Raw genomic sequence first — 115,343 nt, 5'->3', positions numbered from 1 at the left:
AAAAGAGGGAATAGAAAAGCTGAGACCCGTTTCCTTTCGTAAAGCCTTCAAAGCCGCTTTAAACTCACCATAAATAGCCATTTGTGTCTTCTCACGCCCATTTAAAGCCTCAGCAGCAGCAGCAATAATTTGATCACAAGCTTGCGGCAATAAATCAATCGCCGTTAAACGTCCACGCCCGACCTTGCGCATCCTTCACCTCGTCTTTTATTGATGAACGTTTAGGCCGCTTCATCCCCTCAATGGAAAAGCTCCGGTCTAAATGACGCGCTCCCCGTTCTGTTAACGCCGCAAGAAAAACTGAACCCACACATTTTAAAGTAACAGCACCTTGATCTTCCATCCATGCCAGTTCATTATGCACAAAATCGCGATCGCGTCTGATGCCATAACTGTATAAAAGCCGCTCAATCATCGCACTCGATAAAGTTTCGCTGCGCTCACAAGCAAGCCCTTTTAAAATAATCAACCGCGCTTCTTCACGGATGATTTTATCCATATCTGCTTTCATTTCTTGGCATTCTCCAACAAAAACTCTTGCAAGCGCTCACCAATGGCTGCCACCGGTTGTAATTGTGCAGAAAGCGTGTTGAGACGACCATTCAATTTCTCCATATTCACTTCCAATCTTTGCAGCGCATCACGATCAGGCAAAAAGTCCATCTCTGTTTCTAACTTTTGCACACGCTCTTTAAGCGCCGTGATATCTTTCAGCATTTCCCGCGCACCTGAAGAAAAATAGGCTCTCAAAACCCCACAAATCGCAATAACCGATAACAATAAAGACAACCAGCCATTGGCAACACTGATATCCAAATTCACTTAAAAGTCCCCTCTCTTGTGCCTAAAATCGCCTGCTCCGCAGCTTTTCTACGCTGTTCACAAATCAATAAAGCAGCACGATCACGCCCCCAATAGTGCACCACTTCGCGCGCATTCAAAGCACGCTCTGGCAATAAAGCTGGGCGGGCACACGCCATGCGAACAACAGGCGGCAATTCAACCGATAAAAACTGATACGCAAAACTATCCCTTGGCTTGGGTGTTGAGCAAGCGCACACGCTCAAGCCCAATAACACAGCCAGTAGTTGGCAATACTGCATTGACCTCCTCCATTTTCACAAGCTTTTGTTCCAAAGCCGAAATCACCCCTTGCGCTTGATGCTCGGCTTCAAACGCTGCTTGCCTCTGCCGCTCCTGCACAAGCAGCGCACGTGCTGAAGCCTTGGCAATCTCCAACTGCCAATACAAATCACGCGCCTTTTCCGCTTTTAAAATTTGCGCTTTCATAAAGCCAAAAGCCGCCAACATCACACTGACCAAAAAAAGCAAACCAAAAGACAGTTTTGAAAGTGGGCTAAACATTGCTCTTATCCCCCCACCTCGTTATCTCCACCCCATCATAGGAGCTGCTATGCCGCTTATGGGAATGTTTCCTATTAGAAAAATCCAACGAACCAAAACCACGATGCACCCCCAGATTGCCAACAATAATCGCCACCATCGAAGGAATAGAAATGCCTGCCATATCAACAATATGCGGAGCCCCCCACAAACCACCAGAAACGAGCAAAAAAATACCCCCCCAAGCAAACCAAAAGGACCACCACAAATAGAGCCTAGAACCACGATAAGAAGGTTTCATGCCTTTACCTCGCATGACAGCCCCAAAAGCTTTTTAGCGCGGTTTAAATAGGTCAAACGTTGCACAAGTCCATTCTTGCCCCCATTGATCGCCTTGGTAATCCTCACGACATCATCTTGATCTGCTAGCTTATTCAAACCTCTCATCTGCCAAAACCAAACAGCAGACCAAAGAGCAGCTGGAAACTTTTCCAGCACTTGCGGAAATGCTTCACAATCAACCGCTTGTTCATCGACTAAGCCCCAAAACTTCGTAAAACGGCGATAATTATTCCGTCCCGTTAATTGGATCAAACCACGCCCCTTAAAGCGCACACCATCCCCAGGGTTGACATTGCCTAAATCTTTGCGTCCCTCATAAGCACGCCCTGAGGCATATTCACAAACGGTAAAAAAACCATCACTCTCATGGGCACATTGGCTTAAAAAATGCGCAACACGCAAACGTGTCGTGATCGCCCCATAGGATAAAGCTTCAGGCAACACGCGTGCCATTTCAACGATAATAAAATCTTGGCGCGCATGACGCGCCAATTTAGGCGCAAGGCAATGAAGAAAAGAGGCATCTATTGAAACCATAACAAACCACTCAATGAATAAAAATCCATTCGCAGTTTATCGGATTTCACCCCCCCAATATAAGCCTGACACTGTCAGTCAAAACTCTCAATACTCATAAAACTCTGGAAATAATAAACCTTGTGGCTCTTGCAAAGAAATTTTCTTCTTCAAGCGATAGGCTGTACGCACATGCATACCAGAAACAGCAGCTGCAGTATCCACCGACCAGCCTTTTTGCAACGCTTGCACCATTTTTTGCCGCCGTTCAGCATCTCTGCCAAGGGGGATAAGAAGGCGCATACCCGAACCATTAAAACAAAAATGGTTGATCAGTTGTTGCGCCTCTTCAAACCCAACAATTTCAATCAACCAATCCGCATTTTCAAGACGCCCGGGTATATAAACTTCTCGTCCACCAAAAGCCCGCATCATATTCCATGCTGCTTCACTGCCCGCAACATCAGCTATTTCACGCAATAAGGCAGGAAAATCGCTATAGATTTCCTCTTGCATACATGCTTACCCCTCGCTTTTAACACTTTTACGGATTTTCCGCCCCCAAACATTCATAACTTCTCTAAAGTCGCCCCCACTCATCTCACCCAAAGCTTTACCACTTAACGCCATAACACTTTGATGAAAAGATTCCACATCAAACACAGCATCGGGATTTAAACGCTTCCATTGGGCACACAAAATGGAAATGCTTGGTTTCTTCCTCCATGAATCTTCGCGGTTTTTCCCTTTCCAGTCAACCCCATCCTCACGCTGCAACCAACCTTTCAACGCCTCAATAGCTCTGCATGCATCATCGCTATCGCGTAAAAAGCGAATATGATCAATCCCTGTCTGTCTTTTCACAAAGGCAAGCAACGCCTTATCTGAACGATCACGAATAATGCCAAGATTCCACCCAGCAATCCAGAGCGCCTGTAACTTCTTGGCATATTTTCCCTCTAAACGCTTCCCATTCGGCTTAAAACCAAACGCTTTCATTTCAGCGACGACTAAACGTTTCTCTAAAAAGTCCAAATCTTTCGCCGATTGCTTGCCTGTTAAGCGATAGAGCAGTGCGCGATAGGTCTCATCATCAAGACCTAACGCGCGTTTTCCCATATGAAGGACAGCTAAAGACATGTTACCTCCCTCATGTCTTCGCCAGATCAATGGTCACAGCACGCCAAGCGCTTTCTAATGTATCGCGCTCATAAAAACGCACATATTCCTTAGATGTCGTCACACGGATCGCTTCACGAATGGCACGCATCGCCTCTTTCCAGCGTGGATCATCAATATCCAAACGCAACAGCATAAAGATCTCCCCTTGATTCACCTTGCCTTCTTTATCCGTATTAAAAGCACGCGTAATAATCGCACGGATTTCAGGGCGCGCATCCGCAGACCATTCATTCAAACATTCATCAAGAAGGCTTTTGGCAATTTGCAATTGCGGTCCAAAATCAACACTTTCTTGAACTTGCACCTTAATGCGTTGCAAACCATCAAAGCTTGTGTAAGTACAATTGCCCTTTTTGCCACGCCGCTCCACACCATATTCTTGCGCAAGCAAGCTATCAAAATCACTCAAATCCGCAATCGTATGGTTGTTAAAACGTGCAATCCTTGCCGATAACTCTTTCGCAAAACCCATAATTTTGCGCACCGTTTCATCTTCTAACAAATCCGCAGGACGGATCAGGCTTACCGGCACCAAAGCCCCTTTCGCATCCTTCATATAACGCGTACCTTCAAGTTCAATTTGTGGATTCATCACCAACTTCCTCCTTATGTTTTTTGAAACCGACGAAATGGCACAACATCCCCTGAAGAAGGCGCACATCCCGCTTTCAATTGCCAACGACACCGCATAAGATCATGACCTAAAATGTGGTTATAGCCTGCCAAACGACGCAAATACTCATTCAATTCTCGAACATCTTGTCCATGCAAAAAAATCCCATCCATTTCATGTTTTAACAAGGCAGAGCGCAAAGCAATCAAGCTATCTCTTACCATATAGGGGTTGCGTTCCATCATTTGCTTCCTCCAAAATCCATATAAATCACACGATTGCTCTCATCCGCATCAGAGCCTTCACACTCAGCCAAAACTTCTGAAACTTGGCCTTCCAAAACCGCATCCGCTTCCCCCAAACGGTGAACACTCAACTCCAATTCAAGCAATAACGCCAAATCAACACACAATTTAAGCTGTTCTCCAATATCAAAACCGCATTGATAATCGTCATAAAGACCAACAAGCGTATCGGATAATTCTTTGTCGCATAAAGAGATCATGCCAATTCCTCCACGTCACGGTTTTTCCATGCCGCTTTGACATGTTTCAAAGTCACCTCACACCCATCTCCAAGCGCTGCCATGCGTGCCAACATCATGGTTTTGTCAATTTGCCGCAAAGCTCCAGCTTTCAAACCAATTCCCGTCAAAAACTTTATCGCACCAACATCTTCAATCCCCCAATCATGAATGCGCGCTGTAATATCCTCACTATAGGGCTTGCGCCGTTTCAAATGCATCGCCAATCGGCTTTTAATTTGCGCATAAGAGGGACCATTTTGACGATGAACCAACCGCCCCGAGATCTCATCATTGCCTACCAAAGCCAACCCCGTACCATTGATATCAACAAAGTGGCGCAACTGATTAATCGCCTCATCCGTTAAATTTTGCGCCTCATCAACAATCAGCAACGTGCCACTGCCCACGCGCTCTAACTTTTTGCCAATCGCACGCGTTAAGCGGGTGGGATTATATTCCACCACTTCCAATTCTGCTGCCATATCATTCAAAATACCGTGAACACTGCGCGTATGCGGGCTGGCTGTCACCAGATAAACATGCGGGCGGGTAGAGCGGTAATGGCGGCAGGTTTCGGTCTTGCCACTGCCCGCATCAAGCGTAATCATCACCATATCCCCCGTACTTTGTGCCAGTGTTAAAGTATCAATGATCTCACTGGCAATTCGTTTCCTCTGAAAGGCTGGTTTTTCAGGGATCTTCTCCAAAAACCCCGCCGTTTCCTTTAAAACCTCAACCCATTGTTGAACCTTCGCATTTTGCTTACCCAATTGCCCCGCATAACTGCCTGCATACCATTGCGAAAACGTCCCATCCGGCATCCCTATGCGTCGCGCCACCTCTGCTTTCGACCAATCATTCATTTGCCCCAAAGCTCTGACTGAATCCACAAGCTCATTCCATAAAGCAATGTCATCACTGTTGCGGTTTTGTGCTGTGCCATTAGGCTGGATTTTAGGTCGCGCCCAAGGATTTTTATCGACCGTTGCATTTATCGCGTTTTTCATGTATATTCCCCTCTGTATTGATTTTAGACTATTGATAAGGGGAAGGGCTCCCACCCGCCCCTTTCTTTTGTCTTTAGAATGAACATTTAAAGCCGTACGCGATACTAAAACGGCTAACCTTGCAAATCCCCTCTCTTTCTCACACATCAGGGAACTTGCTAACTCCAAGCATCTCACCCGATCAGGTAAAGATACCTAGAAACTTCATGTATTGATTAGACTTTGAAATGGATTAAGATTCCTCCCCCCTTTCTTTGTTAACGCTTCAAGCCCGCACATGGACCTCAACCGGTCCCCTTAAATCCCCCCCTCTCTCTTTTCCTAGTTCCTTATTCTATTGCTTGGGAAACTTGATCACTTCACGCCCCTCATCAGACGCTGAAAGCTTTCTCAAAGCTTTATGCAAGTGCGTACTAAATTCTTCCTCCCCCAAAGCCTCATCATCGTCTGCTGTCAAAGCTAAATTCCCCACATTGTTTGGCATCAAGCGGCTCACCTTTGGCTTTATCGCAAGCTTAGATTTGAACGCTTCATCCTTTTTCTCAAGGCGACCATAAACATCGGCCAAGTGATCAGGCGCAAGCTTTGCTGCCAACTGTTTTTCTGCTTTAACAGCCTTCACATATTCTTTACGCAAACGCCCATTCAAGCGCGCCGCATGCTGGTCATAAAAACCTACATCACAAAGGCATGGTGCCAAACAAAGCAACCGATTGTTCAAATCATAAACCCGTAAATCTTGATGCAAATTATCCGGATCAAAGCGTACAATCACCTTTTTCCCCGCATGCTCATTCAACGCCCGCGCCCAATAACGATTGCCATAAAAATGGATCTCGCCCGTACCCTTTTGCGCACGCAATGCCTCAGAAGTTAAAAGCCATAAAGCCCGTTGTGCTGCACTCGCTTGCCGAACTATCGTCCCCTCGGCTTGCAAGCTCTCAGTAAAGGTCTCATCAAAACTGCGCCCCGCACAATTAACCGCCTTACGCCCTGCTTGCGCATTGTGTGCACAAATTTGCGCACCAACATGGGCTTTAAACGCTTCAAATCCTATCGCGCGCTTGCCATAATCTTCAGGCTTGGCATCCGGTTTATTGCCCGTATAAGCCCCCGCACAAAAGGGATGTTTCGAAATCGCTTCTGCCAGATCACGCCATGCCCGCTCAATCGGTTTAGACTGTCCGCTATAAGGGGTGGTCCATTGCAATTGCACACCCAAACTCGTCAAAAGCCCTTGCGGATCATCCGGCTTAATCTTAAAACGAAAACGGTTTTGCACACCTCCAGAAATCCACTTGCTGGTAAAAGCGCGCCCATTATCCAAGGTCATGCGCTCTGGTATCCCATAAGCTTCCACCATGTCCCCAATCACCAAACGCACGATTTCCCAAGTCTCAGCATCCGACAGGCGCCACGATAAAATCTTGCCCGAATAAAGATCTTGTATCGCTATCAGATAAAGCCGCACAGGCTTTTCTGTCCAAGGAACATTCACAAAAACATCCAGCTTATGCCCGTCCATATTCACCGCTTGCAGAGCATGCAAGCTCGAGCGATCACGCCGTTGGACTGGATAAAGCTTTTTTGCCTTTTCTTCTCCCTCACGCGCTAAAACCACAACCGCTTTGGAAATTTGCGCCTTAAAACGACGCCGCAAAGCCCGCTCAGAAGGAATGGGCGCCCAACCTTTCTCCTGCGCAACCGAAACCATGCGCCGATAACACGCCGAAAAAGCAGGACGAGACGAGCGCAAATAATCCGAACAAAAAACCTCCCACGCCCCCTCATGACACGGCGCAAATTGCGAAACATTCTCCTCACCATAACAAGGTGCAAGCGCTGCCAACCAATCAGGGCGCTCATACCCTTCAACCATCTGCCGCCAATTAAAAAGCGACATCCGGCTCACACCAAATTGCACCGCACTCAAACTTGCCGCATCATGCACACCCATACCGGCATGGAGCAAATCTTCCCAATAACAAAGTGCCTTCAAACGCTCTTCACAGCGCCTTTTATGCGCCTTTGAAAGCCCCCCTCATAACGCACCCAAAGGCTTGTCTTTTGCTCCCCTTGCGTTTGTTTCACATCAACACCCACTCCAAACCGCACCAACAATGCCGCCCGCGCCCCCTCCGGCAATAAGGAAATGTGATACTCCCAAACCGGCTTGGTTTTGCCTCCCACTTTCCTCGAAAGTTCAGAGTTTTTTCTCCAATATGCCCGTCCGTGGTTTTCAAGACTTTTATATGTTTTCGGCAACCCTGGCAAAGCTGCCTCAGCCAATTCGGCAATAGTAAACCACTCCTTCATGGCTGCCCCCTTTTAATGCGAACCGGCGTTGCGCGCATGGCTTTCAATCGCGCTGCAATCTCCCGCTGTTCCTGCTGCAACCGTGCAATTTCTGCTAACCGCGCCTCATCCCCTTGCAACAGCAACAATCCATCTTCACTCACCACCTCATCCCAGAGCCAAAATGCCTCTGTCGCCCGCACAAATGCCTTAAACCGTGGCAGGGAAATATCCACCTGCTTACTTTCCGCAACATAAGCATCCAAACTGGCCTTACTTAAACACCCAATCCCTAAATAATGCGCCATACGCTCCGCAATCACACTGCGCTCATGCCGGCATTCTCTCAAAGCCCGCGCCATCGCACGCTTAATGCGTGAGCGAAACCGCCCTAAATCAATCTGCGCAACGGGTTCACGACAGGGAAAAACCGGCTTTTGGAAAAAATCAAGCTGCCCGCAACCATGCCTCTTCATGACAGCACCTCCCCACATTCTCTTGCAAGATAATCACAAAACCGCGCCTTTGTCTGCGCATCTGCTCTCTGCCACACCCCTAATAACTGCGCAAAAATCCGTTCCTGTTCATTAATTTGCGGTGGCGTATTAATCCCATTGACCAAATCAACAGCCCGCCTCAAATCCCCCTCAACCTGTTGCAAAGCAATCGCCACCCGCCGTTGCGCAACCGGCTCCATCTTGGCCAACTTCAACAATTGCGCTTGATTATCCGCCAATACTGTCCCCCGCAAAACAGAGCGCAACTCCGGCTGTAAATGCTGGGAAATACGATTGAGGAGTTTCACCGACTCCTTCGATAAACCAATACGGTCCGCCACATGTTTGGCAAAGTGCAAACTTTGCACTTTGCCACTTTGTCTCCTTCACACTCAGTTTCATGATGCTCTGAAGAACCATCTTTTGGCAAAGGGTAAACTTTACCCTTTGCCACTTTGTCCTTTGTATATTGATTACCATGGTCACCGCCACGTTGAATCTCCCCATACTTCTTTTCCCACAATTCGCGATAAGTTTGCACAAAAAGCGCACGGTCAATAACAGACAATTCATTGCGAAAAAGGTTTTCAGCTACTTCTAAAAGCGCAGCATTCTCTTTATCCGCCTGCACCACAACAGCATCAATGTCACTATAGCCCAAAAGCTCAGCAGCACGAAGCCGATGCGCACCAGCTATAAGCGTGTAATTACCCTCTTTAGCATTGGGGGTATGGCGCACCGTAATCGGATTCATCAATCCCTCCCGCACTATTGATTGTGCAAGCGCCTTGGCATGCTCATCATCCACAGGGCGTATACGCTCCGGCACCACAATCACATCAAGAGCAAGCTTTTGAAACTGTGCCATCACGCCGCCGCCTTTCTGATCTCTTTAAAGAATAAATCCATCGCACGCCCCGCCCATCTTTGATAAGCTTTCGCAAAAACGGGTTCTTCCAAACGCCGGTTAATGGTACGCAAAGAACGAGCAACAGCAGTGCGTTCACGCTCTTGCATGGCAACAAGACGCCGCCGCGGCACCTCAAACTGATAATGCAAAATATGAATAACAATCTGTCGTGCTAACGCTGCATCAAATAAGCCATGCGGGGGGTCAATAATATACCGGATCGGCAGATGCTTAAATCCACTACTCACCGCCTTAAAAGAACAGGCAAGCATAGCTTCCAAACGTTCAACTTCTGAATAAGGATTAACGATATCGCTTCTGGCTTCTGGGGTCCATAAATTACAAGCAGCAACCATAACCACCCCCTATAAAAACAATATGACCACCATCTAATCGCCAAAACCAACCCATCCAAACGGCTGTTCTATGATGCAACTCTATGCAATTTATCTTGCCTATTTCGTACTGATCTTTAGACATTGATAAACCTTTTTATCTTATGGTATTTAAATTCATGGCAAATGCGCAAAAGCGCAAAGCCGTGTAACGAAGTTTAAGCAGCATTACCGCGCAAAGCAGAATGCGCACGCGAATCTGTGTTGGCATGTTTTGCTGCTTTAAAAATGCGACGGCGACTTTTGGGGTAGCGGTCGCTAAAAACCTGCTCGACGGGCAAACCGATAAAATCGGCAATAGCGCGTTCGGCTTTCTCGTTAGACCGTGTCCAAATGTGTTGAACACTGGATGACGAGAGTTGATAAGCTTTCGCGAGCTCCGCCAAGGTCATATTACGGCGGCGTAGCTCAGCTAAAATACTATGGCGATCCCATACTTGGATGCATGTTTGTGTGGTTGTCATAAGTTTCGCTCCTGCTTCAAACGGATGCTCAAACCATCCGTTTTTTGTGGGGTTAATTGTAAAATATCTGCCCTCTATATCGGGCGGTAATAACAGTTAAAACCATTTTACGGGTTTGTCAACCCGTAAAATGGTCTTAATGGGTATTTTTTTGGCACGTTTAGAAACAGAACCTAAAACACCATTGGCAAAACGCCTACGTGAAATAAGACGAATCCTCGGAAACGAAGAACGCGGTGCTTTTGCCAAATCTCTTAATTTGGCAAAAAATACGCTTGCAAATTATGAGCTCGGTATAAATGAGCCACCAGCATCTATCGTAATTGCCTATCACAAAATTTATGGCGTAGACTTTCATTGGCTTCTCACTGGAGAAGGCGAAATGTTTACAGACATGGAAAAGGCGAAAGCAGCTGGTTTTAAACCACAAACCATCCCTGCTGGTCTCATGAAAAAGCTCGGTCGCATAGCTTATACAACCTATCGCGATGCAAATATAAAACTCCCCCCTGAAGATATAGCGGAATTAGCGGCAGAGCTTTGTATAAAGTTGCAAGAGCTTGTTCAAGACATCAACGACACGGAAGAAGTCGAAGCGACTTTCCCTCTTCTTAAAATTCATTTAAAGCGTCAAATAGAGGCTGAAAAAGAACACTCCAAAGCTGCACAAAATTCGGCTTAATGCTACTCTAAAATGAAAAATACAGGCGCGTTTCTATTTACATTAAGAAACTTAAATAACACATTGTTTTTAAAGAATTATATTTGCAAAAAATAGAAACGCGCCATATGGCGCATATCTTTTTTGCTTTTTTGGTTATTTTTGGCTGATTTTGGAGTCAATTGAACTTTTGGATTGATTTTTTTCACAGGGTCTTCAAAGGCGGTTTTCTGGGCTTTCACAGACTTTTCAAAATTTTTCACAGGGTTTTCAAAGACCTTTCAAAGCCCTCTCTCATTTTTACCTTTGAAACGCTCTTTTTTCTAATTTTCACTATTTTTCGCTCTTTTTTACAATTTTAGGTGTCAAAATCTATTTTGACAAAACGCGCATTTAATGCTAAATTTTATACATAAAAACAACAAATTATCACGTATTCCTACCTAATCCCACCTTTTCCCACTTAGTATAAAACCTAGTGTCAAACTACAACTCGGTTTTGTATCAATTTACTTTTTTCAAAGTTTTTCTAAGATTCGTAATTTCTTGTGAAGCATCTATTGGATTGGGGCTTAGATCTAAGATAATAATTTTTAACTTAGACGGATTTTTTTACAGCCCCCGTATAAAAGATTAATTAGAAATGATGAACAATAACAAGAAAAACAAATGTTAAACAAATCAAAAATTGACTTATCATTAGAGAATAATTTTTGTTCAAAAGTACATTTTTTACCAAAATTGTGCCCTAAAATGAAGGTTGTTGATTTTTCAAATGGCGTGTCTTCTATTAATTCAACATTTGCTTCAGATACATTCAATATTATCTCTGCTAAAAATTTACAAGAAACTATACCTGTAGAGCAGGCAAAATCTATAATCGCTTCCTTTAATGCGCAGAAACTACCTTTAGCTTGGTGGGTTGGACCTCATTCGTCTCATTATAAAGTTGATGAAGTTCTCTTATCTATTAGCTTAGAGCATGTTGAAACAGAGGTAGGCATGGTAGCTTTAGCGCAAAATATAGACTCACATGTTACTTCTATGCCGGATAACTTCAAAATCAAGGAAGTTGAATCACTTCAAGATTTTAGAGATTATGGAAATGTTATGGCATCAGTCTTCGAGCCTTTTGATGAAGAAGCAGTTATATTTTATGAAACAATAGGCCGTTGTTATAAATAAAGACTCTGATGTAGAGATGTTCGTTGGTTATATAAATAACAATCCTGTAGCAATATGTTTTTGTATTAAAGCAGATGGAGTTGGTGGAGTGTATGATATTGTCACCAATCCAGATTTTCAGAAAAGAGGTGTTGGGTCATTCATGACAAAAATTGCTATTGAGCATTTAAAAAGAAAGAAATGTCATGTTATTGGTATGCAAGCCTCTCACGAGGGAATTGGCATTTATAAAAAATTGGGCTTTACAAACTTTGGTGAATTTAAAATTTATTCCAATAAACACATGATCATTGAGTGATGAATTCTTTTTTGCTCATCAACTAAAAGAATTTATTATTTTCAGCAGAGCTCAAATATGATCAAGCAATCGATACAACCAAGGAAGCTTGGCCAATCCCCTTTACTACTGATAGTGAAAAGCTAAAATCATTACAAATATAATTGTTTTAAATGACTCACTCAAATTTTCTTATTTTCTTACTTTGTCTTAAATAAAGATATCTATCACAAATCTAAGTTGAATAAGTGTAAATTTTTTATATGATCAATAATCTACTGTTTGTTACTGATAATTATGAAGAACTCGAAAGCAAATATTTAGAACGACAGTTGCATCATAGTTTGTTAGATGGTTAGTCTGTTAGTTAATTAATAGAAAAAATTTTCGCTTTATAAAATAACCAAAGGAGCTTAAAAAAACTTTCAAAGATCATTTAAAGGTCCTTTATGTGTATTGTTTCTTTTTTATATCACAGTTGATGATGAGAAATCTCTCACGCTAATTGTATTATTTTTACACGAAATAAACTATTTTCACCTATTATGTAGAGTGAATTAAGTTTTTGGGATTTCTAGCACATCATTTGAAAGACAAAAGAAATTTTCCCTTGTACTTGTGCAAACAGCGTGGACATCATTTGGTAATCCTCTTGCTTGAACAAATTCTTATCCAGAATAATCTTCAACACAAAAATAAATTAATAACTTGATTTATAAAGATAATTTATCATTATTCATATTGAGCAAGCGTCTCAAATATCATAGGATTATCTCATTTCAAATCTCTATACATTAAAATCACTCACAATCATCTGCGCACGCATAACAGGCAAAATTGACGTATCGATAAAATTCACTTGAAGAAAGGAATAAAAACTCTTCTTCTGAACGCTCTGAAATACCAAAGATTATCGCAAAATTGGGAGCTAAAATAGTATAGGGGAGTACCCCTTTCACCTTGAAAACGTAAAAATGGGAAGCATAATAGTTTTATACACTTCATAGAGGCTTTAGACCATTCACGAACATTATTATAAAATGGATGTGACACACCTTGAGAGAAATCTCTTTAAAATAAACATGTGAATTAACAATATAAGTGCATTCTATTTTACATGAGGAACATAACTTTAATCAAGATAAGGTAACATAAGGTGTTGAAACCGTCATAGCGCACAATAAAATCAGGCCATTTTAAATGTTTAATGGTAACATCTGCTAAACAACAGAATAAAAATTCAATTTTGAAAAGATTAAACCATACGCTACAGGTCTATTGAAACTCCGATTGTACGATCGACTATCTTCTCGCTAAAATTTAATCACTATAAATATAAAAACCTTAAAACCCGCTCTAAATGCGTGAAAGTTTCTAGATCTTACTGTATTAAATATTGAAACTCCTCATGGCTACTCATCTGAAACGCCAATAATTCCATAAAGCAGTTCCATAAAAAGGATAATGACGTTGTAATATCCGAAAAAAATTTACCACATCACCTGAAAGATCATTGATAATTCCATCAGAAAGTATCAATTTCTATTTAGAAAACCCTATCCATGCCGACAAAAAACTCTGTAAATGTTAGATATCTTCAATAATTTTGATAACGATTTTGGCTCATCCTGTTTTGCCACCAATATAAGAAACAGCAAATATAGTGGGATCAGCCAGCTTTAATATTGGTCTTTCCCTCTATCCTTTTTTCTATCAAATCCTGATTTTACAATTCCTTTCTCTCTCTTTTTTTATACTCAAAATTGCCTCTGAAACAGGATAGATTAATCGTAAAAAATATATAAAAGAAACAAATTATAACATTTTTTTCTCATCCTTCTTAATACAAAATAACTGTTAAGCTACAATACGCTAACACTTATCAGTCATAAGTCCAAAACAGCATATAATGACGAAACAAATTCATAGAGTGAAGATTTTTCACTATCAATCGTTGTATTAATCTTTCCATAATGCATAAAAATGATGAAGCGGCCCTCGCCCTTTCCCTACTTTTAAAGCATTTGAAGCAGTTAAAGCGCCATGCAAATAATCTTTTGCTTGTTTAACAGCGCAATCCAAAGGTTGGGTAGGTAACAGAGCTGCAATGGCAGCAGAAATGGTACACCCTGTCCCATGATCATGAGTGGTTGAAAGACGAGAGGCTTCAAGTATAACAAGGTTTTCACAATCACAATAAAGATCTGGACTAGAACAATCGTAATTTTCTGTACTATTTCTGGTAAGCGTATTCAAATGTCCCCCTTTTAACAAAACTGCATGACACCCTAGCGCCAAAAGTCGTGGAGCATATTGATACATAGTCTCTAAAGACCATTGCACTTCACCTCCCAATAACAGTGCAGCTTCAGGCAAATTTGGCGTGATCAAAGTTGACATCGGCACAAGAACATCACGCATAATTTCAATTGCATCAGACTTTAAAAGAACATCACCACTTTTTGCAACCATAACCGGATCAAAAACAATAAAACGCGCTTTATGATAAGCAAGACGTTCTGCAATAACCTGTGCAATCTGAGCATTTGCAACCATACCAATTTTAACGGCATCAACATGGATATCCTCAAAAACAGAATCAATTTGATCTGCAACAAAAGAAGCATCTAATGCCTGAAAAGAACGCACACCCTGAGTATTTTGTGCAACAACAGCTGTAACCACACTCATACCATAAGTTTTCATAGCTGAAAAAACCTTCAAATCCGCCTGCATTCCAGCGCCACCAGAAGGATCTGTTCCCGCAATAGATAAAATCCGTGGAATAAAAAGTTTATCTTTTTGTAATTCCATCAACCTCTTTCCTTCTGTTTTTAAATATCGGAAAATGAGTTACCGAAAAATAGATGCTTGAAAAAATATAAAGAAGATGTTTTCTCACGTGAATTATATTATATACGAAGTCTTCTTATAGATATAAAATGGAAAATGTAGTGCTTATCCTTCGTTCTATTCTTTTTACGTTCGCTTTTTATACAACAACTTTCATACAAATGATTCTTTACGCTCCCGTTTATTTTTTAATGCCCCGCAAAAAGGCATGGATTGTCCCTAAAACATGGGCGCGCGTTACTCTCTTTTTGCAAAAATACATCGCAGGCACAAGTTATGAGATTGAAGGTTTAGAAAATCTTCCCAAAGGACCCTACATCATTGCTCCAAAGCATCAATCGGCTTGGGAAACTTTCAGTCTTGTTCCCTATTTTGATGATCCCACTCTCATTTTAAAACGTGAATTGATGTGGATTCCATTGTTTGGCTGGTATATGGCAAAAACGCAAATTATCCCCATTAACCGCACAACACCCATCAAAGCCTTAAAAATGATTATACAAAAAGCAAAAGAGAAAGTAAAACAAGGGCGCCAAATCTTGATTTTTCCCGAAGGAACACGCCGACAACCCGGTCAAGAACCAGATTATAAGTCAGGAATTGTCGCGCTCTATAATGAATTAGGACTTCAAGTTGTTCCTATTGCACATAATGCGGGTTTATATTGGCCACGCAATAATTTTCGCCGCTATCCTGGAACAATTCGTGTCCGTATTCTTCCCCCGATAGAGGCTGGTTTAAGCAAACGTGATTTTCTAGATCAACTTGTCCAAAAAACTGAAAAAGCGTGTGATGAACTGCTTCTCTTAGCAGCTCAAGATCCTACCCCTCCTCCTATGCCACCATACGCTGTTCAGAAACTTCAAAAACTAAATCATCATGAAACAATGCACTGATTGATAAGAATAATGCATCACTTTGTATATTGAGCGGAGTATAGGGAACAAAAATATAAGAAAGATACTTCAAACTTTCTAATTCAAAATTATAAAACACATGTACATGATAAGAAATAATCAATGTGTAAATTTTTTTGAAAAAGAATTCTTCCTCTCTTTAAAATCATTTAAATAACATACATATCATTGATTTATAAGGATATTTTAGTGTTATTCAACTTGAATGAGAACCCTGAATACCGTAAGATTTTCTCATTTCAAATCTACTCTAGGTTGAATCAATTAGAATTATTTTCTTGCACATTACAAACGGGGATATCTGTGTGAATAAAACGATACAAGAAAAGATTAAAATACTTTTTACGAACCGTCTCAAATACCAAGGGCTGTCCTAATAGGAAAGCAAGAAAAATGTATGATTATGCAGATTCGTTCCTTCCTGAGAAACATCAATCCCCCAAGAATCTGAAATCTTGTACAATCTTCATTATTTAAAAAGTATTTCTTGAGATACTTAAGTCATCAAACCAAATTCAAGGGGAAAATAAAAATGAGTGTTGTTTTTTATCCCACATACACAACGGATACAGCAATTAATCATCTTTCCTCCCTATCCTAGACTTAAAAGCTTTGTGTGCTATATTAAAACAATTCTAAATAACGAATAAGAGGGAACTAGATTTAAATTAATGCAACGTCTCTTCTATAATTTATTTTTTTCTGTGATTTTGAGTTTATCCAGCGCTGTTGCTCTAGCGCAGCCTTTTATTTCTGTTGATGTTACAACAAGGCGTATCTTAAAACATAATCAAGCTTTTGAGCGTTGGTATCCTGCTTCCTTGACAAAATTAATGACTGCTTATGTTATTTTTCGTGCCATGAGCCGAGGGGAAGTTTCACCAAACAAACATATCACCATCAGCGAATACGCCGCAAAAGCTCCCTCATATCGTTCAGGCTATAAAGCTGGTTCTGTACTCACACTTGATACAGCCTTAAGTATTACCATGGTTAAATCTACCAATGATTTAGCCATTGCCATGAGTGAAGCTATTGCGGGTTCACAGAAAGATTTTGTACGTAAAATGAATAGCGAAGCTAAACGTTTAGGCATGTTTGGCACCCATTTTGCGAACGCAAGTGGTTTACCAGATCCTCAAAACTACTCCACGGCACGCGATATTGCTCTTTTAGCCGTTCAAATACGTCGAGAATTTCCACAATATGCTCATTATTTTTCTATTCCAGCCATTGATTTTGGTAATAATCGAAAAATCCAACATAACTCAAACAACCTCATTGGCCGTTTTTATGGGATAGACGGTATGAAAACAGGCTTTATTTGTGCCTCTGGTTTTAATCTTGTTGCCTCAGCCACCCGCAATAAACGTACAATTATTGCTGTCATTCTAGGTGCTAACAACATAAGTGAAAGAGAAGAAAAAGCTGCACAACTTCTTGAAACAGGATTTTTGCACCAAGGAAACCCCCAATTAACACTAGCAACATTAAAACCTTATGGGAGCAACATAACACAAGCCAACAATATGAGACAACAAACATGCACACCTGAAGCCATAAAAATGCATGCAAATTCATATGATGATCAAGGAAATATTATTCTCACCTCACCTTTTATCACTGCTCCACCTTCTTTTTCTCATCCTTTATCAGTACATCTCATTCGTACGCCACAAACACCTAAAATGACAGTAAAACTACTAAGAAAACCCTATATTCCGTATAAAAGGCACGCAAACCATTCTATAAAAAGTCATAAATCATAATCTAAAATTAATTATAATACTTTGATTTATAATGATAATTAATTATTTTGTACCTTATGTCAGAACCACAAGTATTGTAAGATTCCCTCATTTCAAATCTGTATTTGTTGAAGCAATAAAAACCAGTTTCTTGCCACCACAAGGTGGATGAACATGTAGATAAAATAATTAAAACAAAGAATAAAAATTCTTCCTATAAGTCCTTTCAAGAACCAAGAATTATCGTAACATTGACGCTAAAAAGTGTATGATATACCCACGTGCACCTACCTTTATAAGCGTAAAGATAGTGGTACAATGGATTTCATGGGGGATTAACCATTATATCCCTCACGGACACCATTATAAATTGGTTAGACATACTGAGATATATTTTTTAAAAACAAAACTATGATTGATGATTAACATGAAAATAAAGCGCATCCCCCTCACGCTTATTACAGGTTTTTTAGGCTCTGGCAAAACAACTTTGCTCAACCGTATGCTACAAGACCCTCTTTTAACAGAATGTGCTGTTATCATCAATGAATTCGGCGAAATCAGTATTGACCACCTTCTGGTTGAAAAAACGACAGAAGGAATTATTGAGCTTGCCAATGGCTGCTTATGCTGCAATTTACGCAGTGATCTCATCGACACATTAATTGATTTAATAAATCGCGTTCAGACAGGACAGATCAAACAACTCCATCATATTATCATTGAAACCACAGGAATGGCTGATCCCGCCCCTATTTTACAAATACTTTTAAGCCACCCGTTGTTTATTCAAACATTGTCCATAAATGCTGTTCTTGCAACATTTGATACATTAAGCTCGCTTTCCATATGTGAGCGCTATCCTGAAATATATAAACAATTAATATTTGCTGATAAAATCATTCTCACCAAAACAGATCTTAGAGACCCACAAACGCTTTCAGATACACTCCTTAGCACACTTAAAACAATGAATCCTACAGCACAAATCATTGACGCCCATTCTGAAGATTTCTGTTCAAATCTATTAATAAATAACACATTATGGGCTGAAAAAGTAGAAAATACAAAACTTAAACAAAATCTTACGACTACCCCGCATGATCATACCCCCCATAAAACCATTCGTACCTTTTCACTAAACTGTGAGGGTCCTGTTGATTACGCCACAATTGAAGCCTTTTTAGATCTCCTACAAGAGCGTTATGGTACAAAATTATTACGTATTAAAGCAATTATCGCATTGCGTGATGACCCTTATCGCCCACTCGTATTACATGGCGTACAAACATTTTTTCACCCTCCCATAAGATTGCCAGCATGGCCAAAAGGAATAAAACAAACACGTTTCGTCATCATTGCCGATGGTGTTGAAAAAGAAGCTATACAAAAACTCCTCAATGCTTTTTTTAATAAACCAGCAATAGATACTGCAGACAAAACAGCTCTCTTAGAAAATCCTCTGGTCATTCCAGGAATAAAATTTTAATTTTTTCTCCTCTTCAATGATATAGCATTAAATTCATTGACACCACCATCTTTATGTTTTTAAAGGAGCAAACTGGCACATCATTACACACTTTGCTAATTCCCAATGTTGAAATAGCTTTTGGCACTTGAAACAGTTTGTAAAAAGCATTTTAGTCTTTCTTGTACAATTTCACCCACGCAGCAATCCTCGCTTGTAATGTGCAAGCAAATGGTTTTAATTTATTCAACATGCAACAGCTTTGAAATGTGGAATCTTACGGTATTCAGGGTTCTAATTCAAGTTGAATAACACTAAATTATCTTTATAATCAATATGTTATAAATTTATAAAAAACTTTCATAAATATTTCTATTCAAGTTTATTAACATAATGGAATAAAAAATAAGAAAATACACATTTTTAACAATGCTTTCTGCACAATAATGCCTCTCATAAAATTATTCGTACCTTTTCACTGAGCGGCAAAATCCCCATAGACTACCACAATTGAAACTTTTTAGCTCTCTTACAAAATCACATGCCGGAAAATGACTATCTATTAAAACACTCCAGCGCTAACATATTACCCTTATCTGTAAAATCGTCGCCCTCACACAAAATAGAATACCATTGTATCACGAATTCACGCACTCGTTTAAAAACACCGTCTCTCAATACGCATTATTCCTATTTCAAGACGCTACCCATAAATAATATAATACAAAATTCTCCATGAAATGTATAAGGCCCATTCTCCATCTTTACTCTATAAATATGTAAACTGATCGCCTCATACTTTTGCCAGTTAAAAATGTTTTGAAAAAACTTGGCACTTTAGAGTACTCATGAGAACTATCTGTACTCCTTTCTTTAAAAATTTTATTCACATGCCAATCCAATTTTATGGCGTGCAAAAAATGGTTTCGATTGATTCACCATAAACAAATTTTAAGATAAAAGGATCTTATGATATTTAGTCTCTAATTCAAACTGAAAAATTATAAACTATCATTATAAATCAAATTGTTATGATAAAAATTTTCAATATCCATCAATCTGTAAACAGATTGTTTTCTCTCTAAATGCGCTTCATCTGCAAACCACTTCATGTGATTCATTTCACAGACAGATTGGCCAAATTCTTGGTTCTAAAATATTCTGCTCAACTCTATATTTATTCAAGCTAATTGAAATCAAAATCCCTGTTAAGAAAAAAACCAAAATCAGACAGAGGCAATATCGCATTTTAAAATATGTGAATGTATCTTATATAACAGCACGACAAGACAATATTTTACAGCATAAAAGAATAAAACTCTTTGAAAGAAATAAAAAGAGAGGTGCATTTTATGTTAACTTACTCTTCACTAAAAACGAAGATTGACACCAGTGCCGATGTGCAAACAATCCAACTTCTTTGAGAAAATTCCTCTTGGCTTCCCACTTCATCTGATTTACTTACATAAGGCTCTATGAAAAAACTCTGCGCTTTAAAATATTGACTACTCACTTAAACACCTTATGTGCAAAGTTTTTGCATATCCTGTATCGCCATTATTAAGTGATAGTGTTACAGTGCAATAGAATACAATAACACTCACGGCATTCGAGAAACTGAAGTTTTATCAATATCGCGATTAAAAACGTAACGTTTTCCATAAACCTCAACAGTTGGAGGTTGACGATTTTTTTCAAAAAAATCATAACCTTTCTTAAGCATAACCCAGAATTGATAATGAGGATCCTTGCTATGACGTGACATATTATCCTCGGTCATGCGGAAAGGAAAAGCCTGTAACTGAAACTCTCTTTGTCCTCCTTTAAAAGCATCCCGTGCAAACGCATAAATCTGAGCCATGTTCTTATCACTCATAGAATAACAACCTGCGGAAAAGCAAGAACCATGCACCATAAGATTGCTTCCTGTGCGACCATTTTCTTGATCATAAAGGTTAGGAAATCCTATATTAAAAGAAAGATAATATTTTGAATAAGGATTCATTTGGTTTGCGCTAATAGTATAAAAACCCTCTGGTGTCTGAAGATCCCCTTCTTTATATTTAGGTCCAAGCTTACCAGACCATTTGCAAATGCCATAGCGAGCAACCAAGATAAAAGGTCCTGAACGAGATTGCTTCCAAACTTCAGCAAGATTTTCTTCCTTGAAAAATCGCATTACAATTGGTGCATAAGGATCAATATCGTACAAAGCCATTCTATTCTGGATTTCTTGCGGCAACGGCTGCTCAACCTTAGCACGAATAGAAGCTGGTAATCTTCCTTCACATGCCGTCAATATTCCCATTACAAACAACATGCACACAGCGAGGAATCTGCTAAATGTCATCGAATAAAACTCCAATCCAACACCCCTCACAAAAATAACCTATGTTAGAGATCGACCAATTTGAAGATATTTTTCCCTTCGCTCTTGTTTAAGGGCTTCCCCATCTTTTCCAGCCATAGCTTTTAAAGCCTCTGAAATAACATCACCCGTTGCATCAATGGCAATCTCTTTGCCACGATGTGCTCCCCCTAAAGGTTCCGAAATAATGCCATCAATAATCTTTAAGCGATACAAATCTTGAGCGGTAATACGCATATTCATTGCAGCATCTTTCGCACGAGCTGGATCACGCCATAAAATAGAAGCTGCTCCTTCTGGTGAAATAACAGAGTAAATTGCGTGCTCCAACATATAAACTTTATTGGCAGCCGCGATTGCTATCGCCCCTCCAGAACCGCCTTCTCCAATAACAACGGAAACTACAGGAATTTTCAAACGCAAAGTTGTAGCTGTTGATTGGGCAATTGCTTCTGCCTGCCCCCGTTCTTCAGCACTCACACCAGGATAAGCGCCTGCCGTATCAACAAAAGTGAGAAGTGGCAAACCAAAACGATCAGCCATTTCCATAATACGTACAGCTTTACGATAGCCTTCTGGACGTGCAGAACCAAAATTATAGCGCAAACGTGTTTGCGTGTCATAACCTTTCTCTTGACCGATATAAGCAACGGCCTCACCTTTAAAGCGTGCAAACCCCGCTTGAATAGCCTCATCTTCAGCAAACTTGCGATCTCCGGCCAAAGGCGTAACATCACTCAATAGGCGTTTAGAATAGTCCATAAAATGGGGACGATTAGGATGACGAGCGACTTGTGTTTTTTGCCACGGCGATAATTTTTTATAAATATCGCGCAAGGCTGTTTGGGAACGCGTTTCAAGGCGAGCAATCTCATCGCTCATATCAAGACTGCCTTTTTCCTGAGAAATTTTTTTTAATTCAAGAATTTTCCCATCAAGATCAGCAACTGGTTTTTCAAAATCAAGATAATTATACATTTGTGTCAACTCATTCAGTGTCACTTATACACTTATAATTTGCTTTATAAAGTCTTTTTCAAAAACATCACCTTTTCTTTAACGAGCCTTTTGCTCATCGGCAAGTGGATGATGCTCATTGACTAAACGATAAAGTCCCTCTTCCAACACATGGGTATAAATCTGAGTAGTAGCAATATCAGAGTGACCTAACAAATGTTGAACGGCACGCAAATCAGCACCATTTTGCAAAAGATGACTAGCAAAAGCATGACGCAACACATGGGGAGAAAAGCTATCACTTTCTATTCCTGCTCTTCTAGCGAGATTTTTCAACTCCCGCGCAACGACTTGACGAGCAATATATCCTGTCTCGGAATGCGCGGGAAAAAGATAAGAACTCGTAGCACCCTTTCCCTGATCACGCAAGTTTAACCACTGTGAAAGAACTTGGCATGCTTTTTTTGATAACAGCACCATTCGTTCTTTTTTTCCCTTACCACGAACCAAAACGCTGTACTCCTTCCTTCGAACAGACTGAACCGGCAGACTCACCAACTCACTGATGCGTAATCCCGTTGCATACAGCATTTCAATCAATAGCTGAAGACGCAGTGCACGGAAATACTCTTTGGACCCATAATCTGCTTGATTAACTTCTAACTGTGCCAAATCAAGCAATTTTATCACTGCATCTTCACTCATGATTTTGGGCAAAGGACGCCCCTGACGAGGTGCATCAATATCATGAGAGGGATCATCTGCTCTCAACCCTTCAGCATAAAGAAATTGATAAAACTGACGCAAAGTCGATAAACGGCGCGCTTGCGATGATGCCGCAAAACCAAAAGTATGCATAAGCGACAAAAGGGTAATTAAATCTTCTTTTTGTGCTGAAAAAAGCGAAACAGAGTGTGAAGACAATTCGTCTTGTGCCCACTGCAAATCATGCTGATAAGCCGCAAGTGTATGAGGTGAAGCCCCTCTCTCCGCGCTCATCATCTCAAGAAAATGATCTATCACAGCACCAGTTTTCATTTCATTGATTCACTTCCGTAGAAAGATTCCATGAATCCAAGGGAACATCAATGTACATATCCACAGTTACTGGTTCAACCCAAACCACAAGAGCACCCATTATAATGAAAAAAACAGAAAACAAAATGAAAAGAATCATCAAAAATCTAGTCAATGTTGGCATAAGACAATAACCTACCCAAAAATATTCTATCTCGTATAATGCCTCACAAAGATTAACAGGAATTGACTTTAAGATGGATAAATGCCGAAATAAAGTTATGAAAAGCAATCGACCAAAACGAATCCCCATAACACAAATAAAGAATCAGCTCTTATCGTCCCTTGATAAAAGAGCACTTGTCCTTGTTGGCCTTATGGGGGCAGGCAAATCAGTGATCGGAAAACGCGTCGCCACCATGCTTCGTTTACCCTTTTATGATTCTGACCAAGAAATTGAAAAAGCTGCACAAATGACAATCACGGAACTCTTTGAAATTTATGGTGAATCCGAATTTCGTGCTCTTGAACAGCGTGTTATTCTAAACCTCATGAAAAAAAGTCCCCTTATTTTAGCAACAGGTGGTGGTGCCTACATACATGAAAATATCCGAAAAGCCATTCACAAAAATGGTATATCTATATGGCTAAAAGTCGATCTTGATATCCTCATGCAACGTGTCTCAAAGCACCCGACACGTCCCCTGCTTCAAACAGCCAATCCTAAAGAAACCATGCAAAAACTCATGGAACAGCGTTATCCTATCTATGAAAAGGCAAACTTAACAATTAACAGTCATAAAGAAAGCCGTCATACCGTAGCACAAAATGTTATACGATCCGTACAGCACTACCTATACACAGAAATTAACAATAGGGATAACCAGCATGCAAACCAAAACCGTCACTGTTAAACTGGACAAACACTGTTACGATATCACCATTGGTCCGGGTCTGATTACACAAGCTGCTTCACAGATTAAACATGCTCTTAACAAAAAAGATCCTTATCCAACGCGCTTTGCACTTGTTACAGATACAAATGTTGCTTCCCTTCATTTGGAGATATTGCAAGCAGAATTAACAAAAAATAAAATTCATACTGTCCCTATTATTGTAGAAGCGGGAGAACAATCAAAATCATTTTCAACCCTGCAAGTTGTCATCGATCAAATTCTTGCTGCGCGTTTAGAAAGAGGCGACTGTGTTATTGCTTTTGGCGGTGGTGTCATTGGCGATCTAGCAGGATTTGCGGCAAGTATAATCCGCCGTGGTATGAACTTCATTCAAATGCCCACAACGCTTCTTGCACAAATTGATTCCTCTGTTGGTGGAAAAACGGGCATCAACAGCCGATATGGCAAAAATCTTATTGGTGCTTTTTTTCAACCGCAATGCGTTATTGCTGACACCTGTGTCCTTGATACCCTATCACTGCGTGAATTTCGTGCTGGTTACGCGGAAATGGTCAAATATGGACTCATTAACCAGCCTGATTTTTTTGAATGGCTTGAAAAAAATGGACAAGAAGTCTTTTCTAATGGCCCTATGCGAACAGAAGCCATTGTCCGCTCATGCCAATTTAAAGCTGCCATTGTAGCACGTGACGAACACGAAACAGGAGAGCGCGCACTCTTAAATCTCGGCCATACATTTGGACACATGCTTGAAACAGCAACCGCTTATGACTCAAAGCGTTTAATTCACGGTGAAGCTGTAGCAATTGGAATGATTCTAGCGCATCAATTTTCTGCTCAATTAAATTTAATAAGCCCCACGCTTACACAACGCATTGAAGCACACCTTAAAGCAATAGGATTACCTACACAATTAAAGGATATCCCAGGGTGTCTACCAGATGCTGAAACTTTAATGACTCTCATTGCCCAAGATAAAAAAGTTTTGCAAAATAATTTGACCTTCATCCTAACACGCGGCCTTGGTCAATCATTTATTGCAAAAAATGTTTCACCAGATGCAGTTTTGACTTTTCTGGAACAAAAATTAGCAGAAATTCGTTAATTCATATTGAATATAATTGATTCGTTTTTATACTTCTATTAAAGGAATAAGTATGATGATGTCTGCGTAGCTCAGTAGGATAGAGCACAGGATTCCTAAAGAAATTGGGCACCTTGAGGAGAAATCCTCAAAGTGAATCTGCTCAAATTCGGGGAAAGCTTCATGGGCGACTATATGCCAATCCCGAGCCAAGTCTCTCTTCAAATGAGAGAAAGGTGTAGAGACTGAACGGGCAGCACCTAAAGAGCAAAAGCTTCAAGGTGAAGAGACAGTCCAGACCACAAACAGCCGATAAGGCTGGCGGTGAAAATCGAAGTGGTATGAATCCTGGGGTCGCAGGTTCGAATCCTGCCGTAGACACCATCGTATCAGTCAAATTATTCTTTGTGCACAATATTAGGAATATAGGGAAGCATCATGAAAAAAACTTTGCACATTTTAGGATTTTTCACCGCTTTAAGTTTATCACTCTTCAGCTCAAACAATAGCTTAGCTGGTTCTTTAATCATTGAAGTACCAGACAATCCAGAGCCCAAAACAGAGATCATTACCTATCAGTGTGATACTGAAACAGGTAAAGAGCGCGTTGAGGCAGTCTATCTTAATGCTGACAATATTTCGTTGGTTGATTTCAAATGGAACGGTGATCGTGTCATTGCTGCTAATGTCATCGCTGCGACAGGAGCAAAATTTGCAGGAGCTCAGTATATCTGGTGGGAGAAGAACAAAGAAGTCACGCTTTATGACCTTGCTCAGGATCCAGAAGAAAAAAAACCTATCCTCTGTAAAGATGAGTCAACATTATTATTTTAAATAACACGGGAAATATTATGAAAAAAATTTCTTTTACTAAACAATTTTTCATTACTTTAAGTGTGTTCCTCCTCGGTTCAATTAATGCATTAGCAAGTTCTTTAGTCATTAAAGTACCAGATGACCCAGAACCAACAACAGAGACCGTCTCCTATCAATGCGATATGGGAACAAGCAAAGAGCATGTTGAAGCAACTTATCATAATGCTGGCAATATTGCGCTTGTTGATTTAAAATGGAACGGTAAGCGCATCGTTGGTTCTAATGTAATTGCCGCTTCTGGAGGAAAATATGTGGGTGGTCAATACATTTGGTGGATAACTAAAAATGAAGCCATATTTTACGATCTTATTAATGATCCAAAAGAAGAAAAGCCCATCCACTGTGTAGAAGAAAAAAGCACAGAATAAGGAAGGTTCTTACATTTCAAGAACCGCGCTGGCTCTCATCTCTTGATGTTCCTTCTGATGTGGGTAACTTTTCCTCCGTCTGGTGTAATAAAAGAGCCAGCGGTTTTTCTGACTGTTCTTCTGAATGATGTCGATAAGCTGCTGTATGTGAAAGCAACATAGAAGCTATCGGCGCTGTTAAAAACAAAAAAAACATCAGCAACGCTTCATGAAAAACAAAATAATGGTCCACAAATATTGAATAAAGAAATGAAGAAATAAGAATACTACCAACGCCCCAACTCGTACATACTGAAAGCATATGCAAACGCTTATAAAAATTGGAAAAACGCACCAAACCTATTGTTGCGATCAATGTCAGTCCCGACCCTAATATTAAGAAAATCGTGATAGCAATAGCAACCACAAGCGATACATCATCTTTCATTCAATAATCTCCCCTCGCATGAGAAATTTCGCCAAAGCAATACTCGAGACTGGACCCAACAACCCAATAATGAGAGCTGCGACAAAATAAATGGTTGTTCCAGAACGAATATCGAATGTAAGAAACAAAAGAATAGTGGTTATATAAAGGGCATCCAAACCAACAATTCTATCCTGTGCCCGTGGACCACGAATCAACCGAAACAGCGCGAAAATCACCGCTAAACTTAAAAAAAACTGTGAAAAGAAAAGCCCCCAATAAAGAATCACCATACTCATAAAAAAATCTCCAAAAGCAATTGCTCATACCGTTGTTTGATCAACTGTTTGTAATCATATCCATTTTTTAAATTTAAGACATGAAGCAAAAGTTCACCCTTTTTACTATTATAGGCAACCCAAGCAGTTCCAGGGGTTGCCGAAAGGATGCACGCTAAAATAGCCAAAGCAGTGCGATTATGAAGCAGAAGAGGTACTACAATAAAACCAGACTTCTGCTCTCGAGACCTTTTTGTTAAAACAAACCAAGCCACCGAAACATTTGAGAATATAGAATCTATAAATACTCGAAAAACGAGACGAAAAACCGCACTCCAGCTTTTAATAACAGCCTTCTCTGGCTCCAGAAGCCGTATCATCCAACCACAAAACAAAGCGGTTAAAATCCCTAAAAGCAATTGCCCTAAACTAAAACCATTTAAAATAAGCCACATAAGGACAATGCCACCACTGAAAAAAGGGGAAGTATAAAAACGATTCATTTACTCATCTCCCTATTTTCGAGAGAAAAATCCGTTAAAACGCTCCCAATATAGTTTTGAGGTTCATACAAAGTCTTAGCGGTTTCAGACATATAATGACTAACAGGACTGGCTACAATTGTTATAAGAAAACACAAGGCAAGAAGAACGGCAATAGGCGCAAATTCTATCACCTGCACACGTGGAACGCGACCATCAAGAGAAATCCAAAAAGTTCGGATACCCGTTCGTGTCAGTGCAATCAAAGCTGCAAAACCAGAGAGGGTGACAAAAACTACAAAAAGCCAATCTTGGTAAACCGGAAGAGAGGTAAAAAAATCCTCTCTACTATGGTTTAAAATTGCCATGAACATCATAAGTTTAGCAACAAAACCAGAAAACGGTGGCAATCCAATAATCAAAATGGCACAGATACCAAAACAAGCCCCAAGAATTGCCAAGGTTACAGGGAAATATGTGCCAACTTCATCTTCTTCCTCCTCTTCATCGTCACCATAAACCTCCATTGTGACAGCAAGAACATTAGCAGCCACATCTTGACAGCGTTCAACCAACTCTACCAAAAGAAAAAAAGCTCCCAGTGCTAAAGTTGAAGAAACAATATAAAAAAGTGCACCTGCTGTCAGTGCTGCATTGCCAATCCCGATCGCGGCCAACAATGTACCAGAAGAGACAAGGACACTATAAGCTGCCAAACGCACCAAAACTTGACTCGCCAATATCCCAATAAAACCAACAATCATAGTGGCAAGCCCACCATAAAACAAAACCGTATGACCAAAATGGTTAAAATATTCACTTTCAGGACTAAACCATAGCAACGTTAAACGTAAAATAATATAAATACCCACCTTGCTCAAAAGTGCAAAAGAAGCTCCAACGGGTGCTGCTGCTGCACTGTAAGTTGGCACCAACCAAAAATTAAGCGGCCACATACCCGCTTTAAGCAAAAAAGCAATACCTAAAAGTGCAACACCTATTTCGAACAAAACAATATCTGTAGAAGATATATATTTTATTTTAACAGCCAAATCGGCCATATTAAGAGTACCAACGACTCCATAAATGAGCGCTATACCAACTAAAAAAAATAATGAAGCAACAAGATTAACCACGACATAATGCAACCCTGCGCGCACGCGTGTCTGACCAGAACCATGCAAAGCAAGCCCATAGGAAGCCGTTAACATAACTTCAAAAAACACAAATAAATTAAATAAATCGCCGGTCAAAAAAGCACCATTTATTCCCACCATAAAAAATTGCATTAGTGACTGAAAATGAGAACCAGCTTTGTACCAATGAGCCCGCGCAAAAACCAACACGCTAGTCACCAACAAGCTGGAAAGTAAAAGCATCATAGCGCTTAAGCGATCAAGGACTAAAACAATTCCAAAAGAAGACGGCCAATTACCAAGTCGATAAACATCACAAGCCGGTGCTATTTCAAGAGTACGTATAATCAATAAAATGGCAGTAACGACCAACAGTCCCGCAGAAGAAAGACTGATGAATGATTTAAGTTTTGCACGACGTTCATCATAAAAAAGAAGAAGTGCTCCAGTGATTAACGGCAAAAGAATAGGCAAAATAAGGAGATGATGCACCCCTACTTCCATTATTGCACCTCACGTCCATCAACGTGATCAGAACCCGTTAAACCACGTGAAACCAACAAGATAACTAAAAATAAAGCTGTTGTTGCAAAACCAATCACAATCGCAGTTAACACCAAGGCTTGTGGGAGAGGATCGACATAATTAGCTGGATTAATAACAGTGGTAGGATCAACAATTGGAGCAGCATTACTACGCGGTCTACTCATTGAAAATATAAAAAGATTAACACCATAAGAGATCAAGGACAAACCAAGAATGACTTGAAAAGTACGTGGACGTAAAACAAGCCAAATACCTGATCCGACAAAAACACCGATACCCAAAGAAAGAACAATTTCCATTAATTTTCCTTCTCTTTTAAAATAGGCTTCTTACCGATTCGGTAACTCCGAATTGACTGGTGTGCAAGTGCAATTAAAATGAGAACAGTTGCTCCCAACACAAGAGAAAGCACACCAAAATCAAACAAAAAAGCAGATGCCATGGGAACTTTCCCAATTAACGGAAGATGAATATATCGAAAAAAGGATGTTAAAAAAGGATATCCAAAAAACCAAGAGCCCATCCCCGTTACAACTGACAACAATAAGCCAAAGCCTATCCAACGCAAAGGTAAAACTCTCAAATGCGTTTCCACCCACCGAATATCGCGTGCAAGATATTGTAAAATAAACCCTATCGCCAAAGTAATACCACCGACAAATCCACCTCCTGGCAGATCATGCCCTCGCATGAATAAATAAATAGCAAAAGCAATAATAATCGGAAAGAGCCAACCCATAATAACAGCAGGAACAGCTAAATAATTTAATACTGTATCTCCCACATTTCGATTAGGCTGTGCTATATCAAAGGCTTTCTGGATACGTTGTTGAAAAGGCGCATCAATACTCTCAGGCGCAGGACGAAAACGTCGTAAGAGGGCAAAAACAGTAAGGGAAACAACACCCAAAACCACAATTTCTCCCATGGTATCAAAACCACGGAAATCAACCAACAACACATTCACAACATTGCGACCACCAGCATCTGAGTAAGCATGCGTTAGAAAAAAATCAGAAATCGTTGTACCTTGAGGACGTGTCATCACTGCAAAAGAAAGCCATGCTACACCAGCACCTCCTACAAGGGATATGATGAAATCACGGAAACGACGCAAACGAATCCAAAAATGAACAGCAGCTGGCCCAGGATCATGCAAACGTTTAGGCAACCACCGTAAACCAAGCAATAATAAAACGACTGTAACAACCTCAACAACCAATTGTGTTATTGCTAAATCAGGAGCAGAAAGCCATAAAAAGGTTGCACAAGTCATCAAGCCAGCTCCCCCTAAAAGCATAAGTGAAGCAAGACGATGAAACTTTGCTCGCCAAGCAACTAAAAGCGCACATAATCCGCCAACCAGCCAAAGAGCGAGAAAAGGAATATCAAGTGGAAAAAGCGGTAATGTCCCCACTGGAATGAAACCATCGCACCAAAGTAAAAGACCAACAAATGCAAAACAGACCCAAAAAATCCAATGCAACTGGATCTGCAAACGGCGTGTTGACAAAGCAGATTCCACCGCACGGGCCCATTTCCAAGAAATAATTACGAGAATGCGTTCAAAAATACGCGGTCCTTTTAAGTGACGGAAAAAAGGAGCCCCATCATCACAGGATAAAAAATAACGATGCCCGACAGCATAGAGCAATCCGCCCCCTAATAATGCAACAAAACTCATCACTAATGGAGTGTTAAACCCATGCCAAACAGCCAAACTATAAGGAATTGTCATTGGTCCTAAAACAGACACGACCGCATTATCTAAAATAGGTCCTATTGTTAAATTAGGAAAAATACCAACCGCTAAACAAATAAACACCAAAAGCTCCATTGGTAAACGCATAAAATGCGGTGGTTCATGGGGAGTCTTGGGTAAATTGTCAGGCTTTGGTCCTAAAAAAACACCGTGAATAAAGCGTATAGAATAAGTCACACTAAACAGACTAGCTAGCGTTGCCACATAAGGCGCAATCCAATCGAGCCATGATTCCATATGCGTTTCAACAGCTTCAGCAAAAAACATCTCTTTCGATAAAAAACCATTCAACAAAGGAACCCCAGCCATCGCTGCACTCGCAACTAAAGCAAGAGTTGCTGTAATAGGCATAGAACGATAAAGCCCTGACAGTTTACGCATATCACGTGTTCCTGTCTCATGATCAATAATGCCAGCAGCCATAAATAAAGAAGCCTTAAAAGTAGCATGATTGGCCATATGAAAGATCGCCGCAACACATGCAAGTGGACTACCAAGACTTAAAAGCGTTGTAATTAATCCAAGATGACTAATAGTCGAGTAAGCAAGCAGTCCTTTTAAGTCTTGCTGAAACATGGAAAAATAGGCACCTAGCAGCAATGTCGAGAGTCCTGAAAAGCCAACCAGCCAAAACCAAGATTCTGTTCCAGAGAGCACAGGCCATAAACGAACAAGCAAAAACAATCCCGCTTTTACCATTGTTGCCGAATGCAAATAAGCCGATACGGGGGTTGGAGCAGCCATCGCGTTGGGTAGCCAAAAATGAAAGGGAAATTGCGCGCTTTTTGTTAACCCTCCCAATAAAATACAAATAAGGATAGGACTATAAAGAGAACTTGACCGGATCATATCTCCAGACTGTAGCACCTTATCTAAATCAAAACTGCCAACAGTATACCCAATCAATAAAACTCCAATAAAAAGGGCAAAGCCGCCAAAACCTGTGATCGTTAGAGCCATACGCGCACCCTCACGCGCACTTGCATTATGGTACCAATAGCCGATCAACAAAAAAGAAAAAATACTAGTGAGTTCCCAGAAAACAACCAAAAAGACGAGATTACCTGATAAAACTATTCCTATCATTGATCCCATAAAAGCCAAAAAAAAGGAAAAAAAACGAGGTACAGAATCCGCTGGATCCATGTAATAACGTGAATAAATGACAACAAGCAGCCCAATCCCTGTAATGAGCAAGCAAAAAAGCCACGATAAACCATCTATACGAAGAATCAAATCGCTTCCCCATTCTGGAAGCCAAGAAATATCTAAACGCACTATGTGGTTTCCGCGAACTTCCGGATAAAGCATTATTGTAAAAATAAGACAGAAAAGCGCGACAATCCCAGCAAACCAGGCTTCATTATTTTTTGCTGTCGAACGAAAAAAGCCAATGACAGCACTTCCACCAAAGGGAAGCAAAACGAGCAATACCAACATTGCTTCCCGTGTTGTCATTCTTTAAACTCCATTTTGCCTTAATATTTTGTCATCGACAAAAACTTATATTCTCACCCCCCATTCCACACTTAATGATAATAAGATTTAATAAAACTTAAAAGCATTTAAAATTTTAAAAAAAACAATGCTGGCATGAAAATACTGCGCACCACACAAGTCTTCTCTTTATTTTAAGAACAATAACGCCCACGACAAGAAGCAATTAAAATTTTATTTAATAATTTCTATCCTTTAAAAAAGCGTGATAAACACTGCTTACGCCCCCCATGAAAAGGCTGAAAACTATTATCATTTTTATTATAAGAGCGATAACGCGCAAGGCAAGATTCAATATGTTGTTTAAGCATCCATGGCTCTTTTTTTTCTAATTTTTCCGAAGAAGAAGTTAAAAACACTTTTTTAGCATCTGGTACAACTTTTAATGATGCGCCTTTTGTGCTTAAGTGCGGTGATGTAATAAATGCCACTTCAGGATACCACCAATTATCACTGTATTTACGATAACCACGCCGATAATGACGATAACCTTTAAAACCATTAAGTTCTCTACGCCCCGTAAAAATCAAAGGCACCGAACTATCTTGGAGAGAGGTCTGAGTAACCAGTTTGGCTTTAGCATCACTCCTATTTTGTCCCCAATTAACAAGAGTGGTTATTATAATGAAAAAACTGCTAACAAATACAAAAGCTAAAGCATAATATAATTTTTTTTTCATACTCATAACAAAAAACTCAACATAATAAACAACAGTAATTACAGAAAGCCTTTCTCTTGCTGGACAGAAACAGATTCTTTTCTTAAGATTCTTTTTTCTTGAGACATTCTGTTACTCTTTGTACTAAACGTTGATCTTGGCAATAAGATCCTACAAAAAAGAATGAATAAATGATGATAAAAACCCCCTACTATCTTATAGACAAATCGAAACTCATCAAAAACATGCAAACAATTTCTCGTTTACGGGAAATGTCCGGAGCTAAAATTTTACTTGCTTTGAAATGTTTTGCCACATGGAGTGTTTTTGATTTAATGTCTGAGTTCATGGATGGAACCACATCATCATCCCTTTATGAACTGCGTTTAGGAAGAGAAAAATTTGGCAAAGAAACCCATGCTTATTCAGTGGCTTGGGCAGATGATGAAATTGATGAAGCCTGTGGTTATGCAGATAAAATCATCTTTAATTCCATCCAACAGCTTCAACGCTTTTCTGATGCAACAAAAACCATTCAAAGAGGTTTAAGGTTAAACCCAGGAATGAGCGCATCAAATTTTGATCTTGCCAACCCCTCTCGCCCTTTTAGCCGCTTAGGAGAAACAAACCAAAGCGCTATCAAAGAAGTTCTGCCTCTTATCAACGGATTGATGATCCATAACAATTGTGAAAATGCTGACTTTAATCTTTTTAACCAAATGCTTGGGTATATGGAAGAAAAATTTGCAGAACTTTTTTCTGCTGTTGACTGGATAAGCCTTGGCGGCGGAATCCATTTTACGGCTGAAAATTATCCTCTAGAAGCTTTCGCAAAACGCTTAAAACAATTTTCTAAAACTCATGGTGTCACTCTTTTTCTAGAACCAGGAGAAGCTGCTATTACCAAAAGCACCACACTAGAAGTAAGCGTTCTTGACACATTGTATAACGAAAAAAACCTTGCCATCGTTGATAGCTCCATTGAAGCTCATATGCTTGATCTTTTAATTTATAGTGAGAATGCCAAATTAGAACCCAATCAAGGTCCACACGAAATTATGATTTGTGGAAAGTCTTGTCTTGCCGGCGATATTTTTGGAACATTTCAATTTCAAAAACCTCTTAAAATAGGCGATAGACTGTCTTTTCAGGATGCAGCAGGTTATACAATGGTCAAGAAAAACTGGTTTAATGGCGTTACAATGCCTGCTATTGTTCTCAAAGAGTGCGATGGTACATTAACACTTCAACGCCAATTCAGCTATAACGACTATCAGGAAAGCCTTTCATAAAGATAAACCATAAAAAACGTCATACAACAGTATTAAAAAGGAGATGGACCTACAATGAAAAAAAATGTTCTCGTTATTGGTGCCGGAGGTGTTGCACAAGTTGTTGCGCATAAATGCGCTCAAAACAACGATATTCTTGGTGAAATTCATATTGCTTCACGAACACTCAAAAAATGTGAGGCCATCATTGCTTCTATTAAAGAAAAAAACACAATGAAAGAACAGGGTGTTTTCAAAAGCCATTCGCTCAATGCCATGAATGTAGAAGAAACTATAAAGCTCATCCAAAAGACCAAATGCGAAATTGTCATTAATGTTGGTTCTGCCTTTCTTAATATGTCTGTTCTTTCAGCTTGTATTGAAACCAAATGCGCTTATATCGATACCGCAATTCATGAAGACCCATTGAAAATTTGTGAAACACCTCCTTGGTATGGCAATTATGAATGGCCTCGACGTCAAGAATGTGAAAAAGCTGGTATAACCGCTATTTTAGGAGCAGGTTTTGACCCAGGTGTAGTGAATGCTTATGCAGCATTAGCGCGCGATGATTATTTTGATAAAATCACAGATATTGATATTATTGATATTAATGCCGGAAATCATGGGCGTTGGTTTGCTACAAATTTTGATCCAGAAATTAACTTCCGTGAATTTACAGGACAAGTATGGTCATGGCAAAATAAAAAATGGACTTCCAATAAAATGTTTGAAATCAGCCATGAATGGGATCTTCCCGTTGTGGGAAAACAAAAAGCCTATATGACAGGACATGATGAAATTCATTCACTTTCCAAAAATCTTGATGTAGAGAATGTCCGTTTCTGGATGGGATTTAGTGATCGTTATATCACTGTTTTTACGGTTCTAAAAAACCTCGGACTCTTATCCGAACAACCAATTAAAACGGCAGAAGGTCAAGAAGTCGTGCCCTTGAAAGTCGTGAAGTCCGTCTTACCCGACCCTTCCTCTCTCGCCCCAGACTACACAGGAAAAACCTGTATCGGAGATCTTATTAAAGGCGAAAAAGATGGAAACTCGAGAGAAATTTTTATCTATAATATAGCCGATCACAAACAAGCTTTTCATGAAACTGGGGCACAAGGCATTTCCTATACAGCTGGCGTACCAGCAGCCGCAACAGCTCTTCTTATTGCCACAGGCGAATGGGATGTTAAAACTATGGTCAATGTAGAAGAATTACCACCCCACCCTTTCCTTAAATATCTTGATCATATGGGGCTTCCCACTTTTATAAGAGAACAACAAGAAGATAAAAAATTACAATTTTAATACCTATAGAAAGCATATGCTTGATTTTTTAAGTTATCACAAAACTGCCCAATGAAAACAAACTTAATATTCTCGTGTAATTATGGTTTTCAAAAAAATTTTAGCTATTCGTTATATTTTGGCAACATTACGATTTCTTAACAACCTTAAAGAAGAGACATATCATCTTTTTAAGACATAGCAAGCAATGATCAAGAAAAGCAGAGAAGAAAAAACTAACTTAATCACACTGTATGACTTGTCATTATCATCAAAAAGATAGTGTCATAAACAAAAGATATAAAAATACCGCTTTTTTAAAGAAGAGCGGTATTTTGTAGAATATCCAATCCCTCCCCTCTTCATCTTAAATGACAAAGATCCTTAACCCACACCAATCATTAAACAATTCAATTTCTTTGGGTGAATTCCTCTTGGCTTCTCTCTTCATATGATTCATCATCATATATAACACATTGATTTATAACAATAAAATATCATTTTCAACTTGATTTATAACGCTGAATACTGTAAGATTTTCTTATCACAAGCTCTCTCACATTGAAGCAATTAAAATCTTTTGTCTGCACATCACAAACAAAGCGAGCGTGTGAGGTAAAATGATAAAAGAACAGAATAAAAATTCTCTTATGAAAACTCTCAAATAATAAAGAGCTTTAGAAATATTGAGAACTGAAAAAGTGTATTATCAATGTCAGCGTGTACTTTTACTAAACATAAAGATGATGGTGCACAATAGGTCTTATAACAGTTTGAATGAATTTCATATATTTCAAGAGAAACTTTACAGCTATACCATTCACGAGCACCATTGCGAAGTAGATTTGGGCATTTTGAGAGATGTTTTCTTAACACAAAGCACGCAGATAGGCTCAGAATCCTATCTTAAATATTTATAACAGTATAAAAACTACCCCATATATAAAACTTTACATAGACTAAACACCACCGCTCTAAACGATAGTGCACAACAGAATAATCAATCAAAACTGCACAACAGATATCTAAAACAGTAATTATCGAAAAGCATACAACAAATGGAACATTTTAATACAATTGGTTATATTCCTTTTTAAAGTTTTAAAATGTTGTTGCATGCTTCACTAATATTTTCCGCCTCATGTGCCTTTTTAAATGTACTTTTTAAAAGCTTTTTAAATATGAAGTGGTTTAGCAAATGTTGCCAAAGCTGCCTCACGCACGGCTTCTGATAAGGTAGGATGTGCATGGCAACAACGTCCCAGATCTTCTGATGAACCACCAAATTCCATTAAAACTGCAATTTCATGGATCATTTCACCAGCACCAAATCCAAGAATATGCCCCCCTAATACCCGATCTGTTTTTTTATCAGAAAGGATTTTAACGAACCCATCACTCTTTTGCATTGCACGTGCACGACCATTAGCCATAAAAGGAAATTTGCCAACATTATATTCAATACCAGCAGTTTTTAGCTCTTCTTCTGTCCTTCCTACACTCGCAATTTCCGGCTGTGTATAAACAACACTAGGAATAACATCAAAATTAACATGTCCTTTTTGACCTGCCAAAATTTCTGCCACAGCAACGCCTTCTTCCTCTGCTTTATGTGCTAACATTGGTCCTTTTACGACATCACCAATTGCATAAATTCCTGGAACATTCGTCTGCCAATGAGCATCAATTGCAATAAATCCGCGTTCATCTAACTGAACACCAGCCTCTTGTAAGCCAAGCCCCTCTGTATAGGGAGAACGTCCAGTAGCAATAAGCACAACATCAGCCTCTAAAGTTTCAGATTCACCACCTTTGACAGATTCAAAGCTCACCTGAGCAGTTGAGCCAGATTGTGTAACAGCTGTCACCTTTGCACCCGTTTTATATTCAATCCCCTGTTTTTCCATTAATTTCTGAAATTGCCGTGAAACTTCACCATCCATTGAGCCCAAAACTTTATTAAGATACTCAATAATGGTCACCTTAGCACCTAAACGGCTCCAAACTGATCCAAGTTCTGAACCAATGACACCAGCACCCACTACAATCATATGCGCTGGTACTTTTTCAAGTGAAAGAGCTCCCGTAGAAGAAACAATAGTCTTTTCATCAATTTCAACATTCACCCCTGGAATGCCTGAACTCTCTGAACCGGTAGCAATAATAATACTTTTTGTTTCAATTGTTTGTTTATTACCATCTCTGGCAACAACTTCCACATGACCCGCACTCAAAATTTTGGCTGTCCCAAAAAAAGTATCAACTTTATTTTTTTTCATCAAAAAAGAAACACCACTCGTATTGGCTGTTACCACAGCTTTCTTATGAACCATCATTTGTTCAAGGTTAAGCTTAGATTTACCAATAGAAATACCAAGCGTTTCAAAACCATGCTGGGTTTCAGAAAACACTTCTGAAGCATGCAACAACGCTTTAGAAGGAATACAACCAACGTTGAGACATGTTCCTCCTAATGTTGTACGCTTTTCAATAATCGCTACTTTAAGTCCCAGTTGTGCCGCCTTTATTGCTGCTACATAACCACCTGGACCCGCTCCGATCACAGCCACATCATAAGACATCCGTTTCTCCTTTCATCCTGAAAACTGTATTTTACAAATCAAGAACAAGGCGTTCCGGATCTTCTAAGCTTTCCTTAACACGCACAAGGAAAGTCACAGCTTCTTGCCCATCCACAATACGGTGATCATAAGAAAGCGCTAAATACATCATGGGACGAATCACAACTTGGCCCTCAACAACCATTGCTCGCTCTTTAATCGCATGCATTCCCAAAATACCAGATTGTGGTGCATTCAAAATCGGTGTTGACATCAACGATCCATACACACCACCATTGGTAATGGTAAAAGTTCCGCCCTGCATATCAGAAACGGCTAATTTTCCATCACGCGCAAAACGTCCCAAACGACCAATCTCTTTTTCAATCTCTGCCAATGACATTTGATCTGCATCTCGCACTACTGGAACAACAAGCCCTTTATCCGTTCCAACAGCAATTCCAACATTGACATAGTTTTTGTAAACAATATCTGTCCCATCAATCTCGGCATTAACAGCAGGAAGTTCTTTTAATGCATGACAAACAGCCTTGGTAAAAAACCCCATAAAACCAAGTTTAACACCATGTTTCTTTTCAAAAAGATCCTTATAACGCTTGCGCAAATCCATCACAGCTGACATATCAACCTCATTAAATGTGGTTAACATCGCTGCTACATTTTGTGCATCTTTAAGACGGCGAGCAATTGTTTGACGCAATTTCGTCATACGAACCCGCTCTTCACGTGTTTCTTGGACAGGAGTTGCCGAAGAACTCGTCGCAGAAGAAGAGGGTGTAGGGGCATTTGTACTTTGTTTTAATCCACCAAGCACATCTTCTTTAAGAATTTGTCCACGTTTTCCAGAACCTGAAATATCGCTTTTTGCAACATTATTTTCAGCCATCAATTTTGCTGCTGAAGGAGAAGGAGGCATTGCACTGCTCAAAGCAGGCTTCTCCGATTCAGATGAAGCCGCTGGAACAAGCGTAGCAGAAGGTGAAAATGATTGGGAGACACGAGCTTCTCCAGCTTTCACCACTCCTAAAAGAGCATTTACTTCAACCGTATCGCCTTCTTTTGCAATGATTTCAGATAATTTCCCAGCAACAGGAGAAGGAACTTCAACGGTTACCTTATCAGTTTCTAATTCAACCAAAGGCTCATCCATAGCGACAGCTTCGCCAAGTTTTTTAAACCATTTGCCAACCGTTGCTTCGGTAACCGATTCGCCCAAAGTAGGAACACGAATTTCAGTAGTCATAATATTTTTCCATACATCAGAGTAGTAATAAATTAAGAACCTAACGCGTCTTTAAGAAACGCAGCCAGTTGTTCAAGGTGTTTCACCATTAACCCAGAGGCCGGTGACGCACTCGCAGGACGTCCTGCATAACGAGCACGTGAATATTGCGCATTAATATGCGTCAAAACCCATTCCAAATAAGGCTCAATAAATGACCAAGCCCCCATGTTTTTTGGTTCCTCTTGGCACCAAAAAACTTCCGCCTGCAAAAAGCGCGATAACACATTCACCAAAACTTTTGCAGGGAAAGGATAAAGCTGTTCAATACGAAGGAGATAAACATCATCAATACCCTTTTTTTCACGTTCTTCATAAAGGTCGTAATAAACCTTACCAGTACAAAGAACGACACGGCGAATTTTATTATCTTTTTGCAACTTAATGACAGAATCTTTGAGACATTCTGCATCATCAAGCAACACACGACAGAAACTTGTTTCTGGCCCCATTTCATTGAGAAGAGAAACCGCTCGCTTATGACGTAAGAGTGATTTCGGTGTCATCAAAATCAATGGCTTACGGAAATCACGCTTAATTTGTCGACGCAAAATATGAAAATAATTTGCAGGGGTTGTACAATTAGCAACCTGCATATTATCTTCCGCACAAAGTTGAAGAAATCGTTCTAAACGTGCAGAAGAATGCTCCGGCCCTTGCCCTTCAAAACCATGAGGCAATAAACACACAAGACCAGACATACGAAGCCACTTACGCTCTGCGGATGAAATAAATTGATCAAAAATGACCTGTGCACCATTAGAGAAATCACCAAATTGTGCTTCCCAAAGTGTTAATCCTCGTGGTTCAGCAAGAGAATATCCATATTCAAAACCAAGAACAGCTTCTTCAGAAAGCATAGAATTAACAACGTCATAAAGCGCTTGCCCCTTTTGTAAATGATTCAAAGGAATATAACGCGCCTCATTTTCTTGGTCATAAAGAACGGAATGACGTTGTGAAAAAGTTCCCCGCTCAACATCTTCACCGGAAAGACGAACCGGTGCACCTTCCAAACAAAGTGAACCAAAAGCTAAAGCTTCAGCGGTTGCCCAGTCAACACCCTCACCGGTTTCAAAAATTTTAGCACGATTATTTAAAAAACGTTGAATGGTTTTGTGAACGTGAAAATTCGCCGGAATTTCAACAATTTTCTGACCAATTTCCTTTAAAGTTTTTAATTCAACACCGGTTGCTCTAGAATGCTGCTCATCAGAACTACTAAAAGCTTTGAGTCCCGTCCAGCTTCCATCAAGCCAATCAGCCTTATTAGGCTTATAAGAAGCACTCGCTTCAAGTTCACCTTCAAGCTTATCGCGCCATAATTTTTTTTGTTGCTCAATCTCTTCTGAAGAAATCATTCCTTCTGCTACCAATTGGTCACTATAAAGTTGAAGTGTTGTTTTATGATTACGAATTGCTTTATACATAAGCGGCTGCGTAAAGGAAGGTTCATCACCTTCATTATGCCCATAACGGCGATAACAAAACATATCAATAACCACTGGTTTATGGAAAATTTGGCGAAACTCTGTTGCTATTTTGGCAACAAAAACAACCGCCTCAGGATCATCACCATTCACATGGAAAATTGGTGCATCAATCATTTTTGCGACATCTGATGGATAAGGCGAAGAACGTGAAAAACGTGGAGATGTTGTAAAACCAATCTGGTTATTGATAATAACATGAAGTGAGCCTGCAACACGATAACCTTTAAGACCTGAAAGACCAAAAGTTTCTTGGATAACGCCTTGTCCTGCAAAAGCAGCATCACCATGAATAAGCAATGGCATCACTTTTGAACGCTCACTTAATGGGAGTAAATCAGTATGCGCAGGTCCCATAAGTTGATCTTGTTTAGCACGTGCTTTCCCCATAACAACCGGATCAACAATCTCAAGATGAGATGGATTAGCCAACAGCGATAAGTGAACTTTTTTACCATCAAAGTCCAGATCAGCGGTAGTTCCCAAATGATATTTGACATCACCGGATCCCTCCACATCATCAGGCTTATAAGATCCCCCTTTGAATTCATGAAAGATAGCCCTATGCGGTTTGGCAAGAACTTGTGAAAGAACATTTAAACGACCACGATGTGCCATTCCTAAAATAACTTCCTGCACCCCCAAAGCACTACCACATTTGATAATTTGTTCAAGAGCGGGAATCAGCGCCTCACCACCATCGAGTCCAAAACGCTTTGTACCTTTATATTTAGTGTCTAAAAACTGTTCGAATCCCTCTGCCTGAATAAGCTTATTCAGAATAGCTTTCTTGTCTTGTTGTGTGAAAGAATTTTTTTTATCTCGCCCTTCAATGCGTTCTTGAAGCCATGCTTTCTGAACTGGATCAGAAACATGCATATATTCCACACCGATTGTTGAACAATAGGTCCGATTGAGAATCTCAAGCATTTGCGGAATAGTTGCATATTCCAATCCTAAAACATTATCAATAAAAATGGGACGCTCGTAATCAGCTGGAGTAAAACCATAAGCTTCTGGAGAAAGTTCCTTATAATCTTCTTGTTTTTCGGCCAATTGAAGAGGGTCAAGCTGCGCATGAAGATGTCCCCGTTCTCGAAACGCACGAATCATCATAATTGCATGAACGGAATCACGTGTTGCACGAATAATATCTTGTTTACTGGAAGTTTTCCCCTTTTGTGCAGCACCTGTTATTGCTTTTTCCTTTAATTTATCGCCAAGATATTTTTCAAGAGAAGACCAATCACCATCAAGAGCAGAAACCAATTCACCCTCTGCTTTTAATGGCCAATGATCACGCTGCCATGTTGCTCCTTCAGCATTTTTAAGAACATCTTCTTTATTATCATGAAGTCCTTCAAAAAAAGCACGCCACTGTGAATCAACACTGGTAGGATCTTTTTCATATTGAGCATAAAGTTGATCTATATAATCCGCATTCCCACCATAAAGAAATGATGTCTGTGCAAAAAGGCTATTTATTTCGTCCTGCCTTGCCATATACCTCTCCGGAACATCTATTCCGTCTCCTTATATCTCTTTTGACCTTTAAATGCTTACAAACAAGCAGTGATTTGAACATTCAAAAAAGTTTTACCTTTTTATACTCAAGTTTTTTCACCTGAATCTAAGAACCTTTGCTTATTCAGGTGAAACTTTCTTTTAGCCTTTCAAAACTGACATCAAAGTCTTACCTATCTGTGATGGTGAAGAAGACACACGAATCCCTGCTGATTCCATTGCTGCAATTTTATCTTCTGCTCCACCCTTACCACCAGAAATAACAGCACCGGCATGTCCCATTGTACGTCCTGGAGGAGCCGTACGGCCAGCAATAAAGCCAACAACTGGCTTTTTTCGACCTTTTCTTGCTTCATCTTGCAGAAACTGTGCTGCTTCTTCTTCAGCAGAACCACCAATCTCACCAATCATAACAATAGACTGAGTTTCATCATCTGCTAAAAACATTTCCAACACATCAATAAATTCAGTACCCTTAACAGGATCACCACCAATCCCTATAGCAGTTGTTTGTCCGAGACCTTCCTGACTCGTCTGAAAAACGGCTTCATAAGTTAAAGTTCCCGACCTCGAGACAACCCCAACAGAACCTTTTCTAAAAATAGAACCAGGCATAATACCAATTTTACATTCATTTGGTGTAAGAATACCGGGACAATTAGGACCAATAAGACGAGACTTTGAGTTTTCTAATCGCGCCTTCACTTTAACCATATCCATAACGGGAATACCTTCCGTAATACAGATAATTAAACGAATTTCAGCTTCAATAGCCTCTATAATAGCTGCCGCAGCCCCTGCAGGAGGAACATAAATAACGGAAGCATCCGCGCCTGTTTTTTCTTTTGCTTCTGCAACATTAGCAAAGATAGGAAGAGTTTCACCTTTTGAACCTTCCCATGTTTCTCCACCCTTTTTAGGATTAACGCCACCAACCATTTGCGTACCATGATAAGCAAGCGCCTGTTCTGTATGAAATGTTCCTGTTTTTCCTGTAAGCCCTTGAACTAGAACTTTTGTCTCTTTATTCACAAGAATCGACATAGCTTAAGCTCCCTTCACGGCTGCAACAATTTTTTGGGCAGCATCATCTAAATCATCAGCAGGAATAACATTCAAACCACTCTCATTAATAATTGCTTTACCCTGCTCAACATTAGTGCCTTCAAGACGAACAACCAAGGGAACTTTTAAACCAACCTCACGAACAGCAGCAACCACACCTTCAGCAATGACATCACAACGCATAATACCACCAAAAATGTTAACCAAAATGCCCTTAACATTTGGATCGGCCGTAATAATCTTAAAAGCAGCTGTCACCTTTTCTTTTGATGCTCCACCACCAACATCCAAAAAATTCGCTGGCTCTGCTCCATAAAGCTTAATGATATCCATTGTTGCCATAGCAAGCCCAGCACCATTAACCATGCAACCAATCGTACCCTCAAGAGCAACATAAGCAAGATCATGCTTTGATGCTTCTATTTCCTTTGGATCTTCCTCTGAAAGATCGCGTAATTCTAAAATATCTGGATGACGAAACAGAGCATTATTATCAAAAGAAACTTTCGCATCAAGAACACGCAAACGACCATCTTTCATCACAATAAGTGGATTGATTTCTAAAAGGCTCATATCTTTTTCACAAAATGCCTTATAGAGAATCGGAAAAAGCTTTTCACCATCTTCTCGCGCACTACTTTGTAGTTTCAACGCATCACAAAGTCTTGCACAATCAGCAGAAGTAACACCCTCTCCAGCATCAATGGGAAGCGTGAATATTTTTTCTGGTGTCTCTTCAGCAACCGTTTCAATATCCATTCCACCTTCTGTTGAAACAACAAAAGCAATTCGACCAATGCTACGATCAACCAAAAGTGAAAGATAAAGCTCCCGTTCAATATCGGCACCGTCTTCAATATAAAGGCGGTTGACCTGCTTACCCTCTGGACCAGTTTGTTTGGTTACCAAAGTTTTTCCAAGCATTTCTTGAACATTTGCAACAACTTCTTCAACAGATTGTGCAAGCCGAACACCACCCTTTGCATCAGGATCAAGTTCTTTAAACTTACCCTTACCACGACCACCAGCGTGTATCTGACTTTTAACCACATAGAGAGGTCCGGGCAATTTTTCCGCCCATTTTTCCGCTTGCTCTACAGAATAAACAGCGACACCATTTGCAATTGGTGCTCCATATTCATGAAGCAGACGTTTGGCCTGATACTCATGGATATTCATGCATTTGTCCTTTTCTTTTATGGATCATGGATCTTATTAATCCTAAAGTTTTAATATTCTAAATACTTATTTTAATGAATTAAACCTTGTTCAATTTACTTGAGACTAGGTACAAGAGCAATACAAGCTTCACAAAGCTTTTTAACCGCATTTACTGAATGATCAAAAGCACCTCTTTCTTCTTTATCAAGATCAATTTCAATGACTCGTTCAACACCACCTGCACCAAGTACAACAGGAACACCAACGTAAGTATCATTAACCCCATATTCTCCTGAAAGATAAGCTGCAACAGGCACAACACGCTTAGTGTCCTTTAGATAAGCCTCAGCCATAGAAACAGCAGAAGCTGCTGGTGCATAATAAGCAGAACCTGTTTTTAACAAACCAATAATTTCTGCACCACCATCGCGGGTACGCTGGATAATTTGATCAATTCTTTCCTGTGTTGTCCAGCCCATCTTTACAAGATCAGGCAAAGAAATACCACCAACCGTTGAATAACGCACGAGAGGAACCATTGTATCACCGTGGCCCCCTAAAACAAACGCTGTCACATCTTTAATAGAGACCTTAAATTCCTCAGATAAGAAATGACGAAAACGCGCTGAATCAAGAACACCTGCCATACCAACCACTTTATGTGTAGGGAGACCTGAAAATTTCTGCAAAGCCCACACCATCGCATCAAGGGGATTAGTAATACAAATAACAAACGCCGAAGAAGCGTATTTTTTAATTCCAGCTCCAACTTGTTCCATAACCTTTAAATTAATGCCCAAAAGTTCATCACGGCTCATACCAGGTTTTCGCGCAACGCCTGCTGTTACAATAACAACATCAGCACCTTCAATTGTTTCATAAGCATTAGCACCTTTTAGACTGATATCAAAACCATCAACAGGAGAAGATTCGGCGATATCTAGAGCCTTACCTTGTGGCACACCTTCTGCAATATCAAATAAGACCACATCAGCAAGCTCTTTAAGCCCAATAATATGTGCTAAAGTACCACCAATCATACCTGAACCAATGAGAGCTATTTTTTTCCGTGCCATTTTATTTTTTCCTAACTTTTAGATAATTCAGCGCACACCCATCAGCGTCCGTATACTGAATATTTTTGACTTCAACCATATTCAAACAATATCATAAAAAGGAGTAAAGAAATGAAATTTACAAATTTCTCTCTTTACAGAAACAACAACCCTCCGCTGAAACAACTATTAGAAAATTATCACGATGTATCGATAAAGTGAATTTAAAAAAAATACAACAGAATTATTATATTTCTTTAATTTCAAAAAGTTATTGTTTTTACAGTTTACGTAAAGGTAAAAGTATAATCAATGCTTCTTCTTCAAAAGAAAATGTTCTTCCCAAAGTTTTAAATAATCGTAGCTTTGCATTTCGAAAAGACGTGATTGTGTTCTTTTAAATTCAAATGTTTCCGTAATCTGCGCATGCCCTTTATACAAATCCCCTACCCCTGCCGCAGCCGACATAAACAACCGTATGTGGCGCTCATAAAGAATATCAATAAGCAAAATAAACCGTTTTGTTTCATTGCGACATGTATCATCCATGACCGGTACATTATCAATAAAAATCGTATGATAACGCTCTCCTAATAACAAATATTCAGCCGCGGCCAAAGGCTTTGCACATAAATCCCCATAATCAAAACGAGCACATCCTGCACCAAAGCGCGGAATAGGAATAAGGCGCCCTTTTATAGAAAGCTCATCAGATGTCTCCTTATGTCCTTGCAATACAAGTGCCCATGCTTGATCCATATATTCATTTGCCGGGACCCCCAACGGCGACACATACACCTGTTGTAGATTTGATTTTTCAAGGCGATAATCTGTTTTTGCATCAAGATTAACAACGCGAACATATGCTTTCAAAACTTGAATAAAAGGCAAAAAGAGTTCACGATTTAAACCGTTACAATAAAGGTTATCCGGCGCCACATTTGAGGTTGCAATAAAGAAAATTCCTTTATCAAACAAAGCAGAAATAAGCCGCCCCAATACCATAGCATCAGCAATATCTGTTACACTAAACTCATCAAAACAAAGTATTTTTGCTTCTCGTGCAAGATCCTCAGCAACAGCTAAAATAGGATTATCTTGTTTAAATTTTGCACACCCAGATGCTTGACGATAAAAATTAATACGCTCATGCACATCAGCCATAAAATCATTAAAATGGGCACGCTTTTTATGACCTTTAGGCAAACAAGAAAAGAACAAATCCATCAGCATGGTTTTGCCCCGTCCTACTTCACCATAAATATACAGTCCCTGAAAAAAACCTGTTTCATCTCCTTGTTTTACAACACAAGAAATATTTTGTTTTTTCCTTTTAAATATTCTATTAAAGAGAGAGCAAAATATCCAAGTCCAAGGACGAGAGATATTTTGTTCCGTAATTTTTTTTAATAAATGATCAAAATATTCTGTTATAGCTAATTGAGCGGGATCAAAACAAACCTCTCCTTTAGCGACAAGCTCCTTATAACGTGTTGAAACGAGAAGCATCCAAAAAACCTTTTTCAAACCGATCTCAATGAAAAATACTAATACTTTTCACGAATCTGTCCGTCTAGCTTAGCTTGTCATAAACGGTCAAAAATGATTTAACGACTTAAAACAACGGGATGATCATCAAGTGTACGTCCCTCAAAACGATCAACATTTGAAGAATAAAGAACGAGGATAACACGTCCAGAGTTATTATAAAAATATAATCTTTTTCCTTTAACGTCCCACGACCTCACTTGGGAAGCAATTCCTGGACAGTGTAAAGGACCAGCACGGTACCCTTTTCCAAACTTTGTTTGTGGAGTTGCAATCCGGCAAACTTTTCCTCCCATAGAAAGATTCCATACCCCAGCAATACTTGCAGGAAATAAATCAGTGGCACTGCTTGGCAATTCGAGACTAGCCATTCGTCCATCGCTCTGAGAATCTCCTTTTTCATACACCGAAGCGTTTGCGTCTTCAGATATCGACGAAGAAGGAGACGACAGATCAGACGCTTCCAATATTGTCATTTGTTGAGATGGATAAAAAACTTCTAATGCGTTATTATCGTCATTACCATCAAACCGTGTTGTTGAACATCCCCCTAAAAACATTACAGTTGATAGTGCAACGAAAAACGAAACTCTTGAAAACGCCATGTCTGTACTCTCTCCCACGACAATAAATAAGTTCACAAAAAAATTAAGCGAATATTTGTTATAGTTACAAAGATAAATTAACAAATTAAAAAAAACAGGTTAAAATCACTTATTTTAAACGAAATAACTTATGTACCAAATTTTATATTTATTAAACACTGGAAATTTATAATATTTTCAGCCATATATCTCTTTTATAAGTAATCATTAGAAATAGAGAAGTTTCATGAAAACGCCATTTAGCAAAATGGACGGTCTTGGAAATCAAATTATTGTTGTTGATATGCGTGAAAGCACTCATGCTCTTACACCAAAAGCAATCCTTGCTTTGTCAGCAGATCCTGAAATGCATTTTGATCAAATCATGGCTATCCACACACCAACCCAGAAAAAAGCCAACTTCCGCATCGAAATATGGAATGCCGACGGATCAATGGCTAAAGCTTGTGGCAATGGTACCCGCTGTGTCATCGCATGGCTTAAAGATCACAATTTTGGTGAAAAATTTCATTTAGAAACTCCCGCTGGAATTATTGAAGGGAAATACCAAACCGACAATCTCATTTCTGTTGATATGGGATGCCCAAATTTCAATGCAAAAGAGATGCCTGTTTCACGTGAAATAGTTGATACCAATCACGTAGAAATTACGGCTGGTCCCCTAAAAGACGCTTGTCTCATATCCATTGGCAATCTCCATGCTATCTTTTTTGTTGGAAATGATATTCAACATATTCCATTAGAGGAATATGGGCCAAACCTTGAACATGATCCCCTGTTTCCCGAACGGTGCAATATTTCCATTGCTTGCATAACGTCAAAGAAAAGTCTAAATTTACGTACATGGGAGCGAGGAGCAGGATTAACACAAGCATGTGGGAGTGCTGCTTGTGCAAGTGCAGTGGCTGCTTATCGTCGTGGACTTACAGAGCGCCATATTGATGTGAACTTACCAAAGGGAACACTTAATATTTTTTACCGAGAAGACGATCACATTATTATGACAGGACCAATAAAATATCAATTTAGTGGTTTTTTAAGCCCTTTAACAGGGTCCTACAAAAAGGATCACTCCTGATGGCAATAGAAATTGTAACTTTTGGTTGTCGACTTAACAGCTACGAATCGGAAATCATTCGCAAAGAAAGTACTTCTTCAGGGCTAGATCAACTTAAAGATGGTGCTATTATCTTTAATACTTGTGCTGTCACTGCCGAAGCCGTACGACAAGCAAAACAAGCTATCCGCAAAGCACGACGTGAAAATCCTCATGCGCGTATCATTGTAACAGGGTGTGCAGCCCAAACAGAAGCACAAAATTTTGCCTCAATGACAGAAGTGGATCTCGTTTTAGGAAACGAAGATAAACTTCACGCCCATTCTTATCGTCAACTTCCTGATTTTGGTATTAATCATTCTGAAAAGGTGCGTATCAATGACATTATGGAAGTACAAAAAATTGCCCCACATATGGTCAGTGCAATGCAAGAGCGCACCCGCGCTTTTGTACAGGTACAAAACGGATGTGATCATCGCTGTACATTTTGCATTATTCCTTATGGACGAGGACCATCTCGTTCAGTTCCCATGGGTGCTGTCATAGAACAAATTAAAAAGCTGATAGGTGGGGGTATCCAAGAGGTGGTCCTTACAGGTGTTGACCTTACAAGTTATGGCCACGACCTTCCTGGAAAAGCTACTCTAGGAAAATTAACTTCAGCAATTTTGCATCATGTTCCTGACTTAACGCGATTACGCCTCTCATCTATTGACTCTATTGAAGCAGACGAAGAACTCATCAATCTTTTAGCTTATGAAACAAGAATCATGCCCCATTTGCATTTATCTTTGCAAGCAGGTGATAATATGATTTTAAAACGGATGAAACGGCGTCATCTGCGCGAACATGCCATTCAATTTTGCCAAGAGTTGCGTGCCAAACGTCCTACAATGGTGTATGGTGCTGACTTAATTGCTGGTTTTCCTACAGAAACAGAAGAGATGTTTCAAAACAGTCTTGTTTTAATCAAAGATTGTAATTTAACCCATCTCCATGTCTTCCCCTTTAGTCCAAGAGAAGGAACACCTGCCGCACGTATGCCACAAATCAACCGTAAAATAGTTAAGATGCGTGCTGAAAAATTGCGTAAAGCAGGTGAGATGGCTTACCAAAAGCATCTTGCTCATTTACAAAACAGTCTACAAACAATTCTCGTTGAAAAAGATGAAATCGGACGAACAGAAGATTATACCCTTGTACAGGTTAAAGGTGCAAAAGCAGGAACAATTGTTCAAGCCCTTATCGTTGATCATGATGGCGATAAATTGATTGCTGTCCTTCCAAAATTAAACGCTGCTTGAGCAGGAAAATTCTTATGACGAAATCTTTTATTAAAAAAATATTCTCTTTTAACAAATCTCAAGAGCAAGAAATTGAACAACAGATTTCTATTCCTGATAAAAGCGATATAATAGAAGAAAATAAAGACAAAAATGAAAAGACAAAAAATAACCAAGTTTCTATAGACACAGAAAAAGAAGAACAAACAAAAAATCCAGAGTCAATACTTACAAAATATGATGAAAAATCTCCATTTCTAGAATCCCGTTCTGATAAAATTCCTTTTTCCGGTAAAATTATTGTCACAGACAACATCCGTGAAAAAAAGAATGAAGAAATTTTATCTGAACCTTCTGTTGAACAAAAAAAGACAGCGTGGTTTGGGCGCCTTAAAAAAGGTCTATCCCTTTCTTCACAACGCTTAAGCGGATCAATTAGCGATCTCTTTGTTAAAAGAAAACTTGATGAAGACACATTGCAAGAGCTCGAAGATATTCTTATCCAAGCTGACATAGGTGTAGAGACGGCAACACGCATCACAAATACTTTAGCTTCCAGTCGTTACGGAAAAGACCTCTCCCCAGATGATATTCATACTATTGTAGCGGATGAGGTCAAAAAAGTTCTGGAACCTGTTGCAATACCATTGGAACTTGATCTCAGCCATAAACCGCATGTTATTTTGCTGGTAGGTGTAAATGGCACTGGAAAAACGACAACTATTGGAAAACTTTCAGCAAAATTAACAGAAGGGGGATTAAAAGTTATGCTGGCAGCTGGTGATACTTTCCGAGCCGCAGCTATTGAGCAACTACACATCTGGGGTGAACGTACCAATTCTCCTGTTATTTCAACAAAATTGGGTGCAGATGCCGCCAGCTTAGCATTTGATGCTTATGAAAAAGCAAAAAAAACAAACAGTGATGTATTAATTATTGATACAGCAGGGCGTTTACAAAATAAATCTGAATTGATGGATGAATTAGCAAAAATTATTCGTGTTTTAAAAAAACATACCCCCCAAGCACCCCATACAATCCTTCAAACGCTTGATGCAACAACCGGACAAAATGCACTCAACCAAGTAGATATTTTCCGCGATATTGCTGGTGTTAATGGTTTAGTCATGACAAAGCTAGATGGGACTGCACGAGGAGGAATTCTTGTCGCTATCGCAGCAAAATATAAATTACCCGTTTATTTTATCGGTATAGGAGAAGATATTGAAGACCTTCAACCCTTTTCTGCTTCTGACTTTGCCGAAACTATCGCAGGAAAACATGCATGAAACAGCCTTTATCTAATCCTAATTTACACAATAATTCTGAAAAAAAAATGAATAACAATAAAAAAAAATCTCTCTCACCAACACTTAAGTTTCTTTTGGAAATGGGTCCATTGGTTGCCTTCTTTTTTGCCAATTATAAGGGAGAATGGCTGATAAAAAACATTGGATTTTTTCAAAATTTTAACAAATCTATTTTCCCTGCAACAGCTATTTTCATGGTAGCGATAATTATTTCCCTAAGCTTATCATGGATCCTTGCAAGACAAATTCCTATTATGCCTCTTATTTCGGGAATATTTGTTTTAGTTTTTGGCTTTCTAACTCTCTGGCTTCATAATGAAACTTTCATAAAAATGAAACCGACAATCATTAATAGCTTATTTGCTTTTATACTTTTTGGTGGGATGTTTTTTAAAAAACCACTTTTACGTTATGCTCTTGATTCTACCTTAAAACTTGATGATTTAGGTTGGCAAAAACTTACCTATCGTTGGGCGTTTTTTTTCATTTTTCTTGCCCTTTTGAATGAAATAATTTGGCGTAATTTTAGCGATAATTTCTGGACAAGTTTCAAAGTATTTGGCGTCATGCCTATAACAGTCCTTTTCATGCTTACCCAAATGCCTATAATTATAAAACATTCAAAAGGACTTTTTACAGAAGAGGACAAATCTGATTCTTAAAAAAATCACCACTACCGATTATTTTATAGATTCATCGCCAAACACTGTTCGGGAGAAAAAATATGTTGATTGAACAGTTTATTTGTCGAGAAGACAATTTTGGTATACTCATTCATGATGAAAAAAGTGGTATGACAGCTGCAATAGATGCTCCTGAAGGTGGAGCTATTCATAACGCCTTAAAGCGCCACAATTGGACACTTAACACTATTTTTGTAACTCATCATCATCACGACCATGTAGAAGCCCTATCAGAATTAAAACAAGTTTACAACGCTATGGTTATCGGGCCAGAAGCAGAAAAAGAAAAGATCAATTATCTTGATCAAACACTTCAACCTGATGAAAGTTTTTCTTTTGGCACACACCTGCTTTTAGCTCTTTCAACACCTGGTCATACTTTAGGCGCATTATCTTACTATTTTCCTGAGAAGAGTTTACTCTTTGCTGGAGATACACTTTTTTCATTGGGCTGTGGACGTCTTTTCGAAGGAACACCTGCACAAATGTTAAATTCTTTAAAAAAACTTCGTAAACTTCCTGATGAAACACTTCTCTATTGTGGACATGAATATACAAAAAATAACGCTCTTTTCGCACTAACAATTGACCCACATAATAAAAAACTCCACCAAAGAATAGAGGAAGTTTTTTTGCTACGTGCAAAAAACGCTATGACTTTACCTGTCACTTTAGGGCAAGAAAAAGCCACCAATCCCTTTCTCCGCTGGGATGATAGTGTGTTGCGAAGGAACCTTGTAATGGAAGAAGAAACAGATGAAGAAGTTTTTGCTGAAATTCGAAGAAGAAAGGATAATTTTTAACCATGCTTAAGTTCGTATTACGTTTGTTTCTCCTTTTTCTTTTCGTGATACATATTCAACTAACAAGAGCAGAGGAAAAGGAAACAGATAATTCTTCTCTTATATCCCCTCTCATTGCAAATTATCCCTTAACAGAAGATCTTTTTTTAAAACTGGAAAAAATTGAAAAAGAATGTGAAAATTTACTTCCAGAAACAAAAAATGATCTTATCACTTATGATTCTAGTATCCACTCTAATATTGAAAACTACACTACCTATATTTCTAGTAAACCAAAACTTATGAATATTTTTAAAAAAAATAATATCAAACCAGAAGATTTTGCTGCTGGAAACTTAGTACTTAAAGAAATATCCGCGCTTCTCATATTTGCACCTGAAAAGGAATATTCTACTGAGAAAAATACTATATTTCTAAACAATCTTGAATTTGTTAAAAAACATTTTTACAAAGCAACAATTCTTTTAGATAGCTGTGAAAAACTCATTTTGAGCAACTAATCAGTTATGAAATGTTAGAAAATATCACCCCTTTAATCTAATAAAGAAGTCAGTGCATTAAAAAATCACCGTATTTTTATCATTCCTAATAATTGTTTTTATTTCGATTATATTTACAAATGTTTTTCTAAAAATAAAGAATAACAGACGGAAAAGTATTTATTGAAATTCAAAAAAGAAAGGATAATTTTTAGTCATGTTTAAACTTCTATTGTGTTTTTTCTTCATTTTTCCTTTTGTATCATACGCTCAAGAAAAAAAACAAGAAATAGATGATCCTTCTTTTATACCACCTTTCATTGCAAATTATCCCTTAACAGAAAATATTCTTTTAAAGCTGGAAAAAATCAAAGAAGAATGTAGAAATTTAGCTTCAGAACCAGAACAAACAAATACAAAAAGTGATATCAATACTTATGATGATCATATTGAAAAATATGCTGCCTATATTTCTAATAATCCAAAACTTGTGAATATTTTAAAAGAAAATAATATCACACCAAAAGATTTTGTTGTTGCTCACCTAGCACTTAAAGCAACATTATATGTACTTACTGATGAGGAAAATTATACTTATGAAAAAAACTCTTTACCTTCAAGAAATCTAGAATTTGTTAAAGAACATATGTATAGAATAATCCAAATTTTAAGAGATAACTGTTAAAAATCTTTTTATAACAATTGATTAACTTTGTAAACGCCGACAAATTTCATCTAATTGTTCTAATGAAGAGTAATGTATTTTTAAATCGCCACCTTTTTTACCATGCCGAATAATAACTTTCATTCCTATCACATCTGCAAGTAATTTTTCTAAAGATTTTGTTTCAGCATCTTTTTCCGTATTGGTACGCTTTTTAGTTTTAGGATTGGCTTTCTCATATGCAAGTATTTCTGTTTGACGTACTGAAAGCCCTTCACGAATAATTTTCTCAGCTAAATTTTGTGGATCATCAACGGTTATAAGACAACGTGCATGACCAGCAGAAAGTTGTCCATCCGTTAAGAATTGTTGTACTCTTTCTGGAAGTTTTAATAAACGAAGCGTATTTGCAACATGACTACGACTTTTTCCAATAATTTGTGCTAAATCTACTTGTGTATAATCATGCTCATTCAAAAGCATCTCATATCCTTTTGCTTCTTCGATAGGATTAAGATCTGCCCGCTGAACATTTTCAATAATAGCCAATTCCAAAGCGGTTTTATCGTCCACATCACGAATAATAACGGGTAATTGACTTAAATTCGCACGTTGTGCTGCACGCCAGCGCCGTTCACCCGCAATCAATTCAAACCGATGAGGATGATCTCTTAAAGGCCTTACAATAACCGGTTGAACCACACCGTGTTGACGAATTGATTGTGCCAAATTATCAAGCTCTGTTTCAGTAAAATGACGCCGAGGATTGTGAGGATTACATGAAATAGATTCAATAGAAATAAATCGCTCAGAAATACTACCGGATTCATTTAATTTATCAAAGCTTGATGAACGTGCAATATTGTTGTTTAAATTGATATCTCCAATCAATGCAGCTAATCCACGTCCTAGTCTTTTTTTTGAGAGATCATCATTCATAATTTTTCTCTTTGAATTTTTAGATTATTTTTTTATATTTTTAAGCAGCAGCGCGTGCTTGTTTTTCACGTTGTATCATTTCTGATGCTAGACGCAAATAAGCTTGGCTTCCAGCACATTTGAGATCATAAAGCAATACAGGTTTTCCAAAAGAAGGTGCTTCTGATACTCTTACATTTCGTGGAATAACAGTACGATAAACTTTATCTCCCATAAAAGAACGTACATCTTCAACAACTTGATTTGAAAGGTTATTACGTCCATCATACATTGTTAGAACAATACCTTGGATTTCTAAAGATGGATTAAGTACGGATCGCACTTGTTTTACTGTTTCAAGTAATTGACTTAAACCTTCAAGTGCTAAAAATTCACACTGCATAGGTACCAAAACAGAATCCGCGGCCCCCATAGCATTAAGTGTTAAAAGATTAAGGGAGGGAGGACAATCAATTAAAATATAATTGAATTTTTTTTCCATTTCCGGATCATCATAGAGAGCTTTACGTAAGCGTTGTATGCGATCTTTTGATGAAGAAATTTCCATTTCCACACCTAAGAGATCAAGTGTAGAGGGAACTATATAAAGATTGGGTACAGCTGTTTTTAAAGCCGCCTGTGTAATTGAAACGCCCGAAACCAAAACATCATAAGACGATAAAGGACGGCTATTACGATCAATCCCCAAACCAGTACTTGCATTACCTTGTGGATCAACATCCATAATAAGAACATTTTCACCAATGGCTGCTAAAGCTGTTGCAAGATTAATTGCTGTGGTTGTTTTTCCGACTCCACCCTTTTGGTTTGCAATAGCGATAATTCGTGTTTCGCTCATTTTGCTCTACCCTCTATATGATCGAATATGAGAAATTTCCAAAATAACAGAATTTTCATCAACTTTACTTTTATGTTTTAACAGATCAAAGTGCCAATTGGCAGAGGCATTTTTTATTTCTGTAGCGTAATCCCGACCTTTTTGCAAAAGAGCTATAGTTTTTTCTGTTAATAAAGGAAAAATAAGTTGTAAAAGAGTATTAAGCGGCGCTAATCCCCGTGCCGTTATAATATCAGACATGGGAATTTTTTGATATATATCTTCAATCCTAGCGTGATAAACCGTTGCTGGAAGATTAAGTTGAGCAATAATTGTTCGCAAAAAAGCAACTTTTTTGCCATTACTTTCAACAAGATTAATATGTCCTTCTTTTTTTTCTTTCAAAAAGATAGCAATCACAATTGCAGGAAAACCTCCTCCTGATCCTAAATCACACCAATGTAAAGAATGAGCATACAAAGGAAAAATTTGTGCTGAATCTAAAATATGTCGTGTCCATAGATCTGGTATTGTTGTAGCAGATATCAAATTAATATGCGCATTCCATTGAAGTATTAAAGACTCAAACTGAATTAAATTTTCCATTGTTTCACGTGAAACAGAAGGAACAATATTTAATAATTGTTGATATTTTTTTTCTATAGAAAAATCCATTAAGCTGTTTTAGCCTTTTCACGTCGTTGACGTTGAATATATGTAATAATAAGAGATAACGCAGCGGGTGTCATGCCATCAATTTTTTGTGCATCAGCAATTGAACGCGGCGATACTTCTTTAATTTTTGATTTAAGTTCATTTGAAAGACCTGAAATTGCCTGAATATCAAGAGAAGAAGGAATTTCTAAACGCTCATCTCTCTGAAGAGAAGCAATATCTTGTGCTTGTTTATCTAAATAAACCGCATATCGTGCTTCAATTTCTAAAGATTCTGCTGTTTTAGAATCAATTTTTTGTAATTGTGGCCAAAAATCTGAAAGACGCTCTAAGGTCATATGAGGATAAGCAAGAAAATCATAAGCCGAACGCCGAATTCCATCATGATTAACATGTAATCCATGAGCAGAAGCTTCATTAGGTGTAAAAAAAATATTTTGACATATTGATCGTGCTTGATCAAGCCGTTGTTGTTTTTTCTGATAACATTCCCAACGTATTTTACTCACAATACCCCATTTTTGTGCCAAAGGTGTTAAACGCGTATCAGCATTATCAGATCGTAAAGATAAACGAAATTCGGCACGTGATGTAAACATCCTATAAGGTTCACAAACACCACGTGAAACCAAATCATCAACCATAACACCAATATAAGCCGTAGATCGACTTATAAGTATTTCATCTAATTTACCTACTTTACGTGCAGCATTTAATCCAGCTAAAAGTCCTTGTGCTGCTGCTTCCTCATATCCTGTTGTACCATTAATTTGTCCTGCTAAGAACAAACCTGGTAAAGAGCGTAATTCTAAGCTTCTCTTTAATTGTTGTGGATTAACAAAATCATATTCAATAGCATAACCAGGTTGCAAAACTATAGCATTTTCCAAGCCTTCAATGGTTTTCAATAGAGAAATTTGCACATCTTCAGGAAGAGAAGTAGAAAGACCATTTGGATAAACAGTATCATCATTTAATCCTTCTGGTTCTAGAAAGATCTGATGTCCATCACGTTCTCCAAATTTCACAATTTTATCTTCAACAGAAGGACAATAACGTGGTCCTAACCCTTCAATATTTCCAGAATATAAAGCAGAACGATAAATATTATCGCGAATAATTTGATGTGTTTTCTCATTTGTACGTGTTATTGCACATTCAATTTGTGGTTGTTCAATTTTCTCTGTTAAAAGAGAAAAGGGTATGGGATTTTCATCTGCTTGTTGTTTTTGGAGAGCTTCCCAAGCAATTGTTTTTTTACTCAAACGAGCAGGGGTTCCTGTTTTTAATCGTCCAAATTTTATATGATATTTTTTCAAATGTTCAGCAAGTTTTACACTTGACTGATCTCCCATACGACCAGCAGCCCATGTTTTATTACCAATATGAATAAAGCCATTTAAAAATGTCCCTGTTGTTAAAACAACAGCACCAGAAAAAATTGTTCCTTGTTTTTTTAAAATAACACCTGATACACAATTATCTTTAACAACCAGATCAATAACTTCATCCTCAATAAGAGTAAGATTTTCTTGTTCTTTTAATAATTTTTGAATTTCTTTTTTATAAAGTTGTCTATCTGCCTGTGTTCGTGGTCCTCTTACTGCCGGTCCTTTATGTCTATTAAGTAGTCTAAACTGAATTCCAGCAGCATCTGCTGCTCTTCCCATGAGACCATCTAATGCATCTATTTCACGAACTAGATGCCCTTTTCCAAGTCCACCAATAGCAGGATTACACGACATTGTTCCCAATGCTGATATTTTATGTGTAACAAGCGCTGTTTTGGCTCCTACACGCGCTGAAGCTGAAGCTGCCTCACAGCCAGCATGACCACCACCAACAATAACAACATCATATGATTGCATTTAATTCATTCCGTAGAAAATATTCTAAGGTTTCACGTGAAACAATATATAAATTACATAATCTTTATAATCTGTCTATGAAATAATCAATGTTTCACGTGAATCATTATTTACCAACACAAAATTCTGAAAAAATAATATCAAGCAAATCTTCAACATCAATATCTCCTGTAATTTTACCAAGAAAATCACTTGCACAACGGAGATGTTCTGCACGTAAACTGAGATCAAGAGAATGATAATTAAGAGAAAATTCAATCTCTTTAACAGCCTCCTTTAACAATTGAAGTTGTCTTTTACGTGCTGGAACAATATTTCCAATTTCAGAAGCACGATGATGACAAAATGATTCAAGTTCTTTTATAAAATAATCAAAATTTAAACCAGTTAATGCGGAAAATTGTATAGACCAACGCTGATCATTTTTTTCATAAAGATCAAGCTTATTGCCAACACACCATATTTCAGCCGATGTTTCTGGTAAATCAACCTGCTTAGGATTTTCTATATCATAAACCAAAATAACCAAATCAGCTTCCATAACATGCTGTTTAGCAACTTCTATTCCCATCTGTTCTATTTTATTTTCTGTTTTTCTAAAACCAGCAGTATCCGTTAAAAAAATAGGTAAACCACCAAGAATAATTCTCATTTCTAAAGCATCACGGGTTGTTCCTGCTTCTTCCGTTACAATAGCAACAGATCTTCCTGAAAGACGATTCATAATGCTTGATTTTCCAGAATTAGGAGCACCAGCAATAACAATTTTTAATCCATCACGTAAAATACTCGCACGCTCTCCTTCAGTAATATATTCTCGAAGAGAGGTACAAAGATCTTCAATATCTTTCCAAACTTTATCAGATATTGCGTTGGGAATATCTGCTTCATCAACAAAATCAAGTTCTGCCTCAATAAAAGCACGTGCCTTCATAAGCTTATGACGCCAATCACGATAAAGCGTCGTTAAATGTCCACTTGTACCCATAACAGCTAAACGCCGTTGGCTTTCCGTTTCTGCTTCTATTAAATCAGCAAGACCTTCTGCTTGAACAAGATCTAATTTTCCTTCCATAAAAGCGCGACGTGAAAATTCACCTGCCTCTGCAATACGGCATCCAGAAAATGTCGATAATTCATCGAGAAAACGATTAACGACGGCTTTTCCTCCATGTAAATGGAATTCTGCACAATCTTCCCCCGTAAAACTATGAGGAGCAGGAAAAAAAACAGTTAAACCAGAATCTAAAAAACTACCATCACGAGCAGTAAGATTTCCATAATGCATAAAACGTGCTTTAGGTAAACGACCACAAAGCGTTTTAACTATATCTACAACATGAGGACCAGAAAGCCGAATGACTGCAACCCCTGAAGGTAACAATCCACTCGAAACAGCAAAGATTGTATCCACAGGTTTTATCCTAATAAAAACTTTAATGACTCTACGTATTCATTGAATCAAAAAATTCACTATTGTTTTTTGTTTGCTTTAATTTATCAATCAAAAATTCAATTGCATCTGTTACATTCATAGATGCTAAAATACGACGAAGAACAAAAATTTTATGTAAATCTTGTCGTTCTACCAGAAGTTCTTCCTTACGCGTTCCTGACTTTAAAATATCCATAGCAGGGAAAATACGCTTATCAGCAACTTTTCGATCAAGAACAATTTCCGAATTACCTGTTCCTTTAAATTCTTCAAAAATAACCTCATCCATACGACTTCCTGTATCAATCAAAGCCGTTGCAATAATGGTTAAAGATCCGCCTTCTTCAATATTACGTGCTGCACCAAAAAAACGTTTTGGACGCTGGAGAGCATTTGCATCCACACCACCTGTTAAAACTTTACCCGAAGAAGGAACAACTGTATTATATGCACGCCCAAGACGTGTAATAGAATCGAGAAGAATAACAACATCACGCCCATATTCAACGAGACGTTTGGCTTTTTCAATGACCATTTCTGCCACTTGTACGTGACGTATTGCTGGTTCATCAAAAGTAGAAGAAACCACTTCTCCTTTCACTGAACGCTGCATATCAGTAACTTCTTCTGGTCGTTCATCTATTAAAAGAACAATGAGATAACATTCAGGATGATTAGTGGTAATAGAATGAGCAATATTTTGAAGTAAAACTGTTTTTCCCGTCCGAGGAGGAGCTACAATTAACCCTCTTTGTCCTTTTCCCAATGGAGATATCAAATCAATCACGCGTGATGACATATCTTTCTCTGTAGGATCTTGTATTTCCATTTGGAAACGTTCATTTGAATAAAGAGGAGTAAGATTATCAAAGTGAATTTTATAACGAATCTTTTCAGGTTTTTCAAAATTAATTGTATTAATTTTAAGGAGAGCAAAATAACGTTCTCCCTCTTTTGGACTGCGTATAGGACCCTCAATTGTATCACCTGTCTTTAAAGAAAACGACTGTATTTGTGCAGGTGAAAGATAAATATCATCAGGACCAGGAAGATAATTAGCATCAGCAGATCTCAAGAATCCAAATCCGTCTTGTAAAACTTCAACAACACCCTCTCCTATAATTTCTACGTCTTGTAGAGCAAGTTTTTTCAAGATAGCAAACATTAATTCTTGTTTGCGCATAAGGGAGGCATTTTCAACTTCTAATGTTTCAGCAAAAGAAACAAGCTCAACGGGATTTTTGCTTTTAAGTTCTTGTAGTTTCATTTTTTGCATGAAATATGCTCTTTGTAATGGAGAAGATTGTTCTAAATAATTTATGGAAATTTATGAGTGAAATATTATTAAGAAAAAAATATTCTACACTCAATTTTTTTAATCTGCAAGTACCATTTATATGAAATTTATTCCTGTAATATTAAGTAATTATATGAAAAACTTGAAAAAATATAAAATCCAAATAGTATTTAATTATTTTAATAACAAAAATGTGAGTTAAATTTATAGCATTAATGAAACGCTATTCAAAAGTATTTTTACAGAAATTAATATTAATAAATTTATATTAAAGAAAGGATTATTCTTATTTATAACTGTGTTTAGTGTGGATTATTATTTATCCTCAATTTTATCCACAAAAGGAAGTGAAAAAAGAATAAAAATAACACTATCTTAAAGATATTATCCCCTCTTTTTTTATAAGAGGGATTAAATTATCACAAGCATTTAATTTGTGCATAAAAAAGGAGAATTTTTCCTAAATTTTAGTTTTATAAAAAATGGTGAAGATATATACACATGTCTTAACAAGGAGTTAAAATTTTTGTGACAAAAGAAAAAAAATTCTTTCATTTACACATGCTTTCTGATGCAACGGGAGAAACATTAATCTCTGTTGGAAGAGCTGTAGCATCGCAATATGCAATGAGTCAGGCAACAGAGCATATCTATCCTATGATTCGTAATAGAATACAGTTACAAAAAGCTCTTGATGAAATACAACAAGAACCAGGTATTGTTCTTTACACAATGATTGATGAAGAATTTAAACTTCTCCTTCAAAAAATGTGTAAAAAAATAAAAGTTCCCTGTATTGATATATTACATCCTGTTTTAAATGCTTTTCAGTCTTACCTTGGAATGCCAACACATTTACGTGCGAGCGCACAACATGATCTTAATGCGGATTATTTTCGCCGTATTGAGGCACTGGATTTTACAATAGAGCATGATGATGGACAGTCTTCCAGTAGCTTATCCGAAGCAGATGTGATTCTTGTGGGAATTTCAAGAACCTCTAAAACGCCAACAAGTATCTATTTAGCAAATCGCGGAATAAAAACGGCTAATATTCCTCTTATTCCTAATATTGATTTGCCAGAATCCCTTTTAGAGGCAAAAAATTCTTTAATTATTGGTTTAATTGCTTCAGCTGAAAGAATCTCACATATCCGCCAAAATCGAGATTTGGGAGAAAGTTTTGCTCTTGATAATTATACAAATCGTATCAACATAGCTGAAGAATTAATCTATGCAAAACGCATTTGCGAACGTTTTGGTTGGCCTATTATTGATGTCACAAGACGTTCTATTGAAGAAACTGCTGCTGCAATATTTGAACTGTTATCACGATTTCGTGAAGGAAATGAGAGAAAATTCTCATGAACGCAGATACGTTAATATTAGCATCTCTTAGTTTTTATCGTGCAAAATTATTAAAAAAAGCAGGTTTAAATTTTTCCATTGAAGGAGCTTCTTTTGATGAAAGAGAAGTAGAAAAAAAAGCAAAAGAAAAAACACCTAAAGAACTCAGCTGTTTTCTTGCGAGCGCAAAAGCAAAAAATGTTTCAGATCGTTTTCCTGATGCTTTCGTTATTGGTTGTGATCAAGTTCTTGATTTGAAAGGTCAAGTTTTTCATAAAACAACAAATATTAAAGAAGCACATCAACGTTTATGTGAGTTATCAGGAAAAACCCATTCTCTTCATAGTGCGGTAGCTTTATTTAAAAATGGTCAAAAAATTTGGGTTGAAGCTTTTAGTGCACATATGTCCGTCCGTTTGCTCTCGTCAGAATTTATTGAACGTTATTTAGCACGCGTAGGAAAAGATGTTATAAACAGCGTGGGAGTATATCAAATTGAAGGAGAAGGGATTCATCTCTTTGAAAAAATTGATGGAGATTTTTTTACCATTGTTGGTTTACCTTTGCTTCCTCTACTCATAAAACTGCGCCACTTAGGAATTATTGATGGTTGACTTAACAATAAAAAAGACAAATTATCCGCGTGCTTTTGTTGTTGGTTCTCCAATTCATCATTCAAAATCGCCAAAAATTCACAATTTTTGGCTTAAACAATATGGTTTACAAGGAGAATATATTGCACAAGAAGTAACATCTGAAGAATTCAGTCATTTTATTGCGTCTTTACAAAAAATAGGCTTTTGTGGAGGAAATGTTACTTTACCTTATAAACAGGAAGCTTTTCGTTTAGCAGATTATAAAGATGAGAGAGCAACAATGATTGGTGCTGTTAATACACTTTGGTATGAAGGAGATAAGCTTTGTGCCACGAATAGCGATGCCTATGGTTTTAGCGCTAATCTTGATGATTTTATATCTGATTGGGGAGGGGAAACAGCTCTTGTTTTTGGAGCAGGTGGTGCCGCACGCGCTATCATATATGCCTTAAAAAAACGCGGATTTGAACAGATTTATCTGATTAACCGTACAAAACAACGTGCTGATAATTTAGCTCAGCATTTTGGAAAAATCATTAAAGTTTACGATTGGCATAAAATCCATGAAATACTTCATCAAGCTGATTTGATTGTTAATACAACCTCTATTGGTATAAAAAATCCAGAAGAAAAAAGTGATTCTTTTTTTTGCGATTTTCATAAAGCAAAAAAAACGGCGTTAGTAACAGATATTATTTATACACCATTGATAACTCCTTTTTTACAACAAGCAAAGGCTTGTGATCTCAAGACGGTTGATGGGCTTGGGATGCTTCTACATCAGGCTGTTATAGGGTTTGAACAGTGGTTTGGAATAAGACCACAGGTAACAAAAGCTTTACGGACAGCTATTTTAGAGGATATGAGTGAAAAAAGAGAATGAAGATCATAGGATTAACGGGATCAATTGCTATGGGAAAATCAACAGTTGCTGATTTTTTCAAGCAAGCGGGTATTTCTGTTTTTAGTGCTGATGAAGCAGTAAAACAGCTTTATAAAAGTGAGCCAGCTTTGTCATTCATAGAGCGTATTTTTCCTGGTGTTGTTGAAAACGGTGAAGTTAACCGTTTGAAACTTTCTGAAATTTTGATTGATGATAAAGAAAAATTACAAACATTAGAAAAAATAATTCATCCTTTGGTGCAAGAAAAAGAAAGGGAATTTATTGATATAGCGCGTGAACAAGGGAAAAAATTCGTTATTCTTGATATTCCACTTTTGTTTGAAAAAAATGGTGAAAGTCGTATGGATAGCGTTATTGTTGTTTCTGCTCCACCAGAAATACAAAAAGAACGTGTCATGATTCGCCAAGGTATGAATGAGAAAAAATTTGCCTTTATCAATGCTCAACAAATGCCAGATGAAAAAAAACGAGAACGTGCTGATTTTATTATTGATACAGGGAAAGATTTAGAGAATACACGTCAACAGGTTTTTGATGTAATAAAAAAACTAAAGAATTGAAGTTATGCGGGAAATTATTTTTGATACAGAAACAACAGGTTTAGATAAAGAAAAAGATCGCATAATCGAAATTGGTTGTGTAGAAATGGTTGATCGTTATCTCACAGGACGCCAATTTCATGTTTATTTAAACCCTGAAGGCGTTATTATTCCTGATGAAGTTGTAGCAATTCACGGATTAACCAATGAACGCCTAAAAAACGAGAAAAGTTTTAGTGATATTGTTGATGAATTTTTGGAATTTATCAAAGACGCGACAATGATTGCGCATAATGCGAGTTTTGATATTGGTTTTATTAATGCAGAATTAAAACGTGTCAACAAACCGCTTATCAGTGTTGATAATATTCTTGATACACTGGCTATGGCGCGGCGTAAATTTCCTATGGGTCCTAATTCTCTTGATATTTTATGCAAACGTTTTGGAATTGATAACAGCCATCGTGTTCTTCATGGTGCTTTGCTTGATGCAGAGATTCTAGCCGATGTTTATATTGAGCTTATCGGTGGAAAACAAGGTGTATTGGGTTTTGATAACAGAAGGGGTGTTGATGAACATATCCAGAATGATAAAGATACATCTTATGCCGTTAAAATTCGCCCACAGGCTTTACCTTCAAGATTGAGTACGCAAGAAAAAAAGTTACACGCTGATTTTATCTACAAAATGGGTGAAAAAGCTCTGTGGAATAATTTCAAAATTCATGAATAACATCATCTTTTCTCTAAAAAAGTCACGATTGAAATTAAAGAATATCGATGTCAAAAAAAACGGTCGTTGTGGGGAGGGGAACACCACAACGACCCTGTCGCTACATCGTACCTCAGCTATCATAGGAGGAGCAAAATGAAAGCTATTAATCCTGTAACAGCAAAGAAAAGCTCTAGGTACTTAATATAAAGTGCAACGACTTCATGTCTTATGAAAAGAAAAAATGGCTTTTTAGAGGCAAAGTGAAAAAATATATAAGGACAAATTGTTTTTTTAGCTGAAATGGAGAAAAAATTGTAATGAAAGCAACAGATCATCTTTTTTTGGTTGACGGATCAGGCTATGTTTTTCGTGCTTATTATGCTTTGCCGCCTTTAAAACGTAAAAAGGATGGACTTCCTGTAGGAGCAGTAGCTGGTTTTTGCAATATGTTATGGAAATTACTATGTGATGCTCGTAATACAGCTACGGGTGTTGTTCCAACACATTTTGCTGTTATTTTTGATTATTCATCTGATACTTTTCGGAAACAAATTTATCCTGAATATAAAGCGAATCGCGCTGAACCTCCTGAAGATCTAATTCCTCAATTCGCGCTAATACGCCAAGCAACGAAGGCTTTTAATTTGCCTTGTATTGAAAAGGAAGGCTTTGAAGCGGATGATTTAATTGCTACCTATGCAAAATTTGCAACAAAGGTTGGGGCAAAAACAACCATTATTTCTTCTGATAAGGATCTTATGCAACTCGTAAATACGCATGTATCTTTGTATGATGGAATGAAAGATAAGCATATAGGTATCTCAGAAGTTATAGAAAAATGGGGTGTTGCGCCTGAAAAAATGATTGATTTACAAGCATTAATTGGAGATTCAACAGATAATGTACCGGGTATTCCAGGCATTGGTCCAAAAACTGCAGCTCAGTTGTTAAATGAATTTGGTTCTCTTGATCTTTTATTGCAACGCGTAACAGAAATTAAACAAACAAAACGGCGTGAAAACATTCAAGCTTATAGAGAACAAGTTAAAATGTCTCGTGAACTTGTCAGGCTTAAAACAGATGTTCCTATAGATAATGATTTAGATGATTTTGTTTTGGAGCCACAAGATGGTCCACGTTTAATTGCTTTTTTGAAAGCGATGGAGTTTTCAACATTAACGCGTCGCGTGGCAGAGGCAACGTCATGCGATGCAGCTGTTATTGACGCACTTGATATAGATGTTGAATGGGAAAAACTAAGCCCCAGGCATGATTCTGAGATCAAGAATACTGAGCACGCATCTCTTCATAGTTTTTCTGAAAATTCTCCACAAGTTTTTGCACAAAAACGTAAAGATCAAGCGCTGACTCAAAAAATTACAAGAGCTGCTTATACAACAATTCTTGATGAGAAAATTTTAAAAGAGTGGTTATCACAAGCACAGGAGCAGGGTTTTTTCGCTTTTGATACTAAAACAACATCTCTTGATCCGATGCAAGCAAAGCTTGTTGGTTTTTCACTTGCATTACAGCCGGAAAAAGCAGCTTATATACCTCTTGAACATTTTGATGAAGGAGAAGAGGACCTTTTGAGGGGCGGGCGCATTGCCTCACAGATTGAGGCCCGAAAAGCTTTAGCACTTTTAAAACCGATATTAGAAGATTCAGCGGTGTTAAAAATTGGTCATAATATAAAATATGATTGGTTGGTGATGAAGCAATACGACATTATGATAAGCTCTTTTGACGACACCATGCTTTTATCATATGCTTTTGATGCTGGAACTTTAACCCATAATATGGATGATTTGTCTGAACGTTGGCTTGAGCATAAACCAATTGCCTATAAAGATTTAACGCATAACGGAAAAAAAATTACTTCTTTTGCACAAGTAGATTTAAAACAAGCAACCCTTTATGCGGCAGAAGATGCTGATATAAAGCTACGCCTTTGGCAAGTATTGAAACCGCAACTTGTTGCTCGTGGGATGACAAAAATTTATGAGCGTCTTGATCGACCCCTTGTAGAAGTTCTTGCAAGAATGGAAGAACGGGGGATTCTTATTGATAGGCAGATTTTATTGCGTCTTTCCGGAGAGTTGGCACAAGCTGCTTTGATTCTAGAAGAGGAAATTTATAAACAAGCTGATGAAAAGTTTAATATTGCTTCGCCAAAGCAATTAGGGGATATCCTTTTTGGCAAAATGGGATTGCCTGGAGGCGCCAAAACTAAGGGTGGACAATGGTCAACTTCTGCACAGACCTTAGAAGAGTTGGCTGCTGAAGGTCATATTTTACCGCGTAAAATTATTGAGTGGCGTCAACTTGCAAAGCTAAAATCTACCTATACAGATGCCTTGCCTTCTTATATTTTTTCAAAAACAGGGCGAGTTCACACGAATTATTCTTTGGCAATAACATCAACAGGTCGGTTATCATCATCAGAGCCAAATTTGCAAAATATTCCAGTGCGAACTGCTGAAGGGCGTAAAATCCGAACAGCTTTTATTGCTCCCAAAGGACGTGTGTTACTTTCTGCTGATTATAGTCAGATTGAGTTGCGCATTCTTGCACATATTGCGGATATAAAAGCATTAAAAGAAGCTTTTGCTAAAGGGCATGATATTCACGCTATAACGGCATCACAAATGTTTGGTGTTGCGATAGAAGGAATGCATTCAGATATACGACGGCGTGCAAAAGCGATTAATTTTGGTATTATTTATGGTATTTCAGCTTTTGGATTAGCCAATCAATTGGGAATTTCACGCCAAGAAGCGGGTCGTTATATTCAACTGTATTTTGAAAGATTTCCAGGAATTAAAGATTATATGGAGAAAACTAAAATCTTTGCACGTGAAAATGGTTATGTAGAAACAATTTTTGGACGTCGTATCCATTATCCAGAAATAAAAGCAAAGAATGTAAAAATTCGTTCTCTTAATGAGCGAGCAGCTATCAATGCTCCAATTCAAGGTTCTGCGGCCGATATTATTCGCCGCGCTATGATACATATGGAAGATGCTTTAAAAGAAGAAAAACTATCAGCAAAAATGTTGCTGCAAGTGCATGATGAACTGATTTTTGAAGTACCAGAAGAAGAAAGTAAAAAAACCATGACTGTTGTTAAAAATGTTATGGAAAATGCTACAATACCGGTTCTATCTTTATCTGTACCGCTTGAAGTAAAAGTCATGACAGCTCAAAATTGGGATGAGGCACATTAATTTTTTTATTTATTTTTAAGAATGTTGATTGCGTTAGAAAGATTAAGATAGGCTTTGATAGGCAAATGATCTGAAGCAATGCGTGCAAGCGGTGAATGATGATTTTCAATACTTGTTACCAATTGGTGGGGAAAAGAAAAAACTCTATCAAGGGCTAAAAAAGGAAAGCGAGAGGGAAAGCTTGGTACAACTTCAAAAGTGCTATCAAAATAGGGAGAAAAATGATTTAACGATGAGCCTTTTCCCATCCGCCATTCATTAAAATCTCCTATAAGAAGTGTAGGCATAAGGGGGCGTTTTTGGAAAATTTCAAGGAGCATTTTTGTTTGTTGTTTACGAGAGTAACGTAATAAGCCAAAATGAGCCGCAATAATACGAATAGGGCCTGCTGCCATTTCCAACTCTACAACTACAGCCCCACGTGGTTCAATACTAGGAAGAGTGACTTGTAAAGTATCACGTACATATCCCTTTCGCAAAAAAAGAGCATTCCCATGCCAACCATGTCCATGAGGTGACATAGTATTAAGAGGTACAGGAATCAAACCGGTTTCAGCTTTTAATAGCTGAAGATTAATCAAACCAATGCGTTCCCCAAAACGTTTATCTGCTTCTTGAAGAGCAAGAATATCAACTTGTAATTCAGTAATAACACGGACAATTCTTGTAGGATTAAAAATTTTATCAACACCTACACATTTATGCACATTATAGGAAGCAACGGTCAGATCATAATTACTATTTTGATTGATGATGTTTGATTGATGATGAGAGCGGCTGTGAATTGCATTAAAAAGGGAGCTGTGGAGTTTTTGTTGGATAAAACCGGTAAACCAAGGGAATTTTTGCTTATAAGGTATTTTTGTCATTTTACGAAAAGAATAGTCCCTAAGAGGACAAGGGTAAAGACTTACACTAAAAACAAAAGAACCTTGTCTCTTTTAGAAACAAGGTTCTTTAATTAAGTTATGATTTTTGCAATCAATCACGGTTTGAGCCAAGAAACTGTAGAAAGAAGACAAACATATTGATGAAATCAAGATAAAGATTCAACGCGCCCATAATAACTTTACGTCCTCTGGTATCGCTTTCATCTCCTTCATAATACATCAACTTAATGCTCTGGGTATCGTAGGCTGTTAAACCAGCAAAGATAAAAACACCAATCACAGAGATAGCAAACTGCAAAGCGCTTGATCCAAGAAAAATGTTCACAATCATGGAAAGAAACAAGCCGATCAATCCGATGAATAAGAAGGAACCGATTGCTGTGAGATCACGCTTTGTTGTGTATCCATAAAGTGAAAGAGCTCCAAAAGTTGCGGCGGAAATGACAAAGGTTTGCACAACACTTTCTGTCGTATAGCGCAAAACGATTGAAGACAGTGAAAGACCAACCAGAGCAGCATAACCAAAAAAGAGACTACGAGCAGCATTTGTGCTCAATGTATTAATTTTAAAACTGAGGAATAAGACTGCTATGAGTGGTGCAAACATAACAATATAAGAGAATGGTGATGTATAAAATGTTACTCCAAGTGGTGTTAGATAAACACTGCTATTGATTTGAGCTGCTGCTTGGCTCATATCTGTTGTCGTTGCTAATGATACAATTGCATAAGCGGCAGCAGCTGTAATAAGCAAACCAATGGCCATTGCATTGTAGACGCCCAACATATAGTCGCGTAATCCCTGATCAATTGATGCATCGGCATGAGAAGCAGGTGCCGAACGTAAATCTTTAAAATTAGCCATAATATAAAATCCTTTAGCATATGTTCTGTCAGGTATAGGGCTTTAAAAGTGTCTCTGTCATTACACAGATAAGCTTGGTATAAGCCTTAATTGGGCAAATACAAAAACCCTTAAGAATCACTGACAGAATTCCAGCATATATGCTCTTATTATGGAGATTTATTTAAAAATTACAAGAGATTTATATGAAGAAGGAACCTTACAAATTGGTAAGGAAATAGTTCATTTTAATAAAAAATATTTCCATTTTTTGCCATATTTTTGCAAGATAAAAAGACTACATTCAAAAAATTTTCTATTATTCACAGAAACTGTGTAATACAATCCCTTATAAAATATTCACTATTTTTGTGTTTATGAGAAGAGTGGCAAGTATCATCACACTATTTTTCAACTTCCAATATTGCATCTGTTTTGCACGGTTATAAGAGCTATTGAATTGGATTTTTATATAATATATTGATGTATAATGATAAATTGTCTTTTTGAATGCTAAATGATACTCTGAATATCGCAAGCTTCTCTGGTTTCAAATCTGTTCATATTAAATCAATCAAGATTATTAACTTGCTTGTGTCTTGCAAGAGACATGGTTTTTATGGATTCAACATGAACAGATTCCAAATAAAAGAGATTTAGGCTATTAAGGGCTTTTATTCAATATGAAAAAAGGTAATTTATATTTATAATCAATATGTTGCTTTAACAAGGCACCATTGAAAATAGTTGAAAAAATGTTTTTTATTAAACAATATATAAAATAAAAAAGGAGAGTTTTTAAACGAAGCACTTAAGAAAGGCTCTGTAAAAACGATATCTGTAAAAACTAAAAAACATACGAAAAGCAATTGTTCTAATTAAATAAATGGAACTTTAAATGCTGTGAAATATCTCCTCAAAAATTATGATGTAGGACACATGGATAAAAAATATTGATTTCTATTTGAGTTCATTTCTTTTGCACTAACTAAGTGTAGAAATGTGAAGTTGAAAAGAAAGTAAGATCTTATCGTCCCATGAAGAGAAACACGTGAAATGACGAGCAACAAGAATTGATTAAGAGAAATCAATGCGTAATCAGACTTGTGATGATCAAAGATCTCTGTTTTCTAAGGCAATGAACATATCAATGAGAAGATGTACTATTGGAATGACGGCTTCCTCTCATCCAAGTACGCAATTCTTCAATAAGGATGGCAATAACACCGAGAGTGATAAAACTATCTGCAAGGTTGAAAATAGCAAAATAAAAAATATCATCAATATGAAAAAGTATATAATCAGTGACGTGATGAAAGCGAATACGATCAATGAGATTGCCGATGGCTCCTCCAATAATAAAAATAAGGCCAAAGCGCATTAAATACTTATTATATTCAGTATTTTTCCATAACCATAGAAGGAAGATAATCACAATGATCGTGATGGCGATGATTCCCCACTGAGAAAAGGAAGAAAAAAACGAAAATGCGATGCCAGAATTGCGCACATGATAAAGGGAAAGAAAAGGAATAAGCGAAATTTCTGTTCCTAAAGGCATATTGTGCATAACCCAGTATTTGACAGCTTGATCAAGTACTACTGTAAAAGCCAAGCCCAAGAGAAGAAAAGGGAGTGATTTACGAATCATGTTTTTCCTCACATGGTTCCAGTATTAAATAGGGGCGACGGATTTCATAAAGCATAACAGCTGTTGCTACAGCTAGATTAAGCGAGTCTGCTCGTCCGCTTTGTGGAATACGCATAAGTTTATCACACCGATTCGTAAGAAGATCTGATAATCCCTGTTTTTCATTCCCCATTAAAAGGATAATAGGGCCATTTTTGAAGTCAAGTGTGCGATAATCCAGAGATCCTTTGAGGTGTGTTCCAACGATCATACCTTTAAAGTGAGAAGACCAGTTTAAAAAGGCGCTTTCATCAAAACGATAAAGTGGTACAGAGAAAATAGATCCCATGGTTGCACGGACCGTTTCAGGCGAGAAAGGGTCTGTTGTTTCACCAATTAAAATAACACCTTTAGCACCTACAGCATCAGCGGTTCGAATAATGGTACCAAGGTTTCCAGGATCACGCACACGATCAAGCGCGATGTAAACATCTTTAATCTGTCCTTTTATCATTTCAAAAGAGTGCCATTTTTGCTTGAAAATACCAATAACTGTTTGTGGGTTATCGCGTCGGGTAAGTGATTCCATAACCTTTTGTGAGGCTTTAATAACAAAACCACCGTTGGCTACAGCACGTGCGGCAGTATTTTCGATAGTAGCATTACCGATTTTACTTTTAGAAAAAATAAGCGTCTGTATTGTCCATCCAAGATTGAGAGCATCAATGACCAATTTCAATCCTTCTGCCATGAAAAGACCTTCTCTATTACGGTTTTTCTTTTGGCTAAGTGCTTTAAGATCTTTTATGATGGGGTTGCTAAGAGAGGTAATTTCTTTCACTCTGCCAGTTTTGGGTCTACACATATTCAAGCAATCCAACGGCTAAAAAGAGAAGTAGAAAGAGCACGTCCTGCAACTTCTTCACGCAAAATGAGTTCTCCTGATTCGACCGTACCACCAAGATTTACAAATGCATCACGCATTAAAGCATGAAGTGCAAAGAAGGAAGCACGAATAGAATAAGCTGTAAGGACAACAGAAAGCGGTTTATCAGAGAGAAGTTTACGACAATTTGTAATCATGGCGGGTAAATGATCAAACAGTTGCCAAATTTCACCATGGGGTCCACGCCCATAAGCAGGGGGATCAAGAAGAATCATATCATAGCTTTTTTTACGACGCAGTTCACGCTCGACAAATTTCATAGCATCATCGCAAATCCAGCGAATAGAATGATCTGGTAATCTTGCTCTTTCTTGATTAGCTTTTGCCCACGCAATGGCTTTTTTAGAAGCATCAACATGGGTAACATTCGCACCCGCTCGTGCTCCAATCAAAGAGGCAATACCTGTATAGCCAAAAAGATTCAACAATTTTATAGGGCGTTTGGCTTGAACAATTTGTTCTTCCATAGAGCGCCAATGGGCATCTTGTTCAGGAAAAAAACCCACATGACGAAAGGAAGTAAAACGGCCTAGAAAAGACAATCCATTCCAAGCAAGAGCCCATGTTTCATCAAGTGGCTTTTTAGGAAAATGCCAACGCCCAACCCCTTCTTCATCAAGGTTTCCTGTGAAAATAGCATCAACATCAGCCCATTGTTGTTGAGGTAAAGCGGGTTTCCATAGTGCTTGACCTTCTGGTCGAATAATGCGGTAAGCTCCATAACGTTCTAATTTTTGTCCATGACCAGAATCAATGAGAGCATAGTTTTCGCTTATACCCGTTTCTAAAATAAGGGGCAACTTTTCCTGCGGATATCTATTGTTATGGGAGGATTGAAAGTATTGTGCGGGCATGTTTTGTATCACGGTATATGAGGTATAAAAAGATATTATAAAGCTCTTAAATGTTTCGTAAAAGTGCAAAAAAGCTAAAGTCAATTAAAACATGTATAAAAAAAGAAAAAGAGCACTTTTAACTCTGTACTGAATATAAAATACTAAAGAAAAAAGATTTCATTTAAATACCATTACACCAGATTTGTGATAGATGTTTTCAATTTTTCAATCTCGGCTTTACTTTTTTTGAGAGCTTTTTTGTATTTGTGATAGGAAAACCAACTTATCAGATTTCCTAATAAAATACCAAAACCAAAGAAAATAAAGAGCCATATAAAGAGGGGAGCATGATAAGTAAAACTTTCAGGATTTGCTCGAAAAGGATCAAGGGTTAACGGAACCATTTGACGATTAGCCACGATAAAAACAATCAAAACCGCTGCGAGAATCACACCGATACTTGTTAGAAGAATACGTTTAATTATCATAAGTTTCTCACTGATTAAGACGGTCGCGTAAATCCTTGCCAGTTTTAAAAAAAGGAATCCACTTTTCTTCCACAGAAACAGCTTCACCTGTTCGTGGATTACGTCCATTACGGGCTGAACGGCTTTTTACAGAAAAAGCTCCAAATCCACGAAGTTCAACGCGATTGCCATTTGCAAGTGCTGTTGCAATTTCCTCAAAAATAGCGTTTACAATATTCTCCACATCCCGTTGAAAAAGATGCGGGTTATGACGAGCGATAATTTGCACAAGCTCTGATTTTACCACAATAGCCTCACTTTCACACAAAAAAATTTTGTAATTGTGCACTCCATGCATATTACAATATATAAACGGATAAAAGCAAAATAAAATCAAGAAAAAACAAATTGCAAGAAACAAAATTTGAAAATACCTTCTATAAAGGTTATACAGATTAAAAATGCGGAGTATTTAAGAGATCAGGAGAGTATGTCCGTACACAATCATTATGAAGCCTTTTCAACGCAATCATCTTGTGGAGATGTTTTAAAAAAAGCATCCCGTCATTCGCGTCGCATTAGCATATTAAAAATCTTTTTACCTCTCTTAGCGTTGATTTCAGCGCTGGTTTTTTGCTGGTTTACGTTTTTCTTGGTTCCCATTACTTCTGATTCTATGCCTTTGAACAATGGAGAAAGTGGCGTGATGAATTTGACGATGCTCAATCCAAAATTAGAAGGGTATACGCGTGCTCATGAACCTTATTGGCTTAAAGCAGAAAAGGCATTTCAAGACCATACACACGCTGGAATGATTGGGTTGCAAAACATTACAGCTAGAGCATTTATGGGCCAACAAAGACAGATTTTTCTCGCAGCACAAGGGGGGGTTTACGATAACATTAATGGTTTTTTACAGTTGGACAAGCCATTCACCATTACGACGAATGATGGGATGATGGTACAATTTATGTCAGCTAGTATTAACTTATCCGAGGGACAGTTAAAAACAGATCAACGTGTTAATATTCAGCAAGCCGGTTTTCATCTTGCCGCAAACGCCTTACAAATTCGAGAAAAAGGAAAAAACATGTATTTCCATGGTGGAGTGCATTTAGTGCTTCAAAAGCAATAACGCAATATCAATACAAATCTTTAAAGGATATTTATAAAGAGAAGTATGTGTATATACAAACAAAAGAATTGAAATAATGAAATCGTACAAAAGATGGATAGGTGTGATGTTGGCTTTTAGCATGGGAATGTTAGGAGGAGGAGCGGTTTTGGGATATGCTGAAGTGGCCCATTTTGGAATAAGTCTATCAAGCGATAAAGAACCGGTAGAACTTCATGCAGATTCTTTAGAAATACGTGATAAAGAAGGGATAGCGCTTTTTAAGGGTGATGTTTCAGTGGTGCAAGGTGAACGTCTTTTAAGAACGTCAGAATTAGTTGTTTACTACGATAAAGCATATAAAGAAATTGATAAAAATCAGGAAAATACAAAGGCATCATCTGTTTCTTTATTTGGTTCGTCGAGTATACAAAAAATGGAAGCTTTAGGAAAAGTTTATATAAAAATTGCTACGCAAGTTGCTACGGGTGATAAAGGCGTTTTTGATGGAAAGTCAAAAATGATGAGTTTGACAGGGAATCATGTTGTGTTAACTGATGGTGACAATGTGGCAACGGGGTGCAAACTAACGGCAAATATGGAAAGCGGAAAGGCTTTTTTAGAAGGTTGTGAGACACCTAAGAAAAAAGGTCGTGTTTCTATTATTTTAAAACAAAATCAAAAGAATGGTCATTAAGATTTCATGTTTGGAATCAAAATAAAAAAACAGACCGATAGGTATAATCTTGAAAGTGAAGCTTCAAAAAAAACCTTAAAAGGGACCTTGATTGCCAGTAATTTGATTAAAGTTTATCGAGGAAGGCGAACTGTTAATGGTGTTTCTTTTGGCATTCGTACGGGAGAAGCCGTTGGCATTTTAGGGCCCAATGGGGCAGGTAAAACAACTTGTTTTTATATGGTTACGGGGCTTATAAAATCTGATGGAGGATCCATTAAAATTGATGGATTTGATATTACGCATCTTCCGATGTATCGACGTGCGCGTTTAGGTATTGGATATCTTCCACAGGAAGCGTCTATTTTTCGTGGTCTTTCAGTAGAAAATAACATTAAAGCTGTTTTAGAGGTCGTTGAAAAAGATCGCCTTAAACAGCGTGAAGAGTTAGATAGCCTTTTACATGAATTTAAAATTGATCATTTACGTAAAATGTCTGCACTTTCGTTATCTGGAGGTGAACGTCGGCGACTTGAAATTGCGCGCGCTTTAGCTTCTCGTCCCCATTTTATGTTACTTGATGAACCATTTGCAGGAATTGATCCTATCGCTATTTTCGATATTCAACAACTTATTCGTCATTTAACGAAGCGTGGCATTGGTGTTTTAATAACGGATCATAATGTGCGTGAGACATTAGGGCTTGTCGACCGCGCTTATATTATTCATACAGGGCGGGTGTTAGTTCACGGTTGTCCTAACGATATTATCAACAACGTTGATGTACGCAGAATTTATTTAGGAAATCAGTTTTCTCTTTGATTTTACAGCTTTCACGAGTTTCCATTTAAGTTTAACCAAACATTATTACTGAAAATCTCCTTATTTATGCCAAAACTTCTTTTATGACTATAACCTTAGAATGTTTTTATTGAGTGGTGAAAAAAGCTTCATCATTAAAGAGTTAGTTTGTTTTTTTATAAGTTTAGCTTACTCATGATTGTATCATAGAAAAGATATCACTAGATTAACGTGATAATGAGTGATAAATGAAACTCTCAATAAATGCGTGTGTTATTGAAAGGTAAGAGATGTTTATCATATTTTTCTCTGTAATATATCGATGATGCTGGTTTAGGTATTTTAATAGGAGCGCCGGTTATTCAATAGGAGTTGTCGTATTTTATTGGTTTATATGGCCCTATTAAAAAATAGGAGCTTGACTACAGATATCAGGCTAAATCTATAAATCTTTTAAAATAACCATTAAATCTCTAAAAACCTTTATATTCTTGTTATAAGGCGGTATTCAAGCTATACAGTAATTTTCAAAGTAAAGGTCCATTTTGCTCAGTATGCTTTTCATCTTAATTTAAGGGATCATTTTTAAGGAAAGAAAAACTCTGATAGCGAATTATACATCAATTCTTATGACAAGTTTAATAAATTTATGAATAATGACCTTTTCTAGAGTCGTAAGGAAATTAACTTTATGAACAACTTCATTTCTTTGTTTTCTCATGCCGTTAATGAGGAGCTAAATACTATTTATTGTTGTGTTAAAAGTGATATGACATGTATTGAGTTATCATCCGTTATAAATTGAAAAATAAAAACACATGCGATGTTGCGAAAAGTGAAAGAACATTAAGTATCTATACCGTTTATAGGTTTATTGATGAGCATTTGAGCGTGTAAGAGGAAAATTAAAGTATGAATTTGAGTGAGTTAATAGCACCGGAAGCGATCATTCCGGCTCTTAAGGCTAATTCGAAAAAACAAGTTCTACAAATTTTAGCCGAAAAGGCTTCTAAGCTGACAGGTCTTAGTGAGCATGTAATTTTTGATGTTGTTTTACAACGCGAGAAGCTTGGTTCAACGGGTTTGGGTGGTGGTATTGCGATTCCTCATGGGAAATTACCTGATATTGATCGGATTGTTGGTATATTTGCACGTCTTGAAAGTCCTGTTGATTTTGAAGCTCTCGATGACGAACCTATAGATCTCGTTTTTCTCCTTTTGGCACCTGAAAATGCTGGTGCAGATCACTTAAAAGCTTTATCTCAGATTGCACGTGTTTTGCGCCATGCTGATGTTGTGCAAAAGTTGCGCAATACGCATAATGCCAATGCGCTTTATGCTTTATTGATTCAAACTTCAGAATCAAATGCAGCTTAAAAGGTATTATGAGCGTATAAATTGCGAGGTATGCACCACAGAGCGTAGGAAATAATATAATTTGCATCTTAAGACTAATAACAAAAGGTTATGTCATGAGATTTAAAAAAATCATTTCTAAGTGAACCTTCTTTTTAAAGAGCAAGCAACAAAAACGAAGGAGTTGTCCTTTCTTGTTCTCGTATATTAAAGCACCTAATTATTATGTTCATGGATTCTTTTATCCTGTTATACTGTAAAAACACTATCATTTGAGGTGTGGTGAGATAAATTCTGGAAATCTTCTTGGTATATTAAGTGCTTTTAGAGTGCGTGGTAAATATTTTTAAGCAGGATTTGTCTGTAGAGCCTTTAGTTAAGTGAATCACATGAGTGGAAAGGCAAGGGGAACTCGACTCAACAAGAATCCAAACTTCTTATACACCAAATTGGGTTAAAAATCTTCACCCTCTGAGGGTGGGGCAGAAATCAATAGAAAAGTTTATTCGTGCATTGAATTTTTTAGTAAATTAAATTTTGGTACTTAGGGATAATATTATTAAGATTCAAGTAGAAAATAGGGGATATTGTATCCTGTGTGTGTCAATATATTGATTTATAAAGATAATTTACTGTTTTACATGTTGAATGAGAGATCCGAAGTTCATAAGATTCCCTCATGCCGAACCTATTTATGTTGAATCAATCAAAACCATTCACTTACACGATTACAATCAAGGAAAGCCGTGTGGATAAGACTGTATAAGACAAGGAGTAAAAATGCTTCTTATGAACCGTCTCAAGTGCCAAGGGCTGTAGCAATATTGGAAGCTGGCAAAGTGTGATTAAGTATGATTTAGATGTCAGCTGTTGTATAGAGCTCATACTAAAAAATAATTTTGTACGGTAAAAATGAAAACTATACCTTTAGGTTGGGTGAAGGAGTTTTTATGCATAAGAAGATTTATTCAAGTGTCTTTAATTGATTAAAATGTTGTTTAAAAAACGGTAATGTTAGAACTTCTATAGAAAAAAGTTTTATATTTCTTGTTATAAATTACTGAGAAATAAGATAAGAGAACTTGTCAAAAAATTCTTAAAACATTTTTGGTAACAGGAAGAAAGGAATTGTCTAATACATTTAAAATAATATGTTTAAACTATTATAAGCTACTAGAATCACTTTAGAACTTAAAAATTGGAGATGAAATATATAGGAAGAGTTAATAGGAGCAAAAGAAACAAAGCTACATGTAGTTGTTGAGACAGAATCTAAGTACTTTATGTTTCATGACCAATGTAGTGATAATAGTCTATTATTTTTTTAAGATATTTTTAAGATTATGAAAAGGCGATATGGGAACGATGTTGAATACGAAGTATGAATGCACTATAATGGATAAAAGGTGAGGTATTTACGAACATAAATGTATTGACTGTGTGAAGTCGAGAAGTGATATTCGCAAGGCTGTGAAATTTTTGGGGAGGTCAGGGTGTGTTTGCAAAATTTTGCAGCAGATTTCTTGTGATATTAAAGAGTATAGTTTATTTCTTAACAGAGTGGTGGTGTATTTTCATTTCGTTTTGAAGTTCTATTGCTTAAAGAAAGCGTTTTTTATACAAAAACGAAATGAGTAGCATAAAATAAAAATGTTATTTTTTAATGTGGTTATTGAATAAGAAGTTTATATTTTGGTAACACCTAAAAGGTCACAATGAAATGTAGAGATCTATTTTGATTGGTGTGAAAATATTTTGCTTATTGGAAGAATTAGGACAGTGATACATGAGTATCGAGGTTTTTTTGAATTTTTCCAATGAAGAGAATCTTGTTAGAGACTAAAGAAGTGAGCTAAATAAAGATGTTTGAAAAGACTGTTATTGCTGCATCTGTAATGGTTCTGGTTACAGCTGGGGCAGCGTGTGCACAAACGCCAAATCGTTTAAATCAATTTGAAGCATGGGGGGTCTATTCTTATAAATCGCCCCAAAATACGATTTGCTATGTGTTATCGGTACCTTTGAAGGCTCTTCCAACGACGGTTAATCATGGTGATAATTTTTTCTTAATTACCAAGCGTTCTCATTCACCTGTTTCGTTCGAACCGCAGTTTATGGCTGGTTATACGCTTCAAGAAGGATCGAGAGTGACAGTGACCATTGGAAATAAGGACTTTAATTTTTTCACGAAGGATTCCTCAGCTTGGTTGGCGTCATCAGAGCTAGAAAAGCAGCTTGTTTCTGCTATACGTGCTGGAAACAATATGACAGTGCAAGCGATATCAAAAAGAGGAACGCATACCACCTACACTTATTCCTTAAAAGGGGTCACTGCTGCATTAAACGCAGCTCAAAAGTGCCATTAAGGTTTCGATAACTTCTAAAATAGTGATGTGAATTGGAAAGCAATGGCCATTTCCTATGACCTTAGACCAGTTGGTTCATGTTTTGCACGAAAAACAGATAATGTGGTCGTGAAGGAGAGTTCTAAGCTCTCTTTAATTGGTTTGTCGCAAGATGAAATGATACAAGCTTTAAAGACAGTTGGTGTACCAGAGCATCAAACGCGTATGCGTATGCGTCAGCTTTGGCATTGGCTTTATGTGCGTGGTGTTTCAAATTTTGATGAGATGCTGAATATTTCTAAAGCAATGCAAGAAACACTTAAGTGTCATTTTTCCATTATGCGTCCAGAAATTGTTGGAGAACAAATATCAAAAGACGGTACACGTAAATGGCTTTTACGTTTTCCTGCACATGGAGCTGGAAGACCTGTTGAAATTGAAACGGTTTATATCCCTGAAGAAGGACGCGGTACTTTATGTCTTTCATCGCAAGTAGGGTGTACGTTAACCTGTTCTTTTTGCCATACGGGAACGCAGATGCTTGTTCGTAATCTGACCGCAGAAGAGATTTTGGCACAACTATTGGTTGCACGTGATTGTTTGGGTGATTTTCCTGATAAGAATACCCCTGATGGAGCAATTGTTCCCATTGAAGGACGAAAAATTACCAATATTGTTATGATGGGAATGGGAGAACCTCTTTATAATTTTGAAGCTGTTAAAAAAGCTTTATTGATTGCCTCTGATGGCGATGGCCTTTCTTTATCAAAACGTCGAATTACGCTTTCAACTAGTGGGGTTGTTCCTGGAATTATCCGAACCGGAGAAGAAATTGGTGTTATGTTAGCAATTTCACTCCACGCAGTACACGATACACTAAGGGATATGCTTGTTCCCATTAATAAAAAATATCCGCTTGCTTTACTAATGGAGGCTTGCCGTAATTATCCTGGTCTTTCCAATGCAAAACGAATCACATTTGAATATGTTATGCTGAAAGATATCAATGATAGTTTAGATGATGCTAAGCGATTGATTCAGTTATTGAAAGGGATTCCTGCTAAGATTAATTTAATCCCTTTTAATCCGTGGCCAGGGAGTAATTATCAGTGTTCTGATTGGGAGCAAATCGAGCGTTTTGCTGATGTCGTTAATCAAGCGGGCTATGCTTCTCCTATTCGGATACCGCGTGGACGCGATATTTTAGCTGCATGTGGACAGCTTAAATCAGCTTCAGAGCGCTTACGTAAATCTGAACGGTTACGACTTGAAAATGCCATTGGCCATTAGTTAACGCAATTTTCAGCGATATCGATGCCTATGCTTTTTTTCAGTAAATCATCATATAATAGCATGTGTGAGACAGAGATTAAGATGGATAAGTGCTAGACGAACAGTCTCAGCTTTTATATGCTAAATGGGGTAAGATATTGTCTATAGTCTGTTTGCATAATCTCTGAAATAAGAAGGAAGCCTAATTTAGAGGGAATATGAGGTCTTAAGGATTGTAACTAATTTCTACCTTATTATCATACTCTTTAATTCGGTTTTATGTCTTTTAAAAAGTGGAGATGGTGCACTGCCTCATGCTTTTGTTTATTACGTTCTTTAATAAGATCACGCTTCACAAGCACAACAGAGGATCTAAAATATAAATACCATTGTGTTGTCCATTGATATGTTTTTTAGGTATCTCTGAGTGCACTCTTTATATCACGACAATGCCTGTGAAGAGTATAACAAAAAGGCTCTGTGAAATGTACTATACTCCTACACCTTTATGTTTAATAAAGGTGTAAGTTGATACCACCATTCTATTTTTTAGCTCCCAATGTTGTAAACAGCTTTTGGCACTTAAGATGGTTCATAAGAGGTATTTTTATTCTTTTCTTAGACAGTTTTTATCCATACGAAAACTCCAGCTTCGCTTGTGATGTACAAAGGAAAGGTATTATTTTATTCAACATAAACGGGTTTGAAATGAAAAAATCTTATAATATTTGTTTTTTTATTTAAATTAAAAGCGATACATTACACATATAAATCAATGTTTTGTAACGATAAGGAGATGGAGGGCAAAGCTGGTAAAAGTACCAGCAATAAGCCAGTCGAGAAAGCGAATATAAAGAGGGTTCTTTTTGAGAGTTTTGGTAAGTTTATGCGCTGTAAAAACGATTGCAATTGTAATGGGGAAAGAAATAGGAATATAAGAGAGTCCTAAAAAGAGCAATTTTTGTGTTGCCATAGGATCATTCGCATTGATAAATTGTGGTAAGAATGTCGCGTTAAAGAGTATAACTTTAGGATTGAGAAGATTAATTCCAATACCAGCAAGATAGTTACGTTTAGCGCTTTGAGATTTAGAAGATGTCTGTTCAAAGGAAAAAGTGGGGTTTCTCCGTAACGCTTGAAAGGAAAACCATAAAAGATAAAAGGCGCCAATAATTTTCAGAAGAACAAAAGTATGTGGTGCAGCAAAAATAAGCGCTGATAAGCCAAGTGCTACAGCGGTAACCTGAATGGCAAACCCTGTTGCACTACCCAAGGCGCACATAATTCCAGCTTTTTTGCTTTGTGTAATGGTTCGTCCTACAGAAAGCATCATATCTGGTCCTGGAATAAGTGCTAAAATCAACGATGCTAAAGCAAATTGTACAACAATAGACCACTCCGGTAGAAATGACACGTAAATCTCCTTTTATTTTTAAGCAGTGTTCACTATTTATACTTTGAGGCACCTTTATTTACGCTTTTTACGTCTTTTTAATGTTGCTTAAAAAGAATTTATTTTTATATTTCTTGTATCGTTTTGATTTTTGGGTAGAAATAAAAAAGTAGCTCATATAGAACGTTAAAATGAAAAAGTGGCAAAATATTAGAAAAGTTGTTTTGGCTTATTCAGGTGGATTGGATACGTCAATTATTCTTAAATGGTTGCAAAGTACGCTAGGCGTTGAAGTTGTAACTTTTACAGCAGATTTGGGGCAGGGGGAAGAGCTGGAACTTGCTCGTCGTAAAGCTGAAATGCTAGGTGTTAAAGAAATTTATATTGAAGATTTGCGTGAAGAATTTGTGCGTGATTTTGTTTTTCCGATGTTTCGAGCCAATACCATTTATGAGGGGACTTATCTTTTAGGAACATCAATTGCACGTCCACTTATTTCAAAACGCCTTATTGAAATTGCTAAGGAAACAGGGGCTGATGCCATTGCTCATGGGGCAACAGGAAAAGGCAATGATCAGGTACGCTTTGAGCTTTCCGCTTATGCGCTTAATCCTGATATAAAGATTATTGCTCCATGGCGTGATTGGGATTTTAAGAGTCGGACAGATCTCTTTGAATTTGCTCGTATTCATCAAATTCCTGTAGAAAAGGATAAGCAAGGTGAAGCGCCTTTTTCAGTGGATGCAAATTTATTGCATTCTTCATCAGAAGGAAAGATTTTAGAAGATCCAGCACTTCCTGCTCCTGAATATGTCCATATGCGTACTCTTTCGCCGGAAGATGCTCCAGATCAAGCAACCAGAATTACTCTTGGCTTTAAAAAAGGCGATGCTGTTTCAATCAATGGAAAAAATTTATCTCCTGCAACTTTACTTGCAGAATTAAATCATTATGGGCGCGATAATGGTATTGGTCGGTTAGATTTGGTAGAAAATCGCTTTGTGGGTATGAAATCGCGGGGTATTTATGAAACACCAGGTGGAACCATTCTTTTGACGGCTCACAGAGCGATAGAATCTTTAACACTAGATCGTGGTGCAGCTCATTTGAAAGATGAATTGATGCCACGTTATGCAGAACTCATTTATTATGGATTTTGGTTTTCGCCGGAACGTAAGATGTTGCAGGCAGCTATTGATTTATCTCAAGAACATGTTGAAGGTGAAGTCACGTTAAAGCTTTATAAGGGGAATGTAATTATTGAAGGGCGCCAAAGTAAAAAATCACTTTATTCTAGTGAGTTGGTAACTTTCGAGGATGATCAAGGTGTTTATGATCAAAGAGATGCAACTGGTTTTATTAAATTAAATGCTCTACGTTTGCGTACATTAGCAATGCGTCATCAAGGTGATAAAGAAAAGAAATAGAAAATTACGGTGACAAGTGTAATATGGATTAGTGCTTTTGTATGAAATGCCTAGTTTAAGCATTTTTCTGTTGGTTTTTACCGTTCTTTCGTTCAATACTAGAAGCTTATCTTCTGCGCTAATAAATATAATAAGCAAAACCCATGATAATAATAGCAATGAAGGCTTCGATAATCAAAACAAGTCAATTTTGCTTTATAATATTGAATGTTTTTGATTTTTATCAGAACAAAACATGTTTATAACGAGGGCGGTTTTTGTATTGTGACTTAAGAGTATAAAGAAATTTTCATCTTTTTGCTTGCTATTATTGACGAATAAATTCAAGAACCATACACCCTATTTTGAAAGAGTGTAATTTTTAGGATAAATAATGATGCGTGATCAGTGTGATACCCTCAACCTTACGCCTGAATTAAAAGATGCAGCTTCTCAATCGAGAACTTGGCCATTTGAAGAAGCACGTAAGATTATCAAACGGTATGAAAAAACGGGTTATCCAGACAATGTGATATTTGAAACAGGTTATGGCCCTTCTGGTTTACCGCATATTGGAACTTTTGGGGAAGTTGCACGTACAACCATGGTGCGTCATGCATTTCATATTCTCACGGAGAATAAAGTAAAAACAAAATTACTTTGTTTTTCTGATGATATGGATGGTTTGCGCAAGGTTCCTGAGAATGTGCCTGATCGCGAAAGGATGGAACATTATCTTGGTCAACCGTTGAGTCGTGTACCCGACCCTTTTGGAGATGATTATCCTTCTTTTGGGGCAGCGAATAATGCGCGGTTACGGGCTTTCCTTGATCGTTTTGGTTTTGATTATGAATTTGCAAGTGCTACGGATTATTACAATTCTGGTCGTTTTGATGAAACACTTTTGAAAATCCTTGCCTGTTATGACAAGGTTATGGCAATTATTTTACCAACATTAGGTGAAGAACGGCAAGCGACCTATTCACTCTTTCTACCGATTTCTCCCTTTTCTGGAAAAGTATTACAGGTACCGATGATTGCGCGTAATGTTGAAAAAGGTACAGTCACTTATATTGAGCCAGAAACAGGAGAAACCATAGAAACAGAGGTTACGGGGGGCAAAGTTAAGTGTCAGTGGAAGGTAGATTGGGCAATGCGTTGGACAGCACTTAGCATTGATTATGAAATGGCCGGAAAAGACCTTATCGATTCCACAAATCTTTCTTCTAAAATTTGTAAAGTATTAGGTGGAAAACCCCCAGAAGGATTCAACTATGAGCTCTTTTTAGATGAGAAAGGGCAGAAAATTTCCAAATCCAAGGGAAATGGCTTAACCATTGATGAATGGCTTACTTATGCTCCAACAGAGAGTTTAGGGCTTTATATGTTTTCAAAGCCTAAAACAGCAAAAAGGCTTTATTTTGATGTCATTCCTAAAGCGGTTGATGAATACTATGCGCATCTTTCAGCCTATGGTCGCCAAGAATGGAAAGAGCGTCTGAATAATCCTGTATGGCATATTCATAATGGTTGTCCGCCGCAGGTTGATTTGCCTGTATCCTTTGCGATGCTCCTAAATTTGGTAAGTGCTTCAAATGCGGAGAATGCAGAAGTTCTTTGGGGTTTTATTTCTCGTTACGCTAAAGGAGCAAATGCACAAACTTATCCAGAACTTGATCAATTGGTGAAGTTTGCTATTAAATATTTTGATGTTTTTGTTAAACCAAACAAGAAATTTCGTATACCAGATGATAGCGAACGAGAAACATTAGCACAAATTGATGAAAAATTAGCTCATTTACCTGAAACTGTTGATGGCAACATATTACAAAATATGCTTCTTGATGTTGCACGATTAACGGAACGTTATCAAGATCATAGCAAAAAAAGCCCTGAAGGTGGGCCTGGTGTTTCCAATGTTTTTTTTCAAATGTTGTATGAAGTCCTTCTGGGACAAGAGCGAGGTCCACGATGGGGATCATTTATAGCGCTTTATGGGATTAATGAAATGCGTGCACTGATTGCTGAAACACTTGCACGGCCGACGGAGGAATAATGGAAAAGAGAGTGCAGGAAGTAAAGCGACGCCGTACATTTGCAATTATTGCTCACCCAGATGCGGGGAAAACAACATTAACAGAAAAGCTTTTATTGTTTGGTGGTGCTATTCAACTTGCAGGAGAAGTAAAAGCCAAAAAAGATCGTATTCAAACCCGTTCTGATTGGATGAATATTGAGCGTGATCGTGGTATTTCCGTTGTGACTTCGGTGATGACGTTTGAATATGAAAATCATATTTTTAATCTCCTAGATACTCCAGGACATGAGGACTTTGCGGATGATACGTATCGCACTCTCACAGCTGTTGATAGTGCTATCATGGTATTGGATGGGGCACGCGGAATTGAGCCAAGAACACTGAAATTGTTTGAAGTATGTCGGATGCGGGATATTCCTATTGTTACGTTTATCAATAAAATGGATCGTGAGGCACGTGATCCTATAGAGCTTTTAGATGAAATTGAAGAAAAGCTTGCTCTTGATACCGCGCCTATAACATGGCCAATTGGGTCGGGTAAAGATTTTGTTGGTACCTATGACCTTCATCATAATCGTTTTCGTCAAAAAGATGATGAGATAATACAGCAGATAGTTTCAAATCCCAGAGAGGTTGTCCATTTACTCCCTGAATATCAACATTCAACTTTTATTGAAGGGGTAGAACTTGCTCAAAGTGTTTGCAAGAATTTTGATCTGCAAGCTTTCCGTGAAGGTCATATGACACCGGTTTATTTTGGTTCAGCTTTGCGAAATTTTGGTGTTCGTGATTTGATCAATGCGCTTATTGATTTTGGTCAAAGTCCTCGTGATCAAAGTGCAGATCAGCGCAATGTCATAGCCATGGAACCTAAAATGACGGGATTTGTTTTTAAAATTCAAGCGAATATGGACCCTAATCATCGTGATCGTATTGCATTTTTTCGGGTATGTTCGGGAACACTTGAACGTGGTATGAAAACAAAGTTGGTTCGAACAGGAAAACCGATGACACTTTCGGCTCCACAATTTTTCTTTGCGCGTTCACGCCAAATTGCTGATCAAGCCTATGCTGGTGATATCGTAGGGATCCCTAATCATGGAACATTGCGTATCGGCGATACTTTGACTGAAGGAGAAGATATCCTCTTTAAGGGAGTACCAAATTTTGCACCAGAGATTTTGCGTCGTGTTAGTTTGGGTGATCCGATGAAAGCAAAAAAGCTCAAAGAAGCTTTGCAACAAATGGCTGAAGAAGGGGTTGTACAATTGTTTATTCCTGATGATGGGTCGCCTTCTCTCATTGGTGTTATTGGTGCTTTGCAAATTGATGTCTTAAAAGAACGATTAAAAATAGAATATTCTTTGCCAGTGAATTTTGAGTCTGCGCGCTTTAATTTATGCCGTTGGATTTCAGCGCAGAGCAAAGATGAGTTGCAAAAGTTTCTCAGCAATCACCGCTCTGCTATTGCGTATGATTTAGAAGGTGATCCAGTTTTTTTAGCGGAGAACCATTTTTCATTGAATTATGAGGCAGAAAGAGCTCCTAAAATAAAATTTTCTGCTTTTAAAGATTATCAAGTACGCTCTTAAAATAAATAAAAATATTTTGTACAATAATTTGATTTATAATTATAATTTATCGTTTTTTATATGGAAACAATCAAAATCATTTGTTTAAAAATCATAAGTAGAATTGGTGTGTGCGTAAAACACTTGAAGCAAGAAATACAATAGCTCTTATAGATCTTCTCTATAGCCAAGAGCTTTCAAAATATTGGGTGAGGGTAAAAATGATGATGGTGGTTATAGCGTTATGATGTAATGATGGTGGTGTGTGATGTATCTCATCCCATTCACGGAAGTTTACGTTATACTATTCATTTATATTATTTACGGGATGACATGACGAGGTAAGATCAAGTACAATGAAAAATGTCCCTTTAAAAACAAACATATAAAATTGCAACATAATGATATTTTTGGGCATTCTATTTTGCATAAGGGATGTAATTCTAGCAAGATAGAGGCTTGCACGATAAACTTTCGCAAAACTCTCTCCCTCAAAGTAATCTGTTTTCGCTGTGAAATATGGAAATATTATTATTTTTTTCCAAGCTTTTTATGGGATTCTAAAATATTATTTATGAAACTGATTTTTTAAGTTTTGCAATATCATGATATCTATTTTTTTCTGAAAGTGATGGAGTATGTAAAGGATATTTTTAGATTGAACTGTATAAAAAATACGGTAAATTTATTTATTATTCAAAGAGTTACAGCGCACTGGTACCTCTAGAACCTTTTAAAACTTTAATATTTATTTTTATATTACCTATTTGAGTTAGAGAATAAACTGTAGCCAATTCTACGTTGAAAAATATCAGAAAAATTTTATATATTTTTTCGCGATGACTTAAGACATATAATTTATTTCGATATTTTTTAAATCTAAACTAAAAAATCTGCTTTATAAACATAGCTTTTCAGTTTTTCCTTGTATAAATATTGTATACAGTCAAAATAATACAAATAATCAATAAGCTGAAATTTGTTATCCCAAATATGAGATCATATGACCTATAAACCGCATGTCTTTTCTATTTCTCCGGGAACTGCTTTTTTGCCTCACTTTGTTGATGCACTACTTTCTGGTAGCCTTATTGATAATTTCGCTTCAAGTGGAGACATTCAAACAGCCCTTGCCGATAGCCTTATTTATGTTCCGACACGTCGTGCTGCTCGCGCTTTGCGTTTAGCCTTTGTTGAAAGAAGTGATACACAATCAACATTTTTGCCAACCATTCGTGCTCTAGGAGATGTCGATGAAGACAGTTTTCTTTTTGTTGAAAATCATACCAGCGCTCTCGATCCACCTATTGGAGAAAGCGAACGTCTTTTACTTTTAGCGCGCCTTATCCGTCCATGGCGTGAAAATTTGCCTGCGCATCTGCGTGCCATGTTTGGTACAGAAGATGTACTTATTCCGGCTCATAGTGCTGATGCGATTTGGCTTGCGCAAGATTTAGCACATTTGATGGACGAAATTGAAGCAGAAGGAGCAGATTGGTCAGAACTTAAAAATATTGCACCTGATATGGTCGCTGAATGGTGGCAAATAACGCTCGATTTCTTGACTATTGTTACGCAAAATTGGCCAAAAATCTTGAAAGAAAAACAACGAAGTAATCCCGCTGAATGGCGTAATCAAGTACTCACAATGCATGCAGAGACTTTACGATGCATGCTGCCTGATAAACCGATCATTGCAGCTGGTGTGTCAGGTTCTATGCCCGCAGTTTCTCATCTTTTAAAGGTTATAGCTTCTCTGCCCAAAGGGGCTGTTGTTCTTCCTGGTCTTGATCTTCATATGGATGAAGAACAATGGAATGCACTAAGCACAAGCAATAAAGAAAAAACAGCTTGTGATTTTTTTGATCCTGCAGAAAATGTTTTTAGCCATCCTCAATATCATTTAAAAAAACTTCTAACTCTCATGGAGTGTCAACGTCATCATGTTTGCGAAATTGGCCAACAGAGTAGCATAAAGAAAAAACGAATGGCTCTTTTATCAGAAGCACTCCGACCAGCTTCTACAACAGATAAATGGGTACAAATTGTCCGTGATGATTATGAAAATCTTTGTGCAGATTGGTCATTTATTGAAGCTATAAATGAACGTGAAGAAGCTCTTGCGATAGCTGTTACCTTACGCAAAGCTATTGAAGAACCTCAAAAAACTGCAGCCCTTATTACAAATGACCGTAATTTAGCACGCCGTGTTGCTGTGGAATTACAGCGATTTGGAATTGAAGCAAATGATTCAGGCGGAATACCACTTGCACAAACATTGCCTGTAACTCTCTTACGACTTATTTTAGAAAATGTATTGCAAGCTGATGATCCCATTGCTTTTCTTTCTCTTCTTAAACATCCCCTTACAACACTCCAACAAAACCGTCATCGTTTACGGGAAATGGCAGAAAATTTTGAACTTTTTGTTCTTCGAGGGAATACAGGGCGCATCAATCTTTGCGAGTGTGATCAATTTCTCGAAAAATGGATTGATACATCCTTTCATAATAGTTCTGAAGTGAACACCCTTGATCAGCAGAAATGTGAAGAAGCACGTCTCCTTTGTCATCTTTTGAAAAAAGCTGTTGAACCTTTAACATCTCTTATGAAACAAGAGAAAGAATGCACCATCAATGAGGCTGCAATAGCAACTGTTGAGGTTTTTGAAAATTTTGGTCGCAATGAGGATAATTCTCTTGCACATCTTTATCAACATGAAGCAGGACAAGCCTTATCAAATTTTTTGCGTGAATTGGTCAGTGATCAATCAGGATTAACATTTCATCTTTGTGAATGGCCTGCTATGTTTTCTGCCATAATAGCAACCCGTTCCGTCGCACCTTCGCCTGGAGGACATCCACGTTTATTCATCTGGGGTACTTTGGAATCGCGTTTGCAAACGGTTGATACAGTGGTCATCGGCGGTCTTAATGAAGGGTCATGGCCGATATCAACCCGAAATGATGCTTTTTTATCGCGACCGATGAAAATGATGTTAACTCTGGAACCACCAGAGCAGCGTATTGGTCTTTCTGCGCATGATTTTCAATGGGCGATGGGAATGGATAAAGTGGTGATGAGTCGCGCATTGCGCGTTAATCATACGCCTTCCATTCCTTCACGTTGGCTACAACGCATGGAAACAGTTGTAGTAAAACAGGTTTGGGAACAAATCCGTGAACGAGGTGAAATACTACGCCATTGGGCAAAGATGCTTGATCATACAAGCATAACTTCTGAGGTGGAACGTCCTTGCCCTGCTCCGCCTCTTTATATACGCCCGCGTCATTTTTCAGTTACTGAAATAGAAACATTGCGATATGATCCCTATGCTATTTATGCTAAAAAAATCTTAAGGCTCAAACCACTTAAAGAACTTATTCATGATCCTAGCGCTTCAGAACGAGGAACACTTTATCACGCTATTCTTGCAGCTTTTTGCACACAAATGAAAAATCCAAATGCTGCAAATGCACTCAATGTACTACTTGCTATTGGGCGTAAAGAGTTTGATAAATTCAATTTTCCACCCGATATTGAAGTAATTTGGTGGAATAGTTTTGAAAACCTTGCTCCACGCTTTATTCAATGGGAACAAAGTTTAGGACTGCGAGAGCGATATTCGGAAGTGGTATCACAAAAAATTCCTATAGGAACAACAGGAGTAACCCTTTCAGGACGTGCTGATCGTCTTGATGTTTTGCCAGATAAAACGGTTGAAATTCTAGATTTCAAAACCGGAACCCCTCCTTCATCAAAACAAGTTCGTGAATTATTATTTCCGCAATTGGCTTTAGAAACAGCTTTACTCATACAAGGGGGCTTTCCAGATTTTCAAGATTTTACCCCCTCAAATTTATTTTACATTCCTCTTAACAAAAAAGGTGAAATTAAATCCCAATCAATTCTTTTAAAGAAAAAAGACGGAAAAACTCATCTAAGTGCTGTTGATCTTGCTGACAATGCATGGGAAAATCTTATCGCACTCATAACTTATTATCAAAATCCGCAACAAGGTTATCTCTCACATGCTGTCCCCATGTCAAAACGATATGAAGGTGACTACGACCATTTGGCTCGGTTGTGGGAATGGTCAAGTGGTTTTCATAAAGAAGAGTAATCATGACGTTTTTTTCTATTCCTGAAGCCGCTCTTGATGCACAAGCAACAGCAACACATCCCCAAAAAAACGTGTGGGTTTCTGCAAATGCTGGATCTGGAAAAACCCACGTTTTAAGTGAACGTGTTATCCGTTTGCTTTTAAACGGTACGCCTCCAGCACGTATTTTATGCCTTACTTATACAAGAGCTGCTGCTGCTGTTATGCAATCACGAATTTTTCGCACGCTTTCCAGTTGGAATGAGCTCGATGATGCACAGCTGCAAGAAACCTTAACACGGTTTGAAAAAAAGCCTGTTAATGCGCAAAAACTAACTTATGCACGACAACTCTTCGCGCGTGCTCTCGAAACGCCTGGTGGCTTAAAAATTCAAACGATTCATGCTTTTTGTGAAGCTCTCTTACATCAATTTATGTTAGAAGCCAATATTGCAGGGCATTTTGAACTTCCCGATGATATCGGTCGAAAAAAATTACGACAAGAATCCCGTCGTCAACTTTTAGCCCGTCGTGATGTACAACCTGCTTTGCAACAGTTACTTCAAGTTATTAGCGAACATACTTTTAACCAATTGCTCTATGAAGCAGTTGAAAAGCAACATAAATTGTCTGATTTTTTATCTTCTCTTTTATCTGAAAATGGAGAAGAAAAATTGCGCGCGCTTTTTAACTTAGCGCCCAATGAAACAAATCAATATCTGCTGGAACAAATTAAACAAACAGCGCGCCTTCCTCTTTATGCTCTTAAGCATTGTGAAATCAATGGTAGTCAAAGCTTTAAGGATATGGTGGAAAAACTTTCCCAATTAGAAAAGGTGCATGATGAGAAAAATATTCTTAATATTATTTCTGATATTTATTTTACAATCAAAGGTGAGCCGCGTAATTTTTCAAATTTATCTCGTAAAAAATCAGACGAAATTTGGCCTTTTATTCAACAAATGCTTGAAGATAAACAAAACAAGCTTTCTGTTCTTTTAGAAAAATATCAATGCGCAAAGGTTGCCACTCTCAATATGGCTGCTTTTCAGCTCTGTGCTATTTATCTCAAAATTTATAAGAATCTAAAAAAGTCCAATGGCTTCTTAGACTTTGATGATCTTATTGAGCGTACACTTCATTTGTTACAGCGCAAAGGTGCAAGCCAATGGGTGCACTATAAACTTGATCAGGGACTTGATCATATTCTACTTGATGAAGCACAAGACACCAACCCTGAGCAATGGCAAATTATTCAACTGTTGGCACAGGAATTTTTTTCAGGGTATAGCCAACGAACAAACATACGCACTCTTTTTGCTGTTGGAGATGAAAAGCAATCTATTTATTCTTTTCAAGGCGCTGCTCCAGAAAATTTTGCTGCAAATGGACGAATTATTCAAAAAAAAGTGCAGCAAACAAATCAGCAATTTGAAAAAATACAACTGCATTATTCTTTTCGCTCTACAGCAGATGTTCTTAAAAGTGTTGATCTTGTTTTTGAAACACCAGAAAACTATAAAGGACTTTCGGCAGAAAATACAAAAACGGTGCATGAAGCTATTCGTGTTCATAGTCCCGGTGAAGTTGTTATATGGGATGCCATTTCCAAAAAAACGAGTGACTTTCCTCAAGATTGGCATACAACTGTTAATCATTTAGATACACCTGAAGTCCGTTTAGCAGAAAAAATTGCTGAAACGATTGCCGACTGGTTACAAAAAGGCGAAATGCTTCCAGCAAAAGGACGCTTAATACGTGCAAGTGATATTATGATCTTGGTCCGTAAACGTGATCAATTTGTCTCAGCTCTCTCCCGTGCTCTTAAACACCGTAATATTCCCGTAGCAGGGGCTGATCGTTTACAGCTTACCAAACATATTAGTATCCGTGATTTAATGGCGCTTGCACGTTTTGTTTTACAGCCACAAGATGATCTTTCTCTTGCTTGTGTTTTAAAAAGCCCACTTTTTGCTCTTAGTGAAGAGGAACTCTATCAGCTTGCAGCACACCGCACCGGCTCTCTTTGGCAAAGTCTGTGTGCGCACGCATCATCGCAGGCATCTTTTAAAGATGCTTTTGAAAAGCTAAACCATTATCGCGCTTTAGTGGATAAAATACCGGTTTTCGAGTTTTATAGCCATATTTTGAATAATGATAAGGGAAGACAAAAAATTCTGTCTCGTTTAGGATCTGAAGCAAATGATGTGCTCGATGCTTTTATGGATTATACGCTCACTATTCAAAAAACAGGATTACCAGGATTACAAGCTTTTTTAGAAACATTAAGTGCAAGCGAACCAGAAATTAAACGTGAATTTGAACAAAGTAATGAAGAAATTCGCATTATGACTGTTCATGCTGCAAAAGGACTAGAGGCTGCTGTTGTGTTTTTAGTCGATCCTGGCAGTGCGATTTGGCATCCTCAGCATGCGCCTCACTTGCTTAAAGTTCCTTTAAACAATGCACAATGGAATGGAAAACAAGCCTTTATTTGGCATCCCAATGAAAAGTTTGATACAAAACTCTCTAAACAAGCAATTTCATATTTAAAAGAGCGTGCAGAAGAAGAATATAGGCGTCTTCTTTATGTAGGAATGACACGTGCTGAAGATCGCTTGTTTATTTGTGGATATAAAGGCCCGAAAACGCCATCTCATACATGGTTACAACTCGTAAAAAAAGCCCTCGAACCGCATGCCCTTGCTATAAAAGATTCTTCGGAAGATATTGCAGCTTTGCGTTATTGCATTACACCTGCTTCTTCTGCTTCTATAAACTCAAAAGTTCCTTGCGCTGAATGTCAAACCTTATCACCTTTACCTGCTTTTTTCTCCCATAAAATACCAGAAGAACCAGTGCTACCAAAACCGTTGAGACCCTCTGTTGCTAGTCTTTCCATTGAGGCTGATACCGATATTTCTTCTAATTCAAAATATCATAGCGTCTCGCCTGTTTTGGGAGAAAAAAATACCAACAGGGCTTTTTCCATTGAATATGGTAATCTCGTTCACCGATTGTTACAATACTTGCCCGATTGTCCCCCACAAAAACGTCGAGATTATGCTCGAAACTATCTCAATATCAAAGCCTCTCATTGGGATGAAAGCCAAAGAGAAGATGCTCTTCGCCATGTTTGGAAAATATTAGATCATGTTTACCTCAAGCCCCTTTTCTCTGAGCATTCACGTGCTGAGGTCTCCTTAATGGGTATTGTGAAAATTCGTGGAAAAGAACAAGCAATTTCTGGTCAAATTGACCGTCTTTACATCACGCAAAACAGCATTATCTTTGCCGATTTTAAAACAGGAACCCCACCAGAAAATGAAGCTGCTATTGCTTCCCATCACTGGTTGCAAATGGCTCTTTACCGAAAATTATTGCAAGCTATTCATCCCGATAAAGATATCCAGGCTCTGCTTATCTACAGTAAAGAAGCCAAAATTTTTAAACTTTCTCCAGAAAAACTTGAGGCATTTCTTAGTGAAGTTGCTTTATAAGCTACTCTTTTCCTTGCAAATCATCTTTATACTTTATTTACTTTCATAAAATCGCCCAAACAAACACAATGCACAATCTCTAGTGTAAAAAAGTCCTTTAATAATTTATCTTTGCAATAACTTGATATGAATTGTTATTATACCAATCTATAAAAAGTGAATATAAAGGATAAATCAATGACGTGTATAAAAGTTGATAAGGACAATTTCGAAAGTGAAGTTCTAACCTCTTCCACCCCTGTTGTGGTTGATTTTTGGGCAGAATGGTGTGGCCCTTGCAAAGTGATTGCTCCAATTTTGGATGAAATTTCAATAGAAATGCAAAATCAAGTTAAAATTGCTAAGGTAAATATTGATGAAAATCCGGAACTGGCTACCCAATACGGAGTACGTTCTATCCCTACATTATTAATGTTTAAAAATGGAAATATTTCATCGAATATGGTTGGCGCTACCTCTAAAGGACGTCTTTCTGAATGGATAAAAGATGGGCTTAGTTAATTCCACATATAATCACTATAAAGGAGAGAAGTTTTGTCTCTCCTTTTGACTTTTTTAAAATATTCTTTTTTGCATTATATTATAATGAAAAGACAATAAAAATCAAAATTTTAAATGAATTTAAGAATTCGTGCTTTTATGCATGATTCAATTGACCATTTTTATAAAAAATTGCTTTGTATGAAGAATATAGGCAATTCTTTCCTTATATGCGTGTTAAAAAATATTGGGTGAATGATAATTTCATAAAGGTATTTTTTCTTAGATAAGACTATTGAGATAGATAGTGCTTTCAACACATAAAAGGAGATTTTAAGCAAAAACTTTCCAAATTACTTTTCTGAAGCTCACAATTTTTAAGCAGAAAAAAACAAGCAATTCACTACAGGTTATAGAATGCTCTTCTAAAGGGTTACCACTTCAATTTAAAATTCTCTTATACTATTCTCTAGAATCAAAATTGTAGGTATCAGATTCTCTAAAATAAATTGATGAATTCCTATAAATTAACGGCTGTCCTTTGCAATTTATGTCATTGTTATATGAAAGAGTCAGCACTTCGTTTCATCTTCCATGGTCGGTGCCTCCATGAAGCCTTCTTTATGTTGTTCATCATCTCAAATTTCATAGGTATATCCTGAGATATTACCAACTAAAAAAATGATGATGCCCATGATTATATCTATGTTTTTTAAAATGTACGAATTGTAAAAGACTGTTGCAAACATTCAATGGAATGTTGTGCTGATTTAACTGTTACATGACGCCCATGTTCTTTATAGTGTAAGGTGAGTGCAAAAGTGGCAAGCTCTAAAAGAGCTGTATTTCTTTCTGGCCATTCAACAAGTAAAATATTTTTCTCACGAGCTTCATGAAGCCCTAATTCATCAATTTCTTCTGCCATAGAAAGGCGATAAAGATCAGCATGAATAATTTCAAACTTTGGAAGTTGATAGCTTTGCACAAGAGTAAAAGTAGGGCTTGGAACATCCATAGTGTTATCGTTTGCAAGTGTTTGGATGATTGTACGTGCAATGGTTGACTTTCCAGTTCCAAGATCCCCTTGCAGCGTTACAAGATCTCCTGGCTTTAAAGAAAGAGCTAAATTTTGTGCAAAAAGCTTTGTTGCCTCTTCATTTTCAAGAAAAAAACTAAAATTCATTAAAAGTTCCATGAAATGGATGAAAAATTTTTGTTATCATAAAAGTCAAAATTAAAAAATCTTATCTCCTTTGGAGAGTGGGAAAAAACATTTAACTGTTGTTCCTTTTCCAGAACCGGTAAGAATTTCAACATGTCCACCGTGTAGTTCAACGAAACTTTTCACAAGGGAAAGGCCAAGACCCGCTCCCGCACGCCCACCATGGTGTGAATGGGAAGAAAAACGTTTAAAAATACGATCAAGGACGTCGTCTGGGATGTCAGAGCCCTGATTGTGAACGCTAAAGACAATGTTATCATCTTGTTCATCGACGCAAAATTCAATAGTACTCGCCTCCGTTGCAAAATTAATAGCATTGCTCAGTACATTCACAAAAATTTGATGCAAGCGTTTTTCATCAGCAGAAATAGAATTTAAGGAAGGGGAAATTTGTTGTAAAAGCGTAATATGACGTCCATTAAGGCGATCTTCTACGCGTGCTACTGCTTGTATCATAGCATCGGCAATGTTAACCGATTTTATGTCCAACTCCATAATGCCTGCATCAAGGGTAGCAAGATCAAGAATATCGTTAACAATATTTAAAAGAGTTCCTGATTCTGAATGAATGTGTTCAAGATATTCTTGTTGACGTTCATTGATAGAGCCGAAAATTTGATCACGTAAAATATCGGAAAATCCAATAATATTTGTGAGAGGTGTGCGCAATTCATAAGAAACATGTTGGACAAATTCATTACGCAAACGATCAGCACTTTCTAATGCTTCATTTTTTTCTTGAAGAGCACGCGCAACATGAACAGTGTCCGTAACATTCACAAAAGTAAGCATCGTTTGTCCATTAGGAAGAGGGACCAAAGTATAGTCAATAATCATATCATTTTTAAGATCTATACGACCTGAAAATGTTTCACGTTTTTCAGCAAAACCGGTAATGAACTTGGTAAACTGATCCCATTCTGTCCCCAAGGTTAAGGCTGAACAATGGCTTTGTAACTGTGTAATATGGGTTCCTTCTACCAGTAAATTATAAGGAAGAGACCACAATTTCGACAAGGCAGGATTCGATAAGCGAAGGCGTCCATCAGTACCAAAAACGACCACGCCTTCAGAAAGTTTATCAAGTGTTTCACCTTGTATTTTAATAAGTGTATTATAACGGCGCTCAAGATCAATTTTTTCTGTAAGGTTTTCGTACAGCCAAGTGACACCTCCTTGTGGATGAGGGTTCGAGACAACCCGCACCGTACGCCCATCTGGAAGATTCCAAATTTGTTGGTTTGATTCTGTTTGCCAATAGGCTTTTAAAAGTTCTTCTTTCCATGCGCGCCAATCAGGGTGTTCAGCAATGAGCCCCTTTTCACGTAAACGTTCAAGAAACAATGTATGGCTTGGTTCACTTTCTAAAAAAGAACTCTCCAACGGCCATAAAATTTTGAAAGCATGATTACAGAATTTTAATTTTTGGTTTGTATCAAAAATGGCTACAGCTGTTGAAATTTGGTCAAGTGTTTCACAATGGCTTTGAAGAACATATCTTAATTCATGAGCAAGATTTTCATATGCGCTGTCATCACGTGCAAAAGCTGCCATTCCTTCAGCTGTTGTAATACGTGTGAGATGAAAACGGTGCCGTTCTCCACCAATAACCGTATGAACATGTTCTTGAAAAATTGTTTCTGTTTCATCTGTTTTGCGTTGTGTATTTTCATTGAAAAGATCCCCCACGTCATCACTGTCTTCAGGAAAGTCTGTCATTTCTCTAAAGGCGCGATTGATAAAACAAACTTTTCCTTCACAATCTTTTATCCATACGGGCTCTTGAATAAGATCAAGAAGATTACGCTGCATTCTCAGTTCAGTAAGAAGGCGGGCTATATCTTTCTCTAAACGAGCATTTTCACTCTGTTGTTTTGAGATATCTTGAAAACGAGCAATAGCGACTGTTCCTGCGATGACTCCTGTAACTTGTAGCAGTACATTGTTTGTGGTGGTGATAGAAAGATCAAAAGGGTGACATTTACAACGTAGTTGAGTCAATGCATAATCAAGTTCTCGCAGAGAATTTTCTTCAACCCAGAGCTCAAAACGCTGAAAATCTTTCTGATCGATTCCTATTTTTTGCAATGCAGAAAGAGCACCAACAACACGGGGTAAGGTTGTTGGATTTTCCCAAATAAGAAGGAATTGCTCGGTTTCTTTCAGAAGCCATTCATAATATTTAAGTTTTTCAGAAAAATTTGCCTGAAGTATCTTCAAAGGCTTCTGTGCAGTTTTTTTTGCACGCACGGTAACAGCTATGCACGAGAGAAGGGAAGCACAAGAAATTCCTCCACACAGCGCTAAAAGCAGCCATGGACTATTTGGAAAAGTGAAGAAAAATGGTAAATAACCTTCCAATGACTGAGCAACAGCGCATGTTGGAGAAAAAAAGAAAAAAAGGCAAAATATATACGTATAGATTCGGATCTCTTTTTGAGCTTTTTCTTTGGGGTTATAGTCACCAAAGCTGAGCACGGCATCTTTCCCTTTTTTAACCCAAGGAAACGTATTAGTAACGGTAATGGTTTGGTTTATAAGGTCCTTGTGGTGAGACTCCAATATAGGCGGCTTGTTCTTCTGATAAAACACTTAATTTTATTCCTAACCGATCAAGATGTAGACGTGCGACTTTTTCATCAAGATGTTTAGGCAAAACAGTGACTTCATTTGTATAGTGTTCTGCACGGGTAAAAAGTTCAATTTGCGCTAAAACTTGATTAGTAAACGAGGCTGACATGACAAAAGAAGGATGCCCAGTCGCATTCCCGAGGTTTAACAAACGCCCTTCAGAGAGCAAAATGATGCGTTTTCCATCGGGAAAGGTGATCATATCAACTTGTGGTTTTATATTTGTCCATGGCAAATTTCTAAGGGCAGCGACTTGGATTTCGTTATCAAAATGACCAATATTTCCAAGAATACACATATCCTTTACTTGTCGCATATGGTCTAAACGAACAACATCTTTATTGCCTGTTGTCGTGATGATAATATCAGCACTGGAAGCAGCATCATCCAAATTAACAACTTCATAGCCATCCATAGCGGCTTGAAGAGCGCAAATGGGATCAATTTCTGTTACTTTAACACGAGCCCCAGCACCAGAAAGAGATGCTGCTGAACCTTTACCTACATCACCATAACCACAGACAATGGCAGTTTTACCGGCGATCATCACGTCTGTTCCACGTCGAATACCATCGACCAATGATTCTTTACATCCATATTTATTATCAAACTTTGATTTAGTGACGCTATCATTAACATTAATAGCAGGAAAAGGTAGAAGTCCTTCTTTTTGTAACTGATAAAGACGGTTTACACCTGTTGTGGTTTCTTCGCTTACACCTTTAATTGCTGCACGCTGTCGTGTAAAAAAACCTGGCGTTGCATACATACGCTTTTGTATTTGTTTGAAAAAAATTTCTTCTTCTTCTGTTTTGGGATGCGATAAAATATCTTTATTTTGTTCTGCACGACTTCCCATTAAAATATAGTTTGTGGCGTCAGCTCCATCATCTAAAATAAGATTGGAAGGATTACCATCTGGCCATTGGAAGATTGCATCTATATAAGTCCAATATTCTTCCAATGTTTCACCCTTAACGGCAAATACAGGAATGCCAGTTGCGGCGATAGCTGCTGCTGCATGGTCTTGCGTAGAAAAAATATTGCTAGAGCTCCACCGTATATCGGCGCCAATCGCTTTTAATGTTTCAATTAAAACAGCTGTTTGAATTGTCATGTGCAATGAGCCAGAAATACGCGCTCCGCGCAAAGGTTGGCTGGAAGAAAACTCCTTACGACAAGCCATCAAACCAGGCATTTCAGTTTCAGCAATATTAAGTTCTTTACGACCATAAGCGGCAAGTGCAATATCTTTGACAACAAAATCTTGAGCTGCCATTCTTCATTCCTTTAAAATAAGTTTTTCCAAGACGGTAGGAGAAATTAAAAAAAAATGCAAGACAAGAAGAGGACTTCTCTATGTGAAAAAGCTCTTTTAAAATCTCCATAAATTTGTGCAACAAATATGCATTTACGGATCTGAGTAGTGATGTTACTAACAGAATAAGAGATCTTCATGATAAGTCTTATTATATAAACAAAACTCTATCCTTTTCACGTAACTTTAAAGCTTTTAAAAATCTCTAGAGGGAATACCTTTTAAATAATAAAAATGGTGCATTGCTTCACAGTTTTTATATCGATTTTTTATGGGATAATATCGAAAGTAGTATACCCATATTCTACTCACTTATGCGGTTGTTGAAAAAGGAAGTATTACTTTAATCTCATTATTAAGCTTTTTAGCAAAATAATATAATGCAAAGCCATAGGCTATCATGTTTATGAATAGGCAATTCAGAATCGGTTCTTTAGGATTCCAATGTTGCATCTGCTCTTGGATAAAGACAGTTTATAAGAAGTGCTTTTCTCTTGTTTTCAAAGATTTTTATCAAAAGATTATAGATATACGATTAAACATTTTTTGTGATACTGAATAGAGTATTTAAAATGTAAAAACATCACTCTATTGAACACTCTGATTTTAAAACTGCTAACAACGAGCGATGAATTATAAATCAAATAATTAACTCAGTTTTAGAAGAATTTATTCTAAACGAATAGGTTTTGGGAAAATTGACCATGTGGACGAAATCGCCAAAGATAACTTGGCAAGAATGCTGCCATTGCTCTGGGGGTAATTCCCACACCTTCTAGAGTATATCCATTCTCTATAGCTTCTTTAGAAACAATGTTATCCATTTGCAAAAAACGTATCTGATTGGCTGTTACGAGTGTTGGTACAAAAGGCAATTTACCGACTGTTCCCAAAATTCCTCCAATCAATAGACCAGCAGAAAGGGGCATGGATAGGATTGTTTTTTTACGGTGAATAATTTTGAGTATATTTTCAAGAGTATTTTGGAAGGTGATAATCTGGGGACCACCAAGATCATAATTTTTTCCCCAAGAAACTTGTCCATCTAAAGCGCGCGCGATAAACTCAGCAACATCACCAACATACACGGGTTGCAATTTGCTTTGCCCACCTCCCAAAAGAGGCATAATTGGTAAAAAACGTGACAAATCTGCCAAGGTGTTAAAGAAACAGTCCTCTGGTCCAAAGATAACGGATGGACGGATAATAATTGCTTGAGGATGCTTGTTATGAATGATTTGTTCACCTATAAACTTAACACGTGCATAAAGACATGAAGCATTCTCGTTAGCCACAAGTGTTGACATATAGATTAGCGGAATACCAGTTTCTGCTGTTAATTCAGCAACATTGTAAACACCATCAATTTGTGTTTTTTTAAAATTCGATTGATTTGCTTGTTTTAAGCTACCAGGCAAAAACACTGCTGCATCAGCTCCAAGCAATGCGCGTGCAACAGAAGCACGATGCTTGATATCTGTTTTAAGCATTTGGGTTTGTCCTACTTCTCCTATTTGAAGCATGTAATAAGCTTTTTGTGGACAACGAACAGCGATACGAACGCGATACCCCCGCTTAGTCAAAGTTTCAACGACATGTCGTCCTACAAAACCAGATCCGCCAAAAACAGTAATAAGTTTAGGATGTTGATAAAGTGCACAATCAAGTTGCATGATGAAAAAGTCTATCTTTCAAAGTTTTAAAAATGGCTAATTTTTAGCACGGAGGTGTTTTATTGTCACGCAAAATATCGCCCGCAAGATAAAGGGAACCACCAATAAGGACAATTGCCTCTTTATATTCCACCTTAATCTTATGCAAAGCATCTTGTAGATGAGCTTGTGGAGTAGCAAGGATTCCTGCTTTTTGCGCTGATTCAGCTAAGTTTATTGGAGAGATACTTGCATTATTGTTAATCAGCGGTATCGTATATACTTTATCGACAAGGTTTGCTAAGGAACGAAAATAACCGACAGCATCTTTGGTATTGAGCATGCCAGCAATCATAATAATAGGACGATCTGTTTTTTTTCTCCATTGTGCAAGTTCTGCTCCAATAACTTTTCCAGCAGCAGGATTATGACCACCATCTAACCATAAATCGATATTAGGAGACAGTTGATCAACCAAATGTCCCTGGGTAAGATGTTGCATTCGTGCGGGCCAATAAATATTTTTCAAAGCATCATTTATGGCTTGTTCTGAAAGTTGAAAACCTGCTTGAAAGACTGCTTCAAGAGACGCGCCAGCATTAGCAACTTGGTGGTCTCCAATAAGGTTAGGAAGGGGAAGATCCATGAGACCTTGATTGTTTTGAAAAACCATACGTCCATGTTCTTTATAACTTTGATAATCTTGATCAAATAGAGAATAAGATGCTTTATTTTTATTAGCAAGGGGTATTAGAGTAGCAAGAGTTTCTTCATAATTTTGCTTTCCAATGACTACAGGAACGTTTGGTTTGATAATCCCTCCTTTTTGAAAAGCGATTTGAGCAATTGTCTTTCCAAGAAAGATCTCATGATCATAATCAATGGGCATAATAAGTGATACAGCTGGTTTGTTAACGACATTGGTAGCATCAAAATGTCCTCCCAATCCAACTTCTAAAATGACAACATCAGCTGGATGTATACTAAACAGCATAAAGGCAGCGGCTGTAAAAATTTCAAAAATAGTAATCGGCTCTTGACGATTTACTTTTATAATTTCATGGATTGTCTCAGCTAATTGGTTTTCTGTAACAAGTTGACCACCTCCTTTTTGACCTAACCGGCAGCGTTCATTCCAGTTGACGAGATGAGGTGAGCTATAGACATGAACGCGGTAGCCTGCACTTTCCAAAAGAGCACGGCAAATTGCTGAGGCAGATCCTTTGCCATTTGTTCCAGCGATGTGAATAACAGGTGCAAGTTTTAAATGTGGATTACCAAGACGCTCTAAAAGGTGAACAATACGCTCTAAAGAAAGATCAAATTTTTTCGGATAATTTTTTAGTAAATCATCCACCACCCTTTGTATTTGGCTTTGTTGCATAAATTTAAGCTGCTTTTGTTGTAGAAAGCGATGTTTGAGAGTCTGTTGGGGATGGATCGGAAGGGTTAAAAACAGCAGGGCGTTTCATTATCAAGCGTAAAAGACGTGCAATGGTTGTTTTCATGTCTAAACGCGATACAACCATATCAATCATACCATGTTCAAGCAGATACTCACTACTTTGAAAACCTTCTGGTAGGGTTTCGCGTATAGTTTGTTGAATTACACGTGGACCAGCAAAACCAATCATAGCGCCAGGTTCGGCAATGTGAATATCACCAAGCATGGCGTAAGAAGCAGTAACACCACCGGTGGTTGGATTGGTCAGCACAACAATATAGGGAAGTTTTGCTTCTTTCAACATTTCAATCGCTACTGTTGTACGAGGCATTTGCATCAACGAGAGTGTTCCTTCTTGCATGCGTGCACCACCAGAAGCAGCAAAAAGAACCAGCGGGCGCCTTTCAGCAATAGCAGTATCAAAAGCTTTGATAATAGCTTCTCCTGAAGCCATACCGAGTGATCCACCCATAAAGGCAAAATCTTGAACGATTGCAATAATTGGTAAGCCTTCAATCGTACCACGTGCACTTAAAATATTGTCATCAACACCAAGTTTAGAACGATAATCTTTTAACCGGTCAATATAGCGTTTTTCGTCACGAAATTTTAAAGGATCTGTTACAACTTTTGGATTTTCAAGAGTTGTATAAACACCATCATCAAAAAAATGCATGAGACGATTTTTAGCACTGATACGCATATGATGGCCAGAATTGGGAGCTACAAATTGATTAGCTTCCAGATCTTTATGGAAGATCATTTCACCACTGGTAGGATCTTTAATCCATAGATTTTCTGGAATTTCACGGCGCCCCAATATAGAGTTAATTTTAGGACGAACATAATTTGTAATCCAGTTCATCTTTATAACCTTCCTTTAAATATTGTGCATCTTTTGCATGATTTGAAAGAATATAGAACTTAAGCAGTCACATTTGCTTTACCGGTTGAACAAAGGAGTCTATTTAATACTTTTATCAGTGTACGTATAGCTTGTTTTTTAATTTTTAATTTTTCCCATATCATAACAATCATATGCATCATGAAGAGTATTTCCTATAATAAATTTCTCATAAGTTTTAAGAACTTACATTTTTTTATTTTTTACTTTGGTATTAAAATTCACTCCTTGTGTGGTTAACAAACGCCTTATTTTTTAATAAAAATGAATATCCAATTAATCATTCGTATCAACAGTTTTGAAGAAAAGAAACCTTATAGTATAAGGCGCTAACAAGGCTAAAATAATCCATTAAAGATAATGAATACGACAACGCTATATTAGCGAAACGCTAACATCAGAGCAAGGTTTTTTTCAAAAGGTTTCTTTAAAGCGCATGCTTTTACAATTAAAATAGAATACGCTCAAAATACTCCGATTCCATTGAACTCAATATTGTTTTGAATAAAAACAAGAGGAAAAAGCATGCCGCCAAATAGTAGAAAAGTACAGAGTATTAGGAATTGCGCAAAACAATTAAGCACGTAGCTAAACGAAGTTAAACAACTCTACTGAATAAATAAAAGTAAACAACTTTCCTCCCAACTAGTTCTTATTCCTTAATTTTTTAGATATATCATACAAATGCAATAATCTACACTCTGTACAAAAATATTAAAAATTTCTTCTACAACAGCTGCTTTTTAAATTCTTCTTGGTTTTTAAAATTCAAAATTTCTATTCATTAAAACTTTATTTTAAACAAAGAAGCCCTAGCCGTTTTTTATAATGTTCTTGAAAAAATCTTGTAGTTCAAAGAAAGAAAAAATTATACAGTACATTCTTTAAATATATTTCTTGTTTTTTTTGCGTCTTTCCTTAGTTTATTAATCTATGATTTTTACTGCTGCTTATCGTGCTTTACAACGTCTTTTGACCTCGCAATATCGTATTATGATACTGAAAGCATTGGGGGTTACTTTTTTCACTCTCACCATTTTATGGTTATGTGTGCACCAACTTTTTGTGTCTTACTTTTGGCCCTGGATTGCACAATTTCTTCCTGGACTCCCTAGTTGGGCAGGATGGATTGGTTTTAGCATGCTTATCATTTTTAATCTTGGTTTGGCTCTTTTGTTGGCTTTTTTGATTGCACCAATCGCAGCTATGATTGGTGGTTTTTTCATTGACTCTGCTGCTGAAATTATTGAAAAAGAGGATTACCCAAACGAGCCTATTGGACAAGCTTTGCCGTTTCGGCGTTCTCTTATCATTTCCTTTAAATTTGTTATTTTAAGCCTTCTTGGTAATGGAATTGCTTTTATTTTATTCTTCATACCAGGTATTAATTTAATTGCTTTTTATCTTATTAATGGTTATTTGCTCGGTCATGAATATTTTTTGTTTGCTGCTTATCGTTTTCGAACAGAGCAAGATGCACGTGCTTTTTTACATACTCATTACACAACGGTTTTTGGTGCAGGATTATTGATAGCGCTTTTTGTTTCGATTCCAATTCTTAATTTAGCAACACCGCTTTTTGCAGCCGCCTTTATGACATATTTACACAAAATGCTTTCCCAAAAGACCATGGTACGCATTACACAAAAATAGTGTTCCTTGACTTTAAGGTTAATAAAACTTGCTAGCCAAAGAAAGCATAATATAAAATTTTATGCTTTATCTTTTATTAAAGCAATATATTGATTTATAATGATAATTTATTGTTTCACAACATGAGTGAAAAACCTAAATATCATGAGGATTTCTCATTTTAGTCCTATTCATATTAGATCAATTGAAATCGTTTGTTAATATGTCATAAACGGAGGTGGTGTGCAGATAAGAGTACTTTCAAAAAGGCGTGAAATATCTTTTATGAATCCTCTTAATGCAAACATTATCGTCGCATTGAAAACTGAAAAAGAGTATGATGGTGCCGCTTTGTACCTTCTATTTCAGTAACAATGGATAGCATAAAGTATTTTATACCATTCATGGAGAGTGTATACTCTTCATAAGAGTTTTGGCAATTATTGAAAGATATCTGTGTAAAACAAGCACGTAGTTATATAGGAGTAACGTAGTAGCGCCGTAGATATTCTGATTTTGGACAACAGAATGATTAATATGATAAAAGTGGAAAAAATAAGCTTAGGCGATTGACCGTCCGATCCCATGGAAGAGCTCTTTCTTAAGAAGAAGCAAAGAATGGGAGACACCACTGATGATTAAAAATGATGAGATTTTAAAAGCTATAAGTGCAATGAAATAAGAATTCATTGAAGCACTTTTCGTACAAGTGGTGCACTGTATCAAATAATTTTTAGATAAAACACCATTAATTTATGAAGAGAATTGATCATTTTCAACTTGAATAAGAATCCAAAATATAGAAATATTCTTTAATTTCAAAGTCTCTATTCAACATCAAAAAATTATTTACTTGCACATTATAGGCGAGACCAATGTATGGATACAAGGCTTTCGATAGAGGAATAAAAATGCTTTTCATGAATCATTACAATGTGAGGATATCATGGATAAAATTCTAGTCTTTGTGGTCTTGGTGTGCTGGAGAGAGGACACACACATTTAATCTTAAAGACCGATCACTGAGGAAAATAATAAAGGCGTCAGTTTAGACAGTGGTGCAATGAATTTTGTCTATACTCTTTATAAGCGTCAGTGTGAGATATGCTTTAAATTGCATTGAGATATTATAATATATTGATTTATATATTATTTTTCATAGTAAATAAGAGTTCCAAATAAAGCTGTCATATTTTCTCATTAGCTGCTCTCATCATGAAACAATCAAAATCATTTATTTGCATATCATAAATATGACCAATATGGGGATAAAAACATTGAAGAAAGAAAATGCTTTTTATAAATTTTATCCAGTGCAAGAGCTTTGTCAAAATTGATGGTAGCCAAAGTAAATGATAGCTTGTTTTTTTATAAGCTGGGGAGACAGTGGTGCAAGAGATCCTACTTTTATGAAGGCTAAGGTGATACGGGATTTTAAAAAAAATATTTCCCAACGCTCGTCACACCCATTTCGCGACAGCGCTTGTGAATGGTATAAGGGCAAAGTTCTCGTGAATAATATAAAACTTATAGGGCATCACTATCTTTACGCTTAATAAAAAGAGCACGCTGGCGCCATCATCCTCAGTGTTGCCCGAGACGGCCCATTATAAGCGTTTTTAGTTCTTTCTTAAACGTTTTGTATTCATACAGCTATCCTTGTTTGCAATGTACAAGAAAATGATTTTTATTGCTTTAACATGAGAGAGATTGGAAATGAGAGAATCTTACGATATTTGGGTTCTAATTTAATATGAACAATGCGAGATTATCATTATAAATCAAAAATATTGTATAACAATCGAGATGGATAGACACCTATTGTCAGTTCTATTTTATAGGTTTTTTTAATATCAACGCGTTTGAAGAGTTATTATTTGCAAAGGGGTATATTTTCCTCATGAGGAGTAGGTGTTTTGGGGGCAAAAAATGATACAATCACGTTTGCTAATTTTTGCGCTACGTGTTGTTTACTCATATGGGGCCATTGTTCAACTTTTTTTCTACTTACGAGATAAACTTGATTTGTATCAGCACCCATGACACCTGTACCATCTAGTTGAAGAGAAATATCATTAGCAAGAATGAAATCAGCTCCTTTTTCAACACATTTTTTTTGCGCATTGGCAATGATGTCACATGTTTCTGCAGCAAAACCAATGACCAGTGAGGGGCGGTTTGGAGCGTGTCCAATCGTTGCTAAAATGTCAGGATTTTCGACCATATGAAGGGATGGTGGTATTTTATGAGCATTCTTTTTAATTTTGTGTAAAGACTGCGTTTGACTGCGCCAGTCACAAACAGCGGCAACAAAGATGGCGCCATCAGCAGGCAATGCGGTTTGAACGGCTTGTAACATCTGTTGTGCTGTTTCAACATGAATGGTTTTTACTTCTTGTGGGTCTGCAAGATTAACAGGTCCACAAATAAGTGTTACTTTTGCACCCAAATGCGCAAGAGCGGTTGCGATGGCATGACCTTGTTTACCTGAAGACCGATTAGCAAGATAACGTACTGGATCAATTGGTTCATGGGTAGGGCCAGAGGTAACGATGAAATGGCGGTCAGAGAGAGGTTTTTCATGCCCATTCAAAAGAGCCTCTATGGTAGCAACAATAGTTAAAGGTTCGCTCATACGCCCATATCCTATCTCGTCACGTTCAGCCATATTTCCGATTTCTGGTCCGATGATATGAACGCCATCTGCGCGCAGTTGTGCAACATTGCGAATAGTGGCAGGATGCGCCCACATGGACGGATTCATGGCGGGTGCAATTAAGAGTGGACAGCGTGCCGCTAAAAGAATGCAATCAGTCAGATCATCTCCTATGCCATTGGCTATTTTTGCAATGCGATTGGCTGTAGCAGGGGCTAAAATAATAAGGTCAGCATTACGTGCTAATCGGATATGTCCAATATCATGTTCTTCTTCGCGTGAAAATAAATCAGTATATACAGTACCACCGCTTAAAGCTTCAGCGGCTAAAGGCGTAATAAATTTTTGCGCTGCTTTTGTCATTACAACTTTTAAGTGTGCTCCACGTTCTTGTAAACGGCGAATCAAATCAAGTGCTTTATAGGATGCAATACTTCCACCAATAATAAGAAGAAGAGATTTTGATTTCAATGATTTCACTTCAACAGCACTAGCATGAAGGGGTTGTGTGGTGAGAGGAGTGGGATTGCTTAAAAGGCGTCGGACTTCTTCTTCCATAGAAATACCATTTTGCGCGGCGCGTATGCGCAAAGCTTCTTTGGTTTCAGGAGACAGGTTACGAATGGTAATACTGGCCATAAAATACCTCCAAGAAATAAAATGATTGCAATGATTTCATTGTTGATATTTTTAGCATATTAAGGAGATTAGAAAAGATGAAAAAAGTAAAAAGTAAGAAAAGTGCAACAAAGTGCAATGATGAAAAGGCTATAACGACCATAACGGTTTCGATGACTTTGTTCCACAGCAAGTTGTTTGAGGGTAGTAGGAGAAAGATTAAAACCTGTTTTTCTCATTTGATTAAAATCTTCTTCTATCCGTTGGAAATTTTGAACCAATTGTGGTGTTTTGCGTGCCAGCGAAAGGAGAGCTTGTGCTCCTTCACTAAAGTCTTTGGCAACGCCTACGGGTCCTAAATTTTTACTAATCCATTCTTTGACAACGGGTTCAGAAGCTTTCCACATATTAAAAGTGGGGTCTAATGTGCGGGCAACGCCTTCCACAACAACCATCGTTTTTTGCAACAATAAAAGTTCAGGTCGCGTTTGCATGTCAAATAATTCAGTGACTTCAAACAATAAAGTGAGCAATTTAGCCATGGAAATGCTTTGTGCTGATTGTCCGTGAATTGGTTCACCAATAGCGCGGTTGGCTTGCGCAAAGCTTTCAATATTATGGTGTGAAGGAACATAACCTGCCTCAAAATGGGCGCGTGCAACCCGATGGTAATCGCGGGTAATAAAGCCATAAAGGATTTCAGCAAGGAAATGCTTTTCTTTTTTACCAAGCCTTCCTGTAATGCCTAGGTCAACAGCAACAATACATCCTTTTTCATCTACAAATAAATTACCAGGATGCATATCGGCGTGAAAAAAACCATCACGCAATGTATGGCGAAGAAAAGATTGAATAAGCGTAATAGCGAGCGCCTTCAAATCAAAACCTGCTTCTTTAAGTTTGGAAGTTTCGGATATTCTTATACCATCAATCCATTCCATTGTAAGGACATTACGTCCTGTCCGTTCCCAGTCAATACGTGGAACCCGAAAGCCTGTATCATGTTGAATATTTTCAGCCATTTCAGATATAGCTGCTGCTTCTAGGCGTAAATCCATTTCAAGCCGTGTTGTTTGTGCTAAAGTATCCACTACACAAACAGGACGAAGCCTTCGAGAGGCAGGGATATAGCGCTCTTGTAAATGAGCAATGAGATAGAATCCTCTAAGATCTTTAGAAAAACGTGCTCTGATATTGGGACGAATAACTTTTACAGCACATTTTGTCGTATGGCCAGTTTCATCACTGTATTCAGCTGGATGAACTTGAGCAATAGAAGCGGCGGCAATGGGGGGATAAAAATTTACGAATAAATCATCAATAGAGCGACCAAGAGAACTTTCAATTTGAGCAATAGCGGCGGTACAAGAAAATGTTTGGACGCGATCTTGTAGTTGTGACAAATCTTTCGCAATATCATGGCCGACAATATCAGGCCTTGTTGCAAGAAATTGACCAAGTTTTATGTAAGAGGGTCCAAGCTTATTAATGGCATACGAAATATTTTCAGATCGCTGTTTCTTTTTTGTTTTGCGTCTTGCTAATGCGCCCGCTATACGATGACATAGCGCTGGAAATCCTTGAAGATCATCATGAGGAAGAGCACTTAAAACACCTTCACGTGTTAAAACCCATCCTGCACGCATCAATTGAAAGTAAGGGGAAATTTGCACCATTTTTAAATTTTCCAACCTGAATGCAGCGCTGCAATCGCACCGGTGAGATTGCGGTACGATACCCGCGAAAACCCCGCATGCTTGATCATATGGGCAAAATCATCTTGCTTAGGAAATTTGCGGATAGATTCAACCAAATAACGATAAGCATCGCCATCATTTGCGATAAATTGACCCAGCGTAGGGATAGCATGGAAAGACCAAAGATCATAAATTTTATCGAGCCAAGGTATCTCGACATTTGAAAATTCTAAACATAAGAAACGTCCACCGGGCTTTAAAACACGAAAAGCTTCTCTAAGAGCTTGATCAATATGAGGAACATTGCGAATTCCAAAAGCAATCGTGTAAGCGTCAAAGCTTTGATCTTCAAAAGGTAGATTTTCTGCATTGGCTTCAACAAAATCAATCAGAGGGGCAAGACCATTTTTTTGTGCGCGTTTTTTGCCAACGCTGAGCATTGAGCCATTAATATCAAGTACTGTAGCATGGGCTTTTTGGCGTGAAGCATTAAGAATACGAAAAGCAATATCACCTGTACCGCCAGCGACATCAAGAACTTTCCAATGAGAAAGTGCTGGTGGGGAAAGCCAAGCAACCATGGAATTTTTCCACACACGGTGTAGCCCTAAGGATAAGATATCATTCATCTTGTCATAATTTTCAGCGACAGAATGAAACACACCATCCACCATGGATTGTTTTTGCGTTTCATCTACTCTTGTAAAACCAAAAGAGTGCTCCATGCCACCCTTGGTTCCTACACGTTCTGTTTCAATTGCCATGTATATGATCTTCCTTATTTTTCTTTTATCGTAAATGAAATAGAGAGGGAATGTTCAACTACGAAAAAACAACGTATAAAACTACGACATTTACACAGCCAAAAACAGAAGAGTACCTTTAGATATCAAGATTGGCAACGTTTAAGGCATTGTCTTGAATAAAAATACGTCTAGGTTCAACTTCATCACCCATGAGACGAGAAAAAAGTGAATCTGCATCGGTTGCATCATTAATTTTTACTTGTAAAAGAGAACGTGCATTGGGATCAAGCGTTGTTTCCCAAAGTTGTTCAGCATTCATTTCCCCAAGACCTTTATAACGTTGAAGAGTAACACCTTTTTTACCGTTTGTAAAAATGCTTTCTAAGAGGCTCATAGGACCAAAAATACGCTCTGTTTTATCTTTGCGACGTAAAAGAACAGGAGGATGATATATGTCGATAAAATTTTGGGAAATGCGATCAATTTGACGTGCATCAGTTGAATTTATAAGTCCCACATCAAGCGTAACAACATCTTTAACACCACGCAAAATACGCTCAAAACATAAACTTCCATCTGCTGTATATTGTCCACTCCAACCTTGTTCCATATCATCAGCAATCAGATTAAGGCGGTGTGCTATAGTATCTGCTATTTTTTGCGCTTTTTCTTGTGATGCAAAGACTTCAAGATTAAAAGCGCCAACAATTGCTGCTTGTTCAACAATATTACGATCATAACGGGTATGAAGACCATTTAAAAGTTGACGTAATATACGAGCATCTTTAGCGAGTTGATACAAATCAGCCCCTGCACGAACTTCTCCCGTTGAAAGCTCAAGCGTTGTTTCTTCTAATCCAGTATCGATCAAGAATTCTTCAAACGCTGCTTCATTTTTAATATATTGGGAAGATTTTCCACGCGATACTTTATAAAGAGGAGGCTGAGCAATATAAAGATGACCACGTTCAATCAATTCAGGCATTTGTCTAAAAAAGAAAGTAAGCAGCAAAGTTCGAATATGGGCTCCATCAACGTCCGCATCCGTCATGATAATAATCTTATGATAACGTAATTTATCCGGTGAAAATTCATCTTTACCGATAGACGTTCCAAGAGCTGTAATAAGTGTTCCAATCATATCAGATGAGAGCATGCGGTCGAAACGTGCTCGTTCAACATTGAGGATTTTACCACGAAGGGGTAAAATTGCTTGATTTTGACGTGAGCGCCCACTTTTTGCTGAACCGCCAGCCGAATCCCCCTCGACAATAAAGATTTCTGATTTTGCAGGATCACGTTCTTGGCAATCGGCAAGCTTTCCTGGCAGAGAAGTGATATCAAGTGCCCCTTTTCGTCTTGTGAGTTCACGTGCTTTGCGCGCTGCTTCACGTGCTGTTGCAGCTTCTACCACTTTACTAATGAGAAGTTTTGCTTCATGAGGATGTTCTTCCAGCCAGACTGAAAGACCTTCATTGACCAAATTTTCAACAATAGGGCGCACTTCAGAAGAGACTAACTTATCCTTTGTTTGTGAAGAAAACTTTGGATCAGGAACTTTGACAGAAAGAATAGCTGTTAATCCTTCACGGCAGTCATCACCGGTTAAGTTCACTTTTTCTTTTTTAGCAATACCTGAAGATTCAGCATAGCCATTAATTTGGCGCGTAAGGGCACTTCTAAAACCTATCAAATGAGTTCCACCGTCACGCTGAGGAATATTATTGGTAAAACACAAGACCTTCTCATGATAGGAATCATTCCACCATAGGGCAACATCAACGCTCATACCATCCTTTTCACTTGCAATATAAATAGGATTATCAAGCAGGGCTTTTTTTGATTGGTCAATATATTTGACAAACTCCGTTAATCCACCTTCATAATGCAATTCAACTGATTTAATATCAGCATGACGCTCGTCAACAAGAAGAATATAAACCCCAGAATTTAGAAAGGCTAATTCCCGTAAGCGGCGCTCCAAAGTTTCAAAATCAAACTCAACCATAGTAAAAGTTTCAGAACTTGGTAAAAATCTGATTTCTGTTCCACTTTCTCTATCGCAATCGCCAATAACTTTTAATGGAGC

100 protein-coding genes and 2 pseudogenes (2 of these 102 only partly in view) are annotated in these 115,343 nt (G+C 37.8%); 38 read left to right on the top strand and 64 right to left on the bottom strand.

Annotated features, from left to right (window positions below):
- The 19 genes and pseudogenes from ACFILU_RS05210 to ACFILU_RS05120 form a co-directional block, all read right to left on the bottom strand.
- Window positions 1-192, bottom strand: the 5' portion of a protein-coding gene (locus ACFILU_RS05210; protein WP_375675022.1) for a phage protein Gp27 family protein. Its footprint begins 390 nt before the window's first position; the window shows 192 of its 582 coding nt (coding positions 1-192); its start codon is at window positions 190-192; its stop codon lies beyond the left edge, outside the window.
- Window positions 155-511, bottom strand: coding sequence for a hypothetical protein (locus ACFILU_RS05205; protein ID WP_375675021.1), 357 nt, complete (start codon window positions 509-511; stop codon window positions 155-157). The genes ACFILU_RS05210 and ACFILU_RS05205 overlap by 38 nt, the downstream gene beginning before the upstream one ends.
- On the bottom strand, window positions 508-822 hold the full coding sequence (locus tag ACFILU_RS05200; RefSeq protein WP_375607966.1) for a DUF2730 family protein: 315 nt from the start codon (window positions 820-822) through the stop codon (window positions 508-510). The genes ACFILU_RS05205 and ACFILU_RS05200 overlap by 4 nt, the downstream gene beginning before the upstream one ends.
- Window positions 819-1,061 carry a hypothetical protein gene (locus ACFILU_RS05195; RefSeq protein WP_375675019.1) on the bottom strand — a complete coding sequence of 81 codons (243 nt, stop codon included), beginning with the start codon at window positions 1,059-1,061 and terminating at the stop codon, window positions 819-821. Before ACFILU_RS05195 ends, ACFILU_RS05200 begins: the two co-directional genes overlap by 4 nt.
- Window positions 1,027-1,365 (bottom strand): hypothetical protein, encoded by a 339-nt coding sequence (locus ACFILU_RS05190; protein WP_375675018.1) that lies wholly within the window; start codon window positions 1,363-1,365, stop codon window positions 1,027-1,029. The genes ACFILU_RS05195 and ACFILU_RS05190 overlap by 35 nt, the downstream gene beginning before the upstream one ends.
- Complete coding sequence (locus ACFILU_RS05185; RefSeq protein ID WP_375675017.1) at window positions 1,358-1,645, bottom strand: hypothetical protein; 288 nt, start codon at window positions 1,643-1,645, stop codon at window positions 1,358-1,360. The genes ACFILU_RS05190 and ACFILU_RS05185 overlap by 8 nt, the downstream gene beginning before the upstream one ends.
- Window positions 1,642-2,223, bottom strand: coding sequence for a glycoside hydrolase family 19 protein (locus tag ACFILU_RS05180; protein WP_375675015.1), 582 nt, complete (start codon window positions 2,221-2,223; stop codon window positions 1,642-1,644). The genes ACFILU_RS05185 and ACFILU_RS05180 overlap by 4 nt, the downstream gene beginning before the upstream one ends.
- A gap of 87 nt (window positions 2,224-2,310) precedes the next feature.
- Window positions 2,311-2,718, bottom strand: a complete 408-nt coding sequence (locus ACFILU_RS05175; RefSeq protein ID WP_375675013.1) for a helix-turn-helix domain-containing protein — start codon at window positions 2,716-2,718, stop codon at window positions 2,311-2,313.
- Between the two features lie 6 nt (window positions 2,719-2,724).
- On the bottom strand, window positions 2,725-3,342 hold the full coding sequence (locus ACFILU_RS05170; RefSeq protein ID WP_375675012.1) for a regulatory protein GemA: 618 nt from the start codon (window positions 3,340-3,342) through the stop codon (window positions 2,725-2,727).
- Between the two features lie 10 nt (window positions 3,343-3,352).
- Complete coding sequence (locus ACFILU_RS05165) at window positions 3,353-3,976, bottom strand: DUF3164 family protein (RefSeq protein WP_375675045.1); 624 nt, start codon at window positions 3,974-3,976, stop codon at window positions 3,353-3,355.
- 14 nt (window positions 3,977-3,990) lie between these two features.
- Window positions 3,991-4,242, bottom strand: coding sequence for a hypothetical protein (locus ACFILU_RS05160; RefSeq protein ID WP_375675011.1), 252 nt, complete (start codon window positions 4,240-4,242; stop codon window positions 3,991-3,993).
- A complete protein-coding gene (locus ACFILU_RS05155; RefSeq protein WP_273790127.1) occupies window positions 4,239-4,502 on the bottom strand; it encodes a hypothetical protein in 264 nt (87 codons plus the stop codon). Before ACFILU_RS05155 ends, ACFILU_RS05160 begins: the two co-directional genes overlap by 4 nt.
- Window positions 4,499-5,530 carry an AAA family ATPase gene (locus ACFILU_RS05150; protein ID WP_375675010.1) on the bottom strand — a complete coding sequence of 344 codons (1,032 nt, stop codon included), beginning with the start codon at window positions 5,528-5,530 and terminating at the stop codon, window positions 4,499-4,501. The genes ACFILU_RS05155 and ACFILU_RS05150 overlap by 4 nt, the downstream gene beginning before the upstream one ends.
- A 334-nt stretch (window positions 5,531-5,864) precedes the next feature.
- Window positions 5,865-7,846 (bottom strand): annotated as a pseudogene (locus tag ACFILU_RS05145) (transposase domain-containing protein).
- Complete coding sequence (locus ACFILU_RS05140) at window positions 7,843-8,301, bottom strand: hypothetical protein (RefSeq protein ID WP_317992576.1); 459 nt, start codon at window positions 8,299-8,301, stop codon at window positions 7,843-7,845. The pseudogene ACFILU_RS05145 and the gene ACFILU_RS05140 overlap by 4 nt, the downstream one beginning before the upstream one ends.
- Window positions 8,298-9,190 (bottom strand): annotated as a pseudogene (locus tag ACFILU_RS05135) (ParB/RepB/Spo0J family partition protein). Before ACFILU_RS05135 ends, ACFILU_RS05140 begins: the two are co-directional and overlap by 4 nt.
- Complete coding sequence (locus ACFILU_RS05130) at window positions 9,190-9,588, bottom strand: hypothetical protein (RefSeq protein WP_375675008.1); 399 nt, start codon at window positions 9,586-9,588, stop codon at window positions 9,190-9,192. The pseudogene ACFILU_RS05135 and the gene ACFILU_RS05130 overlap by 1 nt, the downstream one beginning before the upstream one ends.
- Window positions 9,572-9,712, bottom strand: a complete 141-nt coding sequence (locus ACFILU_RS05125) for a hypothetical protein (protein ID WP_375607613.1) — start codon at window positions 9,710-9,712, stop codon at window positions 9,572-9,574. The genes ACFILU_RS05130 and ACFILU_RS05125 overlap by 17 nt, the downstream gene beginning before the upstream one ends.
- Before the next feature lie 73 nt (window positions 9,713-9,785).
- Window positions 9,786-10,091, bottom strand: coding sequence for a helix-turn-helix transcriptional regulator (locus ACFILU_RS05120; protein ID WP_005864619.1), 306 nt, complete (start codon window positions 10,089-10,091; stop codon window positions 9,786-9,788).
- A gap of 151 nt (window positions 10,092-10,242) precedes the next feature.
- On the opposite strand from ACFILU_RS05120, the gene ACFILU_RS05115 reads away from it, so the two are divergent.
- Window positions 10,243-10,773, top strand: coding sequence for a helix-turn-helix transcriptional regulator (locus ACFILU_RS05115; RefSeq protein ID WP_375675006.1), 531 nt, complete (start codon window positions 10,243-10,245; stop codon window positions 10,771-10,773).
- 77 nt (window positions 10,774-10,850) lie between these two features.
- Here the strand turns inward: ACFILU_RS05115 and ACFILU_RS05110 are convergent, their stop codons facing one another.
- Window positions 10,851-11,015 carry a hypothetical protein gene (locus ACFILU_RS05110; protein WP_375675004.1) on the bottom strand — a complete coding sequence of 55 codons (165 nt, stop codon included), beginning with the start codon at window positions 11,013-11,015 and terminating at the stop codon, window positions 10,851-10,853.
- Window positions 11,016-11,421: 406 nt separating this feature from the next.
- Here ACFILU_RS05110 and ACFILU_RS05105 point away from each other — a divergent pair, with 406 nt between their 5' ends.
- Window positions 11,422-11,937: a hypothetical protein gene (locus tag ACFILU_RS05105; protein WP_375675002.1), complete on the top strand. Its 516-nt coding sequence runs from the start codon at window positions 11,422-11,424 to the stop codon at window positions 11,935-11,937.
- Window positions 11,938-11,953: 16 nt separating this feature from the next.
- Window positions 11,954-12,235: a GNAT family N-acetyltransferase gene (locus ACFILU_RS05100; RefSeq protein ID WP_375630669.1), complete on the top strand. Its 282-nt coding sequence runs from the start codon at window positions 11,954-11,956 to the stop codon at window positions 12,233-12,235.
- Between the two features lie 1,938 nt (window positions 12,236-14,173).
- Here the strand turns inward: ACFILU_RS05100 and thiD are convergent.
- Window positions 14,174-15,028, bottom strand: coding sequence for a bifunctional hydroxymethylpyrimidine kinase/phosphomethylpyrimidine kinase (thiD, locus tag ACFILU_RS05095; RefSeq protein WP_375663343.1), 855 nt, complete (start codon window positions 15,026-15,028; stop codon window positions 14,174-14,176).
- Between the two features lie 128 nt (window positions 15,029-15,156).
- Between thiD and ACFILU_RS05090 the strand changes: the two genes are divergently transcribed.
- The 3 genes from ACFILU_RS05090 (at window position 15,157) to ACFILU_RS05080 (ending at window position 19,221) form a co-directional block, all read left to right on the top strand.
- Window positions 15,157-15,963 carry a 1-acyl-sn-glycerol-3-phosphate acyltransferase gene (locus ACFILU_RS05090; RefSeq protein WP_273790137.1) on the top strand — a complete coding sequence of 269 codons (807 nt, stop codon included), beginning with the start codon at window positions 15,157-15,159 and terminating at the stop codon, window positions 15,961-15,963.
- Window positions 15,964-16,655: 692 nt separating this feature from the next.
- Window positions 16,656-17,753, top strand: a complete 1,098-nt coding sequence (locus ACFILU_RS05085; protein WP_375675000.1) for a D-alanyl-D-alanine carboxypeptidase family protein — start codon at window positions 16,656-16,658, stop codon at window positions 17,751-17,753.
- A gap of 406 nt (window positions 17,754-18,159) precedes the next feature.
- A complete protein-coding gene (locus ACFILU_RS05080) occupies window positions 18,160-19,221 on the top strand; it encodes a CobW family GTP-binding protein (protein ID WP_375674999.1) in 1,062 nt (353 codons plus the stop codon).
- Between the two features lie 1,579 nt (window positions 19,222-20,800).
- Here ACFILU_RS05080 and ACFILU_RS05075 read toward each other — a convergent pair.
- The 3 genes from ACFILU_RS05075 to ACFILU_RS05065 form a co-directional block, all read right to left on the bottom strand.
- Window positions 20,801-21,550 carry a murein L,D-transpeptidase family protein gene (locus ACFILU_RS05075; protein ID WP_273790140.1) on the bottom strand — a complete coding sequence of 250 codons (750 nt, stop codon included), beginning with the start codon at window positions 21,548-21,550 and terminating at the stop codon, window positions 20,801-20,803.
- Window positions 21,551-21,589: 39 nt separating this feature from the next.
- Complete coding sequence (locus ACFILU_RS05070) at window positions 21,590-22,546, bottom strand: acetyl-CoA carboxylase carboxyltransferase subunit alpha (RefSeq protein ID WP_375674997.1); 957 nt, start codon at window positions 22,544-22,546, stop codon at window positions 21,590-21,592.
- 78 nt (window positions 22,547-22,624) lie between these two features.
- Window positions 22,625-23,563, bottom strand: a complete 939-nt coding sequence (locus ACFILU_RS05065) for a site-specific tyrosine recombinase XerD (RefSeq protein WP_375674995.1) — start codon at window positions 23,561-23,563, stop codon at window positions 22,625-22,627.
- 260 nt (window positions 23,564-23,823) lie between these two features.
- On the opposite strand from ACFILU_RS05065, the gene ACFILU_RS05060 reads away from it, so the two are divergent.
- From ACFILU_RS05060 to ACFILU_RS05045, 4 genes are all read left to right on the top strand, one after another.
- Entirely contained in the window at window positions 23,824-24,456 is a 633-nt protein-coding gene (locus ACFILU_RS05060; protein WP_375675044.1) for a shikimate kinase, read from the top strand.
- Window positions 24,431-25,564 carry a 3-dehydroquinate synthase gene (gene aroB / locus ACFILU_RS05055; RefSeq protein WP_375674993.1) on the top strand — a complete coding sequence of 378 codons (1,134 nt, stop codon included), beginning with the start codon at window positions 24,431-24,433 and terminating at the stop codon, window positions 25,562-25,564. Before ACFILU_RS05060 ends, aroB begins: the two co-directional genes overlap by 26 nt.
- Window positions 25,565-25,981: 417 nt before the next feature.
- On the top strand, window positions 25,982-26,377 hold the full coding sequence (locus tag ACFILU_RS05050) for an MliC family protein (RefSeq protein WP_273790144.1): 396 nt from the start codon (window positions 25,982-25,984) through the stop codon (window positions 26,375-26,377).
- Between the two features lie 17 nt (window positions 26,378-26,394).
- Entirely contained in the window at window positions 26,395-26,787 is a 393-nt protein-coding gene (locus tag ACFILU_RS05045) for an MliC family protein (protein ID WP_273790145.1), read from the top strand.
- Between the two features lie 16 nt (window positions 26,788-26,803).
- On the opposite strand, the gene mnhG is transcribed toward ACFILU_RS05045, so the two are convergent.
- The 7 genes from mnhG to ACFILU_RS05010 form a co-directional block, all read right to left on the bottom strand.
- Window positions 26,804-27,214, bottom strand: a complete 411-nt coding sequence (gene mnhG, locus ACFILU_RS05040) for a monovalent cation/H(+) antiporter subunit G (RefSeq protein WP_273790146.1) — start codon at window positions 27,212-27,214, stop codon at window positions 26,804-26,806.
- Window positions 27,211-27,492: a K+/H+ antiporter subunit F gene (locus ACFILU_RS05035; protein ID WP_273790147.1), complete on the bottom strand. Its 282-nt coding sequence runs from the start codon at window positions 27,490-27,492 to the stop codon at window positions 27,211-27,213. Before ACFILU_RS05035 ends, mnhG begins: the two co-directional genes overlap by 4 nt.
- Window positions 27,489-27,974 carry a Na+/H+ antiporter subunit E gene (locus tag ACFILU_RS05030; RefSeq protein ID WP_273790148.1) on the bottom strand — a complete coding sequence of 162 codons (486 nt, stop codon included), beginning with the start codon at window positions 27,972-27,974 and terminating at the stop codon, window positions 27,489-27,491. Before ACFILU_RS05030 ends, ACFILU_RS05035 begins: the two co-directional genes overlap by 4 nt.
- Window positions 27,971-29,593, bottom strand: coding sequence for a monovalent cation/H+ antiporter subunit D (locus tag ACFILU_RS05025; protein WP_375674991.1), 1,623 nt, complete (start codon window positions 29,591-29,593; stop codon window positions 27,971-27,973). Before ACFILU_RS05025 ends, ACFILU_RS05030 begins: the two co-directional genes overlap by 4 nt.
- Window positions 29,593-29,934 (bottom strand): Na+/H+ antiporter subunit C, encoded by a 342-nt coding sequence (locus ACFILU_RS05020; RefSeq protein WP_273790150.1) that lies wholly within the window; start codon window positions 29,932-29,934, stop codon window positions 29,593-29,595. Before ACFILU_RS05020 ends, ACFILU_RS05025 begins: the two co-directional genes overlap by 1 nt.
- The gene (locus ACFILU_RS05015) at window positions 29,934-32,855 is read right to left on the bottom strand and encodes a monovalent cation/H+ antiporter subunit A (protein WP_375630658.1); all 2,922 of its coding nucleotides are present in this window, start codon (window positions 32,853-32,855) and stop codon (window positions 29,934-29,936) included. Before ACFILU_RS05015 ends, ACFILU_RS05020 begins: the two co-directional genes overlap by 1 nt.
- Before the next feature lie 227 nt (window positions 32,856-33,082).
- Window positions 33,083-33,580, bottom strand: coding sequence for a BA14K family protein (locus ACFILU_RS05010; RefSeq protein ID WP_273790152.1), 498 nt, complete (start codon window positions 33,578-33,580; stop codon window positions 33,083-33,085).
- Window positions 33,581-33,747: 167 nt separating this feature from the next.
- On the opposite strand from ACFILU_RS05010, the gene ACFILU_RS05005 reads away from it, so the two are divergent.
- Entirely contained in the window at window positions 33,748-34,845 is a 1,098-nt protein-coding gene (locus tag ACFILU_RS05005) for a carboxynorspermidine decarboxylase (RefSeq protein WP_375675042.1), read from the top strand.
- A gap of 54 nt (window positions 34,846-34,899) precedes the next feature.
- The gene (locus ACFILU_RS05000; RefSeq protein WP_375674990.1) at window positions 34,900-36,138 is read left to right on the top strand and encodes a saccharopine dehydrogenase NADP-binding domain-containing protein; all 1,239 of its coding nucleotides are present in this window, start codon (window positions 34,900-34,902) and stop codon (window positions 36,136-36,138) included.
- A gap of 1,154 nt (window positions 36,139-37,292) precedes the next feature.
- Here ACFILU_RS05000 and lpdA read toward each other — a convergent pair.
- The 8 genes from lpdA to ACFILU_RS04960 form a co-directional block, all read right to left on the bottom strand.
- Window positions 37,293-38,699, bottom strand: a complete 1,407-nt coding sequence (gene lpdA, locus ACFILU_RS04995; protein ID WP_375674988.1) for a dihydrolipoyl dehydrogenase — start codon at window positions 38,697-38,699, stop codon at window positions 37,293-37,295.
- 31 nt (window positions 38,700-38,730) lie between these two features.
- Window positions 38,731-39,942 (bottom strand): 2-oxoglutarate dehydrogenase complex dihydrolipoyllysine-residue succinyltransferase, encoded by a 1,212-nt coding sequence (gene odhB, locus ACFILU_RS04990; protein ID WP_375674987.1) that lies wholly within the window; start codon window positions 39,940-39,942, stop codon window positions 38,731-38,733.
- 32 nt (window positions 39,943-39,974) lie between these two features.
- A complete protein-coding gene (locus ACFILU_RS04985; RefSeq protein ID WP_375654298.1) occupies window positions 39,975-42,974 on the bottom strand; it encodes a 2-oxoglutarate dehydrogenase E1 component in 3,000 nt (999 codons plus the stop codon).
- Window positions 42,975-43,136: 162 nt separating this feature from the next.
- Entirely contained in the window at window positions 43,137-44,039 is a 903-nt protein-coding gene (gene sucD / locus ACFILU_RS04980) for a succinate--CoA ligase subunit alpha (RefSeq protein WP_273790158.1), read from the bottom strand.
- 3 nt (window positions 44,040-44,042) lie between these two features.
- Window positions 44,043-45,239, bottom strand: coding sequence for an ADP-forming succinate--CoA ligase subunit beta (sucC, locus tag ACFILU_RS04975; protein WP_273790159.1), 1,197 nt, complete (start codon window positions 45,237-45,239; stop codon window positions 44,043-44,045).
- Between the two features lie 95 nt (window positions 45,240-45,334).
- On the bottom strand, window positions 45,335-46,297 hold the full coding sequence (gene mdh / locus ACFILU_RS04970; RefSeq protein WP_273790160.1) for a malate dehydrogenase: 963 nt from the start codon (window positions 46,295-46,297) through the stop codon (window positions 45,335-45,337).
- A gap of 288 nt (window positions 46,298-46,585) precedes the next feature.
- Entirely contained in the window at window positions 46,586-47,785 is a 1,200-nt protein-coding gene (zapE, locus tag ACFILU_RS04965) for a cell division protein ZapE (RefSeq protein ID WP_375675041.1), read from the bottom strand.
- 98 nt (window positions 47,786-47,883) lie between these two features.
- Window positions 47,884-48,429 carry an AprI/Inh family metalloprotease inhibitor gene (locus ACFILU_RS04960; protein ID WP_273790161.1) on the bottom strand — a complete coding sequence of 182 codons (546 nt, stop codon included), beginning with the start codon at window positions 48,427-48,429 and terminating at the stop codon, window positions 47,884-47,886.
- Between the two features lie 226 nt (window positions 48,430-48,655).
- On the opposite strand from ACFILU_RS04960, the gene dapF reads away from it, so the two are divergent.
- The 7 genes from dapF to ACFILU_RS04925 all read left to right on the top strand — a co-directional run bounded on the left by dapF (window position 48,656) and on the right by ACFILU_RS04925 (window position 54,729).
- A complete protein-coding gene (gene dapF, locus ACFILU_RS04955) occupies window positions 48,656-49,507 on the top strand; it encodes a diaminopimelate epimerase (RefSeq protein WP_375674985.1) in 852 nt (283 codons plus the stop codon).
- Window positions 49,507-50,790: a tRNA (N(6)-L-threonylcarbamoyladenosine(37)-C(2))-methylthiotransferase MtaB gene (gene mtaB, locus ACFILU_RS04950; RefSeq protein WP_273790163.1), complete on the top strand. Its 1,284-nt coding sequence runs from the start codon at window positions 49,507-49,509 to the stop codon at window positions 50,788-50,790. The genes dapF and mtaB overlap by 1 nt, the downstream gene beginning before the upstream one ends.
- 14 nt (window positions 50,791-50,804) lie before the next feature.
- Window positions 50,805-52,058, top strand: a complete 1,254-nt coding sequence (gene ftsY / locus ACFILU_RS04945) for a signal recognition particle-docking protein FtsY (protein WP_273790164.1) — start codon at window positions 50,805-50,807, stop codon at window positions 52,056-52,058.
- Entirely contained in the window at window positions 52,055-52,741 is a 687-nt protein-coding gene (locus ACFILU_RS04940; protein ID WP_273790165.1) for a septation protein A, read from the top strand. The genes ftsY and ACFILU_RS04940 overlap by 4 nt, the downstream gene beginning before the upstream one ends.
- A 62-nt stretch (window positions 52,742-52,803) precedes the next feature.
- Complete coding sequence (gene gloB / locus ACFILU_RS04935) at window positions 52,804-53,565, top strand: hydroxyacylglutathione hydrolase (protein WP_375663337.1); 762 nt, start codon at window positions 52,804-52,806, stop codon at window positions 53,563-53,565.
- Window positions 53,566-53,567: 2 nt separating this feature from the next.
- Window positions 53,568-54,065, top strand: a complete 498-nt coding sequence (locus ACFILU_RS04930) for a hypothetical protein (protein ID WP_375674984.1) — start codon at window positions 53,568-53,570, stop codon at window positions 54,063-54,065.
- A 196-nt stretch (window positions 54,066-54,261) separates the two neighbouring features.
- Window positions 54,262-54,729, top strand: a complete 468-nt coding sequence (locus ACFILU_RS04925) for a hypothetical protein (protein ID WP_375643031.1) — start codon at window positions 54,262-54,264, stop codon at window positions 54,727-54,729.
- A 21-nt stretch (window positions 54,730-54,750) separates the two neighbouring features.
- Here the strand turns inward: ACFILU_RS04925 and ACFILU_RS04920 are convergent, their stop codons facing one another.
- The 6 genes from ACFILU_RS04920 to rho all read right to left on the bottom strand — a co-directional run bounded on the left by ACFILU_RS04920 (window position 54,751) and on the right by rho (window position 61,718).
- Window positions 54,751-55,647 (bottom strand): ParB/RepB/Spo0J family partition protein, encoded by an 897-nt coding sequence (locus ACFILU_RS04920; protein WP_375674982.1) that lies wholly within the window; start codon window positions 55,645-55,647, stop codon window positions 54,751-54,753.
- 40 nt (window positions 55,648-55,687) lie between these two features.
- Window positions 55,688-56,485 carry a ParA family protein gene (locus ACFILU_RS04915; protein WP_273790170.1) on the bottom strand — a complete coding sequence of 266 codons (798 nt, stop codon included), beginning with the start codon at window positions 56,483-56,485 and terminating at the stop codon, window positions 55,688-55,690.
- 6 nt (window positions 56,486-56,491) lie between these two features.
- The gene (rsmG, locus tag ACFILU_RS04910; RefSeq protein ID WP_375674981.1) at window positions 56,492-57,139 is read right to left on the bottom strand and encodes a 16S rRNA (guanine(527)-N(7))-methyltransferase RsmG; all 648 of its coding nucleotides are present in this window, start codon (window positions 57,137-57,139) and stop codon (window positions 56,492-56,494) included.
- Window positions 57,139-59,007 (bottom strand): tRNA uridine-5-carboxymethylaminomethyl(34) synthesis enzyme MnmG, encoded by a 1,869-nt coding sequence (gene mnmG, locus ACFILU_RS04905; RefSeq protein WP_375674979.1) that lies wholly within the window; start codon window positions 59,005-59,007, stop codon window positions 57,139-57,141. Before mnmG ends, rsmG begins: the two co-directional genes overlap by 1 nt.
- A 106-nt stretch (window positions 59,008-59,113) precedes the next feature.
- The gene (gene mnmE / locus ACFILU_RS04900; RefSeq protein WP_375637274.1) at window positions 59,114-60,421 is read right to left on the bottom strand and encodes a tRNA uridine-5-carboxymethylaminomethyl(34) synthesis GTPase MnmE; all 1,308 of its coding nucleotides are present in this window, start codon (window positions 60,419-60,421) and stop codon (window positions 59,114-59,116) included.
- A 31-nt stretch (window positions 60,422-60,452) separates the two neighbouring features.
- Window positions 60,453-61,718 (bottom strand): transcription termination factor Rho, encoded by a 1,266-nt coding sequence (gene rho, locus ACFILU_RS04895; RefSeq protein WP_015857121.1) that lies wholly within the window; start codon window positions 61,716-61,718, stop codon window positions 60,453-60,455.
- A 549-nt stretch (window positions 61,719-62,267) separates the two neighbouring features.
- On the opposite strand from rho, the gene ACFILU_RS04890 reads away from it, so the two are divergent.
- The 6 genes from ACFILU_RS04890 (at window position 62,268) to polA (ending at window position 69,067) form a co-directional block, all read left to right on the top strand.
- Window positions 62,268-63,107, top strand: coding sequence for a pyruvate, water dikinase regulatory protein (locus ACFILU_RS04890; RefSeq protein ID WP_273790174.1), 840 nt, complete (start codon window positions 62,268-62,270; stop codon window positions 63,105-63,107).
- The gene (locus ACFILU_RS04885; RefSeq protein WP_375674977.1) at window positions 63,104-63,700 is read left to right on the top strand and encodes a Maf family nucleotide pyrophosphatase; all 597 of its coding nucleotides are present in this window, start codon (window positions 63,104-63,106) and stop codon (window positions 63,698-63,700) included. The genes ACFILU_RS04890 and ACFILU_RS04885 overlap by 4 nt, the downstream gene beginning before the upstream one ends.
- Window positions 63,693-64,565: a shikimate dehydrogenase gene (locus tag ACFILU_RS04880; RefSeq protein WP_375674975.1), complete on the top strand. Its 873-nt coding sequence runs from the start codon at window positions 63,693-63,695 to the stop codon at window positions 64,563-64,565. The genes ACFILU_RS04885 and ACFILU_RS04880 overlap by 8 nt, the downstream gene beginning before the upstream one ends.
- On the top strand, window positions 64,562-65,146 hold the full coding sequence (coaE, locus tag ACFILU_RS04875) for a dephospho-CoA kinase (protein ID WP_375674974.1): 585 nt from the start codon (window positions 64,562-64,564) through the stop codon (window positions 65,144-65,146). Before ACFILU_RS04880 ends, coaE begins: the two co-directional genes overlap by 4 nt.
- Window positions 65,147-65,150: 4 nt before the next feature.
- Complete coding sequence (gene dnaQ, locus ACFILU_RS04870; protein WP_273790178.1) at window positions 65,151-65,858, top strand: DNA polymerase III subunit epsilon; 708 nt, start codon at window positions 65,151-65,153, stop codon at window positions 65,856-65,858.
- A 299-nt stretch (window positions 65,859-66,157) separates the two neighbouring features.
- Window positions 66,158-69,067 (top strand): DNA polymerase I, encoded by a 2,910-nt coding sequence (polA, locus tag ACFILU_RS04865; protein WP_375674973.1) that lies wholly within the window; start codon window positions 66,158-66,160, stop codon window positions 69,065-69,067.
- 5 nt (window positions 69,068-69,072) lie between these two features.
- Here the strand turns inward: polA and ACFILU_RS04860 are convergent, their stop codons facing one another.
- The 7 genes from ACFILU_RS04860 to ihfB form a co-directional block, all read right to left on the bottom strand.
- Window positions 69,073-69,936: an endonuclease/exonuclease/phosphatase family protein gene (locus tag ACFILU_RS04860; RefSeq protein ID WP_375674971.1), complete on the bottom strand. Its 864-nt coding sequence runs from the start codon at window positions 69,934-69,936 to the stop codon at window positions 69,073-69,075.
- Between the two features lie 112 nt (window positions 69,937-70,048).
- Window positions 70,049-70,822 carry a Bax inhibitor-1/YccA family protein gene (locus ACFILU_RS04855; protein ID WP_375674970.1) on the bottom strand — a complete coding sequence of 258 codons (774 nt, stop codon included), beginning with the start codon at window positions 70,820-70,822 and terminating at the stop codon, window positions 70,049-70,051.
- A 1,126-nt stretch (window positions 70,823-71,948) separates the two neighbouring features.
- Window positions 71,949-72,452 carry a signal peptidase II gene (gene lspA, locus ACFILU_RS04850; protein ID WP_375674969.1) on the bottom strand — a complete coding sequence of 168 codons (504 nt, stop codon included), beginning with the start codon at window positions 72,450-72,452 and terminating at the stop codon, window positions 71,949-71,951.
- Window positions 72,442-73,296: a TrmH family RNA methyltransferase gene (locus ACFILU_RS04845; RefSeq protein WP_375674967.1), complete on the bottom strand. Its 855-nt coding sequence runs from the start codon at window positions 73,294-73,296 to the stop codon at window positions 72,442-72,444. The genes lspA and ACFILU_RS04845 overlap by 11 nt, the downstream gene beginning before the upstream one ends.
- A gap of 2 nt (window positions 73,297-73,298) precedes the next feature.
- A complete protein-coding gene (locus ACFILU_RS04840; protein ID WP_375674966.1) occupies window positions 73,299-74,231 on the bottom strand; it encodes a class I SAM-dependent methyltransferase in 933 nt (310 codons plus the stop codon).
- Window positions 74,232-74,404: 173 nt separating this feature from the next.
- Window positions 74,405-74,701, bottom strand: a complete 297-nt coding sequence (locus tag ACFILU_RS04835) for a lipopolysaccharide assembly protein LapA domain-containing protein (protein ID WP_273790185.1) — start codon at window positions 74,699-74,701, stop codon at window positions 74,405-74,407.
- 7 nt (window positions 74,702-74,708) lie between these two features.
- Entirely contained in the window at window positions 74,709-74,987 is a 279-nt protein-coding gene (ihfB, locus tag ACFILU_RS04830; RefSeq protein ID WP_273790186.1) for an integration host factor subunit beta, read from the bottom strand.
- Between the two features lie 183 nt (window positions 74,988-75,170).
- Between ihfB and lptC the strand changes: the two genes are divergently transcribed.
- The 6 genes from lptC (at window position 75,171) to rlmN (ending at window position 82,262) form a co-directional block, all read left to right on the top strand.
- Window positions 75,171-75,815, top strand: a complete 645-nt coding sequence (lptC, locus tag ACFILU_RS04825) for an LPS export ABC transporter periplasmic protein LptC (RefSeq protein WP_273790187.1) — start codon at window positions 75,171-75,173, stop codon at window positions 75,813-75,815.
- 76 nt (window positions 75,816-75,891) lie between these two features.
- Entirely contained in the window at window positions 75,892-76,491 is a 600-nt protein-coding gene (locus ACFILU_RS04820) for an LptA/OstA family protein (RefSeq protein ID WP_375674963.1), read from the top strand.
- A gap of 6 nt (window positions 76,492-76,497) precedes the next feature.
- Window positions 76,498-77,292 carry an LPS export ABC transporter ATP-binding protein gene (gene lptB, locus ACFILU_RS04815; protein WP_375674961.1) on the top strand — a complete coding sequence of 265 codons (795 nt, stop codon included), beginning with the start codon at window positions 76,498-76,500 and terminating at the stop codon, window positions 77,290-77,292.
- An 891-nt stretch (window positions 77,293-78,183) separates the two neighbouring features.
- Entirely contained in the window at window positions 78,184-78,648 is a 465-nt protein-coding gene (gene ptsN, locus ACFILU_RS04810; RefSeq protein ID WP_273790191.1) for a PTS IIA-like nitrogen regulatory protein PtsN, read from the top strand.
- A gap of 1,841 nt (window positions 78,649-80,489) precedes the next feature.
- Complete coding sequence (locus tag ACFILU_RS04805; protein ID WP_273790192.1) at window positions 80,490-80,993, top strand: invasion associated locus B family protein; 504 nt, start codon at window positions 80,490-80,492, stop codon at window positions 80,991-80,993.
- 42 nt (window positions 80,994-81,035) lie between these two features.
- Complete coding sequence (gene rlmN / locus ACFILU_RS04800; protein WP_375674960.1) at window positions 81,036-82,262, top strand: 23S rRNA (adenine(2503)-C(2))-methyltransferase RlmN; 1,227 nt, start codon at window positions 81,036-81,038, stop codon at window positions 82,260-82,262.
- 754 nt (window positions 82,263-83,016) lie between these two features.
- Here the strand turns inward: rlmN and ACFILU_RS04795 are convergent.
- Entirely contained in the window at window positions 83,017-83,658 is a 642-nt protein-coding gene (locus ACFILU_RS04795) for a LysE family translocator (RefSeq protein ID WP_375674959.1), read from the bottom strand.
- A 170-nt stretch (window positions 83,659-83,828) separates the two neighbouring features.
- Between ACFILU_RS04795 and ACFILU_RS04790 the strand changes: the two genes are divergently transcribed.
- The 3 genes from ACFILU_RS04790 (at window position 83,829) to ACFILU_RS04780 (ending at window position 88,673) form a co-directional block, all read left to right on the top strand.
- Window positions 83,829-85,064, top strand: coding sequence for an argininosuccinate synthase (locus ACFILU_RS04790; RefSeq protein ID WP_375630607.1), 1,236 nt, complete (start codon window positions 83,829-83,831; stop codon window positions 85,062-85,064).
- A 373-nt stretch (window positions 85,065-85,437) separates the two neighbouring features.
- A complete protein-coding gene (locus ACFILU_RS04785) occupies window positions 85,438-87,099 on the top strand; it encodes a lysine--tRNA ligase (protein WP_375657981.1) in 1,662 nt (553 codons plus the stop codon).
- The gene (locus tag ACFILU_RS04780) at window positions 87,099-88,673 is read left to right on the top strand and encodes a peptide chain release factor 3 (RefSeq protein WP_375674958.1); all 1,575 of its coding nucleotides are present in this window, start codon (window positions 87,099-87,101) and stop codon (window positions 88,671-88,673) included. Before ACFILU_RS04785 ends, ACFILU_RS04780 begins: the two co-directional genes overlap by 1 nt.
- A gap of 547 nt (window positions 88,674-89,220) precedes the next feature.
- Here ACFILU_RS04780 and ACFILU_RS04775 read toward each other — a convergent pair.
- Window positions 89,221-89,337, bottom strand: coding sequence for a type II toxin-antitoxin system RelE/ParE family toxin (locus tag ACFILU_RS04775; RefSeq protein ID WP_375645451.1), 117 nt, complete (start codon window positions 89,335-89,337; stop codon window positions 89,221-89,223).
- A 318-nt stretch (window positions 89,338-89,655) separates the two neighbouring features.
- Between ACFILU_RS04775 and addB the strand changes: the two genes are divergently transcribed.
- From addB to trxA, 3 genes are all read left to right on the top strand, one after another.
- Complete coding sequence (gene addB / locus ACFILU_RS04770) at window positions 89,656-92,775, top strand: double-strand break repair protein AddB (protein WP_375674956.1); 3,120 nt, start codon at window positions 89,656-89,658, stop codon at window positions 92,773-92,775.
- 2 nt (window positions 92,776-92,777) lie between these two features.
- The gene (gene addA, locus ACFILU_RS04765) at window positions 92,778-96,254 is read left to right on the top strand and encodes a double-strand break repair helicase AddA (RefSeq protein WP_375674955.1); all 3,477 of its coding nucleotides are present in this window, start codon (window positions 92,778-92,780) and stop codon (window positions 96,252-96,254) included.
- 177 nt (window positions 96,255-96,431) lie between these two features.
- A complete protein-coding gene (gene trxA, locus ACFILU_RS04760; protein ID WP_375611361.1) occupies window positions 96,432-96,755 on the top strand; it encodes a thioredoxin in 324 nt (107 codons plus the stop codon).
- Window positions 96,756-97,446: 691 nt separating this feature from the next.
- On the opposite strand, the gene tsaE is transcribed toward trxA, so the two are convergent.
- The 6 genes from tsaE to accD form a co-directional block, all read right to left on the bottom strand.
- Entirely contained in the window at window positions 97,447-97,917 is a 471-nt protein-coding gene (gene tsaE, locus ACFILU_RS04755) for a tRNA (adenosine(37)-N6)-threonylcarbamoyltransferase complex ATPase subunit type 1 TsaE (protein WP_273790201.1), read from the bottom strand.
- Between the two features lie 51 nt (window positions 97,918-97,968).
- The gene (locus tag ACFILU_RS04750) at window positions 97,969-100,434 is read right to left on the bottom strand and encodes a PAS-domain containing protein (protein WP_375674953.1); all 2,466 of its coding nucleotides are present in this window, start codon (window positions 100,432-100,434) and stop codon (window positions 97,969-97,971) included.
- Window positions 100,435-100,468: 34 nt separating this feature from the next.
- On the bottom strand, window positions 100,469-101,866 hold the full coding sequence (gene ahcY / locus ACFILU_RS04745) for an adenosylhomocysteinase (RefSeq protein ID WP_375674952.1): 1,398 nt from the start codon (window positions 101,864-101,866) through the stop codon (window positions 100,469-100,471).
- 713 nt (window positions 101,867-102,579) lie between these two features.
- Window positions 102,580-103,578: a complex I NDUFA9 subunit family protein gene (locus ACFILU_RS04740; RefSeq protein ID WP_375674951.1), complete on the bottom strand. Its 999-nt coding sequence runs from the start codon at window positions 103,576-103,578 to the stop codon at window positions 102,580-102,582.
- Window positions 103,579-103,621: 43 nt separating this feature from the next.
- Complete coding sequence (locus tag ACFILU_RS04735; protein ID WP_273790205.1) at window positions 103,622-104,941, bottom strand: folylpolyglutamate synthase/dihydrofolate synthase family protein; 1,320 nt, start codon at window positions 104,939-104,941, stop codon at window positions 103,622-103,624.
- A 4-nt stretch (window positions 104,942-104,945) separates the two neighbouring features.
- Complete coding sequence (gene accD, locus ACFILU_RS04730) at window positions 104,946-105,866, bottom strand: acetyl-CoA carboxylase, carboxyltransferase subunit beta (protein WP_375659792.1); 921 nt, start codon at window positions 105,864-105,866, stop codon at window positions 104,946-104,948.
- A 972-nt stretch (window positions 105,867-106,838) separates the two neighbouring features.
- On the opposite strand from accD, the gene ACFILU_RS04725 reads away from it, so the two are divergent.
- Entirely contained in the window at window positions 106,839-107,558 is a 720-nt protein-coding gene (locus ACFILU_RS04725; RefSeq protein WP_375659791.1) for a sulfate transporter family protein, read from the top strand.
- A 1,852-nt stretch (window positions 107,559-109,410) separates the two neighbouring features.
- On the opposite strand, the gene coaBC is transcribed toward ACFILU_RS04725, so the two are convergent.
- The 4 genes from coaBC to gyrB all read right to left on the bottom strand — a co-directional run.
- A complete protein-coding gene (coaBC, locus tag ACFILU_RS04720) occupies window positions 109,411-110,832 on the bottom strand; it encodes a bifunctional phosphopantothenoylcysteine decarboxylase/phosphopantothenate--cysteine ligase CoaBC (RefSeq protein WP_375630590.1) in 1,422 nt (473 codons plus the stop codon).
- 68 nt (window positions 110,833-110,900) lie between these two features.
- A complete protein-coding gene (gene ubiB, locus ACFILU_RS04715) occupies window positions 110,901-112,487 on the bottom strand; it encodes a 2-polyprenylphenol 6-hydroxylase (RefSeq protein WP_273790209.1) in 1,587 nt (528 codons plus the stop codon).
- 2 nt (window positions 112,488-112,489) lie between these two features.
- Window positions 112,490-113,272: a bifunctional demethylmenaquinone methyltransferase/2-methoxy-6-polyprenyl-1,4-benzoquinol methylase UbiE gene (gene ubiE / locus ACFILU_RS04710; protein ID WP_375674949.1), complete on the bottom strand. Its 783-nt coding sequence runs from the start codon at window positions 113,270-113,272 to the stop codon at window positions 112,490-112,492.
- A 118-nt stretch (window positions 113,273-113,390) separates the two neighbouring features.
- Window positions 113,391-115,343: the 3' portion of a DNA topoisomerase (ATP-hydrolyzing) subunit B gene (gyrB, locus tag ACFILU_RS04705; protein WP_273790211.1), read on the bottom strand. 480 nt of this gene lie beyond the right edge of the window; only the last 1,953 of its 2,433 coding nucleotides appear in the window; the start codon falls outside the window, past its right edge; it ends in the stop codon at window positions 113,391-113,393.

It is taken from the genome of Bartonella sp. CL100XZDX (assembly GCF_042195375.1).
GTDB lineage: Bacteria > Pseudomonadota > Alphaproteobacteria > Rhizobiales > Rhizobiaceae > Bartonella.
Note: the sequence above shows the minus strand (reverse complement) of the source record. Positions and strands in the feature narration are given on the sequence as shown.

What these genes read in the sequence shown, in the direction of transcription:
- ACFILU_RS05205 (WP_375675021.1), bottom strand. Translation starts at nt 511, where the DNA reads ATGAAAGCAGATATGGATAAAATCATCCGTGAAGAAGCGCGGTTGATT.
- ACFILU_RS05190 (WP_375675018.1), bottom strand. Translation starts at nt 1,365, where the DNA reads ATGTTTAGCCCACTTTCAAAACTGTCTTTTGGTTTGCTTTTTTTGGTC.
- ACFILU_RS05185 (WP_375675017.1), bottom strand. Translation starts at nt 1,645, where the DNA reads ATGAAACCTTCTTATCGTGGTTCTAGGCTCTATTTGTGGTGGTCCTTT.
- ACFILU_RS05180 (WP_375675015.1), bottom strand. Translation starts at nt 2,223, where the DNA reads ATGGTTTCAATAGATGCCTCTTTTCTTCATTGCCTTGCGCCTAAATTG.
- ACFILU_RS05175 (WP_375675013.1), bottom strand. Translation starts at nt 2,718, where the DNA reads ATGCAAGAGGAAATCTATAGCGATTTTCCTGCCTTATTGCGTGAAATA.
- ACFILU_RS05170 (WP_375675012.1), bottom strand. Translation starts at nt 3,342, where the DNA reads ATGTCTTTAGCTGTCCTTCATATGGGAAAACGCGCGTTAGGTCTTGAT.
- ACFILU_RS05165 (WP_375675045.1), bottom strand. Translation starts at nt 3,976, where the DNA reads ATGAATCCACAAATTGAACTTGAAGGTACGCGTTATATGAAGGATGCG.
- ACFILU_RS05160 (WP_375675011.1), bottom strand. Translation starts at nt 4,242, where the DNA reads ATGATGGAACGCAACCCCTATATGGTAAGAGATAGCTTGATTGCTTTG.
- ACFILU_RS05155 (WP_273790127.1), bottom strand. Translation starts at nt 4,502, where the DNA reads ATGATCTCTTTATGCGACAAAGAATTATCCGATACGCTTGTTGGTCTT.
- ACFILU_RS05150 (WP_375675010.1), bottom strand. Translation starts at nt 5,530, where the DNA reads ATGAAAAACGCGATAAATGCAACGGTCGATAAAAATCCTTGGGCGCGA.
- ACFILU_RS05140 (WP_317992576.1), bottom strand. Translation starts at nt 8,301, where the DNA reads ATGAAGAGGCATGGTTGCGGGCAGCTTGATTTTTTCCAAAAGCCGGTT.
- ACFILU_RS05130 (WP_375675008.1), bottom strand. Translation starts at nt 9,588, where the DNA reads ATGGTTGCTGCTTGTAATTTATGGACCCCAGAAGCCAGAAGCGATATC.
- ACFILU_RS05125 (WP_375607613.1), bottom strand. Translation starts at nt 9,712, where the DNA reads ATGTCTAAAGATCAGTACGAAATAGGCAAGATAAATTGCATAGAGTTG.
- ACFILU_RS05120 (WP_005864619.1), bottom strand. Translation starts at nt 10,091, where the DNA reads ATGACAACCACACAAACATGCATCCAAGTATGGGATCGCCATAGTATT.
- ACFILU_RS05105 (WP_375675002.1), top strand. Translation starts at nt 11,422, where the DNA reads ATGTTAAACAAATCAAAAATTGACTTATCATTAGAGAATAATTTTTGT.
- ACFILU_RS05100 (WP_375630669.1), top strand. Translation starts at nt 11,954, where the DNA reads ATGTTCGTTGGTTATATAAATAACAATCCTGTAGCAATATGTTTTTGT.
- thiD (WP_375663343.1), bottom strand. Translation starts at nt 15,028, where the DNA reads ATGGAATTACAAAAAGATAAACTTTTTATTCCACGGATTTTATCTATT.
- ACFILU_RS05090 (WP_273790137.1), top strand. Translation starts at nt 15,157, where the DNA reads ATGGAAAATGTAGTGCTTATCCTTCGTTCTATTCTTTTTACGTTCGCT.
- ACFILU_RS05085 (WP_375675000.1), top strand. Translation starts at nt 16,656, where the DNA reads ATGCAACGTCTCTTCTATAATTTATTTTTTTCTGTGATTTTGAGTTTA.
- ACFILU_RS05080 (WP_375674999.1), top strand. Translation starts at nt 18,160, where the DNA reads ATGAAAATAAAGCGCATCCCCCTCACGCTTATTACAGGTTTTTTAGGC.
- ACFILU_RS05075 (WP_273790140.1), bottom strand. Translation starts at nt 21,550, where the DNA reads ATGACATTTAGCAGATTCCTCGCTGTGTGCATGTTGTTTGTAATGGGA.
- ACFILU_RS05070 (WP_375674997.1), bottom strand. Translation starts at nt 22,546, where the DNA reads ATGTATAATTATCTTGATTTTGAAAAACCAGTTGCTGATCTTGATGGG.
- ACFILU_RS05065 (WP_375674995.1), bottom strand. Translation starts at nt 23,563, where the DNA reads ATGAAAACTGGTGCTGTGATAGATCATTTTCTTGAGATGATGAGCGCG.
- ACFILU_RS05060 (WP_375675044.1), top strand. Translation starts at nt 23,824, where the DNA reads ATGAAAAGCAATCGACCAAAACGAATCCCCATAACACAAATAAAGAAT.
- aroB (WP_375674993.1), top strand. Translation starts at nt 24,431, where the DNA reads ATGCAAACCAAAACCGTCACTGTTAAACTGGACAAACACTGTTACGAT.
- ACFILU_RS05050 (WP_273790144.1), top strand. Translation starts at nt 25,982, where the DNA reads ATGAAAAAAACTTTGCACATTTTAGGATTTTTCACCGCTTTAAGTTTA.
- ACFILU_RS05045 (WP_273790145.1), top strand. Translation starts at nt 26,395, where the DNA reads ATGAAAAAAATTTCTTTTACTAAACAATTTTTCATTACTTTAAGTGTG.
- mnhG (WP_273790146.1), bottom strand. Translation starts at nt 27,214, where the DNA reads ATGAAAGATGATGTATCGCTTGTGGTTGCTATTGCTATCACGATTTTC.
- ACFILU_RS05035 (WP_273790147.1), bottom strand. Translation starts at nt 27,492, where the DNA reads ATGAGTATGGTGATTCTTTATTGGGGGCTTTTCTTTTCACAGTTTTTT.
- ACFILU_RS05030 (WP_273790148.1), bottom strand. Translation starts at nt 27,974, where the DNA reads ATGAATCGTTTTTATACTTCCCCTTTTTTCAGTGGTGGCATTGTCCTT.
- ACFILU_RS05025 (WP_375674991.1), bottom strand. Translation starts at nt 29,593, where the DNA reads ATGGAAGTAGGGGTGCATCATCTCCTTATTTTGCCTATTCTTTTGCCG.
- ACFILU_RS05020 (WP_273790150.1), bottom strand. Translation starts at nt 29,934, where the DNA reads ATGGAAATTGTTCTTTCTTTGGGTATCGGTGTTTTTGTCGGATCAGGT.
- ACFILU_RS05015 (WP_375630658.1), bottom strand. Translation starts at nt 32,855, where the DNA reads ATGACAACACGGGAAGCAATGTTGGTATTGCTCGTTTTGCTTCCCTTT.
- ACFILU_RS05010 (WP_273790152.1), bottom strand. Translation starts at nt 33,580, where the DNA reads ATGAGTATGAAAAAAAAATTATATTATGCTTTAGCTTTTGTATTTGTT.
- ACFILU_RS05005 (WP_375675042.1), top strand. Translation starts at nt 33,748, where the DNA reads ATGATAAAAACCCCCTACTATCTTATAGACAAATCGAAACTCATCAAA.
- ACFILU_RS05000 (WP_375674990.1), top strand. Translation starts at nt 34,900, where the DNA reads ATGAAAAAAAATGTTCTCGTTATTGGTGCCGGAGGTGTTGCACAAGTT.
- lpdA (WP_375674988.1), bottom strand. Translation starts at nt 38,699, where the DNA reads ATGTCTTATGATGTGGCTGTGATCGGAGCGGGTCCAGGTGGTTATGTA.
- odhB (WP_375674987.1), bottom strand. Translation starts at nt 39,942, where the DNA reads ATGACTACTGAAATTCGTGTTCCTACTTTGGGCGAATCGGTTACCGAA.
- ACFILU_RS04985 (WP_375654298.1), bottom strand. Translation starts at nt 42,974, where the DNA reads ATGGCAAGGCAGGACGAAATAAATAGCCTTTTTGCACAGACATCATTT.
- sucD (WP_273790158.1), bottom strand. Translation starts at nt 44,039, where the DNA reads ATGTCGATTCTTGTGAATAAAGAGACAAAAGTTCTAGTTCAAGGGCTT.
- sucC (WP_273790159.1), bottom strand. Translation starts at nt 45,239, where the DNA reads ATGAATATCCATGAGTATCAGGCCAAACGTCTGCTTCATGAATATGGA.
- mdh (WP_273790160.1), bottom strand. Translation starts at nt 46,297, where the DNA reads ATGGCACGGAAAAAAATAGCTCTCATTGGTTCAGGTATGATTGGTGGT.
- zapE (WP_375675041.1), bottom strand. Translation starts at nt 47,785, where the DNA reads ATGCTTCTCGTTTCAACACGTTATAAGGAGCTTGTCGCTAAAGGAGAG.
- ACFILU_RS04960 (WP_273790161.1), bottom strand. Translation starts at nt 48,429, where the DNA reads ATGGCGTTTTCAAGAGTTTCGTTTTTCGTTGCACTATCAACTGTAATG.
- dapF (WP_375674985.1), top strand. Translation starts at nt 48,656, where the DNA reads ATGAAAACGCCATTTAGCAAAATGGACGGTCTTGGAAATCAAATTATT.
- mtaB (WP_273790163.1), top strand. Translation starts at nt 49,507, where the DNA reads ATGGCAATAGAAATTGTAACTTTTGGTTGTCGACTTAACAGCTACGAA.
- ftsY (WP_273790164.1), top strand. Translation starts at nt 50,805, where the DNA reads ATGACGAAATCTTTTATTAAAAAAATATTCTCTTTTAACAAATCTCAA.
- ACFILU_RS04940 (WP_273790165.1), top strand. Translation starts at nt 52,055, where the DNA reads ATGAAACAGCCTTTATCTAATCCTAATTTACACAATAATTCTGAAAAA.
- gloB (WP_375663337.1), top strand. Translation starts at nt 52,804, where the DNA reads ATGTTGATTGAACAGTTTATTTGTCGAGAAGACAATTTTGGTATACTC.
- ACFILU_RS04930 (WP_375674984.1), top strand. Translation starts at nt 53,568, where the DNA reads ATGCTTAAGTTCGTATTACGTTTGTTTCTCCTTTTTCTTTTCGTGATA.
- ACFILU_RS04925 (WP_375643031.1), top strand. Translation starts at nt 54,262, where the DNA reads ATGTTTAAACTTCTATTGTGTTTTTTCTTCATTTTTCCTTTTGTATCA.
- ACFILU_RS04920 (WP_375674982.1), bottom strand. Translation starts at nt 55,647, where the DNA reads ATGAATGATGATCTCTCAAAAAAAAGACTAGGACGTGGATTAGCTGCA.
- ACFILU_RS04915 (WP_273790170.1), bottom strand. Translation starts at nt 56,485, where the DNA reads ATGAGCGAAACACGAATTATCGCTATTGCAAACCAAAAGGGTGGAGTC.
- rsmG (WP_375674981.1), bottom strand. Translation starts at nt 57,139, where the DNA reads ATGGATTTTTCTATAGAAAAAAAATATCAACAATTATTAAATATTGTT.
- mnmG (WP_375674979.1), bottom strand. Translation starts at nt 59,007, where the DNA reads ATGCAATCATATGATGTTGTTATTGTTGGTGGTGGTCATGCTGGCTGT.
- rho (WP_015857121.1), bottom strand. Translation starts at nt 61,718, where the DNA reads ATGCAAAAAATGAAACTACAAGAACTTAAAAGCAAAAATCCCGTTGAG.
- ACFILU_RS04885 (WP_375674977.1), top strand. Translation starts at nt 63,104, where the DNA reads ATGAACGCAGATACGTTAATATTAGCATCTCTTAGTTTTTATCGTGCA.
- ACFILU_RS04880 (WP_375674975.1), top strand. Translation starts at nt 63,693, where the DNA reads ATGGTTGACTTAACAATAAAAAAGACAAATTATCCGCGTGCTTTTGTT.
- coaE (WP_375674974.1), top strand. Translation starts at nt 64,562, where the DNA reads ATGAAGATCATAGGATTAACGGGATCAATTGCTATGGGAAAATCAACA.
- dnaQ (WP_273790178.1), top strand. Translation starts at nt 65,151, where the DNA reads ATGCGGGAAATTATTTTTGATACAGAAACAACAGGTTTAGATAAAGAA.
- polA (WP_375674973.1), top strand. Translation starts at nt 66,158, where the DNA reads ATGAAAGCAACAGATCATCTTTTTTTGGTTGACGGATCAGGCTATGTT.
- ACFILU_RS04860 (WP_375674971.1), bottom strand. Translation starts at nt 69,936, where the DNA reads ATGACAAAAATACCTTATAAGCAAAAATTCCCTTGGTTTACCGGTTTT.
- ACFILU_RS04855 (WP_375674970.1), bottom strand. Translation starts at nt 70,822, where the DNA reads ATGGCTAATTTTAAAGATTTACGTTCGGCACCTGCTTCTCATGCCGAT.
- lspA (WP_375674969.1), bottom strand. Translation starts at nt 72,452, where the DNA reads ATGATTCGTAAATCACTCCCTTTTCTTCTCTTGGGCTTGGCTTTTACA.
- ACFILU_RS04845 (WP_375674967.1), bottom strand. Translation starts at nt 73,296, where the DNA reads ATGTGTAGACCCAAAACTGGCAGAGTGAAAGAAATTACCTCTCTTAGC.
- ACFILU_RS04840 (WP_375674966.1), bottom strand. Translation starts at nt 74,231, where the DNA reads ATGCCCGCACAATACTTTCAATCCTCCCATAACAATAGATATCCGCAG.
- ACFILU_RS04835 (WP_273790185.1), bottom strand. Translation starts at nt 74,701, where the DNA reads ATGATAATTAAACGTATTCTTCTAACAAGTATCGGTGTGATTCTCGCA.
- lptC (WP_273790187.1), top strand. Translation starts at nt 75,171, where the DNA reads ATGTCCGTACACAATCATTATGAAGCCTTTTCAACGCAATCATCTTGT.
- ACFILU_RS04820 (WP_375674963.1), top strand. Translation starts at nt 75,892, where the DNA reads ATGAAATCGTACAAAAGATGGATAGGTGTGATGTTGGCTTTTAGCATG.
- lptB (WP_375674961.1), top strand. Translation starts at nt 76,498, where the DNA reads ATGTTTGGAATCAAAATAAAAAAACAGACCGATAGGTATAATCTTGAA.
- ptsN (WP_273790191.1), top strand. Translation starts at nt 78,184, where the DNA reads ATGAATTTGAGTGAGTTAATAGCACCGGAAGCGATCATTCCGGCTCTT.
- ACFILU_RS04805 (WP_273790192.1), top strand. Translation starts at nt 80,490, where the DNA reads ATGTTTGAAAAGACTGTTATTGCTGCATCTGTAATGGTTCTGGTTACA.
- rlmN (WP_375674960.1), top strand. Translation starts at nt 81,036, where the DNA reads ATGGCCATTTCCTATGACCTTAGACCAGTTGGTTCATGTTTTGCACGA.
- ACFILU_RS04790 (WP_375630607.1), top strand. Translation starts at nt 83,829, where the DNA reads ATGAAAAAGTGGCAAAATATTAGAAAAGTTGTTTTGGCTTATTCAGGT.
- ACFILU_RS04785 (WP_375657981.1), top strand. Translation starts at nt 85,438, where the DNA reads ATGATGCGTGATCAGTGTGATACCCTCAACCTTACGCCTGAATTAAAA.
- ACFILU_RS04780 (WP_375674958.1), top strand. Translation starts at nt 87,099, where the DNA reads ATGGAAAAGAGAGTGCAGGAAGTAAAGCGACGCCGTACATTTGCAATT.
- addB (WP_375674956.1), top strand. Translation starts at nt 89,656, where the DNA reads ATGACCTATAAACCGCATGTCTTTTCTATTTCTCCGGGAACTGCTTTT.
- addA (WP_375674955.1), top strand. Translation starts at nt 92,778, where the DNA reads ATGACGTTTTTTTCTATTCCTGAAGCCGCTCTTGATGCACAAGCAACA.
- trxA (WP_375611361.1), top strand. Translation starts at nt 96,432, where the DNA reads ATGACGTGTATAAAAGTTGATAAGGACAATTTCGAAAGTGAAGTTCTA.
- tsaE (WP_273790201.1), bottom strand. Translation starts at nt 97,917, where the DNA reads ATGAATTTTAGTTTTTTTCTTGAAAATGAAGAGGCAACAAAGCTTTTT.
- ahcY (WP_375674952.1), bottom strand. Translation starts at nt 101,866, where the DNA reads ATGGCAGCTCAAGATTTTGTTGTCAAAGATATTGCACTTGCCGCTTAT.
- ACFILU_RS04740 (WP_375674951.1), bottom strand. Translation starts at nt 103,578, where the DNA reads ATGCAACTTGATTGTGCACTTTATCAACATCCTAAACTTATTACTGTT.
- ACFILU_RS04735 (WP_273790205.1), bottom strand. Translation starts at nt 104,941, where the DNA reads ATGCAACAAAGCCAAATACAAAGGGTGGTGGATGATTTACTAAAAAAT.
- accD (WP_375659792.1), bottom strand. Translation starts at nt 105,866, where the DNA reads ATGAACTGGATTACAAATTATGTTCGTCCTAAAATTAACTCTATATTG.
- ACFILU_RS04725 (WP_375659791.1), top strand. Translation starts at nt 106,839, where the DNA reads ATGATTTTTACTGCTGCTTATCGTGCTTTACAACGTCTTTTGACCTCG.
- coaBC (WP_375630590.1), bottom strand. Translation starts at nt 110,832, where the DNA reads ATGGCCAGTATTACCATTCGTAACCTGTCTCCTGAAACCAAAGAAGCT.
- ubiB (WP_273790209.1), bottom strand. Translation starts at nt 112,487, where the DNA reads ATGGTGCAAATTTCCCCTTACTTTCAATTGATGCGTGCAGGATGGGTT.
- ubiE (WP_375674949.1), bottom strand. Translation starts at nt 113,272, where the DNA reads ATGGCAATTGAAACAGAACGTGTAGGAACCAAGGGTGGCATGGAGCAC.